Raw genomic sequence first — 111,699 nt, 5'->3', positions numbered from 1 at the left:
CTTCCGGCGCTGAGGAGGGGAAGGAGGGCGAGCGTGGTGCTCAAGTTCCACCGCGGCGCGCTGGAGGCGTGCGCGGCCGCGGCCAGGTCGGCGTCGGGCGCCTTCGCGGGCATGACGGGCCAGGCGCCGGACGCGGCGGCCTTCGGGAACGTGTCAGGGTCGGCGGCCATGGCGACGGCGGCGGGCGACCTGCTGCGGGTCGCCGAGCTGGCGGCCAGGACCCTGGGCGGACGCCTGGAGGCGGTCGAGCGCACCCTCGACGGCGTCGAGCGCACGGTCGTCGCCGCCGACGGCGCCGCGGTCCAGCGGTGAGCGCGCTCGACGACGTCAGGGCCGCGCCGGGCGGCGGCGAGCTGGCCGACCTGGCGGCCCGGGTGGCCGGCGCGCCTGAGGCGATCACCGCGGCGGCGCAGGCCTGGCGCACCGCCGCGGGAACCGGCGGGCGGCACACCGGCGCGCTGCGCACCGCCGTGTCCGACGTGGACCAGGCCTGGCAGGGGTCGGGCGCCGGCGCGTTCGCCGGTTACATGGGCAGGCTGGCGGGCTGCGGGGACCGGTTCCAGCAGGCGTTGCAGGACTGCGCGGGCCACCTCGACGCGGCCGCGAGCACGCTGAGCTCCGCCGAGACGCAGGCGCTGGAGATCTGCCAGGGGTACGCCTCCGCCGCCCAGGAGGTGCGCGGCCGTACGCCCAGGCCCACCGAGGAGCAGGTGGCGCAGAGCATGCGGCCCGCGCTCGGCGAGGCCCGCTCGGCGCTGCAGAAGCTGGTCGCCGACACCGGCAAGGCGCTCGCCGACACCGCCGGAAGGCTCCAGAGCGCGCTCGGCACGATTCCGGACGTCGCCAAGGAGCTCCCGGAGCCGGACGCCCAGCCCTTCGCACCCGCGCCGGGCAGGAGGCTCGACTGGTCGCCGGCGGAGGCGGAGTCACGCACGGCCGCGCTGGCCGCGTCGACGCCGTCAGGCGCGTCGGGCGGCGGTTCTGGAGGCTTCGGCGGGTACGGCCCCAGCGGCCCGCCGCCGCCCGGAGGCGGGCCGGCCCCTCAGGACCAGGTCGCCGGCTGGATCAACCAGGCGATCGCCATTCTCAGGGCGCACGGCTACCCCCTGGAGAAGATGAACGCGAACGACATCTGGATGATCATCAAGCATGAGTCGGGCGGCAACCCGCACGCCATCAACAACTGGGATTCCAACGCGGCGAAGGGCACGCCGTCCAAGGGCCTGATGCAGACCATCGACCCGACGTTCGACGCCCACAAGCTGCCGGGACACGGCAACATCTACGACCCGGTCGACAACATCATCGCGGGCGTGCGCTACGCCATCGACCGCTACGACTCGGTCTCGAACGTGCCCGGCGTGGTCGGCATGAAGAGCGGCGGCGGCTACCGCGGTTACTGATCCTGCTCGATCGCGGGCTTGGCCGCCCGCGCGGGATCGAGCACGGGGCCCTCGGGGATGAGCTGGAGCACGTTCGCCGGCACGGGGGTGGCCTGGCTCGCGTCGTAGCCGAGCTTGCCCAGCACGTCGGCGCCCGGCACGGCGTAGCGGCGGCCGTCGGCGGTGACCAGGTAGTAGGCCTGGACCGCCTTGAGCTGGCCGTCGCCGGGCAGGACGCCGGCCAGCACGGCCTTGCCGGGCGGCAGGCGTACGAGGTCGGTGGCGTCGCCGTGCGGCTCGGGCAGCGTGGCGCCGGTGGTGAGGCGGGCGCGGGTGGATCCGGTGCCCGTGTCGGCGTAGACGACGCAGAGCGGGCTGGCCGGGTCGTAGGCGGTCATGCGCGGCATGACGGGAGGCAGGCCGTCGGCGGGGATCGCGGTCCGCGAGCGGCGCGCGGCGTTGGCGGTGGCCGCGTCGACGGCGATCTCCTTCACCGCGCCGCCGCCGTAGGCCTGCCTGCTGTCGGGGTCGCTGAGCAGGAGCGTGGCCTGGCCCTGGGTGACGGGGGCGAGGCCGTCGGACAACATGACGTACCAGCGGGCCTCGCCGCCGGCCACGCCGTCCGCGCGGAACACCTGGCCCACGGCGGCGGCCTTGCCCCCGGGTCCGGTGACCGGCCTGCCGCGGCCGCTGATGGCGGGCGCGGCCAGGTCGGGCCCCTCCGGCAGGGCGTTGAGCCAGGCGACCGGCACCGGTGCGGGTGTGGTGGAGGTGAGCCCGCGGGCGATGCCGCCCGCCACGCGCATGCGGGTGCCGCGCCAGATGGCCCACTGCCGGCCGCCCACGTCGACGAGGAGCGCGTCACCCTCCGCGACCGGCGTGCCGCCGACCTTACGGCCGGCGACCAGCGTCACGTACGGTTTGCGCCCGGTCGGCTCGGCGCGTTCCCGCACGCAGACCGCCCAGGGGCCCTTGGCCAGGTTGGCGGGGCCGGGCAGGGAGTCGGGGGCGCCGGGGATGCCGATGGGCGCGCCGCGCTCGTACCCGGCCAGGGCCTCCCGCGCCACGACCCGCTCCTTGATCTGCTGCGAGGCGAGCACGAGGCGGGCGGAGGCGTAGTTGGCGACGGGGATGAGCCTGCGCTGGTCGTGGCTGTAGACGTATCGGGCGCCCGTCTCGCGCTCGATGACGAGCGTGCCCGGCTCCTCGATCGACTTCGTGCCGCCGGGGCGCAGCAGGCCGAAGACGGCGAAGCCGACGCACAGCAGGACCGCCACCATGATCCCGGCCAGGAACCCGATGTTCTGCCGGCGCAGCGGCCACTCGGGCTGGTTGGGCTGGGCGCGCAGCAGGGCGAGGCCGATGCGCTGGATGGTGAGGCGGTACGCCTGGTAAAGGTCGCGCTGGCTGTGCACTAACGCCCCTTGCTTCCCACTAGTCCTTACTAAACCCAATTTATCGGGATAAAAGATGCGAAGCCGCACGGTATCGCAGGAGCGAACAATGCCGGACCATTTCGTGACGCCCGCGCCCCACCCGCCGACGGCGTCACAGGATAATGATCGTGAATCAGCACACCGTCTTCATCACTCCCGACGCGATCGGCGAAGTCCGGCGCGACCTCAGGGAGGATCTGCTGCCGCTCCTCGCGGAGATCCGCCGGATCCTCGAGGAGAACAGGGCGCTGGACTTCCCCGGCTGGGGAGCGCTGGGCGAGTGGACGGTCGGCGCCCTCTACCGGTCGCTCATCGACACGTTCGTCCGCGACGCGGACGCCGCGCTCGGCGTGATGAGGACGTGGGAGGGCGAGCACCTGCGCTTCGCCGAGCACAACTGGCGGGCCGCCGAGGAGCTCGCCGTCCGGCGGGTGAGCCGGCCGTGACCCGCAGAGTCGCCGGCCTGGCCAGGGACGGCTCCCCGCTGCGCCCCTCGCGCAGGACCCCGCCCGACCCCGAGACCGTGCGGGCCGTCCTGCGCAGGTCCGCCCGGCTGGAGCCGTCCGTCCTCATCGGCCTGCTCGCCACCGCCCCGGCCGTGGCGAACGTGCCGGCCATCTGGACGGCCGCCGCCAACCTCCAGGCGGGCGTGGGCGGCCGGCTCGACAAGGGCGCCAACAACGCGCTCACCGGCGTGATCAACGCCTCGGGGCAGGAGTGGATCGCCGAGGACCAGAAGGCGTTCGCCGACGCGGCCGCCGTGCTGCGGACGCACCTCGACGCCTTCCGCACCAACGTGCAGTGGGTGGCCGGGCACGTCGACAACATCGGCGACGGTTTCCTCGTCTACTGGGGAGCGGCGCTCAAGATCGCGCAGGAGACGTACCTGCGGCTGGCGGCGCTGCAGGTGCTCGCCCTGGCCCCGCAGACGCGGGTGGCGGCCAGGATCGCGATGCGCAGGACGGGCGCCCAGGCGAGCGCGGCGCTGGCCGCGTCGACCGGGCAGCTCCAGCGCTTCCTCGGCTCGCTCGGGCTCAAGGACGTACTGAGCGGCGTCGCGGCGGGGATCGGCGGCTCGGCCGCCGTGCAACTCGCGTTCATGCGGCCGGACGGCGGCGCGGCGATCGACTTCACCGAGGCGGCGATCGACACGGCGCGGGCGGGCACGTTCACCCGGCCCGAGCAGGGCGAAGCGCTGCCGGAGGCCACACGGTCCTTCGACTGGCGGGTCAGGACGCCCGACGGCGACATGAGCCTGGACGACGCGGTCAGGAACGGGGAGTAGCGCGCCTGTCCCGCTCATCACCGATCTGGTCGCGGTGCCAGGTAGCCGGGCGCCTTCCCCCGATCTGACGTTGCCGCCCTTCGGCAAGTACTGCCGGTCGACACTGCGACCGGCTGACCTAGTCATGAACCGTTCGCGCACGGCAGCCTTCAGCTAATGGGCCGGGGGTCGTCCAGTGCACGCGCCCTGCGCGCGGGCGAGGGCCCGCTTTCCGCCACGTGACCGCGTTGCCACCCGCCCTGACCGTTTGGAGATCTGACCTGGAGCGTTCATGACTGACCCGGGACGTCGCACGCGCCTGTTCGGCAGGGGCTCGTGGGCGGAGACCCGCCGAATCGCCGACATTCTCCGCAAGGAGACCATCGGCGGGGCTCTGCTGCTGGTCGGCGCGGCGCTGGCGATGGCCTGGGCCAACTCCCCCTGGTCGGTCGCCTACGAGAGCGTGCGCACCTACACGATCGGTCCAGCCTCGTTGCACCTGGATCTGGCGTTGGAGACGTGGGCCGCCGACGGGTTGCTGGCCGTCTTCTTCTTCGTGGCAGGACTGGAGCTGAAACGCGAGTTCGTCGCCGGAGACCTGCGCCACCCGAGGCGCGCCGCGGTGCCCGTCGCCGCCGCCCTCGGCGGAGTGATCGTCCCAGCCGGGCTCTACCTGCTGGTCGCCCGGAGCGTCGAGGGAGCCGCCACGGGGTGGGCGGTCCCCACTGCCACGGACATCGCCTTCGCGCTGGCGGTGCTTGCGGTGATCGGCCGGTTCCTGCCCGCGGCGCTGCGCACGTTCCTGCTCACCTTGGCCGTGGTCGACGACCTGCTGGCGATCGCCATCATCGCCGTCTTCTACACCGGTGACCTGTCGCCGGTCCCGCTCGTGGGAGCACTGGCGCCCTTGGCGATCTACACCGTGCTGGTGCAGCTCCGAGTGCGTTCGTGGTGGCTGCTGTTGCCGCTGGCCGTGACGGTCTGGGCGCTGGTGCACGCCTCGGGCGTGCATGCCACCGTCGCGGGCGTGCTGCTGGGCTTCGCTGTGCCGGTGACGCGCAGCCGGCGCGCCGGCGGTCCTGAGGCGGGCCCAGGGCTGGCCGAGCACTTCGAGCACCGCTTCCGGCCGCTTTCTGCCGGGGTGGCGGTGCCCCTCTTCGCGTTCCTGTCGGCGGGCGTGCACCTCGGCGGGCTGAACGGCGCCGTCACCGCCCTGAGCGACCCGGTCGCCATCGGCATCATCGTCGGACTGGTCGTCGGCAAACCCATCGGGATCATGGTTGCGACCTGGCTGGTGGCCCGCTTCACCCGAGCCCAGCTCGACGAGGGGCTGAGCTGGGTCGACGTGCTCGGCCTGTCGATCCTGGCAGGCATCGGCTTCACGGTGTCCCTGCTCATCGGCGAACTGGCCTTCGGCGCCGGAAGCGAGCGGGGCGACCACGTCAAGATGGCCGTGCTGACCGGCTCTGTCATCGCGGCTCTGCTGGCGGCGGTGATCCTGCGCCTGCGCAACCGCGCGTACCGGCACCTGCACGAGGCGGAGGTGGCCGACCACGACCGTGACAGCGTTCCTGACGTCTACCAGTGCCCCGACCCGGCCGACCTCGCTGTCCACCACCGGACCGGTGACGTGGACGGCGGACTCATCGGCGAAGCCCGGCGCAACAGGCCCGCATGACTCCGGCCTTGTCGTGATCGCCGGCCGGGACCTGGAGTTTCCGCGTCCTCCTCTTTCCCGAAGGCTGGGACACCTCTTTTTTGCCGGTGCACGGCAAGCAGTAACAGGCATTGCTGCACATACTCCGCTCTATCTTGCCGTGAGGTGGCCGCAGAGGACAGTCTGGAAACATGAACGACATCTGCGACAGGGCCGACTCATCCGAACCCCGCGACTACGCGCAGCCCATGGACCTGGCGGAGATAGCCGCCCGGGCCAGCGCCGACGCCGGTGGCGTTCCCGCCCAGTGGCTGAGCGAATACCTTCCGCTGCTGGCCGATGTCAGCATGACAGGGCGGCGTGTGGACGCGGCGGCGCTGTCGCGTATGCGGGAGTGTGGTGAGTCCGCCGCACAGGACGGCGTTCCCCTGCGCGCGATCATCGATGTGCACCTGAGCGCGACCTGGCTGGCCTGGCCCGTTCTGCCGGGGATCGTCCGAAGCCGGCGCGTAGGCGACCTGCGATCTGCCGGGGAAGCGGTCTTCAGGGCCGCGGACCGGTCGATCGGGGCTCTGGTGGAGGGTTATGAGTCGGCTCAGCGCCTGGTGATTCGTCGCGAGGAGGCACAGCGCAGGGAGTTCATCGACGATCTGCTCCAGGGACGCCGCGACGTGGGCACCCTCGCTGAGCGAGCGGAGCGTTTCGGGCTGCGCCTGGCCAGCGCCCACGTCGTGACGATCGCCGAGGCCGAACAGCCCTTCTTCGACGGTGGCCCGGTCTCGCGGAACGTGGAGGCGTCATTGTTGTCCCGGTTCGGGGCACGTGACATCCTGGTCGCCACGAAGGAGGGCCTGCTGGTCTGCGTGTCCCCCGGCTCCGTGCCAGGCGTGAGCGAGGCCTTCGGCTCCCTCGTCCAGGAGGCGACGAAAGGCGACCCATCGCCGCGCATCGGCGTGGGCCGTGCCCATCATGGCCCGGGCGGGGTGGTGCGCTCCTTCGAGGAGGCCCGCGGGGTGGTGTCGTTCGCCCGCCGCCTGGAGCTTCCCGAGCGGACACTGTACGCGTCCAACCTGCTCGTCCTGCAGGTGCTTCTGCGGGACAAGGCGGCGATCAGCGAACTGGTCGAGACCGTGTTGGGCCCGTTGCGGGCGGCCAGAGGAGGGCCCCGCCCGCTGCTCGACACCTTGTTCGCCTACTTCGTCACAGGCGGTGTCGCCACGCGGGCCGCCGGCCGCCTGCACATCGGCGTGCGTACGGTGACCTATCGCCTGGAGCGCATCCGTGCTTTGACCGGCTACGCCCTGGACAACCCGATTCAGCGTCACGCGCTGGAGACGGCGGCCCTCGGCGCGCGCCTGCTGGGCTGGCCCGGCGACGCCGTCACCAGCCGTAACCCGCCCCCCGTCGCGTAGAACCCTCATCGCAGGCCTCAATCAGGCGCTCGAAAAGGCGGTGAGCGGAGATCACAGGTGATCCGCCGCGGGCGTCCGGGACCGTGGCCAGCGAGCTGCGCTGTCGCTGACGGCGAAGGCCGTCGCCGGCGAGGCCGGGATCTCCTGGCCGGACCCCAGCCGGGGTCAGCCGACCAGGCCGCGGATGGTCTCGTACAGGTCGAGCACGGCCAGCGCCAGCGGGATCAGCGCGATCATCAGCAGGATGTCGGCGATGTCGCCCACCCGGCCCCAGAACGGGGACGGCTTCCCGGACGTGAGCCACAACGCCGTGCCCGCCACGCCCAGGGCGAGCACCACCAGCCCGGGGACGATCCCGTAGCGCACCACCCCGTCCGGCGCCCCGAGCACGGCTCCCGAGGCGGCCAGCGCCACGCCGAGCAGGGCCGTGGTCAGCAGCCAGATCCGCTGGCCACGGCCCTCGAAGACGCGGGCCCGCATGACCATCGACGTCGACAGCGCCACGCTCAGCGCGATCGCGGCCCAGGAGCCGTCGAGGACGAGCAGCAGCTGGGCGCCGAGCACGACGAGCGCCACCCCGCCGAGCAGCCCGCCGCAGAACCGGTCGGCGGCCACCGTTTTGTCGATCACCAGCTCGCCGTCCAGGTCACCGCCCTCGCGCCGCAGCTCCTCGGCCGTCGTCGGCAGCGCGGGCAGCGGCATGCCCGCCAGCCGGAACGACAGGGACGGGATCGCCGTCGTCAATCCCACCACGAGGGCGGCCAGCACCGCCGCCACCCCGGCCGCGGCCAGGTCGAAGCCCATGACCAGCCCCGACGCGAGCAGCCCGCAGAGCGCGGCGGCGGCCACGCCGAGGAACGCCGGCAGCCCGTCCGCCACCGCGAACCCGGTCGCCGTGGCCAGCATCAGCACCACGCCGGAGGCGGACAGCAGGTTGGCCGGCTGGAGGATGGCGCCGTCCGTGGCCGGTCCGAGCAGCCCGGCGGCGAACCCGTACGGCAGGGCCGCGTACCCGATGACCGCGCCCGACCGCGCGTCGCCGAGCGCCCGCGACAGTGCCGCCGCGGCCATCAGCAGGACCAGCGCGACGACCCCCGCGACCAGGGCCGCGGGCGCCCAGGGCGGTCCGGTCGCGAGCAGCGCGGCGGCGCCCGTGCCGAGCAGGGCGGCGGCGGCGCGCAGGCCGTAGGACCTGGTGGTGGCCGGCTGCCAGCGGCCGGTGCGCTCCAGCACGCCCGTCGCCACGGCGTCGGCCACGTCGTCGAAGACGATCTCCGGCAGCTCGTGCCCGCGCGGGCGCAGGTGCAGCAGTTCGCCGTCGCGCACGGCCAGCTCGGACAGCGTGGCGTTCAGGTCGAACGGCGGGCCGCCGAGCCGCTGGAGCACCCAGCCGCCGTGGGCCAGGCCCGCCTCGGCGAGCCCCTCCCCCGCGATGCGCAGGAGGGTGGGCAGCAGGTTGCCGAGCGGCATGTCAGGCGGCAGGCCCACATCCAGGAATCCGCGCGGGGTCACGACGGTGACCCGGCACAGGTCGGTTCCGGTGGCACTCACCCGGACGAGTTTATGGATCGGATATCGCACGCGGCGCGCCAAAAACATCGAGGAATTTTGAAATATCGCATATAACGCTTTGTCAGCGGCTTTTATGGGCCCTGATGAGTGGCAGCCTGATCGTGGTTCGCAGACCCGAGCGGCGCACGCCGCCCGAGCCTCCTGGCGGCGAGGTGCTGCTGGAGCCGCCCCCGGAAATCCCCGAAACCGTCACCGGCGGCGGGCTGACGCAACTGCTGACGTACCTGCCCATGATCGCGGGGGCCGGGGCGATGGCGCTGATGGTCACCGGCGGCGGCACCAGCAACCCGATCATGATGGTGTCCAGCGGCCTGTTCGCGGTCTCCATGATCGGCATGACCGTGGGCCAGATGATGCGCAACGCCGGTGAGCGCAAGAACCAGCTCAACGGCCGGCGCCGCGACTACTACCGCTACCTGGAGCAGGTCAGGAAGCGGGTCCGCGGCGCCGCCGCGCAGCAGCACCGGGCCATGACCTGGAACCACCCCGACCCCGCGGCGCTCTGGTCGCTGGTGATGACCAGCCGGTTGTGGGAGCGGCGGCCCCGCGACGACGACTTCGCCCAGATCAGGATCGCCACCTCGGCGCAGCGGCTGGCGCTGCCGATGATCCCGCCGGAGACCAAGCCGATCGAGGACCTCGACCCTATGACGGCGGGAGCGCTGCGCCGCTTCGTGCGCACGCACGCCACCGTGCCGGGGTTGCCCGTCGCGCTGGCGCTGCACTCGTTCGCCAGGATCACGATCAGCGGGGATCCGGACGCCGGGCGCGACCTCGTCCGCGCCGCGCTGGCGCAGGCCGCCGCCCTGCACTCGCCCGAAGAGCTGCGGATCTCGGTGTGCGCCGGAGGGGAACGGGCCGCCGAGTGGGAGCCGGTCAAGTGGCTGCCGCACGCCCTGCACCCGACCGAGGAGGACGGCGCCGGCCCGGTACGGCTGGTCGTGCGCGACCTCGGCGAGCTGGACGCCCTGCTGGGGTTCGAGCTGAAGGACCGGCCCCGGTTCAGCAAGGGGCTCGCGCTGGACGCGCTGCCCTACCACGTCGTGGTGGTGGACGGCGGCACGGTGCCCGCGGGCAGCCAGCTCGCCCTGGACGTCATCGAGGGCGTCACCGTCATCGACCTCGGCGGGGCGGCCCCGCAGGCGCCGGCGCAGCTCACCCTGCACCTCGAGGTCGGCCCCGACGAGGTGGTCAGGGTCGTCGAGGACGAGCTCGGCAAGGAGCTCAGGTCGGGGCTCGGCCGGCCCGACCGGATGGCGCGGCCCGCGTTCGCCGCCCTGGTCAGGCAGCTCGCGCCGATGCGGTCGAGCTCCGGCGGCAAGGAGGAGGAGCAGCAGGACGTGTTCGCCACGAACACGACCCTCACCGACCTGCTCAGGATCGGCGACGCGCGGCGGTTGTCGCCCGCGTCCACCTGGCAGCCCCGGCCGGTCAGGAACAGGCTACGGGTCCCGATCGGGCTCGGCGCCGACGGGCGGCCGGTCGAGCTCGACATCAAGGAGGCCGCCCAGGGCGGCATGGGGCCGCACGGGCTGGTGGTCGGCGCGACCGGTTCGGGCAAGTCGGAGCTGCTGCGCACGCTGGTGCTGGCGCTGGCGATCACCCACTCGTCCGAGACGCTGAACTTCGTGCTCGTCGACTTCAAGGGCGGCGCCACGTTCCTCGGCCTCGACGCGCTGCCGCACGTCTCGGCCGTCATCACCAACCTGGAGGACGAGCTGCCCCTCGTCGACCGCATGCACGACGCGCTCCACGGCGAGATGGTGCGCCGCCAGGAGCTGCTGCGCGCGGCCGGCAACCACGCCTCCCTGCGCGACTACGAGCAGGCCCGCGAGCAGGGCGCCGACCTGCGGCCGCTGCCGACGTTGTTCATCGTGCTGGACGAGTTCAGCGAGCTGCTGACGGCCAAACCGGAGTTCGTCGAGCTGTTCGTGATGATCGGCCGGCTCGGCCGGTCGCTGGGCGTGCACCTGCTGCTGGCCTCGCAGCGGCTGGAGGCGGGACGGCTGCGCGGGCTGGACACGCACCTGTCGTACCGGATCGGGTTGCGCACCTTCTCGGCGGCCGAGAGCCGCGCCGTGCTCGGGGTGGCGGACGCGTACTCGCTGCCGCCCGAGCCGGGCAACGCCTACCTCATGTTCGAGACCACCGGCATGACGCGGTTCAAGGCCGCGTACGTGTCGGGGCCGCACCGGGCGGACGCGGCGCGCATCCCCACCGTGTCGGCGCGCTCCGGCCACCGCGGGAAGATCGTCTGGTACGGCCCCGAGCGGGTGCCCCTGCCACCGGTGGCTGAGACGCCCCCGCCCCAGGACGACGCGGAGAAGCAGGGCAAGCAGGACAGCCTGCTGGACATCGTGGTCGGGCGGCTGGCCGGCCAGGGGCCCGCGGCGCACCGGATCTGGCTGCCGCCGCTCAAGGAGCCCGCCTCGCTCGACCGGCTGCTGCCGCCCATCCAGGCCGCCCCCGGGCACGGGCTCACCGCGGCGGGCACCGGGCAGGAGCGGCCCGGGCGGCTGCACGCCGTGGCCGGCATCGTGGACAGCCCGTTCGACCAGCGGCGGGACCCGTACTGGCTGGATCTGTCGGGGGCGGCGGGCAACGTCGCCGTCGTCGGCGCGCCGCAGACCGGCAAGAGCACGCTGCTGCGCACGCTGATCACCTCGCTCGCGCTCACGCACACCCCCAAGGAGGTGCAGTTCTACTGCCTGGACTTCGGCGGCGGCACGCTGTCGGCGCTGTCCGGGCTGCCGCACGTGGGCGGCGTCGCCACCCGGCTCGACGCCGACGCGGTGCGCAGGACGGTGGCCGAGATGAGGACGCTGCTCGACCGCCGCGAGCAGCTGTTCGTGGAGCGCGGGATCGACTCCATGGCCACCTACCGGCGGATGGTCGCCTCGGGCGCCTACGAGGGTGACGGCTGGGGGGACGTGTTCCTCGTGGTGGACGGCTGGGCGATCGTGCGCCAGGAGTACGAGCAGCTCGAACCCGACCTCGCCGACCTGGTCACCCGCGGTCTCGGCTTCGGCATCCACGTCGCCGGCACCGCCAACCGGTGGATGGAGTTCCGCTCCTCCGTCCGTGACCTGCTCGGCACCCGGCTGGAGCTGCGGCTCGGCGACACGTTCGACTCCGAGATCGACCGCAAGGCGGCCGCCAACGTGCCCGAGCGGGCTCCGGGACGCGGGCTCACGCGCGAGGCGCTGCACTTCCTCGCCGCGCTGCCGCGCATCGACGGCCGCTCCACCGTGGACGACCTGTCCGACGGGGTGAGCGGCCTCGTCGAGGCCGCGGCGGCCGCGTGGCACGACCACCCGGCCCCGCCCGTACGCCTGCTCCCCTCCCTGCTGCCCGCGCACACGCTCCCGCGCGGCACCGGGGACCCGGCCGCGGACGGAGCCCGCGTGCCGATCGGGATCGACGAGGCCGCCCTGGCGCCGGTGTCGCTGGACTTCGGCGCCGACCCGCACTTCGTGGTGTTCGGCGACACCGAGAGCGGCAAGACCAACCTGCTGCGCCTGATCGCCGGCGGCATCGCGAGCACGCACACCCCCATGCAGGCGCGGTTCGTCGTCATCGACTACCGGCGCACGCTCCTCGACGCCACCGACACCGAGCACCGCATCGGCTACGCCGCCTCCAGCACCGCCGCCGCCACCCTGCTGAAAGGCGTGCAGGAGGTGCTGCAGACGCGCCTGCCGCCGCCGGACCTCACCTCGGAGCAGCTGCGGACGCGCAGCTGGTGGACCGGGCAGGACCTGTACGTGATCGTGGACGACTACGACCTCGTGGCCACCTCCAGCAACCCGCTCACCGTGCTCGGCGACCTGTTGCCCCAGGCCAGGGACATCGGCCTGCACGTGGTGCTGGCGCGGGCCATGGGCGGGGCGGGACGCAGCATGCTCGACCCGGTCGTGCGGCGGCTGAAGGAGATGAACTCGCCGGCCGTGCTGCTGTCGGGGCCCAGGGACGAGGGGCAGCTGTTCGGCAACGTACGGCCGCGCAAGCTCCCGGTGGGGCGCGGTCTCTACGTGGACCGGCGGTCGGGCGAGAGGCTCATCCAGACCGCCTACCTGGGCTGAGGGGTTCCGGCGGGCCCGGGTCTTCCGGGGCTCAGCGGTCGAGGTCGCGCTGGATGCGGGCCAGCTCGGCCGTCGCCTGGTCCATGGCGGCCTCGTACGCTTCCTGCGCCTCCCGCATGCGCAGGTCGGCGGGGTTGGCGTCGACGGCCAGGTCGAGCGGGCCCTCCCCCAGGACGTCGCCGAGCAGCTCGGCCGATCTGGCCTGCATGTCGGCCAGCGCCTCGGCGATCAGGGTCAGGATCGTCTCGGAGAGCCGCTGCGAACCCCACCGCATGGCGCGCGGGTCGATGTCGAGGCCCGTGACGCCCTGCGCGGAGCACTCGACCGTCACCAGCTTGGCCTGGTCGCGCGCGACGCCCTTGACGGCGAGCACCCGCTGGTAGAGCTCGTCCATCTCGGCGGCGGGCCGCTGCGCCTCGGCCACCAGCCGGTCGATGGCCTCCTCCTCGAACGCCGCCATCACCCCGTCACCCTTTCCCCTGCCATCACGCGCTCTCCACGGGCCCGGCCGGATCCCCAGTTCCCGCGGACCCGGTCGGACCCGCGTTCGCCTGCGGCGAGCTCTCCAGCTGGGTGTCGCTGAGCCCGCTTGCGACCGCCGACTGACCCATCGTTCCGGCGGTCAGCGCGACCGTGCCGCCCACCAGCGCCTGCTTGGCCGGCGACATCTCCGCCAGCTTCTGCGCCACCTTGCCGAGCACGCCCTTGCCGCCCTCGGCGAACGTTCTCGCCCTGGCCGCGATCGTCGCGGCCTGGTGGTCCGCCCTGCGCCCGAACCCGGTGGCGGCCACCTCGGCGGCCACCCTGGTGAACGGGTTCACCGCGGCGACCCTGTGCATCACACCCGCCGCGAGGATGCCCGCGCCGGTGGCGAAGACGGCCTTGCCGAGGACGTCGTACACGTTGGCGGTGACGCGCAGGGTCTCGGCCGTCGCCCTCGGCGAGGCGACCTTCTGCGCGGCGTCGTCGGAGTAGGCCAGCACGGTGTTCTTGTAGAGCTCGGCGCTGGGGGCGGACCACTCGACGCCGCGGGTGGAGGAGTCCACCAGGTCGGGGTGCCGCTCCAGTGCCGCGGCCAGCCGCTCCCACCCGTCGGCCGCCGCCTGCTGCTGGGCGGTGTCGCCGTACATCAGGGGCAGGAGCAGCGTGGCGTAGCGGGCGCGGTTCCAGCCGAGGAGCATCGAGCCGGTCGTCGCCATGGCCGAGCCCTCGATGACCGACCACGGTTGTTCAAGCACGGAGCCTCGCTTTCACGCCTGGATGCCGGTCCGGGACCGGGTTCGCGGGTCGACCGGCATGTCCGCGGCCGGCCCCGCCGCGCTCGCGTCGCCGTCCGTGTAGCCGTTGGCCGTGCTGTACGCCTTGGCGTGGATGTCGGCCACCTCGTCGCGCTTGGCCGACAGATATCTGCGCGCGGCCGCCTTGACGTCGTCGAGGGCCTGCCCGAGCGACCCGCCGAGCAGCCCGAAGGCGCCGTACGCCCCGGAGGTGAGCTCGACCTGCCCGATGGCCCGGCTCATCTCCTCCAGGTCCCGCATGGGCGCGGCGGCCATGCTCCGGCCCATCGCGCGGATCGACTCCACCTGGGCCGCGACCGAGTCCTGGGTCATGATCTCACCCCACCACCGGCGGGCCGCCGTCGATCGCCGGCCGGAAGAAGTCGTCATCGCCCTTCGGCGCGAGCGAGCGGCGGCCCGCCCGCCCGTCCTGCGGCACCGCTCCGCCCATCGGCATGAACGGCACTCCGCCGCTCGCCGTGACGCCCGCCTCTCCTCCGGCCACGGGTGCCCGGATCGCGGTCGGCGTGGCGCCCACGACCGGCACGGTGCCCGGCCGCACGGAGGGGCCGGTCTCGGCCGCGACGCTCCTGGTCCGCACCGGGTCCCTGGCGGCGGACGGATCGTGGCCCGTGACAGGGGACGGCCCGCCCTCGCGCCTGAGCGCGGGCACGGAGGCCGTGACGGGCGGGGGCGTTCCGAACGCGGGCGGCTGTCCCGGCTGGCGCCCGTCCTGGCGCGCGAGCGCCGGAGTCGCCGTGCCCGGCCGCGCGGTGCCCGCCCCGGCCGCCGTCGTGGTGGGAGCGGGGTACGGCACGCCCGCGTTCCCCGGCGGCCCGCCGCCCGGGTTGCCCGCCGCCGGCCCGCCGGCGGGGTTGCCGGCTGGGTTGCCGGCTGGGTTGCCGGCGGGGGCGCCCGCCGGCGAACCGGCGGGCGCGGGCCGGGAGCCCGGCGTCGCGGCCAGGTCGGTGGCGGCCCGCCCCGCGCCGTCGTACGGCGGTGCTCCGTGGTCACCGCTCCGCAACGGCGTCGCCACCTGCTGGGAAGGCGGCAGGTACGGCGCCGGCGAGGCCAGTTCGGCGTCCCAGGGCAGCCGCTCAGGCAGGGCCGTGTGCGCCTGGTGGTAGGCGCCGTTCAGCTTCGTCATGAACTCCCGCGCGTCGGCGTCGGGATCGTTGGCCGGCATCGACTGCCCCGCCCCCATGCCGCTGGCCTCCACCCAGTACGTGCGCTGCTCCGTGGCCTGGTCGAAACGTTCCTTGGCCGAGACCAGCTCGCGGCTCACCAGATCGAGCGAGGGCGGCACGCCGTCCACGCCGTCCCGCAGCGCCTGCAGGTACGTCTGGAGCCGGTTCATCCGGGCGAGCATGGCCCTGGCCGACGCCCCGCCCCAGTTGCCGTCGGCCACCAGGCGGGCCGCGCTGTCCCCAAGCGTCGTGATCGTGGTGGTGAGCAGCTCGGACGCCGCCCTGTAGGCGTCCGCGACGGGCCCGAACTCCTCCGGCCTGGTCCCCATGACCATCCGCCGGATCTCCTCGCGCCCGCCGTACCCGTGGGCGTTCCCGCCCTGGAGGCAGCCGTTCTTGATCGGCTTCGGTTCCGGCACCGCGTTTCCTCTATTCCTTGCCCGGCGCCGCGCCGGCCCGCTGGTCGGCGTCCAGCACGGTGCCGGCGGTCGCCGCGAGGTCGTCGACGACCCGCTGGACCTGCTCCATGACGAAGCCGAGCGAGTCACAGGTGGCCACCCTGGCCCGGACCACCGTGCCGGCGTACCCCTGGGCGATGTCCCAGTCGCCCGCAGCCGCCGGGGACAGATCGGGCACCTGGTACCTGGCCGCCTCCAGCCGGGGCAGCAGCTCCCTGGTCAGCTTGCCGGCCACGTCGAGGAGCACCTCAGGCTCGCACCTCACCGTGTCGCCCGCGGTGGCCGGGTCGATGAGCGGCTCGTCCACCGTGGCTCAGGTGCCCCATCGGCGCATGTTGGCGTGCTCGGCGTCCCGCATGATCTGCGTCGCGTCCTGCAGCGCGGGACTGAAGCGCTGCATGGTGTCGCCCATGGACACCACCGCGCTGTTCCACTCGCTCTTGGCCGCCAGGTAGACGTCCTTGGCGGCGCCGTCCCAGGTCTCCAGGATCTTCAGGTCGCTTTCCAGGTCGGTCAGCTCGCCGGTCAGGTTCGCGTAGGCCCGGCCCAGCTCCGCCGCGATCTCATCCATCTCGTCGAAATTCGCGAGGATGATCTCTCCGCCACCGGTCATGGTGATTCTCCGTTCGTCAGACTTGGCCGGCGCTCAGCGCGGCCTTGAGCCGGGCTGCGACGTCGCTCGCGTTGGTGTTCGCCTCGTCGTACTGGATGCCCGAGCCCTTGAGGTTCTCCGCGATCGTGTGCAGCGCGTCGATGACCCTCTTGAACTGCGGGTTCCACTCGTTGAGCACCTGGGTGAAAACGGTCGCCGACTGGCCCTGCCAGGCGCTGCCGAGCGTCGCCGGGATCTGGGTCAGCCGGTTGTGGATCTGCATGATGTTCTGGTGGGCGATCAGCGCGCGTTCTGCGGCGCTGTGCTGGCTGCCCGCCTCATAACGTGTGGGCTCTGGCACGTGCACCTCTCGGTCTCGTGGCCCGGAAATCTCGACCGGGTTCCCCGTACTTTCCGATCAACGTAAGTGGGGGCGAACGAGGCGGGCTACCCTTTCAACTTTCCTGTAAGTGTCACTGCGCTCCCCGCGACGTTCCCCGCGCGCCAGCCCCGGCGACGGGCCCTGGGCAGCGTCAACGCCAGGAAGACCACCAGCGTGGTGGCGCCGAGCGCGCTCGCGGCGATCCCGATGGCGATGGCCTGCTTGCGGGCGTCCGGCACCGGGGCTCTGGCCAGCACGATCGGCGGCGCGGCGGCCCTCTCCTCGGCGGGCGGCGTCACCGAGGTGACCGCCAGCAGCGGGTTGATCAGGCCGGCTCCGGTGCCCGCCGCACCTCCGCCCTCGGCCGTACGCTCCAGCCTGCGCTTGATCTGCCAGTGGTCGAGGTCGGGGTGCCTGGCTCTGACCAGCGCGACCACGCCGGACACGAACGGGGCGGCGAAGCTGGTGCCGTCCAGTTCCGTACGGTACCCGCCGCCGGTCCAGGCGCTGGTGATCCCGGCCCCCGGAGCGGTGACCGAGATGCGGGTCACGCCGTTGGAGAACTCCGACTTCGCGCCGTCGGGCGAGGCCGAGCCGACCGCGATCACGCCGGGATACTCCGCCGGGTACGCCGCCGCGACGGCGCCGTCGTCCTGCTTGACGTTGCCCGCGGCCGCCACGATCACCGCGTCCTTGTCCTGCGCGTACGTCACGGCCGCCTTCAGGTCCGGGTGGTCCTGGGCCTGCACGGACACGTTGATCACGTCGGCGCCGAGGTCGGCGGCCCGCCTGATGCCCCTGGCCAGCCTCGCCACGTCGCCGGAGCGCCCCTCCGTCTGTTTGATCGACAGGATTCTCGCGTCCGGCGCGACCCCCATCACGGGCACGCCGCGCGAGGTGAGGTCACGACCGGCGATGATCCCGGCGACGGCCGTGCCGTGGCCCACGCAGTCGCGTCTGCCGGTGCCGGTGAGGTCCTCCTGCCGGATCACCACGCCGGACAGCTGGGGGTGGGTGGCGTCCACGCCGCTGTCGACCACGGCCACCGTCACGCCTTCGCCCCTGGTGAGCCGCCACACCCGCTCGAACCGCAGCCGCTGCTGCGGCCATGGCTCGCCGGTGACCTCCGCCACGCCTGGCTCGGGTTCGCAGCGCACCGCGGGAGTGGTCGCGGGGGTGGGGGCGGGCGAGGGGGTGGGGCTGAGGGCGAGTGCCAGGCCGATGGCCGTGGCGCCGGTCCAGGAGAATGGCACAGTACGGAGTCTGGTGATATTTCCGTTTTGTAGTCACTCTCTTACAAATATCTTGAAATAAGGCCTTGCCAGGTCAGGCCCGAGATAGGCAGGTGTCGGCAGGTTCGTCGACGTGGAGAGTGAACAGTGGGGACACCTCAGGCCGAGGGCGGCGACGCGCACGGCGACCCCAGGGCCGGCCTGGGCCTGTCGGCCGAACAGCGTGACGTGCACAGCTACACCTCCCCGAAAACCGGGCTCACCACGGAGTGGACCGAGGATCCCGCCAACGTCGAGGAGGCGTACGCCGACCACATCCACTTCCACCGCAACGGCGACTACCCCGCCGAGCCGCCCGCCCCTGCGGCCCAGCAGGAGTACGCCGACCTGCTCGCCCGCAACCGCGTCGACCCGGGCACGGCGAAGGACGAACTGTTCATCAAGATCGGCGCCTACGAGGACCCCGCCTCAGGGAAGACGCTGCCGACCTCCCCGGTGGAACAGCTCCGGCATGACCTCGAACGCCTGCAGGGCGAGACGGGCGGGCAGAGCCTCAAGGTGCGCCTCACCCTCGCCGCGCTCAGCGAACGCGACCTCGGGGCCTGGCAGGCCGCCACCGACTTCAAGGCGACCACCGACATGGCGCAGTCCACGCTGGGTGCGGCCGTCGAGCGCGTGTACTCGGTGTACGCCGCCGTGCTGCAGGCGCTCGACGAGACCGTCAAGACCGCCAAGAACGCCGACCAGGCCGCCACCGGCGCCTGATCCCGCGCAGCGACGAGGGGACGATGACTGAGTACTGGGTCGAACCGCTCAAGGACACCAGGGCGCCGCAGATCGAGGACACGATGCCCGTCGGCGGCGACGGCGACGCGGAGAGCAGCGACGGTGTCTCCGCGCTCATCCAGAGCACCAAGCCGGACCGGGTCGCCGAGGCGGGCCGGCAGTACAAGGCGATCGCCGACATGTGCGAGGAGTCCGTGGAGCTCCTGTACAAGCAGGCCGGATCCATCGCGGAGACGCTCGGCGGCGAGACCCTGGAGCAGGTCTTCAAGACCATCGGCGAGCTGCAGAAGGACCTCGCGCGCATCGCCTTCGCCGCCCGGTCCGTCGGCGAGCCCCTCCGCTGGTACGGCGAGGAGGTGCTCCCCTGGTTCCACCACAACGTGCCGAGGACGGGCGGCGTCGGGCTCGACGACTCGGTCGGCGACTTCTTCGGCAGCGACACCAACGGCCACGCCCTCGCCCGGCACCACCTGCGGCAGCTCAACCGGTTCATGGGTGAGGCGTACAACGCCATGGGCGACTACGTCGAACAGCGGTCCAGGGCGCCGCAGACCGGCATGAGCGGCGCGTTCGGCCCGCAGCCCCGCCTGGGGTCGGACGGCGGCCCGTACCTGGGCTCGCCGTACGGGTCGCCCGGTCTCGGCGGCACGCCCGGGCTGGGCGGCCCGGACGTCCCCGGCCTCGACGACCCCTCCCTGCGAGACCCGTCCTTGCGGGATCCGTCCCTGCAGGATCCGTCGCTCAAGGACCCGTCACAGCAGGACCCGTCACAGCAGGACCCGTCGCTCAAGGACCCGTCACAGCAGGACCCGTCGCTGCAGGACCCGTCACAGCAGGACCCGTCGCTGCAGGACGCCGCCCAGAACCCCGACCTCAAGACGCCGGACCTGAAGACCCCCGAGGTCAAGTCGCCGGACCTGCCCCAGCCCCCCTCGCCGACGGACCTGTCCGCCGTGCCGCAGACCTCACCGCAGAACCTCGGGAACGTCCCCGCCACCGGGCCGGGCGCGCCCTCCGGCAGCGCCCCCGCCACGCAGCTCGGGAGCACGACGGCGACGCCCCCGGTCGGCGGGCGGTTCGGGGCGGCCGGCATGCCGATGGGCATGATCCCGCCGATGATGGGCGGCGCCGGGCAGGGCGGGCAGGAGCGGGACCGGGAGCGCGCCACGTTCCCGCTGGTGGAGGACGAGGCCTTCGAGACCGATGACATGGGCGGCCCGTCCGTGATCGCATGACTGTGATCACCGAGCGGGTCCGCGGCTACCGGCTGCTGGAGCGGGCCGGTCAGGACGGCCCCTGGGTCGTGCACCTGGCGCGGTCCGCGGCGGCCGGGGCCGACGTGCTGGTCAAGACGCTCGCCTGCCATCGGGTGGACAAGCGGGCGCTCAAGCGGATCGTCCGCGGATTCGGTTTCCCCGAGACGCTGGCCGCCCACGCGGGCGTCGTCCCGGTGCTGGAGGTCGGGGCTACCGGGGACGGGCGGCCGTACCTCGTGACGCCGGTGCACGAGGGCCTCACGCTGGCCGAGCGGCCCGGACGGAGCCTGCCGATGCCGCCCGCCCAGGCGGCGGGGCTGCTGCGGTCGGTGGCGGGCGCGCTCGCCGCCACCCACGCGGTGGGCGGCGTGCACGGGCGCGTCAAGCAGGAGAACGTCATCGTGACGGCCGGCGGGGTGGCGCTCACCGGGTTCGCCATGTCCGCGCTCATGTCCATCGTGGAACTGCCCGACGGGACCGTGCCCTCGGTGCACGCGGCACCGGAGGAGCTCGAGGGCCGCGCGCCGGCGCCCGCGTCCGACGTGTACGCGCTCGGGTCGATGGTGTACGAGCTGCTCGCGGGGCGGCCCGCGTTCCCGCTGGACGGGCCGGCGAGCACGGCCAAGTTCACGCTCGGGGTGCTGACGGAGAGCCCTGCGCCGCTCCCCGCCGGGCTGCCGGGCGAGCTGGCGGACCTCGTGGCAAAGGCGATGTCCAAGGACCCCGCGGCCCGTCCGGCCGCCACCGACCTGGCCGCCTTCACCATCGGCGCCGCGGGACGAGCGCCCGCGTCCGCCCCGGGTCGCGCGCCCGCCGGGGGTGTGCGGGCGCCGCTCGGCGGGGGCCTGCCCGCTCCGGGGCCGGACCTGCCGCTCCCCCGCCCGCCTGCCGACCGGCCGTACGCCGGGGCGCCGGACGGGGAGGAGGACCCGGAGAGGTTCGAGCGGTCGGCCCCCCGCGAGCTGGTCTGGACGGTGGACCCCGACCGCTCGCAGGTGAGGCCGCCCGCCGGACCTCAGCCCTTCCTGCCGCCGCCTCCCGACGTCGCTCCGGAGGAGGCGCCCGCGCAGGAGCAGCCCGCCGGCAGGAGGGTTCCGCTGTTCGTGGCGGGCGCGTCGGCGCTGGCCGTGCTCGTGGGCGTGGGCAGCGTGGCCCTGGCCATGAGCGGCGGCTCCGGCACCGAGGTGCAGCAGCGGCAGCCCGTGGCCGCCACCGCCCCCGGCGACCCGGACCCCGCCACCCCGCCTCGGGCCGACCGGCAACCGCCGGCCGTCCCGCAGACCTCCCAGCCGGACCAGAACTCCCCGCCGGACGAGTCGCGCACGCGGCCATCGTCCGGCCCCGCGACGTCGCCGCCCGCCGACCGGCCGGTCACCGACCCGCGGGACGTCGCCAGGTACCGTCCGAAGAGCCTCAAGGTGGTCGCCGACAACGGCACCACGGTGACGCTGGCCTGGAAGGCGGTGCGCAAGAGCGGCTATCCCACGGTCGTTCAGCAGGCCCCGGGCGATCGCCTGATGTCGGCGACCGGCGACGCCGGCACGTACACCGTCGGCGGCCTGGACCCGGCCACCGGCTACTGCTTCAAGGTCGGCGCCGTGGTCGCCCTCGGCCAGCCCTCGTCCGTCGCCTGGTCGCCGGCGCTGTGCATCCGCGGAGCCACGGAGGCGGACCCGCGCGGGCAGGACGACGAGACCCAGCCTCCCATCGTGCTCCCCCCGGCCACCCTGCCTCCCTCCTGACGGCTCTCCACCGCCCCCGCCGGCAGCCTCAGCCGAGCAGGGACCGGGGTGACAGGCGGCGGGCGAGCCGGCCGGGCAGCCCGATCCGCTGCCGGACCAGCCGGTCGATCTCCGCGACGTGCCGCCAGGCCAGGCCTGCGGCGGCTTCGTCCACGGGCGCGTCGCCGAACGTCGCGAGGTTCGCCAGGTCGGCGAGCGCCGTCAGCGGCTCCCGCGCCGGCTCCCCCAGCACGGCTCCGGCCCGTACGGCCACCTCGCGCGCCGTCGACGCGCCCGAGCGGGGGACCCCGGCTCCGCGCAGCCGGAACACGGTCTCCCGCCACGCGCCCGCCACCCGCTCGGCGGGTGCGGAGCCGCGGCGGCGGCGCATCCGCCGCACGGGCGGCACGACGGCGACGGCCAGCAGGTACGCCGAGGCCACGCCTGCCGCCACCGCCACCCAGACGAGCGGTCCGGCCGGCGATTCACGCTCGGCGGGCTCAGGGGTCGGCGCCGGGGTGGGCCGTCCAGCCGCCGTCGGGGTCGGCTCGGGTTCCGAGGAGTCGCTGTTGATCGCCTGCTCGATCTCCTTGGCCTGCTTCGGCGTGCCCTCCGCCACGTCGCCGCCCCCGCCCGAGCGCGTACGCGAGGGCGTCGGGTAGAACGGCACCCATCCGATCCCCTCGAACCCGACCTCGGCCCAGGCCAGCACGTCCCCGCCGCGCACCTGCCGCACGCCGCCCTCGGCGGCCCTGCCGGGGCGGAAGCCGACGACGATCCTGCTGGGCAGGCCGATCGAGCGGGCCAGCAGCGCGAACGACGCGGCGAACTGCTCGGTCGTTCCCCTGCGCGACTCGGTCAGGAAGAACTCGATGGCCCGGTAACCGTGCCCGGGCGGCGCGGTGACGTCGTTCTTGGCGTGCTTGCGCAGGTAGGTCGCCAGCCGCGCGGCCTGCTGGGCCGGGCCGCGCGCCCCGGCCGTGGCGCGGCGGGCGATCTCGGCGAACCGGGCACGCTGCGGCGGCGTGCTTCCGCCGGGGCCGTCCGGCAGGCTGACCAGGGCGGGGTCGGCGAGCGGGGTCACGTCCCGCAGCTCGCCGGAGACGTAGCGGCGGACCCCCGACGTCACCTCGTACGTCATGCCCTCCCCCGCGTGCGCGCTGGCCAGCATGCCGGTGGCCGGGTCGGCCACGATGCCGGCCCCCTTGGCCAGCACGGGACGGTCGGCCGCGGGCAACCACGGGCCGGGGAGCTTCTGCAGGGTGAGCCGCTGGCGGACGGTGTCGCGGGCGCCGTCCTGGCCGGGCACGCGCCCGCCCGTGGGGACGAACCCGGCGTTCGACGCCCAGGTGACGCCGTCGAACGTGTCGAGGACGGCCAGCCGCAGGTTGGCGTCGGAGCCGGTACTGACGGTGAACAGCTCGCGCTGGGGGTGCTGCAGCCACGCCGACACCTGGTCGAGGGCGCTCACGCCGGAGATCGGGCGCGGCGGGGGTTGTTCGACGAGCCGGCGCACGTCGTACGGGCGATCCGCCATGGGCAGGACAGGCGCCGTCACGACGGCGGCCGGCACCAGGCAGGCCACCAGCAGCACGCCCACCACGCAGGTCCACGCCGGCCGGCCCGCCCTGACCAGCGCGAGCAGCAGCGCGACCCCGGCGAACACGGCCGCGTACGGCACCACGGAGCCCGTCCCCGCGACGCCGAGCACGACGGCGAAGGCGAGCACGGGCAGCGCGGCCACGGCGGGCAGCAGGACGGCCCTGGACCGCAGCGCGAGCTCGCACCCTGCCGCCGTGCCCGCCCACACCAGGAAGCTGACCAGCACGATCGCCGGGCTGTCGGGGGCGGCGGGAAGGATGGTGGTCAGCAGCCAGCCGGTCGCGTCGCGCACGCCGAGCAGCGCGGCCCGCGCGGCGGCCGGGCTGGGCACGACACCGAGCCACGCCTCCGCCTTGTAGAGCGTCGCCGACACGGCCACCAGCCAGGCCAGCACGTGCACCGGGATCGTGCCCCACAGCGGCAACCGCCCGGACAGCAGCAGCGACACCATGCACGGGGCCACGGCGGCCAGGGCGACGACGGGGAGCAGCGCGGCCGGCGGGAACACCCCGTCGAACGCCAGCCCGGCCGTCGCGACGAGCAGCGCCGCGACGACCCCCGACCCGGCCCTGCGCGCGGGCGCCCCGGCGGCCGCCGCCCCCGGGGCCGGTGCCGCGTCGGGAGTGGAGGCCGCCCGTGGCGGGGTGGTCAGCGTGGCCATGCGGTCGCCAGTTCGTCGAGGTCGCCGGCTTCGAGCACGGTCACCCCCGCCGCGGCCGGCGGCCCGCCGTCGCGCGGATCCCCGACGCGGACGAACACCACCTGGTCGAAGCGCCGCCGCACCGCCGCCGCGTCGGCCAGCGCCGCGTACGTACCGCTGACCAGCACCAGCGCACCGCCGGAGCCGGCGCGGCGCAGGGCCTGCACGGGCGGCTCGGCCCGCGGCTCGCGCTCCACCAGCGCGAGCCGGTCGAGCACCTCCTCCGCCTCCCCGGGGGAGCCCTTGGCGTGCAGCAGTTCGCCCGCCCCCGTGAGCAGCCGCACGGGGAAACGGTCGCGGGTCACCGCGCACGCCACCGATGCCGCGATGTCGACGGCCAGCTCGAACTCGTCGTCCCCCTCGTACGCGGAGTGCCGGGTGTCCAGGACGGTGACGGTGCTGGGCAGGGTGACGTCGGTCAGTTCCTTGACCATGAGCACGCCGGTGCGGGCCGTGGAGCGCCAGTGCACGTGGCGCAGGTCGTCGCCGACCACGTAGTCGCGCAGCCCGTTGAAGCCGACCGTGCCGTTCGGCGCCGATCGGGAGGCCAGGCCGTCCAGGTGGCGCCGCCGCCCCGAGAGCGGCGGCCGGAGCGGCACCGTACGCGGCCGGACGAGCAGCAGGTCGGGGCGCCCGTACGCGACGGAGCGGCGGGCCAGGCCGAACGGGTCGGTGCGGTCCAGGCGCAGGGGCCCGACGGGGGTCTCGCCGCGCCGCCGGGTGGGCAGCCGGTACGACACCGTCCGCGCCGTGTCCCGGGCCAGCGCGGGCACCTCCACGGCGACCGTCGTGCCCCGGCAGGTGTCGCGGGCCACCAGCCCCGCGTGCCGCCACCGGCCGGTGTTGCGTACGTGCAGGATCGCCACGGCGGGCTCGCCGCGCGCCACCTTCGCCGGGGTCACCTCGCGCCGCACGTCGAGGCCCGCGCCCCTGAGCGTCCACAGCGCGCCCGCGCCCACGGCGGCGATCCCGGCCACCGCCAGCACCGCCGCCTGGGGATACCCGAGCGGCGCCCCCACCGCGTAAAGCAGCGCCGACGCGGCGGCCAGGCCCCGGCCCGCCCTGGTGATCACTCGCACTCCCAGAGCGGGGCGGCGGGGAAGCCCCCCTTCGGGGTGTCCATCAGCACGTCGTTCAGCCAGCCGCTGCCCCTGCTGGACTCGACCTTGTTCCAGACGTTGCTGCTCATGCCGGTGTCGGTGTCGGTGTAGGAGGCGCCTCTCTGCTGGCAGATGACGGTCATGGTGATGTACTCGCCCTTGGGGATGCGCCCCGCCTCGCCGCCGGGGCCCGGCCCCGGCCGGATGAGCGTGTTCCTGTGGTCGTTGTTGGCGTTGCGGAACTGGGCGGGCGGCGGCCGCAGATCGGCCGTCGCCTCCGCGCGTTCCTGGCTCTCGCCCGCTTCGTTCTTCGCCCGCAACGTCCACGTGTAGGACTGGCCGTTCTTGAGCCCCGTGACCTCGGCGCCGGTGCCGCCGGGGTCGGCCGGGTGGTCGCCGGGGCCCTCCAGCGTGTACGTGACGCCGCCGTCCTTGGCGTTCTCGGGAGCTGACCAGGTCAGGTCGGCGCCGTGGTTCTTGCCCTTGGCGGTGAAGCCGGCCGGCCTGCCGGGCGCGACGCAGGGACGTACGGGGATCGACGGCTCGGACACCACCTCGCCGCCGTCGTACTCGGCGGCGACCCTGAACGTGTACTCCTGGTCGCACCGGCCGCCGGTGATGCGGAACTGGAACGGGCCGTCCGGCCTGGCCCTGGCCGGGGTGACGTCCGCGCCGGGAGGCGCGCCCTTCAGCGTGTAGCCGGTGACCTCGCCCTGGCCGGAGGGCGTGAAGACGACCTCCATCCAGCCGGGCCCCGAGTCGGCCGTGACCGACCTCGGAGGGTCGGGGGTGCGCGTCGGGGTCGGCGTGGGCGTCGCGGTGGTTTCGGTGGGGGTCGGCCCGGAGGTCGGGGTCGAGGTCGGGGTGGCGGTGACGGTCACGGTCGCCTGCGCGGTCCCCGTCCTGGTCGTGACGGACGTCGGCGTGCCCGTGGGCCGCTCGGCCCGTCTGGTCGGCTGTGCCGCCGTGGGCGTGTAGGTGGGGATCGGCAGCGGCGTGGGCGTGTCCTTCTGGCCGAGCGCCTCGTCGTACTTGCCGACCCGGCGGCCGCTGCCGTCCTTCTCGATGACCAGGGCGGTCTCGCTGAACTGGTCGTTCACCCAGAGCAGCCCGTCCTTGACGAACACCTCCAGCGGCCCGGACTTGCCCGTGACGACCTTCTCGGGCTCGAACTTCTTGGCCACGGTGTCGTACACGATGAGCCGGCCCGTGCTCTCGTCCGGGATGTAGATCCGCCGGCCGAGCGCCTGCGGCGGGCCGAGCTTGCCGCCCTTCACGGAGACGGTCGTGAGGGCGCCGCTGGAGGTGTTCACCAGGACGAGCGCGCCCTGCGCGGGCGCGAGGACGGGCACGACGTCGCTCTCGGCCACGGCGGGCACCAGCAGGCCGCCGGTGCCCGCGTCGGTGACGGTGCTGGGCAGGCTCACCTGGAGCCGGGTGCCGGTGGAGCCGATCACCATGGCGGAGGCGGCGGCGGAGTTGGTGACCAGCGGCACGCCGTTCGCGATCGTCAGCGTGAGCGGGTCGCCCGGCTCGCCGACCGTCACGGCCTTGCCCTTCTGGGCGCCGTTGACCTGGACGAGCGTGCCCTCCTCGGGGACGGGCACCCAGAGCGTGCCGTTCCTGTCGATGCCGGCTCGCCCGAGCGGCGGCTTGAGGCCGATCGGCGTGCCGATCGTGGCGACGGTGAGCGGGTCGAGCTGCTGGACGGTGCCGCCGCGCGGGTCGACGGCGTACGCCTTGCCGGCGGCCATCACGACCTCCGTCCCTGCGGCGCTCAGCTTGCCGGTCTGGGCGACCTCCAGCTGGGTGGAGTCTATGCGGCTGACCTTGCCCGTGGTCTCGTCGACGACGAGCACGTTGTCGCCGTCCTGTACCACCTTGAGCGCGTCGCCCTCGGCGGAGGCGAGGTCGACCCGGCCGTCCACCTGCCCGGACAGGCCGTTGGCGTGCACGACCTCGCCATTGAGCGCGCTGGCCAGCCAGGCCCCCACGTCGGAGAGCTCGGGCCGGGCGCTCGACACTCCTGTGCCCAGGAACAGCCCGGCCCCCATCAGCACGGCGACGAGTGCGGACGCGACGACTCCCGCCGCGCGCCGCCCCGCCGCGCTACGCCACCTCATGGCCACTTGTTCACATCCCGCGAGATTCCGCACATACGTGTCCGCGGACACACTAGGGGCGGGCCCGCGCCGCGCTCCGTCCCTTCAAACAACCTGGAAGTGTCGCTCAGCGCGCGTCGCGCTGCCGATCCTCCAGCGCGCGGAGTTGCTCCTCCATCGACGCCTCGTACGACTCCAGCAGATCGTCGAAGTGTTCGTCGGGGAGGTCGGAGCCGAGCGTGCCCGCCATGACCGCCTCAACCTTCCGCGCCACGTCGTCCTGGGCCTCCTGCGCGGCCCGCAACATCGCCTCGGCCAGCCGCCGGCTGTCCATGCGCATGGCGCGCGGCGCCAGCTCGACCTCCGTCAGGCGGCCCGAGGCGCCGACCGTCACGCGCACCTGGCCGTCCGCCGCCGCGCCGTGGCCGACCGCCACGTCGATCTCGCTCCTCAGCTCCTCGACGCGGGCCAGCATCTCCTCCGCCCGCGCGGTGATGCGTTCCAGGTCCTCGGGGTCGAAGTCGTTCACCGTACCTCCCGGCTCTTTGCGGGGAGAGTACGGCGGGCGGACCCCACTTCGGAAAAAGTTGAAGGGTGCGAGAAGTCGTTGCGTCTACATACACATCAATGGCACATTTCCCCCGAGTGGCCGGCAGGAAAAACGCCTCATCCGAGCGGCGTGCGCACACCTGCTCCAGATGTCAGGAGACGCCGCGCGTCTCATGTCCGCCCAGGGGAAGGTGTTCGTGTGAGTCCAGGGTTCGTGTCCATCGGCCCCGGCGGTCTCGACGAACTCGGCAAGGCGGGAAAGGCGTGCGCCGGGACGGCCGCCGCGCTGTCCGGGATTCTCCGCGACTTCCAGGCCCGTGCCGCCCCTGACGTGGACACGTACGACCTCATCGAGGAGGGCGCCGCCGAGTTCGCGAAGGGCTACGAGGCGTTCTTCAACGGCCTGTCGTCGGCCCTGTGGCAGCGCGAGACGATCATGCGGGAGCTCGGGGAGGGGCTGCGGGCGGGCGCGGTCACCTACGACGCGGCCGACAGCGGGCAATCCGGGGCGCCGCCGGTGTCCAAGGCTGTCGAGCCGCCGTCGCCCGGCACGGTGTCGATCATCTGGAACGCCACCCTGGACATGCTCGGGATGGGCGGCGCGTACGAGGAGCGGCTCGCCCAGATGCGCGAGAGCTGCCTGGCCACCGCGGAGAACCTCAGAAGCGTCCACGACACGCACATCTCCGCAATCGAGGCGCACGTCCAGCGGGCGGACTGGCGCGGCGACGCCGCCGACGCCTTCCGCGAAACCTGGCGCACCCGCGTGAACCCGCCGGACGGGAACGCGGAGACACCGAGCCTCGCGGCCCTGGCCGCGCGGAGCGACGAGGCGGCCGCGATCGTCGACAACGCGATCAAGGCCACCCAGGAGACCAAGAAGTACGTCACCCTGCTCCTGGCCAGTCTCGGCGTGGCCGTCGGGGCCGGCGCGGCGCTGAGCCTGGGCGCGAGGGCCATCAACCGGCTGGCGGCGCGGCAGGCCCTCGGAAGGGTGGCACTCCTGCTGTCCGGCCGCCACGCCAAGCTCGGCGCCATGCTCCTCCGTGTCGCCGAGAAACTGGCGTTCCGCTCGGGCACGAGGCTCCTGGGCGCCAGGGAGGCTGGGCGCGCGGCGCTGTCGGCGTACGTGAAGAACTCCGCGCTCGTGGCGGGCACCAACTACGTCAACTCCAGCCTCGCGAACACCCTCCGGGGGAAGGAGGACCCGTGGGGGGTGAACGTCAAGATGGCCGGCACCCTGGCGGGCCTGTCGGTCCTCGGCGGAGGGGTCGGCTTCGTGAAGGGCCTCGCCCCCGTGGCGCGGCTGGCGCAGAACCATCCGATGGCGTTCGCCGTCGGGCTCGAAGGGGCGCTCAACGCGGGCGCCAGCGCCGGTCTCAGCCTGCTGTACGACGGCAAGCCGCTGGGGGCGGCGCTGAAGGACGGCCTGACCGTCGGAGCCGTCAGTGCGATCTTCGGCGGCGGCTACGCACGTCTCCTGCGCGACAGGACCGGCCTGCGGCACCATGCCTTCCACAAGGCGGAAAAGTGGGATCTCAAGCTGTCGGCGGCGGACCCGTCGAAGCCGCTGACGCCGATGAACGCGCACTTCACCCCGCGCCACCTCTTCTCCTGGATGGACCCGGCCAAGCACGGGTACGTGCCGGTGGTGGGGAGGGGCGCGGGCGACCCCACGACCGTCTGGGCGCCGAAGACCAGCGTGTCGGCCAGGGCGCGGGAGTTCCAGCTGTGGAACCCCCAGCCGGCGCTGAACAAGATCAGCACCTGGCCCAAGGCCATGCAGGCGCCCGCGCAGGGGCTGGTGAACTTCAGCTCCAAGCCGGTCAGCACCTTCCTCGACGGCTCGCCGTTCGTGAAGGGCCGCCTGCTGGGCCTCCTGCCAGGAACGATCTCCTACGGCCTGGTGCCGCGCGGCGAGGTCGACACGCCGGCGCTGTCCATCCCCGAGCACGACGACTGGACGTCCAGAGCTCCCGTCCCGCCGCCGGAGCAGGCCGTCCCCGAGCCGCCGCCCACGCTGGGCGGCGGGGAGCGCGTCGTGGCGCCCGGCGACACGCTGGGACACATCGCCGCGGACGAGTACGGCGACCCGCGCCACGCGCGGACCGTCTACGAGGCGAACGACGACATCGACGGAATCACCCCTGACCACATCGAACCCGGATGGCGGCTCGACATCCCCGAGATCCCCGCCGGCGAGAGGCCTTCCGAACCGTAGGAGCACGATGATCCGGATCGAGCCGGAAACGCTGCTGACCGCCGGCGACCTCTGTCACGAGGCCGCGCTCGCCCTGACCGCGGAAGCGCGCCTGTTCGAGAGCGGCGCAGCACCCACCGACGGCTGCTTCGGTCTCGTGGAGCGGGGCGCGGACGAACTCGCCGCGTCGTACAAGAGCTTCCACGAGGAACTGCTCGCCTTCACCTTCGACCTGGCCGACAAGCTTGATGACAGTGCCGCCGGGCTGCGCGAGACCGCGCGCACGATGGGAGGTCTCTGAGTGGCGGGCCCCTTCGACCCGGTCCTGGACCTGGTCAAGACGCTGACCAACGCGGTGGCGTCCATCGGCGGGGAGGAACAGGAGCGGCGGTTGACGGAGATGGCCGCCGCCTGCCGCCGGCTCAGGAGCACCATCGAAGAGCTGGAACCGTCCCTCGATGCCGTGCCCCGGACCCTCGACGGCTGGGCCGGCGACGACGCCGACACGTTCCGCGAGAAGTGGCGTGAGCAGCTGGCCCCCGAGTACAGGCAGGAGGCGGCCGCTCACCTCGAGAACGCCGCGGCGGTGCTGCACCAGGCCGTGGAGTCGTCCCGGCAGACCAGGAAGGCGCTCAACGAGCTCATCACGTCACTGATCGTCTCCGTCTCCGCGGGTGCGCTCGCCTCGCTCGCCGCGGCGGGCCTGAGCACGTACGCGGTGTGGGCGTCGAGCGCCGCCACCGCCGCCCGCGGCGCGTCGGTCGCCAAGGGCATTCTCAGCCGATTCTCCGCCGTGCGCGCCGCCGCCGCCGCGGCCATGCGCACGTTCGCCACCGTCGGCAGATCGAAACTGGTACGCGGGCTCGCGATGTACGGCGGGCAGGGCTTCCGCGCCACCGCGCTCGCCTCGCTGCGCAAGTACGGGCAGATCTACGGCTGGTCGTTCGGCGGCAACATGCTCGCGGGCGGCGTCGCGAGGGGCGTCTTCGGCCAGAACCCCTTCGACGTCTCCATCCTCTCGCTGGCCCAGACCGCCAACGCCTCCACCGTCGCCGGCCTCACCGGTCCTCTCAGCCAGACCCGCTCCTTCACGGGCCTGGCCTCCAGACGGCCGTTCGCCAACAACGTCGCCATGGGCGCGCTCGCGGGCGGCGTTCCCGCCTTCTGGAACGCCAGGATCGAGGGCAAGTCGTGGAGCGCCACCTTCGGCGACGTGGCGCTGTTCAGCGGGATCGCGGGCGGGTTCAACGGCGTGGTGGGACGGGCGTTCAACCCGCGTCCGGGCCAGTGGGGTGTGCCGTCGCCCACCTGGTTCAAGCGCCTCCCGCCGATGGCGCAGAGCTCGCTGCTGGGCTTCACACCCAGCGTGGGGCTCAGGGTGGTGGTGCCCTTCGCCCCGTCGGCGCCCCCACCCCGCTTTGACAATTAGCCGTTTCTTGAAGTGGGACCTCCCGTCAGGGATGACCGCTAGCGTCGGCCGAATGTTCTCCGCTATCAGAAAGTCCGCGACGGCCGTGGTGGCGCTGGCCATGGTGTTCGTCGCCGGCGCCGCACCCGCGCACGCCGCCGGTCTGGGCACGTACGGCGATTTCTCCCGCATGTTCGACAGGAGCGCCGGCCAGTTCTGGTCGGGCTCGTGGCGCAACCAGTGGGCATGGGAGCCGAAGGGCGGCAACGTCTCGTACATCAGGTGGGGCGACCCGGCCAAGTGGCCGCCGGCCAACTACGAGAAGTTCGAGCGCGTCGGCGACTGGGTGAAGCTCGACGGCTACGGCAACAACGAAGGCATGCTCAAGCAGCGCGTCACCAAGGAGCAGATCGGCGACGTCAACTGCAAGAACATGAAGCCGCTGCTGTCGCTCGACGGCAAGCAGCACTATGTGAAGTGGACCATCCAGCCGGAGGCGTACTGCCTCGAGGCCTGGGGGAAGATCCTCATCCCCGGCGGCACCGACGTGGACTTCTACCACAAGCAGGTGTGGTTCCCGCCGTCCGGGCCCACGTGCGCCAACAAGTACTTCACGGGCCGGACCTGCATCAAGCAGTTCGAGATCTGGAAGGACAACAACCGGGGCAACGGCGACGTCGGCGGGCCATTGGAGCTGCGGCACCAGCGGGACAACATCTTCGCCAAGGGCATGGGGCCGGCGTTCATCATCCACAACTACTTCCCGAACAACGGCTGGCAGGCCGAACTCCGCCAGGCCTGGACCTACTGATCGACCTCACCGCCTGTGGTGGCGGGCGACCAGCGCGAAACGGCGCGCGGTCGCCCGTAGCGGGCGGCCGCGCAGGTCACCCGCCGTCGTCATGCGGCCATCGAACACGGCGAAGTCCCAGCCCTCGAACGGCGTGGCCAGCGCCTCCCGGAGCAGCTCGTCGTACCCCATGCCGCGATCATGCCCGCTCCCCCGTCTCCGCGCCTGCCGCCAACCGCCCCGGCGCCTCGTGGAGGGAGAGCCAGGGCCGATGTCATGGCGCCGAGATGACGCGTGTCATATCGAGGCGGTGACTCCGCTGACTGCCGACCACCTGCCCGGATACATCAAGATATCGGTCATGATCTCCCCTCGAATGCGACACACCAGGCGGCAGGCCGCCGCAGCCGCACTGCTCACCACGGCCACCCTCATGGCCCCGGGCACGGCGGCGGCCGCTCAGGAGCCCGCGCTCGACCGGCAGGCGCTGCAGCAGTCGCTGGACGCCGCGCACAAGGCGGGGATGTACGGCATGCTCTCGACGGTCCGCGAAGGGAACCAGACGTGGCAGGGCGCCACCGGCGTCGCCGACGTGACCACCAGGCGGCCGATGAACCCGAGGATGACGCACCGGGTCGGCAGCATCTCCAAGACCTTCGCGTCCGTGGCCGTGCTGCAGCAGGTGGCGCGCGGCACCGTCGAACTGGACGCCCCCATCGGCCGCTACCTGCCCGGCCTCGTTCCGGGCGGGCGCGGCGAGAAGATCACCGTACGGATGTTGCTCAACCACACCAGCCACATCGCCGATTACATCGCTCCGGCGTTCCCCTCGCTGCTGGAGGGCAGGACCAGCAGCCTGGACGAGCACCGCTTCCGTAAGATCAAGCCTGCGGAGCTGGTGAAGATGGGCCTGGAGGGCACCCCGACGGGTGAGCCGGGCGCGACGCCGGGCTCCTACTCCAACACCAACTACGTACTCATCGGGCTGCTGCTGGAGAAGGTCACCGGCGAGAACGCCGAGCGCCACATCACGCGCAACGTGATCCGCAAGGCGGGCCTGCGGCACACGTCCTACCCGCGCACACCGCGCATCCCCGGGGCCCACTCGAAGGCGTACGAGTCGTGGTACGGGCTGATCGACCCGCCGCGCGACTACAGCGTCTACGACATGTCCTACGTGCGCACCGCCGGTGACGTGGTGTCCACGATGGACGACCTCAACCGGTTCTACCGGGAGCTGCTGCGCGGGCGGCTGATCGGCGCGGAGCAACTGGCCGAGATGCAGAAGACGGTGCCCGTGAACGCGGGCGGCGGATACCTGCCCTACGGCCTCGGCCTCTACGCCGCCGACCTGCCGTGCGGCCGGTTCTGGGGGCACGACGGAGCCGTATTCGGCATGGGCGCCCAGTCGTTGTCCAGCCCGGACGGCAACCGCCAGATCTCGTTCGGCATGAACCTCATGAAGTACCAGAAGATCGGCGATGACGGCCAGCTGGAGCCCAGCGAGATCGACACCGCGATGGCGAACCACCTGATCTTCGCGCTGTGCGGGAAGGGCGGCGCGACCGCGAAGTCGGAGAAGAAGCCGTTCGTGCCGCTCCCGACGAGCCGGATGGCCGTCAAGCGCTGACCGCCCGTCGCCGCCGCGGCCGGCGGCGGGCAGGCGGGGGCGGCCAGGCCTACGCGGGGTGCTTCATCTGTGGATTTGTCCACACACGCTTCATGTGTGGATTTGTCCACAGATGATCGCGGCGAGTCTCCGTAATGTCTCTGATGCCGGGAACGACCGGCACACCGACACGGGGAGGGAACCCAATGCGTAAGACCCTTGCGATCGCGAGTCTGGCCGGCTCGATGGCCGTCACCGGCATCGCTCTCACCCCCGCCGCCCAGGCGGCCACGCAGTCCACCGCGACGACCACCGCGTCGACCACCGCCACCGCCTCCTACGGCGGCAGCTGGGGCAAGTTCTTCTCCAGCGACCGCAAGGCGTACACGTTCGGGAAGACCTGGAAGCAGCACGGCAAGGTCCACACGAAGTGGTACGGCGTCGACAAGCGCGGCGGCAAGAAGGCCTGGGTCTGGTTCGAGGTCTACCAGAACGGCCACTGGAAGAAGTTCAACAAGGCCTGGGACGGCAGGGTCGCCGGCAGCTGGAGCGGGCGGGGCGTCAAGAAGGCCTACACGTTCACCTGCTGGGCGGGCAAGTTCGACAACTGCGGCCGCAAGTACCGCATCTACTAGACACCACCACCGCGCGATCACCGAGGCCCGGCGGCCACCCGCCGGGCCTCGGCCATGTCAGGAGAGGAAGGACCGGAGGTGCGGGGCCAGCACCTCCCACGAGACGTTGTGGTCCTGACCCTGCAGCACCGTGTGCCGGGGGGACGGCAGGAGGTCCACCAGCGTCTCGGCCGCGGCCAGGCTCCACGCGCCGGTCTCGGAACCGGTCAGGATCAGGGCAGGCGCCTTGACGCCGGCCAGCTCGGCCGGCGGGCGGCCGTCACCCATGATCGCGGCGTCGTAGGCGAGGGTCGGGGCGATCGCCTCCATCGACGCCCACATGGGCGCCTGCCGCATCTGGCCGATCATGCCCGGCGGCATGCCCACGGAGCTCAGGAAGAGCGCCATGGCGTCCCCGCGACGGCCGTCGGCCAGGCAGGCGGCCAGCTCGGCGGCGTACGCGCGGGCCCGCTCGGGCGCACCGGCGTCGAGCTGGAACGGCGGCTCCCACAGGGCGAGCCGGGTGATCGGCAGCCCTTCGGCCGCCGCGCGCAGCGCCAGCACCGCGCCGGAGGAGTTGCCGAACACGGCCGCCGGGCCGCCCGCCGCGTCGATCACCGCGGCGAGGTCCTCGATCTCGCGCCGCACGTCGTACGGCGGGGTGTCGCCGCTGTCGCCCCGCCCCCGCCGGTCGTAGCTGAACACCGTGTGCCCGTCCGCCAGCAGCTCGGCCAGCGGCGCGTGGACGCCCCTGGCGCAGGAGGCGCCGCTCACCAGGACGACCGGGCTGCCCGAGCCCAGCCGGTCGAAAACGATCTCGGTTCCGTCGGCGGAACGTGTGAAGGTCATGGTCACCACCCTTTCCCGTGGTCCGTTTCGCCCTTCCCACGAACGGCGGGCGCCCCGGCGGACACCTCGCCAGGAGAAATCTCGGCGAGACGCCGGGCGAGGTAGCGGCGTTCCGGCTCGGTCGGGGCCAGCGGCAGGGCCTCGCGGTAGGCGGCGGCCGCCTCGGCACGGCGGCCCAGGCGGCGCAGGAGGTCGGCGCGGGCGGCGGGCAGCAGGTGGTAGCCGCCCAACTCGGGCGCGAGCGCCTCGACGAGGGCCAGCCCGCGCGCCGGCTCGCCCATCCCCACGGCGACCGCCCGGTTCAGCCGGACGACAGGGGACGGCACGAGCGCCTCCAGCCGCCCGTAGAGCGCCGCGATCTCGGCCCACGGCGTGCGTTCGAAGGAGTCGGCGCTCGCGTGGCAGGCGGCGATCGCGGCCTGGATCTGGTACGGCCCCGCACGGCCCTGACGCAGCACGCGCTCCAGCATGGTGACCGCCTCGCCGATCCGCTCGTGTTGCCACAGGGAGCGGTCCTGCTCTTCGAGCGGCACCAGTTCGCCCGCGTCGAGCCGGGCCGGGCGCCGGGCGTCGTGCAGCACCATCAGCGCCAGCAGGCCGGCCGCCTCCGGCTCGCCGGGCAGCAGCGAGACGAGCATCCGCCCCAGCCTGATCGCCTCGTCGGACAGGCTCCGCCGGATCAGGTCGTCACCGGCGGCGGCCGCGTACCCCTCGTTGAACAGCAGGTAGAGCACGCCGAGCACCGTGGTGAGCCGGCCGGGCAGCTCCGCCGCGTCCGGCACCTCGAAGGGGATGCCCGAGTCGCGGATCCTGGCCTTGGCCCGGGTGAGCCGCTTGGACATCGTGGCCTCGGGGACCAGGAAGGCGCGGGCGATCTCGGCCGTGGTCAGCCCGGCCAGGGTGCGCAGCGTCAGCGCCACCCGCGCCTCGAACGGCAGGGCGGGATGGCAGCCGGTGAACATGAGCCGCAGCCGATCGTCGCCGAACACCTCCTCGCCGTCATCAGGCCGCGGGGGCCAGGCCGCCGCCAGCTCGCGCAGCTTGGCCGCGCCCACGGCGGCCCTGCGGAGACGGTCGATCGCCCGGTTGCGGGCGGTGGTGGTGAGCCAGGCGCCGGGCGCGGGCGGCACACCGTCGGCCGGCCACCGCTGGAGCGCCTGGGTGAAGGCGTCCTGAGCGCACTCCTCCGCCAGGTCCCAGTCGCCGGTCGTCCGGATGAGCGTCGCGATGATCTGCCCCCATTCCTCCCGGAACAGCGCGTCGACCGTCTCGCGGACGTTCACGGCAGCAGCGCCCGCACCTCGATCGTGCCGTGCCGCGCGACGGGATGTGCCATGGCCGCTTCGAGCGCCTGCTCCCTCGTGGCGCACTCGATCATGCTGAACCCGGCCACGACCTCCTTGGCCTCGACGAACGGGCCGTCGGTGAGCAGGACCTCACCGTCACGCGCCCGGACCGTGGTGGCCTCCGCCGGCGCCTCCAGACCACCGGTCTGCAGCAACCGGTCCCCCTGCGCCTCGGCCCACGCCTTGCAGTCGGGCAGGAAGTCCGGATCGGCCAGCATCGCCTCGTGGGCCTGCTGATCTCCGCAGATGAGCAACAGGAACTTCATGCCCCGAGCCTAGGCCCGGCGCTCGCCGCGGAGACAGTCGGTGGCCTCGACGAGCCGGTGCAGCGTACCGGGCTCCGCACCCGCGTTCGAACCCCCTGCGGTGGCAGGCGCGCACAATGACGAGCAGGTCCTCGTGCCGCCTGCCGTGGGCGCGGCCGCCGCCTGTGCGGTGCGCAGGAGGGCGTCGTCCTCCCAGCTGTCCCACACCAGCCGATAGGCTCGGCCCGTGGCGCCGCCGACCGTTGGAGCAGTCAGATGATCTTCATTACCGCCAAGTTCCGCGTCCTGCCCGAACACGCCGACCGCTGGCCGGAGATCACCGCGGAGTTCACCGAGGCGACCCGCGCCGAGCCCGGCTGCCTGTGGTTCGACTGGTCACGCAGCCTCGACGACCCCACCGAATACGTCCTGGTCGAGGCGTTCCGCGACGACCAGGCCGGCGCGGACCACGTGGGCTCGGAGCACTTCCGGCAGGCCCGGCAGACGCTGCCGCCCCACCTCGCCGAGACCCCGCGCATCGTCAACACCACCGTCCCGCAGGACGACTGGTCCGAGCTCGGCGAGATGGCCGTGCCCTCCCGCGACTGACTCAGCCGCGCCGCCCCTGCCCTCCCCCGGCGGTCCGCCGCCCCTCGCGTTCACGCGGCGCCGAGGGCCGTTACGTGAACGTTATAGCCTGCCCTCGGGCCCTCTCGCGCCCGCGTCTTCGCAGGTCAGCGCAGCGAGCGTGACTGAAGGACGGATTTTTCCGGGTTATTGACGAAAAAGATGGTGAGTAGGCAGACTCTGCCGTATGTCACAACCCGGTGGCCCCCTGTCACAGCTCCGGCGCGGGCACGAGGAGCTCGTGCTCGGGCTGCTGCGCAAGCACGGCCCGCTCAGCCGCGGCGAACTCGGCAGGCGCTGCGGGCTGTCCCGCACCACCCTGTACGACATCCTCGCCGAGCTCGTGGCCGGCGGCGCGGTCGTCACCGCGAGCGAGCGGGAGACGCCGCGCGGGCGCGGCAGGCCGGCCGAGACCCTGACCCTCAACCCGGACGCCGGCCAGGCGATCGGCATCGACTTCGCCCGGCGCGGGCTGCACGTCGCGGCCATCAACCTGGCGCACGAGATCGTCGGCTCGGCCAGCGAGCCGCACGACGCCGACCTGCCGTGGGAGCAGCGGGTCGAGCTGGCCGGCCGGCTCGTCGGCTCGCTCACCGGCGGCACCCTCAGCCTGGGAGCGCTCAGCGCGATCGGCGTCGGCGTGGTCGGCCCGGTCGGTGACCCGGTCGGTGACGCAGCCGGTGACCCGGCCGTTGACGCAGCCGTTGACCCGGTTCAGGACCCCGAGGAGGACGGCGCCAGGGAGCCGGCCGGGCCGCATCCGGCGCAGGTGCTGCTGCGCGAGCGGTTCGGCGTTCCGGTGCTGCTGGACAACAACACCAGGCTCGCCGCGCTGGGCGAGGCGATCTGGGGCGCCGCGGCCGGCGTACGGGACGTGCTGTACCTGCGGCTGTCCCACGGCGTCGGCGGCGGGCTGGTGGTCGGCGGGTCGCTGCACCGCGGCGCGTACGGCCTGTCCGGCGAGTTCGGCCACATCACCGTCGACCAGGACGGCGCCCGCTGCGACTGCGGCGGCACCGGCTGCCTGGAGACCATCGCCTCGATCAGGGCCGTGCTCGACGCCTACCGCGCCGCCGGCGGGCGCGCCGGCGATGTGCCCGAACTGGCCAAGGCGGCCAGGGCGGGCGACGCGGCGGCGCTGGCCGTGCTGGACGGCGTGGGCGCCGGTGTCGGCGGCGTGCTCGCCGCCCTGTGCAACGCGATCGGCCCCAGCGTGATCGTGGTCGGCGGCGAGCTGGCGGAGGCCGGGAGCGCGCTGATGGACCCGATCGAGCGGGAGTTGCGCGCCCACGTCATGCCGATCTCCCGGCACCGGGTGAGCCTGCGCCGCGCCACCCTCGGCGAGGTCGCCGGCGCCCTCGGCGGCATCGCCCTGGTACTGCACGAGTCCCCGCTGCTCTCGCGCTATCCGGCCGGCCCGGAGCTCGCGGAGGACCCCCCGACGACCCAGCCCGGCACGAGACCGGCGAAGGAGAACCCATGACCCAGCTCACGGCGCTGGGCAAGTCGCCGGCGGCCCCGGCCGCACGGCGCGGTGCCAGACGCCCGCGGCGCGCCATCGCACTCAATCTGATCGCGGTCGTCATCGGCCTGCTCGTCTGGACGCTGCTGGCGTCGATCGGGGTGCAGGGCCTGCCCGGCCCCCTGCAGGTGGCGGCCAAGGCGGGCGAGCTGATCGCCGACGGCACCCTGCTGGACGACGCGCTGGCCAGCCTGCGCAGAGTGCTGCTGGGCTTCCTGCTCGGCACCCTGCTGGCCGTCCCGATCGGCTTCCTCATGGGCTGGTACGCCACCGCGCGTGGCCTGCTGGAGCCGTACGTGCAGTTCTTCCGCACCATCCCGCCGCTGGCGATCATTCCGCTGGCGATCGTGCTCATGGGCATCGGCGAGGTGCCGAAGATCTTCGTGATCTTCCTGGCGTCGTTCCTGTCCAGCGTCGTGGCGACGTTCCAAGGCGTGGTGGACGTGGACAGGACCCTCATCAACGCGGCCCGCGTGCTCGGCGCCTCGGACCGGACCATCTTCCTCAAGGTCGTGGTGCCGGCCTCCACGCCGTTCATCCTGGTCGGCATGCGGGTCGGTCTCGGCTCGGCCTGGGGCACGCTGGTCGCCGCCGAGCTGATCGCGGCCCAGGAGGGCCTCGGCTTCCGCATGCAGCAGGCCCAGCTCTACTACGACCTGTCCACGATCTTCGTGGGGCTGATCGCGATCGGCCTGCTGGGCCTGCTGATGGACCGGCTGCTGCTGCTGGCCGAGCGGCGCCTCACCGACTGGCAGGAGCGCAGATGAACACCAAGATCTCCTTCACCGACGTGGTCAAGACCTACCCGATCAAGGACGGCACGTTCACCGCGCTCGACCGGGTGTCGCTGGACATCGCCGACCGCGAGTTCGTCACGGTCGTGGGCCCGTCGGGCTGCGGCAAGAGCACCCTGATGAGCATGGCCGCCGGGCTGGTCGAGCCGACCTCGGGCGAGGTGCTCGTGGACGGCGTGCCGGTCACCGGCCCGGGGCCCGACCGGGGGGTGATCTTCCAGCAGTACGCGCTGTTCCCGTGGCTGACGGTGCGCAACAACGTCGAGTTCGGGCTGAAGCTGGCCGACATCCCGGCCGCGGAGCGACGGCGGCGGGCCGAGCGGGCGATCGAGCTGGTCGGGTTGTCCGACTTCGCCGACGCGCTGCCCAAGACGCTGTCCGGCGGCATGAAGCAGCGCTGCGCGATCGCCCGCGCGTACGCGGTGAACCCGCAGGTGCTGCTCATGGACGAGCCGTTCGGCGCGCTCGACGCGCTGACCAGGGTGCAGTTGCAGGACCAGCTGCTGGACACCTGGAGCCAGGAGCAGCGCACGGTCATGTTCATCACCCACGACGTGGACGAGGCCGTCTACCTGGCCAGCCGGGTCATCGTCATGGCCGCCAGGCCCGGCCGCATCCAGCAGATCATCGACGTGGACCTGCCGTACCCCAGGACGGAGGAGATGCGGCTGTCGCCCGAGTTCGGACGGATCCGCAACGAGGTCTGGCACGCCGTCTACCACCAGGCCCCGGCCGCGGCCTGACCCCCACCCTGCCCCCACCCAGGGGCCCCGGCCCGCAGACACCTCCCGGAAAGGACTGATCCGCCATGCGTACTCTTCGCCGCGCCCTGACGGCCGCCTCGGCGGTGAGCCTGTTGACACTCTCCGTGACCGCCTGCGGCGACGACGGCTCCACGGTCAGGTTCGGCTACATCAGCGACTACAACGGCGCGAGCCTGCTCGCCATCGCCGACAAGCAGGGCCTGTGGGACAAGCAGGGCCTCACCCCCGACATCAAGGTCTTCACCAACGGACCGCTGCAGATCCAGGCGCTCGGCTCCGGCGACCTCGACTTCGGCTACATCGGCCCGGGGGCCATGTGGCTGCCCGCCACCGGCAAGGCCAAGGTCGTCGCGATCAACACGCTCGCGTACGCCGACCGCGTCATCGGGCGGCCGGGCGTCAAGACCATGCAGGACCTCAAGGGCAAGAAGGTCGGCGTGCCCGAGGGCACGTCCGGCGACATGGTGCTCAACCTGGCGCTGGGGAAGGCGGGCATGACCGCCGAGGACGTCCAGAAGATCCCCATGGACCCGGCCACGGTCGTCTCGGCGTTCTCGGCCGGGCAGATCGACGGCGCCGGGATCTGGTACCCCCTGATCGACACGATCAAGCAGAAAGTGCCGGGCACGGTGGAGCTGGCCAGCACCAAGGAGTTCCCTGACAGTTCGTTCCCGACCGCGTTCGTCGGCGGCACCGGCGTGGACCAGGAGGTCACCCGAAAGGTGATCAAGGTGCTGCAGGAAGCCAACGACTGGCGGGCGGCACACCCCGAGGAAGCGATCACCGAGGCGGCCGCGCTGCTCAAGCTCGACGTGGCCAAGGTCAAGGCCGACGCGGCGAACGTGCAGGTCATGAGCACCTCCGACCTGGTCGCCAAGACCAAGGACGGAACGGTCGCCACGTGGCTGAACAGCCTGAGCGACTTCTTCGTCAGCACCGGCCAGCTGAAGTCCCGCCCGGATCCCGCGACCTACTACACCGGCGACCTCTACACGGAGGCCTACTCCAAGTGAACCTGCTGTTCCTGATGACCGACCAGCACCGCGTCGACACCCTGGGCTGCTACGGCAACCCGCACGTGGCCACGCCGAACCTGGACCGGCTGGCCGCGACCGGCACGCGGTTCGACCGGTTCTACACGCCGACGGCCATCTGCACGCCGGCGCGGGCGAGCCTGCTCACCGGGCAGGCGCCGTTCCGGCACCGGCTGCTGGCGAACTACGAGCGCAACGTCGGCTACCTGGAGGACCTGCGGGAGGACGCGTTCACCTTCCCCGAGGCGCTGCAGGAGCGTGGCTACCAGCTCGGGCTGATCGGCAAGTGGCACGGCGGCACCAGCCGCAACGCCGCCTCCTACGGCTTCGACGGCCCCGACCTGCCCGGCTGGCACAACCCGGTCGACCACCCCGACTACCTGGCGTACCTGGAGGAGCGGGGGTTGCCGCCGTACCGGATCTCGGAGTTGATCCGGGGCACCACGCCCAACGGCAACCAGGGCAACCTGCTGGCGGCGCGGCTGCACCAGCCGGTGGAGGCGACGTTCGAGCACTACCTGGCGACCAGGGCGATCGAGCACATGGAGCGCTACGCCGCGGACGGGCGGCCGTTCTTCCTGGCCACGCACTTCTTCGGGCCGCACCTGCCGTACCTGCTGCCGGACGAGTACTTCGACATGTACGACCCGAGCCTGGTGGAGCTGCCGCCGTCGATCGCGGAGACGTTCGAGGGCAAGCCGCCGGTGCAGCGCAACTACAGTGCGCACTGGACGTTCGACACGATCCCCATCGAGGTCACCCGCAAACTGATCGCGGTCTACTGGGGTTATGTCACGCTGATCGACCAGCAGATCGGCCGGATCCTCGACCGGATGGACGAGCTGGGGCTGACCGAGCAGACGGCGGTGTTCTTCACCGCCGACCACGGCGAGTTCACCGGGGCGCACCGGCTGCACGACAAGGGCCCCGCGATGTACGAGGACATCTACCGCATCCCCGGTATCATCCGCATTCCCGGCGAGCAGCCGCAGGTCAGGGACGAGTTCGTCACGCTCACCGACTGCACCGCGACGATCCTGGAGCTGGCCGGCTGCGACACGAAGCCGGCCGTGGACAGCCGCAGCCTGGCGCCGATCGTCCGCGGCGAGCACCCGGCATGGCCGGGCGAACTGCTCGCCGAGTTCCACGGCCACCACTTCCCGTACCCGCAGCGGATGATCCGCGACGACCGTTACAAGCTGGTCGTCAACCCGGAGTCGGTCAACGAGCTGTACGACCTGCACGCCGACCCGCATGAGCTGAGCAACCGCTACACCCATCAGGAGCTGGCCCCGGTCCGCCGCCGCATGATGCGCCGCCTGTACGACCTGCTGCGCGAGCGCGGCGACAACTTCTACCACTGGATGACCCCGATGTACGACATCGGCGCCCTCGACTACGACCCCACGCTGAGCTCCTTCGAGAAGGAGGGCAGCGCGGGCTGAGAGTCACGCCGCCCCGTGACCGGGCGGGGCGGCGTAGGAGGAGGTCAGCGCATGGCGTCCAGGCCCCTGACCACGCTGGTCGTCAGCGTGCCGACCTCGGAGACGGCGATGCTCACCGTGTCGCCCTCCTGCAGCGTGAACGGCAGGTCGGGGACCAGGCAGGTGCCGGTCGCCAGCACCGCGCCGTCGGGGAAGACGTCGGCGCGGAACAGGTAGGCCGCCAGGTCGTCGAGGCGCCGGTTGAGCTGCGAGGTGTTCGCCTTGCCGTCCCACACCGTCTCGCCGCCCCTGGTGATGGAGAGCGTGATGTCCAGCGCGTACGGGTCGGCGACCTCCCACGCGGGCCTGATCGCCGGGCCCACCGCGCACGCGCCCAGATAGATCTTCGCCTGCGGCAGGTAGAGCGGGTTGACGCCCTCGATGGTGCGCGAGCTCACGTCGTCGACCACCGTGTAGCCGACGATCTCCCCTGAGGCGTTGAGCACCAGCCCGAGCTCGGGCTCCGGCACGTCGATCTCCGAGTCGGCGCGCGCCGCGATGCGCCCACCGTGCCCGGAGACCTTCCACGCCGCCGACTTGAAGAAAAGCTCGGGTCTTTCCGCGTCGTAGACCAGCTCGTACACGTCGGCGGCGCGCTCGCTCTCGACGACCCTGGCCTCGCGCGAGCGCCGGTAGGTCACGCCCGCGGCCCACACCTCCATCCGGCCGTCCACCGGAGGCAGGATCCGCACGTCCGCGTAGGCGTGGCGGGGGCCGTCGGCGCCCTCGCACCGCGCGCGGAACTCGGCGGCCGGGAGCCCGAGCAGTTCGCTGACGGTGGTGACCCCGGACAGCTCCACCACCTGTTCACCGTCGTCGACGCCGACCGCGTCCGCGCCGGTCAGAGGGCTGGTGAACCGTACGATCTGCATGCCTGCTCCTAGCTCCATCAGACGAGGGGCGAAAATGTCATCCGATGAATTGTCCCCTATCCAGTCAAGTGAGGGTATTTGTCCGCCCGGTTTCGGGGCCCGACGGCATCGCCGGGCGAACACCGCACAGAAGGGACCGCACTAACCGTAGTCGACCAGGTACGCTACGTGACGTCGGACCGTACGGATCGATGGCGGTGACCAGTGACACAGGACGGCGCGCTCGGCGCACGGGAGGGGCCCGGAGCGCGGGGCCGGTCGCTCAAGCGGGCCGCCGGCCTGCTCTTCCCGGCCGCGACGGGTGTGACGGGCAACCTGGCCACCGGCAACCTGGGCAATCCGTGGTCGTGGGGCGCGCTCGCGGCGGTGCTGGCCGTGCACGCCGGTCTGCTCCTGGCCGCTCCGTCGCGGTGGTTCGGCGGGCCGGTGCGGGCGGCGGCCGTGTCACTGGCCGCCGTCGTCGTGACCGGCTTCCTGGTCCTCGCGCCCGTGTCCCCGGGCGAGGCGCCCGCGTGCGCGAAGGCCGATCCCCGCACGTCCATCAAGCCGCCGGTCGAGGACCCGGACCTCGGGGTGACCTGGGAGACAGGCTTCGCCTGCGCGAACGCCGGAGGCACGGTGCACGCCGGGCCCGGCGCGGCGACCGCGAAGGTCGGGCGGCTCGACCGGCAGGGCCCCGACGTCTTCCTGTGCGTGGTCGAGACGGGCGACGGGCATTGGTACCGCACCGTGGCCGACGAGCCGTGGGCGCACGGCGGGTGGGGATACATCTCCGAGGCCCACGTCAGGGCCGCACACCCCGTCCCCGGCATGGTTGCCTGCCCGGAGGCCGGCGTCAGCCGTTGATCGAGGCGCCGAGCACGCTGCCGGCCAGCCAGTCCTCCCACGACTTCGCCCACGGCGTCGGCCCGTTGCCGAACCGCAGCTTCCCCGAGGTGCCTGGTGTCACATTTTCCGGGTCTTCCCCGTCTTATAGGTGACGAGCCAATCGAGACATAGGCGGATTGACGATGAAGGGCAGCTCACTGGCCGGAGCACTCGACGACCGGATCGGCGGGGCCGGCTTCCTGAAGAAGGCGATGCGGAAGGTCTTCCCCGACCACTGGACGTTCCTGCTCGGGGAGATCGCCCTCTACGCGTTCGTGGTCGTGCTGCTCACGGGTGTCTTCCTCACGTTCTTCTACAAACCGAGCATGCAGGAGGTGGTCTACGACGGTTCGTACGTGCCGCTGCAGGGCGTCGCGATGAGCGAGGCGTACGCCTCCACGTTGGAGATCAGCTTCGACGTGCGCGGCGGACTGCTGATGCGGCAGATGCACCATTGGGGCACGCTGGTCTTCCTCGCCGCCATCGTCGCCCACATGCTGCGCAACTTCTTCACCGGCGCCTTCCGCAAGCCCCGCGACCTGAACTGGCTGATCGGCGTGGCCCTGTTCGGCCTGGTGATGCTGAACGGGCTGTTCGGCTACTCGCTGCCCGACGACCTGCTGTCGGGCGCCGGTCTGCGCATCCTGCACGGGGTCACGATCTCGGTGCCGCTGGTGGGCACGTATCTCGCCATGTTCCTGTTCGGCGGGGAGTTCCCCGGCGGGGACATCGTCTCCCGGCTGTACAGCCTCCACGTGCTGCTGTTCCCCGCGCTGCTGCTCCTGCTCATCCCGCTGCACGCGATCGTGCTGACCTGGCGGCAGACGCACACGCAGTTCAGGGCGAAAGGGCTGAGCAACCGGGTGGTGCGCGGCGCGCCGTTCTTCCCCACGTTCCTGGCGAAGACGACGGTGTTCTTCCTGTGGGTGCTGGCGGTGATCACGCTGCTGGCGACGCTGTTCCAGATCAACCCCATCTGGCTGTACGGCCCGTACCTGCCGAGCACGATCAGCGCGGGCTCGCAGCCCGACTGGTACATGGGCTTCCTGGAGGGCGCGCTGCGCATCATGCCGCCGTGGGAGTTCACGGTCTTCGGGCACACGGTGCCCATGAGCGTGCTCATCCCGGCCCTGGTGGCGCCGGGGCTGCTGTTCACGGCGCTGGCGCTCTACCCGTTCCTGGAACGGTGGATCACCCGTGACCACGCCATCCACCATCTCCTCGACCGGCCGAGGGACGTGCCCGTACGCGCCGGCCTCGGCGTCGCCGGGATCGCCTACTACGGCGTGCTCTGGCTGGCCGGCGGCAACGACGTGATCGCCTCGACGTTCCACATCTCGCTGAACGCCACCACGTGGATCTTCCGCGTCGCGATCGTCGCCGCCCCCGTGCTGGGCTACGTGATCACCCGGCGCATCGCCCTGGGGCTGCTGGCGCGCGACCGGCACACCGTCACCCACGGCGTGGAGACCGGGGTCATCGTACGCGGCCACGACGGCGCGTACAGCGAGATCGAGCGCCCGGTCACCGAGGAGGAGACCGCGGTGCTCGTACCCGCCGCGCTGCCCGCCCTGCCCAGTGGAAACGGCTCGGGCGACGGCGGGAAGAGGCCGGGGAACGGCGAGGTGCCGCCGCCCGCCGGGCGCAGGGTCCGCGACGCCCTCCAGCGTTCCTGGAACCGCTGAAGCGGCCACTCGACACGCGGCCGGGGCGGCTCACGGGGCGACAGCGGAGGCACCGCGACCCTGCGCCACGACCTGCGCCGCAGCCGTCCACGGCCGCCATGGACGGTGCGCGGCGTTCCCGCACGGGGAAGCGCCCCGAGGCGTCAGGCGAGCAGCCCCGCGACGGCCAGGGCGGGTTCGGGATGGGCGGCCAGGAGGGCGGTCACCTCCGGGGCCGCGCGACCGCCACCCGAGCCGGGGTCGCGCCACTCGCCCTCGCACCCGAGCAGCGCCGCCACCCCGTCGCAGGCCGCCGGATGCCCCATGAGCAGCTCCGCCACCGGCCCGGACGCCACGGGCGCGCCGGCGGCGGGCTTGGGCTGGGCCGACCACGGCGGCGTCCAGGAGTCCACCGCCGGCAACGAGCCGGGAAACGTACGGCCGGCTTCCCGGACGAGCACCGGCACCAGCTCGGCCGCCCCGGCGCGCAACGTGGTGATCAGCTTGGGCAACCACGGCAGCAGCACGCTGTCGGGCAGCCGCCCGAACGCCTTGGAGATCACCTCGACCACGAACCCGGACAGCGCGGGAGCGGGCTCCATCGCCTGCACGAACCCCATGATGTACTGCGGGACCGACGGGATGACCAGCGGGTTGGCGAGCAGTTCGTCGCAGCGAGCCCGTAGGTCGGCCATCGTGAGCAGCCCGAGCTGCGTGTGCGCCGCCCACAGCAGCGCCACCTTGGCCGGGGCCTCCGGATGCGACTGCTGCACGGCCAGCTCCAGCTGCGCCCGGTCGCAGCCGAGCGCCAGCGCGAGACTCTCCATCGTGAACAGGAACCCCAGCATGGCGCCCACCTGCCGCACGCCGGTGTCGTCGTCCACGAAGGCCGTCGGCAACAGCGTGCAGTAGTGCGCGTAGCCGGCGGTCACGAACGCCTCGCACCAGGCCGGCAGCTCGGGCTCGTTGGCGCGGTAGTACGCCAGCAGCCGCCGGATCCTGCGCAGCACCTCCGGCGCGTCGTCGACGCCGCGCTCGGCCGCGAGCAGCTCGACGGCGCGCGCCCCCAGCTCGTCGGCGAAGCGCCGGCTGCCCAGGAAGAGCACCGCGTCCTCGACCGCCGCCAGCGCGACGGCCGCGGTGGCCTTGGGGTCCCACACGGAGCGCCGCAGCCGCTGCTCCAGCACCTGCTCGATGGTGACGCCCTCGTAGCCGAGCTCGATGATGGAGCGCTGGTGTTTGCCGAACGCGAGGTCCCAGCTCTCCTGGATCGACCGCTCCCCCAGCCTGCGCTCGCCCATGATGGGGCGTACGGCGTCGTCAGGGAGGAGATAGCGCAACATCCAGAGCAGGTCGGAGCAGGGCACCAGCCCGGGGTGGGCGTCGAGGTCGATCAGCGCCCGCTGGATCGTGCGTTTGCCCAGGTCGAGGCCGAGCGGCGCAAGCCGGTCATAGACGTTCCTGGCCAGCGGCGGCAGGGCGTCGTAGCCCACCTCCCCGACGCGGTCGCCGCCGAGCAGGATCTCGCACAGGCGGCGCACGTCGCGGCGGCCCGGCACGACGTCCTTCTCGATGCAGGTGACGGCCGCGTCCTGGAAGTCGTAGGGGGTGGGCCTGGCCCTGTTGCGCAGCCCGGCCAGCAGGATCGACGTCTCGAACACGGCGATGGCGTCGGCCGTGCTGGCCAGGTAGCCGTTGCGCCGGGCCAGCCTGACGATGTCGACGCACCAGCCGAGCAGCTCGGCCTCGTCGAGCGCGTCGAGGGCGGGCGGCCGGGACAGGAACCCGGTCAGCCGGTCGGCCGGCGCGGCGTCGGCCTTCGGCGGCGGCAGCTTGGCCCGGGTCCCGCGAGCTCCGGCGCGTGTGCGCGTGCCCTTCTGGCCGGCCAGCTGGAACGGGGTCAGTTTGGTGCGGGTGACCGCCTTGGCCCAGGTCGCCGCCGCGATCGACACCGACCCCGGTGCCAGCCCGAACTGGGCCTCGATGGCGGAGTGGCTGGAGGGGATGAGCCCGTACAGCCATGTCGTGCCGGTGCGCGGGCTGATCTCGAACGTGGCCGTGGAGTCGAGGCCGAACTCCTCGACGCGGCTGGCGGCGTGGAAGGCGCCGCAGACGTAGAGGCAGTCGCCGGGGTCGGCGCCACTGGCGGCCAGGTGCTCGCGCATGCGGGTCCACATGTAGCGCTCGCGGTCCTCGTCGACGGCCAGCCGGTCACCGTCGGGGGTGAGCCGGCGGAACAGGCTGCCGATCAGCACCATGACCTGGCGGTAGGTGTCGTAGTCGGCCCCCGAGAGCGGCTGCTCGACGTATTGGTCCCACCACTCCGACCAGTGGCGCACCTTGCCGTGGTGCAGCAGGTGCTCCTCCAGCTCGGCGAAGCGCGGGCGCAGGTCGCCGATCTCGACGCCCACCGCGTCGCCGTGCAGGCCGGCCTCTTCTTTGCGCTCCTTGGCCTCCTCCTTCGGGGCCCACTGGAAGACGTGGTCGGTCGAGCGGTCGACCAGCACCAGCTCGACGCCGGGCGTTTCGAGGGCGTAGGCGATGGCCTGGTATTCGGCCGACGCCTCGGTGATCGGCGCCACCACGCTGAGCGGCGCCCACGACTTCGGAAAGCCGTCGAGGTCGGTCGCGAACGCCTGCACCGCCACCGGCAGCCGGCAGTTGCGCAACTCGGTCAGGAGCGGCTGCAGGTCCTCGCACAGCTCCAGGTAGATGACCTTCGGTTGCTTCTCGCGCAGCCGCCGCACCATCGCCAGCGCCGAGGCCGGCGAGTGGTGGCAGACCGGGAAGATCTCCAGCTTCTCGCGCAGCGCCCTGTCGACGTCGTCGACCAGCCCCGCCAGGATGCCGGACACGGCCACGGGGCTGTCGGCGAACGCCGCGGCGGCGTCGAGCAGCTGCTCGCGGAGCGAGCCGAAGGTGCTCGTCTCGTCGATCATGAGAGCGTGGCGATGGCCTCGCGGCCGCCCTCGAGGAACTCGGGCCACTGCCCGCCGTCCTTCTTGCTGCGGGGCTCGACGACGCCGTGCCAGTATTTGTTCAGGATCGCCAGGTCTTCGGGGCTGCGCCGGGCCAGCGAACCGACCAGCGAGCCGGCGAGCGTCTGCGCGCGCAGCGTGCGGTCGCCGAAGAAGTGGCTGTGCAGGATGGCGTCCTCCAGCACGCCGATCTGCTCGGCCGTCGACAGCGCCGACTCCAGCTTCTCGTCGTCGCTGGTGGCCGAGGCCGCGGCGGAGCGCAGGTCGGCGAAGCTCTGCAGGAGGATGTCGAGCAGCGTGGGCGGCAGGTCCAGCTCGATCCGGTGACGGCGCAGCAGCTCTTCCGTGCGGAAGCGGACGATCTCCGCCTCGCTCTTCTTGTTGGTCACGACGGGGATGCGCACGAAGTTGAAGCGGCGCTTGAGCGCGGACGACAGGTCGTTGACGCCCCGGTCGCGGCTGTTGGCGGTGGCGATGATGGAGAACCCGGGCTGCGCGAAGACGATGTTGTCGTCGTCGAGCTCGGGGATGGAGACGTATTTCTCCGACAGGATCGAGATGAGCGCGTCCTGCACGTCGCTGGTGGAGCGGGTCAGCTCCTCGAAGCGGCCGATCACGCCCTGCTCCATCGCCGTCATGATCGGCGAGGGGATCATCGAGTCGCGGGACTGACCCTTGGCGATGACCATGGACACGTTCCACGAGTATTTGATGTGGTCCTCCGTGGTGCCGGCGGTGCCCTGGACCACGAGCGTGGAGTTGCGGCAGATGGCCGCCGACAGCAGCTCGGCCAGCCAGCTCTTGCCCGTGCCCGGGTCGCCGATCAGCAGCAGGCCCCGGTCGGAGGCCAGGGTCACGATGCTGCGCTCGACGAAGCTGCGGTCGCCGAACCACTTCTGCGCGATCTCCCGGTCGAGCCCGTCGGAGCGCTCGGAGCCGAGGATGAACAGCCGGATCATGCGCGGGCTGAGCCGCCACGAGAACGGCTTGGGACCGTCGTCGACCGACTCCAGCCAGTCGAGCTCCTCGGCGTATTTCACCTCTGCGGGGGCGCGCAGCATATCGTCACTCATTCGGGGGTCTCCTAGGTGAGGAAGTTCTTGAGCTCGGACACGAGCTTGCGGATGTGGCCCGAGAGCACCGGGGTGCCCAGGTCCTTGAGTTTCTGGCGATACCACGGGTCGACGCTCTGGGAGCCGGAGCTGTTGACCGAGCCGACGGGGATGAACTTCACCCCCGAGCGGTGCACCGCCTCGAAGTCGGTGATCAGCGAACGGTTGTCGTAGAAGTCGGAGATCCACACCATCACGGTGTTGCGCGGATCGGAGATCTTCGGCCTGGCGATGGCCATCGCGGCCGTGCCGTCGGTGCCGCCGCCGAGCGTGGTGCGCAGCAGCACCTCGAACGGGTCGTGCACCCACGGGGTCAGGTCGAGCGCCCGGGTGTCGTAGGCCACCAGGTGCACGTCGACCTTGGGCAGGCCGGCGAAGATCGACGCCAGGATGGTGCAGTTGACCATAGCGTCCACCATCGACCCCGACTGGTCGACGACCACGATCATGCGGGCGGGGGTGGTGCGGCGCGCGGTCTGCTTGTAGTAGAGCCGGTCGACGTAGAGGCGTTCGTCCTCCGGGCTCCAGTTGGTGAGATTTTTCCAGATGGTGCGCTCGACGTCGAGGTTGCGGAAAACCCGCTTCGGCGGGACCGACCGGTCGATCTCGCCGACGCTGGCCTTCTCCACCTGGGTGCGCAGCACCTCGGCGACCTCGTCGACGAACCTGCGGATCAGCGCCTTGGCGTTGGCCAGCGCCACCCCCGACAGGTTGTGCTTGTCGTGCAGCAACTGCTCGATGAGCGACATGCTGGGCGTCAGCTGCTTGGACAGGACCGGGTCGGCCAGCACCTCGCGCAGGTGCATGCGCTTGACCAGGTCACCCTCGATGCCGGCGAGCACCGCGGCCAGCTCTTCGTCGCCCACGCGGTGGCGCAGCCCGCCGGGCTCGCAGCCCATGCCCTTCTCGAACCAGCCCGCGTCGTTCTTCCAGCTCTCCAGCCGGCTCGCGGTGACGTTGCCCGTGCCGGTGGCGAAGACGTTGAGCAGCAGCTTGGAGACCAGGGCCGCGCGGCGCACCTCGGCGCCCTGCTCGTGCTCCTGCTCCGCCATCAGGTCCTGCAACTCGTCGCCCAGGCTGGGGAAGCGCTGCACCAGGGTGTCGACCGACACCCCGGGGTCGAGCAGCGCGGGCGGCAGGCCGAGGTCTTCGACGATGGCCATGCTGGCCGTCTCGAGCGCCGGCTGCTCGTCGGGGCCGAACAGCCGGGACAGCAGGCGCCAGTAGAGCACCTGGCGCCGCGTCATGTCGGCGCCTTCCAGGATGTCGGTCATTTCCGCAGCAGCCGTCCCGCTCGTTCGCGCAGCACGGCGACCACGTCGCCGGCCCTGGCCTCGGCCTTGACCACCTTGGGGTCGGTGGGGCCCATGGCCCAGTCGCCGTTGTGCGCGGCGACCGGCTTCTTCTTCACCGTGGCCTGGACGGCCAGCGGTTGCAGCAGCCAGCGGCCGTCCCAGCGCATCAGGCCGATGCACGCCGACGAGGCGGCCACCAGCTCGGGGGTGAGCGGGCCGCCGCGCGGCAGGCGGTCGAGGTCGAGCGGCAGCGCGCGGCCTCCCCCCGCCGGCACCAGGCCGAAGGAACCGCTGTCGACGGAGTAGCCCTCCAGGAAGACCGGCTCGGCGATGCGCACGGGGTGGCGGTCGAGCGGCGGGACCGCCGGAGCGCTCGCCCCGGACAGCGCCACCCGCGCCGTCGTGAACGGGTCGGCGGGCTCGCCCGCGACGGCCTGGTCGTCGTGCCACACGAGGTCGCCGCCCGGCAGCAACGGCATGTCCGTGATCTCCAGGCTGTGGTGACCGGCCAGCGCGCCCAGCAGCACCGGATGACCGCCCATCAGCCGCCACACGGCCGGGCCGACGATCGTGTCGACCTTGGCGGCCGCCACGCTGGTGCGCACCAGCGTGGCAGGACCGCCGCCCGCGGGCTCCAGGACGCCGTGCACCTGCGCCCGCACCACGGTGGCGTGCTCGTGCACGTCGGCGCCGAGGATCAGCAGCCGCCCCGACACCGGCTCGGCGCCGCCCTGCCACGGGCCCCGCTGCGCCAGCAGCAGGCCGCGTGTCCACAGGTCGGCCCACCTGCGCGCGGGCAGGCGGTCCATCGTCGCGACCGGGCTCGACGCCCGCAGCTCCGCCGCCAGGCCGTCGAGCAGCACCGCGAGCCCGCGCAGCTCCGGCACGGCGAGCAGCGCCTCGATCGTCTGGTCGGCCGAGCCGGCGAGGTCGTGGTCGACGCCACGCCACCCGACGATGGCCAGCTCGCGCAACCAGACGCGGCAACCGTCGAGCAGATTCCCGAATGCCGGCCCTCCACCGGCCGAACCGCCCGGCGCCGCCTGACCGTCGGACGGATCGCCCGGCGCCGCCTGACCACCAGGCAGGTCGCCCGGGGCGCCCTGGCCGTCTTGTGCCGGTTGCCACGGGGCGCGGGATCTGCCCGAAGCCGTGTCGAGACGGCCGAGCAGGGCGTCGTGGACCGCGCCGGACAGTGCGGCGCGCCCGCCGGCCAGCGCCGCCAGGTGCTCGTCGCCGACCGATCCCGCGGCCACCTTGCCCGCCGCCTCGCTCACCCGCTCGCCGATCGGGCTGGCCGCCAGCGCGCCGGCCAGGGCGGCCAGCGCACCGGCCGCCTCCTCGCCGACCCTGGCGAACCCGAGTGCGAGCGCGTCGTCGAACCCCGCCACCAGGCCGAGCGCCTCGCCCGCCCCCTCGGGAGCGCCGGCGAGCACCTCTTCCAGCTGTACGTCCAGCATCAACGCGCCGCTCCCGTCTCCGCCGCCGTCGAGGGGAACCAGTGCAGCTCGACCAGCGGGTCGGTGCTGTCGGGCACCTCAAGGTAGGCCAGATGGCGCAGGAACCTGCTGAACACCACGGCCGCCGGGGTGCGCTCGGGCTGCCCGTGGAGGCAGCTCATCAGAGCGTCACCCTCCGGCACCTCGACCCGCAGGTAGCGGGCCACCCGGTCGAGGCCGTACTGCACGACCGCCTCGTCGGCCAGCATGCGGATGTGCTTGCAGGCGTAGCCGTGCAGCGCGCCGCACGGCCGGTTGTTGTTGGTGCTGCAGCTCAGCGCATGGGTGCCGGCGGTGATCGAGGAGACGTAGACCCGCTCGATGTCGGATCCGCTCGACACGACCCCCTGCAGCCGCCCGTCGGCCAGCTCGACGAAGGGCACCTTCGCCAGTTTGCGCGGCGCGACAGGCGGCACCACACGCACCACGCTGCGCCGCTCCCACGCGGTTTCGTCCGCGTCCACGACCTCAGAACCTCCCGCCCCAGCCGGTGCGCGGGCGCGGGCGGGAGTGCCCACGCCGCCGCGAACGGCTGATCATGGTCCGGGAACTTACCCCACCCGACCGACAGAACGGGGCCGAACGATCAAGGCTCCGATCCCGCGGCACACCCCACGCACGGGCGCGGTTGTCGATAATATTGCTGACCAGGACGGGTTCGTACGGCATCGGGAGGATCGCGTGGCCCCAGGGTCCCCGCAGGAGGAGACGCTGACCGGCCGGGTCAGGGCGGCCGTCCTCAGCGGGGACTTCGTGCCCAACCAGCGGCTCGTCGAGGCCGACGTGTGCGAGCAGTTCGGCGCCACCCGGGCCGCGGTGCGCGAGACCTTCAAGGAGCTGGCCGCCGAGGGCCTGGTCGAGATCCTCAAGAACAAGGGCGCCCGCGTGCGGGCGGTCTCCAAGGCGGAGGCCGTCGAGATCACCGAGGTGCGGATGGTGCTCGAGGGCCTGTCGGCCGCCAAGGCCGCGGAACGGGTCACCCCCGAGCAGGGTGCGCGGCTGCGGGAGATCGTCGCCGCGATGCGCACGGCCGTGGAGTCCCACGACCTCGACCGCTACTCCGAGCTGAACGCGACCCTGCACGCCGAGATCCGCGAGATCGCCGGCCACCGCACCTCGGCGGTGATCATCGAACGGCTGGGGGCGCAGGTGGTGCGGCACAAGTTCCGTCTCGCCCGGCAGCCGGGGCGGGCCTCGGTGTCGCTGCCGCAGCACGAGCTGATCGTGGCGGCCATCGTCGCCGGCGACCCCGAGGCCGCCCAGACGGCGATGCAGCAGCACCTGCGCAGCGTCGCCAAGGCCCTGGAAGCCTCCGACGCCTGACCGTGACGGCACCGCCGAGCGATCGTGATCGCACGCCTCTCGCAGTGATTGGCGATGAAAGTGCCGACAATCGGCGTGGTGGTTACGCCACGTGCTCCTTGATCGCCACGCTCGTCAGGGCGAACAGCAGGTCGAGGTCGGGCTCCGCGTCGACCTGCACGGCAACCCAGGCCCGATCGGGGCATGCCTGCACCTGGGTGCACTCGCGCAGGTAGGGGGCCAGCCGGTCGATCGCCGGCACCGTCAGCCGCACCTGGACCTCGTCGGCGCCGGCCAGTCGCAGGATCTCGGTGCCGTGTACGGCGAACCGGGGGCCGCGCCGGGTGTCGCTCACCGCCAGCGCCGGCCACGATCGGAACTCGGCCACCGCACGGACCACGTAGGGTCCGTGGCGTTCAGCGGTCCGCCGCCAGGCGGTAATCCCTGCCACGCCTCAATGCTGGGGCACGGTACACCTCCACGTCAGCGACCGTTCCGCAACCGTTATCTACCCTCCGGGTGAGATCGCCGACGCGCACGACCCAGCCCGGTGAGCCGCGCGGAACCCGCTCCGGATTCTGATGAGATTTCACCATCTGCGCGTCGCGTATTGACGCCTCCCCGGCCTGCGGTTACCGTCCATTTTATAAGGAAACTTTACTAATAGTTTCTATGGCATCCCATCCCGTACACCCCCCAACCGGATGTCGGAGCATCATGAGACACACCATCCTGCGCAAGGCCCTCGCCGGGCTGGCGGCGTTAGTGCTGCCGCTCACCGTCCTCGTCGCCGCCCCCTCCTGGGCAGCCACCTCCTCCTCCGCCAGCGCCGCCATGGCCGACTGGTCCGCGTGGACGGCCTACACGGCGGGCACACGCGTCACCTACAACGGCGTCACGTACGAGTGCATCCAGAGCCACACCTCCCAGCCCGGCTGGGAGCCGCCGAACGTCCCCGCGCTGTGGAAGCCCGTCGGCAGCGACGGCGGCGGGGACGACACCAGCGCCCCGAGCGTCCCCGGCAACCTCCGCTCGACCGGCGTCACCGACCGCAGCGTCTCCCTCGCCTGGAACGCCTCCACCGACAACGTCGGCGTCACGGGCTACGAGGTCTACCGGGGCGGCACCCTGGTGGCCACGGTCACCGGCACCACCCACACCGACACCGGTCTCAGCCCCGAGACCCGCTACTCCTACACCGTCAGGGCGCGCGACGCCGCGGGCAACCGCTCGGCCGCCAGCGGCGCCGTCAACGCCACCACCGCCAAGGGTGACGACGGCGGCGACCCCGGCGGCCCCGGCGACGGCGGGAACAAGGTGCTCGGCTACTTCGTGCAGTGGGGCGTCTACCAGCGCGGATACCACGTCAAGAACATCGACACCAGCGGCTCGGCGGCCAAGCTGACGCACATCAACTACGCCTTCGGCAACGTGCAGAACGGCCAGTGCACGATCGGCGACAGCTACGCCGACTACGACCGCTTCTACCAGGCGAACGAGAGCGTGGACGGCGTCGCCGACACCTGGGACGCCGGCGCGCTGCGCGGCAGCTTCAACCAGCTGCGCAAGCTCAAGCAGAAGCACCCGCACCTGAAGGTGCTGTTCTCGTTCGGCGGCTGGACCTGGTCCGGCGGCTTCACCCAGGCCGCGCGGAACCCTGCCGCGTTCGCCGAGTCCTGCTACCGCCTGGTCGAGGACCCGCGCTGGGCGGACGTGTTCGACGGCATCGACATCGACTGGGAATATCCGAACGCCTGCGGCCTGTCCTGCGACAGCAGCGGCCCGGCCGCGTACAGGAACCTGATGCAGGCGCTGCGCGCCCGGTTCGGCTCCGGCAACCTGGTGACCTCCGCCATCACGGCCGACGGCACCGACGGCGGCAAGATCGACGCGGCCGACTACGCCGGCGCAGCGCAGTACGTCGACTGGTACAACGTCATGACCTACGACTATTTCGGCGCCTTCGCCCCGCAGGGCCCGACCGCCCCGCACTCTCCGCTCACCTCCTACAACGGCATCCCGACGCCCGGGTTCCACTCCGACGCCGCGATCCAGAAGCTCAAGGCCAAGGGCATCCCGGCGGGCAAGCTGCTGCTCGGCGTCGGCTTCTACGGCCGCGGCTGGACCGGCGTCACGCAGGCCGCGCCGGGCGGCACCGCGAGCGGAGCGGCGCCCGGCACGTACGAAGCGGGCATCGAGGACTACAAGGTGCTCAAGACCCGCTGCCCGGCCACGGGGACCGTCGCGGGCACCGCGTACGCCCACTGCGGCAACCAGTGGTGGAGCTACGACACGCCGGCCACGATCGGCGGCAAGATGAGCTACTCGAAGAACCAGGGCCTCGGCGGCGCGTTCTTCTGGGAGCTCAGCGGCGACACCTCCAACGCCGAGCTGCTCACGGCCATGCGGAACGGCCTGGGCTGATGTGACCGTCGAGGGCCGGCACCGCCACGGGCCGGCCCTCCCGGGTTCAGTCCAGCTCGCGCACCTGCTCGGCCGTCAGCGACACGGCCGAGGCGGCGAGGTTCTCCTCCAGGTGGGCAACCGTCGACGTGCCGGGGATCGGCATCGTCACCGGGGAGCGGGCCAGCAGCCAGGCCAGGCTGACCTGCGCGGGCGTGGCGCCGACGGCCTGGGCGACGTGGTCCACGGGGCCGCCGGGCTCCGCCAGCCGGCCCTTGGCGATGGGGCTGTAGGGGATGAACCCGATGCCCTCCTTCTCGCAGTGCTCCAGCACTCCCTCGGAGACCCTGAGGGTGAGGTTGTAGCGGTTCTGGACGGTGGCGATCTCGACGACGCGCCGCGCCCGCTCCAGCTCCTCGACGCTCACCTCGGACAGGCCGACGCTGCCGATCTTGCCTTCGTCCCGCAGCGCCCCGAGCTCGCCCACCTGGTCCTCCAGCGGCACGGCCGGGTCGATGCGGTGCAGCTGCAGCAGGTCGATCCGGTCCACGCCGAGCCTGCGCAGGCTCATCTCGACCTCCTGCCGCAGGTACGCGGGCCGTCCCACGGCCTCCCACTGGCCCGGTCGCGGGCGGACGAACCCGGCCTTGGTGGCGATCAGCAGCCGCTCGGGGTACGGGTGCAGCGCCTCCCGGATGAGCTCCTCGTTGACGTACGGCCCGTAGGAGTCGGCGGTGTCGATGAGCTCGACGCCCAGCTCGACGGCCCTGCGCAACACCCGGACGGCTTCGTCGTGGTCGCGCGGCGGACCCCAGACTCCCGGACCCGTCAGGCTCATGGCGCCGAAGCCGAGCCGGCGGACGGCCTTGCCGCCGATGGTGAACGTGCCGGGCGAATAAGACATCAGGACCCCCTAGGTGCGACGTTCCAAGTTCGTGATTCAACGGATACCCGGCCCATCTTCCTATGACCCGGTCCCGGCCGAAGGACCGTCAGGGGCGGGGCTGGTGGCCGAAACGGACCGGCTTGGGGCCGTGGAGCCGGACGGCGGGGTCGGTCATGCCCTGGTCGGGACCGGCCAGCTCGGCGGCCGGCTCGATGACCGGCTCCGCCTCCCCCGCCGCCACGATCCGTCGTACCAGCCGCTCCCGCAGCCCCCCGGCGACCTCCGCGTGCGACGTGCGCCCCGCCAGGTTGACCAGCTCGTGCGGGTCGTTGTCCAGGTCGTACAGGGCCTGCTCGCGGTAGCGGGCGGCGGCCGGGACGTCCCACGGGTCGGCGTCCTCGGCGACGGCGTAGTACTTCCACCGCGCCGTGCGGATACCGCGCCCCACCTCCGACTCGCTCACCTGGAAGAACGCCTCCTCGGGCCACGGCGCGCGCGGATCCCGCACCAACGGCAGGAACGAGCGGCCCTGCATGGACGCGGGCACCGGCAACCCGGCGGCCTCCAGCAGCGTCGGCGGCAGGTCGACGGTGCTGACGGGGCGGGAGATCGCCCCGCCCCCGTCGAAGCCCGGCCCGCGCAGCGCGAGCGGCACCCGCAGCGACGCGTCGTGGCAGGAACGTTTGTACTCGCCGTTGCGGGTCTTGAAGTGGTTGCCGTGGTCGGAGGTGTACGCCACGATCGTGTTGTCCAGCAGGTCCATGCTGCGCAGCGCGTCGAGCAGCCGGCCGAGCCCTTCGTCCAGGCGTTTGACCTGGCCGAGATAGCCGCCCATGTGCTGGTGGGCCGTGCCGCCGAGCGCGGCCAGGTCCTGCGGCATCCAGCGGCCCTGATAGCGCTCCTCGTAGCCGTCGGGGGCGGGATAGTTGTCCACCTCGTTCTGGTGGTGCGGCTCCAGGAACGACAGGAACAGGTAGAACGGCTCGTCGTGGTGGTCTGCGGCGAAGCGCACGGCCGCGTCCACGAGGGCGTCGGAGCGGTAGCCGGGCAGCATGACGGGCTCGTTCGCCTCGTCGTACATGATCGTGCGGTAGGCGTCGGAGGTGTGCTCCAGCGCGTTCGCCGCCAGCCACGACCGGTAGCCGCCGCGCTCCTCCTCCGGCACCGGCTCGCTGCCCGCCAGGTGCCACTTGCCGATGTAGCCGGTGGCGTAGCCGGCCTCCCCGAAGTGGTGCGCCAGCGTGCGCTCCCCGGCCGGCAGGACGCGGCCGTTGCGGTGGACGCCCGTCGTGGTCGGGTAGCGCCCCGTCTGCAACGCCGAACGGGCGGGCGCGCACACGGGCTGCGGGGTGAGCGCGACCGTGGCCTGCGTGCCGTGCCTGGCCATCCTGTCGAGGTTGGGGGTGAAGGGTCCGACGGTGTCCCACCGCTGCTGGTCGGTGAAGACGACGATCACGTTCGGGGGCACGTTCGGGGGCACGTTCGGGGGCACGTTCGGGGGCAAAAGGAACTCTCCTAACGGACTGACTATTTGATGCCGGTCAGCGCGATGCCACGCACGAAGTATCGCTGCGTGAAGATGAACAGGACGGCGGTGGGCACGAAGAGGATCACCGAGCCGGCGGCCGTGAGATGCCACAACGTGAAGTACTCCTGGTTGAACAGGGTGAGCCCGACCGGGATGGTACGCATCTCGGGCGTCGTGGTGGCCACCAGCGGCCAGAGGAACTCGTTCCACTGGAAGACGAACGTGAACAACCCGAGCACGGCCAGCGCGGGCCGCGTCTGCGGCAGGATGACGCTCCGGTAGATCCGCAGCTCGGAGGCGCCGTCGATGCGCGCCGCGCTGATCAGGTCGTCGGGGATGGGCTGGATGAACTGCCGCATGAGGAAGATCCCGAACGCGTCCATGAGGAACGGCGTGATCAACCCCTGGTACGTGTCGAGCCACCCCATGGTGGCCATCAGCACGTACAACGGGATCATCCGCACGAAGAACGGCACCATGAGCGTGGCCAGCAGCGCCACGAACAGCGTGTTGCGCAGCGGGAAGCGGAACTTCGCGAAGACGTACCCGACGAGCGGGTCGAACAGCAGGTGCGCGAGCGTGATCGCGCCCGCCACGACGAGGCTGTTGATGATGAAGTTGCCGAACGGCGCGCGGGTGAACAGTTCCGCGTAGTTGCCCCACTGGGGCGAGTCCGGCACGATGACCGCGTTCGCCGACAGGGTCTCCGCCTCGGTCTGCAACGACAGCGACACCATGTAGAGCAGCGGCACCACGGTCGCGAGCGAGGCCAGTCCGAGCAGGGTGTAGAGCAGCGGCCTGCGCATCAGTACGTGACCTCCCCGCGCCGCCCGGCCCGCAGTTGCACCAGCGTGAACGCCACGATGACGACGAGCAGCAGCACCGACTGCGCCGAGGAGTAGCCGAAGTCCCTGGCGCGGAAGGCGACGTTGAAGATGTGGAAGACGGACAGGTCGGTGGCGTCGCCAGGACCTCCGTTGGTGATGATGTACGCCTGCCCGAAGGCCTGCAGCCCAGAGATGACCGCCATCACCGAGACGAACAACGTCGTCGGCGCGAGCAGCGGCAGCGTGATCCGCCAGAAGCGGCGCCACGCGTCCGCCCCGTCGATCTTCGCGGCCTCGTGGTAGGTCTCCGGGATGCCCTGCAGCCCGGCCAGGAACAACACCATCGTGTAGCCGACGCTCTGCCAGAGCGTGACGGCGGCGATCGTGAGCAGCGGGGAGGTGTTGAGCCACGTCTGCTCGGGCAGCCCGGCCGCGCCCAACACCCGGTTGAGCACCCCGAGCTCGGGGTCGAGGATGTTGCGCCACAGCAGCCCGACGATCGCCACCGAGGTCAGGTACGGCACCAGCAGCAGCACCCGGAACACCACCCGCCCCTTGAGCGGCTGGTCGAGCGCCAGCGCCAGCCCGAGCCCGAGCACGATCGAGCCGACCACCACGATCACCGAGAAGATCACCGTGACGAGGAACGAGTGCCGCACCGCCGGGTCGGCCAGGGCCTGCGTGTAGTTGCCCAGCCCGGCCCACTGGTCGGCCTGCGGCCCCGTGCGCAGGCTGGTGGCCACCACGTTGCCGATCGGCAGGTAGAAGAAGGCCGCGAAGAACAGGATCGCCGGGATCAGGAACAGGTAGGCGGTCCTGGCGTAGCGGCCGGAGAGGGTGCGTGGCCGCAACATCGTCATCGCAGGAAGCCCTCCGCGGCCTCGGCGAACGCGCGCAGGGCGTCGGCGGCCGGCTCGTTCTGGATGATGACCTGCTGGTAGACGACCTTGAGCTGCTCGTCCCACTTGCCGAGCTGGCCGGTCAACCGCACCTCCTGGGTCGAGTCCTTGGCGATCGGCAGTGCCTCGGCGAACACCTTGATGGCCTCGTCCTGCTGCACCTCGGGCAGCTTGGCCCAGGAGACGCGCGGCATCAGCATGCCGCTCTCCTTCGTGGCGGCCTGCTCGACCTCGACCGCGGTGATGCGCTTGATGAAGTCCCACGACAGGTCGGGCCTGGTGGCCTTGGCCGGCACCAGCATGCTGGTGCCGGCCGCCTGGGTGACCTGCTCCTTGTTCTTCAGCGGCGGCGCGACGCCGAGGTCGATGTCGGCGCTGGTCTTCTTGATCGGTTCGAGGTCCCAGGGGCCGGTGAGGATCATCGCGGCGCGCTTGGCGGAGAACAACTTCTGCGGGCCGGAGTAGTCGGTGCTGGACACCGGCACCGGGGCCACCTTGTGCTTGTGGATCAGGTCGGCCTGGAACTGCAGGGCGGCGATCGCGTCCTCGATCGGCGTCATGACCTTGCCGGTCTCCGGGTCGAAGGGGGTGACACCGGCCTGCATCATCCACGGCCAGATGTAGGCGTGGTCCTGGTTGAGCGCGACGCCGTGCACGCCGTCCCTGGTCAGCTTCTTCGCCGCGGCGAGGAACTCCTCCCACGTGGTCGGCGCTTCCAACCCGGCCTCGCCGAGCATGCCCTTGTTGTAGAGCAGCGTGTTGCAGGTCAGGTGGAGCTGCACGCCGTACACCTTGCCCTGGTAGGAGTTGCGCTCGACGGTGACCGGCTGCCAGTCGGAGGGGAAGCCCATCGCCTCGCCGTCGCGGTCGACGTAGTCCTGCAGCGAGCGGGCGTTGCCGGAGATGGCGAACTCCTGCACCCACCCGCCGGGCTCCTCGACCACGTCGGGCACGGTGCCGGAGGCGAAGTCGGCCAGCAGCCTCGTGCGCAGGTCGGGCCACTGGTATTTCTGCAGGTTGACCTTGACCTTGTTGGCCTGCTCGAACTCGGCGATCACCTTGCGGTAGGCCTGGTAGTCGTGGCCGGCGTTCCAGTAGACGGTGAAGGTGCCGGGGGCGGCGGTCTGCGCGGGCGGCGCTCCCGCGCAGGACGACAACACCGGCACCGCGGCGGCGGCGCCGGCCAGGCGGAGCAGGTCGCGGCGGGTCATGTGGGGGGCGTGGGGAGACATCTCGGATTCCCTTCTAGGAGGAGCCCCGGCGCAGGAAGGTCCAGGAGCGGACGATCTCGCGGGCGGGCGGCGGCTCCTCGGCCTGGAGGCGGTCGAAGAGCAGGCGTACGACGTCGGTGTAGTCGTGGCGGAGCGGGCCGACGGTGCTGAGCTGCGGATTGCTGATGAGGCCCTCGTCGATGTTGCCGACGCCGACGACGGCCACGTCGTCGGGCACGCGCAGCCCGGCGTCCCTGGCGGCCCAGATCACGCTGATCGCGGCCCGGTCGGAGGCGGCGAAGATCGCGTCGGGGCGGTCGGGGGAGCTCAGGAGCTCGGCGGCCGTCTGGTAGGCCGAGACGCGGTCGTCCGCGCCGGAGGTGACGATCCGCTGGTCGACACCGTGTCGTTCGAGGGCGGTGGTGTAGCCGAGCAGCCGTCCCGCGGGTTTGTCGCGGTAGAGCTCGAAGCGGTGCGCCATGAACGCGATGCGGCGCCTGCCCTCCGCCAGCAGGTGCTCGACCGCCTGCGCGCACGCCTCGGTCTCGGGGGCGCGGACGACGTCGCAGCCCTCGAGCCCGCTCTCGTTGCTCAGCACCACCATCGGCAGGCCGGTGGCGGCGAGCCCGGTGAGCAGGTCGTGGGTGAAGTGGTCGCCGACGACGTTGACCAGCGCGCCGTCGGCGATGCCGCCGCGCAGCACGTCGATGGCCGCGGTCGCGCGCGCCTCCGAGTAGACCGTGAGCGTGACCACGGAATAGCCGCGGGCGTCTGCCATCTCGTGCAGGTCGGTGGCCAGCCGCTCGTCGCTGGGAACGCCGCCGAGCGAGCTCAGCACCAGGCAGACCCGCTGCGTGCGGCGCTTGCGCAGGCTCCTGGCGGCCTGGTTGGGGGTGTAGCCGAGCTGCCTGGCGGCCTCGAGCACCCGCTTCCTCGTCTCGGCGGCCACGGGGCGGTCCCGGCCGCTGAGCACGTAGGAGACGGTCGCCACGGACACGTTCGCCAGCTCGGCCACTTGTCGTGCGGTAGGTCTCATGTTAGTCGAATAACGTAGCATTCCCGACTGGGATACGGGGAATCTTTCTGGGAGAACATCGCGATCAGGGGGAACATATAGGGCACTTCCACCCGAGCGTCCTCGGGCGTGTGAATCGATTAACACCATATTTTGCGCCGCCCGCCCGATCAATAGGCGAGCGCGCCCGGAGTTCCAGGCCCTTGACCCGATCCCCGCGTGGCGAAAGGCGTTTTCCGTCACTCTCCGTTACCTTTCCAGGTGAACGGGGGAGGATCTGTGAAGAATCTGGCAATCGGGCGGGTATCACGCCGGACGTTCGTTACCGGCACGTTCGCGGCTCTGGGACTCGGCGCCGCCCTGGAGTCGCCGGCGGCCGGCCCGGCGGCCGGCATCGTGGCGCGACCGCGCGGGACGGTGCTGCGGGCCAGGCCCGCCAAGGTGAGGCTGGGCAAGCGCACCGTCTCCACCTGGACCTACAACGGCCTGCTCCCCGGCCCGCTCGTCAGGGCCACGGCCGGCGAGACGGTCGTTGTCCGGCTGGTCAACGACCTGCCCGCGCCCACCACCGTGCACTGGCACGGCATCAGGATCGACTTCCCCATGGACGGCGCACCCGGCTTCTCCCAGGATCCCACCCGGCCCGGCGGCACCTTCGACTACGTCTTCCGGGTGCCCGACCCCGGCACGTACTTCTACCACTCGCACGTCGGCACCCAGCTCGACCGCGGGCTGTACGGCCCGCTGGTCGTGGCCGACCCGCACGAGCCGCTCCGGTACGACGAAGAGTTCACGATCGTGCTCGACGACTGGCTCGACGGCATCGACGGCACCCCCGACGACGCCCTGCGCCGGCTGAACTCCTCCACCGAGCACGACGACACGCTGCGCAGCGAGGCGCTGGGCGGCGTGGCCGCGGAGTTGCGCCACCCGCTCTACCTGGTCAACGGCCGCCCGCCGGCCGCCCCCAGGACGCTCACCAGCTCTCCCAAGAGGCGCGTCAGGTTCCGGGTCATCAACGCGGCTGCCGACACCGCCTTCCGCTTCGCGCTCGGCGAGCACCGCATGACCATCACCCACGCCGACGGGTTCCCGTGCTCGCCCGTCACCGTGGACACGTTCGTCATCGGCATGGGAGAGCGGTACGACTTCGTCGTCACCCTCAAATCGGGCGCGTTCCCGCTGGTGGCGCAGGCGGAGGGCAAGGGCGGGCGGGCGTACGCGGTGGTGCGGACCTCGCGCAAGGCCGACACGCCGCCGCCGCGGGTCAAGGTGCCTGAGCTCAAACGACGGATGCTGAAATATCAGGACATGGACGCCCGGCCCACCGACCACCTCCCCCTCCCGACCAGGGCCGTCGCCGTGACGCTCGGCATGCGCGAGTCGGGCAACGAATGGACGCTCAACGACCGGCTCGCGAGCGACCCGCTGCGGCTGCGCGTCGAACCGGGCGAGACCCTCAGGATCGTCCTGGACAACCAGTCGCCCATGTGGCACCCGATGCACCTGCACGGCCACACCTTCCAGCTGCGCGCCCGCGGGCGGTCCGGGCCACGCAAGGACACCGTGAACATCAAGCCACGCGAACGCCTGCACATCGACGTGCACGCCGACAACCCCGGCGAGTGGATGTTCCACTGCCACAACCTGTACCACCAGGAGCAGGGCATGATGGGCGCCATCGGCTACGGCCAGGCCCCGCCGCTGCGCCCCGGCATGATCCACGGCGGACACTCCGCCGGCAAGGAGAGCCACTCATCTGGTGAGAAGAGCCGCCCCAGCGGCCACTGACGCGCGCCGGCACTGCCATGTGGCACATCACTTTGATCACTCTTGCGACCCGGCACCGGGCTACGCGAGGATCGCCGGACTGGATCCCCGCCCTGCATGACGACACGGAGAGGCTTGTCGTGCGCGCTTCAGAGAACATCGAGCAGTTCGGCTACCGGCAGGAGTTACGCCGCGGGGTCGGGTTGACCGACCTCGTGTCCTACGGCCTGGCCTTCATGGTGCCGATCGCACCTTTCGCGATCTTCGGCCTGGTCTATTCCCGCTCCGGCGGCATGCCGGTATTGGCGTACCTCGTCGGGATGATCGCGCTCCTCTTCACCGCCGCCTCGTACGCGCAGATGGTCAAGGCGTTCCCCCTGTCGGGCTCCGTCTACACCTACGCCGGGCGCGGCATCGCCCCGCCGGTCGGGTTCATGACCGGGTGGATGGTCCTGCTCGACTACATCCTCGTGCCCTGCCTGCTCTATCTGGTGGCCTCGCTCGCCATGCACGACCTCGTTCCGGACGTCCCCGTCTGGGCCTGGCTGATCGTCTTCGTGGCCGTGAACACCGGGATCAACCTGCGCGGCATCCGCATGACGGTCCGGCTCACCCGCCTGATGATCGGTTTCGAGCTGCTCGTCCTGGGGTTGTTCCTCGTCGTGGGCCTCTGGGCGCTGCTCCAGGGCAAGGGGCGCGGGTTCAGCCTCTCACCGCTGTTCAACCTGGAGACCTTCTCCTGGCCGGTGATGTTCGCCGCGGTCTCCGTGGCGGTCCTGTCGTTCATCGGCTTCGACGGCATCAGCATGCTCGTCGAGGAGTCCACCGGCGGCTCGGCCCAGGTGGGCAAGGCGATGCGGGTGGCGCTGCTGCTCGCCGGCCTGCTCTTCGTCACCCAGGTCTGGGTAGCCTCCCTGCTGGTGCCCGACCCCGGCGGGCTGCTGGTCAAGGACAGCGGCACCGCGTTCTACGACGCCGCCGCCGTGGCGGGCGGCGCATGGCTCAAGGACGTCACCCTGACGGCCACCGCGCTCTCCTGGGGCGTGGCCAACACCATGGTCGCCCAGGTCGCGGTGTCGCGCCTGCTCTACGCGATGGCGCGCGACCGGCAGCTCCCGTCGTTCCTCGCCAAGGTGTCGGTCAGGCACTCGGTCCCGGCCAACGCCATCGTCTTCGTCTCCCTGCTGTCCGTGGGCGTCGGCCTGTGGATGTCCAGCCGCTCCGACGGCGTCGACCTCCTCACCAGCCTGATCAACATGGGCGCCATGGCCGCCTTCATCGTCCTGCACCTGTCGGTGATCGTGCACTACGCGCTGCGCCGCGGCTCCGACAACCTGTGGTCGCACCTCGTCGCGCCGCTGATCGGCATGGGCATCCTGGTCTTCGTGGTGATCAACGCCAACGTCCTCGCCCAGGTGGCGGGCCTCGCCTGGCTGGGAGCCGGCGTCGTGGCGCTGGCCGTCCTCTATGCCCTGGGCCGCCGGCCGTCCCTGGACGGCATGCCCTCCGAGGCCGGCCCAACGCCTGCGAGGACCTCCGCTCCATGAGCGCGCTGCCCCTCCACCAGGACCTCTACCTCATCGCCCACGACCAGACGGGCAGGCCTCTGGTCCATCCGTCGTCGATGTCGCTCGGGCTGGCCGGCGCCGTGCTGCTCGACCTCGCGCTCGGCGGACGCGTCGCCGTCGCCAAGGGCCAGGCCGCCGCCACCCGGCGCGCTCCCACCGGCGACGCGATCGCCGACGACCTGGTCTCCCTCCTCCTGCGTCACCACACCGGCAGGGAGCTCAGGTATCTGCTCAAGAAGACGGCGGACGGCATCCACGACCGCGCCCGGGAGGCGCTGCTCGCCTCGGGCGTGCTCGTCCAGGTGAGCGGGCGCCGTCTGGGCGTGCTGCCGTACACACGGTACGAGCCCGCCGACATCGCCTCGATCGTGCGGGCCTCCGCCGGGGCGCGCTCGGCGGTCGAGGGCTGGAAACAGCCGGACGCGCGGTGCGCCGCGCTGTGCGGGCTGGTGGCCGTGCTGCGGGTCGAACAGGAGCTCTATCTGGACCTGCCGAGCGCCCGGCTGGTCGGCCGCCTGCGCGAGATCGCCCGCGAGAGCTCCCCCGTGGTCGGCGAGGTGGTCACGGTGGTCGACGCGCTCGTCGGCGAGGCCGCCGTCGCCGTCTACCGCTGAGCACCCGTCCACCGCCCCGCCACACCGTTGTACGGCCGGCAGGCGTCCGTCCGCCCGATGAGCGCGGCGGAACCGCCCGGGCGACCACGAACGGTCGGCCCGGGGTGCGGTCGGACAGCTGACGAGCCCGTAGGAGGCGCCCGCCGGGCGGGGAGGGCGTCAGGGGAAGAGGGCGCGGAGTTGTGAGACGACCTCGACGACGGGGGCCACCTCGGCGGCGCGGGCGGAGAGCCGGCTGAGCGCGTCGAGGATGCGCGACCGGTCGGGCTCGGTCTCCGCCAGCTCCTGCCGGATGTCACCCGCGTCTCTGCGCGCCCGCGCAGGCTCGGCGAGGTCGGCCTCGTGCGCCGCGAGCAGGCGCTCCAGTCGTTCCAGAAGCGCTCCCGCCTCGCCGCCCGCCGGATCGCCGGCGTTGACGACGACCGCGCGGGCGTGGGCGCCCATCGCGATCGGCCCGCTGATCCGGCCGTCGCCGCTGACGTGCACGCCGTATTCGTCGCCCATGGAGTCTCCTCGCTCGTCACGCGCCCGGCCGGGCGCCGGCGTGGACGGTCGCCGACGCGTGCCGGCCGAAGGCGATGGGGCCGCTGACCGAGCCGCCCGCGCCCACGGACACGGTGTTCATGGTCACGCTGGCCGCCTGCAACCGGTAGGCCCCCGTGTCGACCTCGTGGTCCTCCAGGAAGTCGAGGACGGCCTCGGTGAGCCGCTGCTCGATCATCCGGGTGTATTTCGCGACGTCGAGCACCTGGATGTGGGTCTGCAGGTCTTCGCTCGCCCCGAGCTCGCGGACGCTGAAGCGGGCGCCGTAGGGGTAGACGATGTGCTTGTGCGGGTCGGGCGTCATCAGGCTCTGGCGCACGGCCTGGACCGCGGTGCGGGCGACCCGCGCGGGGGCGGCCAGCACGTCGCGCAGCAGCCGGAGCTTGAACATCTTGACCGCCTCCCACGCGATCCGCACGCCGGTCATCGTCGGCAGCTGATCGACCACGTGGTAGGCGCCGAGGGCCGGCGGCAGCACGGTGACGACGAACTGGGTGTAGAGCATCCGCCCCTCGACCGCGAGGTAGATGAAGGCGGACGTCAGCGCCTCCTGGTCTTCCGCGGGGGCGACGAGGTTGCCGCTGGGGTCGCGGATCTCCTGGCCGTCGTTGTTGATGGTGAGCCGCTGGTAGTAGCGCACGCCGCCCTGGGGGTGGCGGATGATGGCCTCGATCTCCTCGGGCGTGACCTCGCACTTCGGCAGGCCGTGCCGGCCGATCATCGGATGCGCCGTCCTGGTGCGATCACCGTGCCAGTCGCTGACCGTGAAGATGCCCCTGGTCACCACGTGGTCGCCGATGTCGAGGCGCTGGATGCCCTCGTTGGGCCGCAGGACGCGGTCGCGCATGTCCTTGAGGCGCTCGCGGACGAACGCGTGCAGCTCCACCGGGTCGATGTCGACGGGGTCGTTGCGCCGCCTGCTCACGTGGTCGTGGCGGACGCGGTCGAGCTCGACGGCGATCGACCAGCTGCGCTCGATGGACCCGGCGCCCATGAAGGCGTCCTCGTTGGCGTACATCGTCACGTTGCCCCACTGGGCCCTGCGGATGTAGTCGAGGCGGCGGGCCGTCTTGGGGTGGGTGACCCCGGTGACCGGCTCGGGCGTGCCCGGCCTGAGCGTGCCGGCGAGCGTGAGGTAGATCGCCACGCGGTAGACCACCACGACGGTGAGCGTGGCGGCCGGGATGAACAGGATCTCGACCAGCGTGCTCCCGTCGCCGGGAGAGGACTCCGGCTCGTACGCGCTGGAGCCGGGCGACCCTGAACCGGTCAGGTCGTCCAGCATCGGGGCCAGCCCGTACATGAAGGGCCACAGGATGAGGAACGCCCCCGCGAGCAGGATCGTCACGCGCACGCGCAGCGGCGCCCGGCGGACGCTGTCGACCGTGAGCAGGACGAAGGGCACGAGGACGAGCATCCACATGATCGTGGTGAACGGGGTGAGCAGCAGGCCGGCGGCGAAGAGCAGGGTGATCAGCGCGTCGCGGACGGTGAGGATCGCGCGGGCGCGCCGGCAGTGGTGGAGCACCGGCATGAGGTCGAACCCACCGTAGGAGGGCGGGATCGCCCGATAGGGGTCGAACAACAGCTCGTCGAGCACCCGGTCACGGAAGCCGTGGTCGAGGTAGGCGGCGGCGCAGAGGTAACGCGTGGCGTTGCTGACGGGCGGCGGGCCCGATGATGAATCCGCGGTGCGCCGGAATTTCGCGGACGAGCTGTCGACGGCCATGTGTTCCGCCCTTCCTTTTACGTTCGGAACCGACCCTAGGGGAGCTTATTCAAATAGTCTCGGCGTCAGCAAAGCGCACGCAAAAAGGCGTAGGACAAATGCAGCATTTCGCCGGAATTGATGAAATATGCGGGAGGACGCGTTGACCCACGACCCCGGCTCCAACCGCCTGTGCGGACGATGCGGGTCCGACGTCGGCGGCCTGCTCCAGTGCCCGCGCTGCCGGGCCCGGCTCTCCTCCCCCGGCACGCCCTCGCCGGGCGCGCACCGCCCCGGCCCTTTCCGTCCGCGGCGGCGCGCACCCCTCTGGCGGCGGATGCCCCTGCTCACCGGCCTGGCCGCAGCCGTTCTGGTGATCGCCGTGATCTGGTGGGCTGTCGCCGGCCGCGCCCCGGCGCCCGCCGAGACCGCCGGCGCGGGAGAGGCCGGGGCGTCCGCGCCCGCGGGCGACGCGCCCCCATCGGCCGCCTCCGAGACCGCATCCGCCTCGCCGCCGGGCGAGCCCACCCCCTCGCCGGGCGCGTCGGCGGAGCAGCAGGCCGCAGCCGTGAACGACCTGCTGTCCAGCAGCAGTTCCGCCCGTACCAGCCTCTCCGGCGCGATCGAGCGCGCGCGGAGATGCGAGCGGCGCGGGCGCGACATGATCCAGGACATCACCGACCGCCGGCGCGGGCAGCTCACCGACGCCCGCGCGCTGGAGGTGACGGCGCTCGCGGGCGGCACGGAGCTCAAGGACGCCCTCGTCGACGCGCTCAGCGCCTCGTACGAAGCCGACGCGGCGTTCCTCGCCTGGGCGCGGCGGCAGAGCGGCGGGAATTGTACGGGATCCACCGCCGGCGACCGCGACTTCCGCCGCGGCATCGACAGATCCGAAGACGCGCAGGCGGCGAAAGTCCGCTTTTCCGAGATGTGGCGCTCAATAGCGACGAAATACGATTTGACCGCATGGAAGCCGGACCAAATCTGACTTATCGATATTTGTAGCACCGCGGAGCAGGCCCGCCTCACGGGCACGGTCGTGACCCTCCAGGGAATCTGACGCTCAGCCCCAGATCTCCTGGGCGGTCTCCACGATCAGGGCGAGCTTGGCGAACTGCTGGTCGGCCGTGAGCTGGTTGCCCTCGACGGTGGAGGAGAACCCGCACTGCGGCGACAGGCAGAGCTGGTCGAGGTCGACGAACTTGGCGGCCTCGTCGATGCGCCGCTTGAGCGTGTCCTTCGACTCCAGCTCGCCCGACTTGGTGGTGACGAGCCCGAGCACCACCATCTTGCCCGGCGGCACGAAGCGCAGCGGCTCGAACCCGCCCGACCGCTCGTCGTCGTACTCCAGGAAGAACCCGTCCACCTTAAGCTCGCTGAACAGCGCCTCGGCGACGAAGTCGTACCCTCCTTCCGCCGCCCAGGAGGAACGGAAGTTGCCCCGGCACATGTGCGTCGTGATCGTCATGCCGGCGGGCTTGGCGGCGAGCGCGGCGTTGATCTGGCGGATGTAGCGCAGGTGCATGTGGTCGGCGTCGTCGCCGCGCGAGGCCAGCTCCGCCCGCTGGGCCGGGTCGTTGAGGTAGGCCAGGCTGGTGTCGTCGAACTGCAGGTAGGTGCAGCCCAGCGCGCCGATCCTGCGCACCTGCTCGGCGTAGGCGGCGCTGAGGTCCCGCCAGAACTCCTCCACGTCGGGATAGACCGCGGGGTCGATGGCCGCGGGCCCGCCCCGGTAGTGGACCATGCTGGGCGAGGGGATGGTCAGCTTGGGCACGACGCCGGCGCCCCGGACGGCGAGCGTGTCGCGCAGGAAGGCGAAGTCGTCGGCGAAGACGGGCTCGTTCAGCTTGATCCGGTCGTGGACGCGCAGCGCCGCCGGGGTGAACTCGATGTCGCCCCGCTCGTTGTGGAAGCGGACCGTGATGTGCTCGTCGGAGGCCTGGCCGATGCCGCCGAGCTGGTAGATGAAGTCCATGTGCCAGGAGGCCCGCCTGAACTCACCGTCCGTCGCGCTCTGCAGCCCGGTCTCCTCCTGACGGCGTACCACCTCTCTGATGGCCTCGTCCTCGACCTCGCGCAGCGCGTCGCCGGTGAGGCTCTCGCGGGCGCGGAGCAGCGCCGGCGGGCGCAGGAGGCTGCCGACGTGGTCAGCGCGGAAAGGGGGTGTGGTGCGCACTGCTGATCATCTCCTCGGATGGAGGCCGTGGTCGGGGCCTCCGTAGAGCGTGCGGAGCGGGGCTTTGAGCAGCTTGCCCGCCGCGTTCTTGGGCAGTTCGGGGACGATTTCCAGATATTTCGGGATTTTGTAGCGGGCCAGCCGACCGTCCAGGTGCGCCAGCAGCTCGGCGGGCTCGGCCTTCGCGCCCGGCCGCGTCACGACCAGGGCCTTGCCGACCTCGCCCCACCTGTCGTCGGGCACGCCGATCACCGCGCACTCGGCGACCGCCTCGTGGCCGTAGAGGACGCTCTCCACCTCGGCCGGGTAGACGTTCTCGCCTCCGGAGATGATGACGTCCTTGAGCCGGTCGGAGATGCGTACGTAGCCGTCCGCGTCGGCGACGCCGACGTCTCCGGAGCGGAACCAGCCGTCGGGCGAGAGCACCTTCGCGCTCTCCTCGGGCCGCCCCCAGTAGCCGGGCATCACGTTCGGGCCCTGGACGTACACCTCGCCCGGCTCGCCGGGACCCGCCGCGGAGCCGTCGGGCGCGACCAGGCGGACATCCGAGAAGAAGCACGGCACCCCGGCCGTGCCCGCCTTGGCGATCGAGTGCTCGGCCCCCAGGAAGAGGGCGCCCGGCGCGGTCTCGGTCATGCCGTACCCCTGCAGGAACGTCAGCCCACGCTCCTGGTAGGTCCTGATCAGCGGCTCGGGCACCGGCGCGCCGCCGCACAGCAGGTGGCGCAGGCTCGACAGGTCGGCGCCCGCCCAGCGCGGCGACCGCGCGAGGAAGCCGAACATCGACGGCACCCCGAACATCACGGTGACCCGCTCCGACTCGATCAGGTCGAACGTGCGCTCCACGTCGAACGACGGCTCCAGGATCGCCCTGCCGCCCTTGAGCACGGTCGGGATCAGCGTCTGGGCCAGCGCCGCGATGTGGAACAGGGGGGCGCTGACCAGCGTCACCTCGTCGTGCGCGAGCGGCACGTCGACCAGCAGGTTGACGGTGTTCCACGTCAGGTTGCCGTGGGTGAGCATGGCTCCCTTGGGGCGGCCGGTCGTGCCGGACGTGTACATGATCAGGCACACGTCGTCCTGGCCAACGGGCTCGTCGATGGGTTCGGACGACCCGCTCTGCAGGAAGTCCTCATACGCATCCGGCCGGAGGAGCCCGCCGGGGAGATCCTCGCGGTCCTGCCCCTCGCCCAGCACGACGATCTCGGCGCCGGCGTCCTCCAGGATGTAGCGCAGCTCGGGCGTGGCCAGCCGGGTGTTGAGGGGCACGAACACCGCGCCGAGCAGCCCGGTGGCGAAGAACGTCTCCACCATCGAGGGCTGGTTGGCCCCCAGGAAGGCCACCCGGTCGCCGCGCCGCACGCCGAGACCGGCCAGCGCCGAAGCCAGCCGGTACGAACGATCGCGCAGGTCACGATAGGTCTGGTCGCGCCCGCGATGGCTCAGCGCAACCCGCTCGGGCGTCATGCGCGCCCTGCGTGCCGGCCACGAGCCCGTCCCCTGATTCCGCATCGGCACTCCTTGACGCTCAAGCCCTCAAGTTAGGCCACTTCACGATCGCTGTCATCGTTCTGCCCAACTTTCGTCGGGGACGGTGTCGAGGAGCCCGTTCGCGACCGCCACCGCCTCCGCCCTGAACCGCTCGTGCAGCGCGTGGCAGACCCGCTGGGCCTTCTCCGCGGGCCAGTCGTGCGGCAGGTAGCGCAGCGGGAGCCGCGGATCGGCCCTGATGATCTGCAGCCAGCCGGTGAGCAGCATCAGGGAGCGGGCGAGGTCGTCGGGCGCCTCCGGCGCGGGATCGGCCCGGTCCCAGCGGCTCAGGAACTCCCGGTAACGATCGCCCAGGCCCTCCAGGTCGTACGCGTCGCGCACCAGCGTGTGCATGTCGGTCGGGCGCCTCGGCTCGGCGGAGAAGACCTTCACGTTCGCGCCGAGATCCTCGACCACCTGGGCCGGGTCCACCTCGCCGGGAGCGATCCAGAGCCCGTTCTGCAGCGGCCCGAACCCGGCCCAGATCAGCCGCGAGCGCAGCTCGTGCCGCTGCCGCTGCCACGACTCGGGCAGCGAGAAGCCGATCAGCGTCCAGCGGTCGTCGCCCGCGTCGTTGACCACGCCGCTGTGCCAGATGCGCCGCTCGCCGTCCTTGAGCACCTCGGCGCTGGTCGGGGTGAGGCCGAAGTACATGCGGCGGCCCGAGCGGCGCCGGCGCAGCAGGCCGCGGCGGACCATGCGGGTCAGCGTCGAGCGCGTGGCCTCCTCCGAGATCCCCACCCTCGCGAACGCCTCGATGAAACTTCTCGACGCGACGCAGACCCCGCGACCGTATACGTGATCTCCGAGAAAGGTGAGAATCACCGATTGAGGCCGCATGGCAGGCCCTCCCAGATATTCGGCAATCTATTGACAGCCGTAATGTACCTGCCTACATTCAGGCCACACGCGACGGCTCCCTAGCGACCGAGCCGCCTCACGCAGTGAGCACGGAGGTCCTGATGCGCAGGTTGCTCCCGTCCCTGGCCGTTCTCGTGCTCGCCGTCGCCGCGTGCGGCGGCAGCGGCGGCGGCGGTGACGGATCAGGCGCGCGAGATCCGATCAAGGTGGGGCTCATCGTCTCCCTGACCGGCAACTACACCCCGCTCGGCAGCGAGGACAAGAAGGCCGTCGAGCTGGCCGTCGAGCAGGTCAACGCGCAGGGCGGGCTGCTCGGCCGCACCGTCGAGCTGGTCACCCGGGACGACAAGACCGCTCCCGACCAGGGCATCGTGGCCTACAACCAGATCAAGGGCGAGATCGACGCCCTGATCGGCCCGGTGTTCTCCAACTCGGCGCTCGCGATCGAGCCGCTCGCGCAGCGCGACAAGATGCCGTACCTGTCGCTGGCACCCACCCAGGAGCAGGTCGAGCCGATCAAGCCGTACATCTTCGTCACCCCGGCCCTGTCCAGCATGTACGCCGAGCGCTACCTGCAGTACATCCAGGCCGAGGGCATCAAGACGATCGCCGTCGCCTGGGACTCCAAGAGCGCCTACTCGGTCTCGGGGCACGAGGCGATGGTCGAGCTCGCCCCCAAGTACGGCGTGACGATCGCCGTCGACGAGTCGTACGAGACCACGACCTCCGACTTCAGCCCGCTGTTCCAGCACGTGCGCGACTCGCCTGCCGAGGCGCTCGTGTTCTGGGGCTCGGGCGCGCCCGGCGTGACCGCCGCCAAGCAGTACGTCGCCTCCGGGCTCAAGACGCCGCTGTTCCTCACCGCGTCGCAGGCCAGCAAGTTGTGGCTGGAGCCGATGGGCGACGCCGCGGAGGGCATGACCGTGCAGAGCGCCATCGGCGTGGTGGGCGAGCACCTGCCCGACGGCAAGCAGAAACAGGTCATCGAGCAGATGGCCACGCCGTACGAGCAGAAGCACGGCTACGGGCCGCCGCAGTTCGCGCAGGACGGATACAGCGCGAGCCTGCTGCTGTTCGAGGCGATCAGGAAGGCGAAGAGCACCGACAAGACCAAGATCCAGCAGGCTTTGGAGACCATGGACCTGATCACGCCGAACGGCCGTTTCCGCTACTCCCCCACCGACCACTCCGGGCTCTCCCCCGAGTACATCTCGGTCAACACCGTGAAGGACGGTGAGTTCGTCCCCACCGACTGGGCCAAGGACGAGCTCGCCAAGACCGTCGCCGCGGCGGGGTAGCGCGTGCTGGAGGTCACCGGGGTGTCCCGATCCTTCGGGGGCGTCTACGCCGTCCGCGACGTCTCGCTGAGCGTCGCGGACGGCGAAGTCTGCGGCGTCATCGGCCCGAACGGAGCCGGCAAGTCCACGCTGTTCAACCTGATCACCGGCCATCTGGCGGCCGAGCACGGCCGCATCTCCTTCCTCGGGCACCGCGTCGACCGGCTCGCGGCGCACCGGCGGGCCAGGCTCGGCATGTCCATCGTCTTCCAGGCCGCCCGCGTCTTCCGCGGCATGACGGTCAGGGAGAACACCATGGTGGGGCTGCACGGGCGCACCCGGGCGGGGTTCGTCTCGGCCGCGCTGCGGCTGCCGCGGCACCGGCACGACGAGCTGGAGATCGCCGCAGAGGCCGACCGCGCCCTCGAACGCGTCGGCCTGGCCGAATGGGCCGACCGGCCCGCCGACCTGCTGCCCATCGGCCAGCAGCGGGCGCTGCAACTCGCCCGCGCCCTGTGCGCCCGGCCGAAGCTGCTGCTGCTCGACGAGCCCGCGTCCGGCCTGCGCGGCAACGAGCGCGAACGCCTCGCGGCGCTGATCGAGGAGCTGCGGGCGAGCGGCCTGACCATCCTGCTCATCGAGCACGACGTGGCGTTCGTGACCCGGCTCGCCGACCGCGTCGTGGTGCTCGACCTCGGGCAGGTCATCGCCGACGGCACCCCCGCCGAGGTGCGGGCCGACCCACTGGTGCTCGCCGCCTACCTCGGACAGGCCTCATGATCGACGTCAAGGACCTGGTGGTCTCGTACGGCACCGCGACCGCGCTCGAACACGTCACCCTCACCGTGCGGCGCGGCGAGATGGTCGCCCTGCTCGGCCCGAACGGCGCCGGCAAGTCGACGCTCGCCAACACCCTCGCCGGCCTGCTCAAACCCACCTCCGGAACCGTGGAGGCCGGCGGCCGGGTCGCGCTCATCCCCGAGGGCCGCCAGCTCTTCCCCGACCTGACCGTGGCCGACAACCTCGCCCTCGGCGGCTGGCGCTCCGGGCAGCGCGACCCGTCCCTCGTCTACGGCCTGCTGCCCCGGCTCGCCGAGCTCGCCGGCCGGCGGGCGGGCGTGCTGTCCGGCGGGGAGCAGCAGATGGTGGCGTTCGGGCGGGCCATGATGTCGCGGCCCGACGTGCTCATCGTGGACGAACTCTCCCTGGGCCTGGCCCCCAACGTAACCGCCGACCTGGCCGCGCACCTCACCGCGCTCAACACCGAGCAGGGGCTGACCGTGCTGCTCATCGAGCAGAACGCGCGGCTGGCGTTCGAGCTGTGCCGGCGGGCGTACGTGCTGGAGTCCGGGCGGCTGGTGACCGAGGGCGAGTGCGCGGTGCTGGCCGACGACCCGCGCGTGGCCAGCGCGTACCTGGGAGGAGCGATCACATGAGCGCACCTGGAAAGGGCGGTCACATGAGAACGCGCCGGCGGGAGGCGGCCGCATGAGCGCCTTCCTCACCTATCTCCTGAACGGCCTGGCGGTCGGGTGCGCGATCGCGCTCATCGGCAGCGGCCTGGTCGCCATCCACCGGGTCACCGGTGTGGTCAACTTCGCGCAGGGCACGTTCGCCGTCGTCGCGGGGCTGTGCACGTCCTCGCTGCTCGGGCTCGGGTTCCCGCACGGGCTGAGCGAGCTGGCCGCCGTGCTGGCCGCGGCGGTCGCGGGCCTGCTGACCGGGCTGGCCGCCATCGGCAAGCGCGGCACCACGCCGCTGTCGGCGCTCATCGTCACGCTGGGCGCCGGCGTGCTCGCGTACGCCGTCGAGATCATCCTGTGGGGCGACCAGCCCCGCTCGGCGCCCGGCCTGGCCGGCTCCGTGACCGTGGCGGGCGCGCGCATCCAGACCCAGCACCTGCTCGTCATCGGCGTGACGGCGGCCACGTTCGTGCTGCTCGCGCTCTTCTTCGGCCGCACCTACCTGGGCAAGGCGCTGACGGCCTGCGCCTCCAACCCGTACGCGGCGCGGGTGGTCGGCATCGACGTCAGGAAGATGGGGCTGCTGGCGTTCGCGCTCGGCGGGTTGCTCGGCGGCATCGCCGGGGTGCTGGTGACGCCGCTGCGGCCCATCTCGTTCGACACCGACGTGACGCTCATCGTGAACGGCTTCGCCGCCGCCGTCTTCGGCGCGCTCACCCGGCCCGTCATCACGCTCATCGGCGCGCTGCTGCTCGGCGTGGCCGAGACCATGGCCGCCGGCTACGGCTACGGCTCCCACCAGCTGGAGGTGGCGCTGGGACTCATGCTCGTCGTCATGATCGTCCAGGCCGGCCGCCGCTCGGCCATCTCCCTGGAGTCCACATGATCAGGCTGCCGCTGAGAACCGGTGCCGGGCTGCTCATCGCCGCCGTCACGCTCGCCCTCCCCGCGGTGCTCGACGACAGCGCCCTTGCCGTGTACATCCTGCTCGGCCTGGCCGCCATGGTCACGGTCGGGGTGTCGCTGCTCATGGGGTACGCCGGGCAGGTCTCGCTCGGCCAGGGCGCCTTCTACGCCATCGGCGCCTACACCGCCGCGCTGCTCGCCCTGAACGGCGTGCCGCCCCTCGCGGGGCTCGTCGCCGCGCCCGTGGTCGCCGCCCTGTCGGCGCTCGTGATCGGCACACCGCTGCTGCGGCTGCGCGGGCACCACCTGGCCTTCGCGACGCTGGCCATGCAGCTCATCCTGCTCTCGCTGGCCGGCCAGCTCGAGTTCACCGGCGGCGACATCGGGTTGCAGGCCATCCCGCAGTTCTCCGTCGGGTCGTTCGAGGCGGCGGGCGCGGCCACGTACGCGTACCTGACCTGGGCGGGGCTGGCCCTGGTGATGCTCGTGACGCACAACGTCATCGCCTCGCGGCCGGGCCGCGCCCTGCGCGCCCTGGCCACCAGCGAGACCGCGGCCGCCTCCTCGGGGATCCCGGTCGGGCGCTACAAGCTGGTCGTCTTCGCGCTGTCGGCGGCCTTCGCCGGGCTGGCGGGCGGCATCTACTGCTTCTACACCGGTTACGTGGCGCCGGGGTCCTTCCCCGTGCTCATCTCCATCCAGTACATCGTCATGGCCGTCGTCGGCGGGCTCGGCACGATCTGGGGCGCCGTCGTCGGGGCGAGCGCGATCACGCTGCTCCTGCAGGCGCTGAACACCCTGGGCGCGCTGCCCGGCATGCCGACGTACGCGCCGAGCGTGCTGTCGTACGCCGTCTACGCCCTCGTCCTCATCGGCGTCGTACTCTTCCTCCCCCAGGGCCTCCTGCCCGCCGTCACCGACCGGCTGTCCAGGAAACGGCGGGCCGCTCCCGCGCGGACCCGCTGACGCCGTACTCGATAAGGTGGCCCGCGCCACGATATATCGGGGAAAGATACGGCATGGCGCACGATTGGCCGAAATTCCTGCCGGTGGGGGCAATCCGTTTCGCCCGGCCGACGGCCCGCTTCGACGACTGCCTCGTCTTCTACCGCGACGTGCTGGAACTGCCGGTGATCGCGTCCTGGCGCGGGCACGACGGTTACGACGGAGCCGTCTTCGGCCTGCCGGGAACGCCGGTCCACCTGGAGCTCACCCAGCACGGCGAGACACCCGAGATCCCCGCGCCGTCGGCGGAGAACCAGCTCGTGCTCTACCTGCCCGGCGCCGAGCCGGTGGCGGCCGTCGTCGAACGGCTGGCCGGCCTGGGCCACCGGCCCACCCCGCTGGACAACCCCTACTGGGCCGACCGAGGCGCCGTCGCCTTCGCCGACCCTGACGGGTGGATGATCGTCTTCGCGCCCTGGGTCTTCGGCAAGGACCCGGTCCCCACCGTCACCTGAGAGCCATACGTCTTGCTACGCACGAGCCGTGTTCGTGACGGCGGTCCGGGTTCACGGTTTGATCAGCGATCCGTACGCCGCACGCACGTCCGACCTGGACGACTTGACGAACTTCTCCGAGGGCGGGCCGATGTCGACAGCGTAGTACGTGTAGTGGATGCGAGGGGGGCAGCTGGAGCCACCGATCTGCACGCTGCGCGGGCCCACGCGCTTGCCGGTCCGCAGCTCGTAGACGCGAACAGGGATCTTCCGCTTCCTGAACGTCACGTTCTGGATCCCGCCGATGGCGAAAGACGAGTGGTAAGGGCAGGTTCTGACCGCGGACCCGTCCTTGGTGTCGCCGGCGCAGATCACCAGCACCGCGTCGGCAGGGTCCTTGGCCAGCCAGGAGGAGGGCAGCTTCTCCTTGTGATCGCCCCTGCCCAACAGCATCGCGCGGTGCGGCCCCTTGCCCCGGTAGGGGTCCGCGCCGCGGTAGGGCGCCGGATGGGCGCAGTACTTCGGCTCGTCACCGGAGCCGCCCTTGAGCAGCCGCCGTACGTTCGCGAGCTCGATCTGCAGCCCGGCCCGCTCCTTCCCCTTCTTCGCCCTAGCCGCGAGGTCGTCCTTGGGGTACTGGTCGAGCAGCTGCTCGTACTGCGCCTTGGCCTGCTTCCATTCCTTGTCCTTCGCGAGGTCGTCGCCGCATCCGACGATCGCCGCGGGCGCGACCTTCGGGAGGACGTCCGCGGCGCGGTCCAGTACGCCGCCGCCGGCCGGACGCTCGGCGAGCCAGTCGGTGATCGTCTTGGTGTCGCAGGCGTCCTTGACGGGCAGGTCGCCTAAGAACCCGTCCAGGACCTTGCCCACCTCGGTCTCCTGGCCGGTGAACTCCCCGAGTACCTGCGACAGGCGGCCGAAGCCCGCCGCCAAGGCTTTGGTGTCGCCGGTCAGGGCGGTGTTCAGTTCGCCGGCGGCCTGCGCGAGGAAGAGGTCGGCCCTGCGCCCCTCCACGCCCTGCCACAACGCCCCCGGATGAGCGCGGTAGGTCTCGAGCGTGTCGGCGGCCAGCAGCGGATCGTCCGCGGCCTGCCGCCCGGCTTTCACCAGCAGCCGGCAGGCCGCGATGCTGTCCTCGGCCCGGGCGGTCCGTGGGGCGTCGGCCACCCGGTGCCCGGCCCACAGCTCTCCCAGGATCGACAGCGCCCGCATGCAGTCGTCCCGGCGGTGGGCCGCTGCGGCGTCCTGTTCGATCCTGGAGGCGTCGAACCTCAGGTAACCGACGGCCAGCAGCACGACGAGGGCCGTACCGAGTCCGACGAGCCGCTGCGGCCGCACCCACCCGCGCCACTCCGCCGCGGCCATCGGCCCGGCCTTCCGCACCGGTTCGCTCCGCCGCAGTCGCCCGCCCGCAAGCCACCAGCCGTGCACGACGACACCGACCCACCACAGGAGCACCACACCCTCGAACCAGGCGACCCGCGCGACCAGGACGAGCACGGCGAGGAGCACGACCGTGACCGCCCCGGCGCCGAGGGCAAGTCTGCGCCGGCCCATCATCAGGTAGCCGAGGCCGAGCAGTGAAGCATTGCCGAGGGCCACGGCCAGCGAGTCGGAGGCCGGCTCCGGTCGAGACGAACGGTCACCGGGGCTCGCCGGGATCGGATCCATCGTGGCGCTTCCTCCTATGAACAGCTCATCGCCTTGTTCAAGCCGCCCACCATTGTCGGCGCCCCGGTCTGGGAGGGGTCCCGGCGATCAGCGCCGGCGACGCAGTGAACCCTTTTCGGGCGCACGCTCGATGAGGAGCGGCGCGGTCTCATGGGTCGGGCCGGCCGAACACGATCAGGCCGAGGGACGCGAGTGTGAGCAGGCCCAGTGCGACACCGGCGAGCACAGAGGCGTCCACACCCGACACGGGTTCTTCGTCACCGGCCAACCTGGCGTCCGCCCCTCCCTCGGGGTCATAGTGCACGAGGACGCGCTGGTTCACCTGCAGGATGCGGTCGGACTCCATGATCGAAAGAGGGCCTAGGGCATCGCAGTCCAGCCGGTAGACGGGAACGGTAGCGGCCCCGTTGACGCCCTCCATTTCGGTGACGCCCAGGACCCGGCACGTGGTGAACCGGCCGCGCTCGTGCATCGCCCGCTCGCTGAACGCGGCCGGAACGGTACCGGCGAAGAACAAGGCGACGAGCCCGGCGACGACCACGCCAAGGGGGTGCGCCCCGGCCTTGGCCAACAGGGCCACCCATCCCCTCATCATCAAGAGAGCAGCCACGACGAACGCCAGCAGCGCCCCTCCCTTCATGTCGTCCGGCCCGGCGGTGATCGCCCACGCCATGCCGGCCACCGCAGCGGCGAACAACGACAGCAGGCCCACCATCGCGATGCATTGCACAAGCCGCCGCACGCCTGTCCCCTCCGTCCGCCGGTTCGCGGGCCCGCCCCGATCGGTTCAGCCGTTTGCCTGGCCTGAAATTCTGCCCTCGGCCGCGGACACGTAGGAAGTGAAAGCCCGCAGCGTGTGTAAGGCCCGGCGGTCCCGGCCTGCGCGGACGGACGACGTGCACCTGCTGGACCCGGTCCCCACGGTCGAGAGCCATACGTCCCTGCAGGTCATTCCAGCAGGCACGCCACCGGGCGCCGCGAAGGGATCGCGCACGAGGTGACCCCGACGTGAAAGCCGAGATTTCACCTCTGAGTATGTGCTGCACAGGTAAATTCGAGGCCTTGTGTCGGCCACCTCAGTCTCGGGATGGTGCAACGTGGGGGAGGCTCCTGATGCCGAGTGGCAGTTCTATCGCACCGAGACCGGGCGCCCCGTCGTCAGCGAAGAGATCCACGAGGTGCTGGGAGATGGCCCTCCCAAGAAGGAGCTCGGAGCGCTTCTGAGCAGAATTCAGTACAACCGAGCCTTGCCGCGCGACACCAAGCCGCTGGGCCAGGGACTGTTCGAGGCTCGCCTGACGTACCTCACCAATGAGTACCGGCTCTACTACGCGAACGGGCCTCAGGGGGAGCGCGTCCTGCTAGGGCTGGCTTTTCACATGAAAGGAAGCAGGGGAGCTCAGGATCGCGTGATTGGCAAAGCGAGGGACCGTCTGGCCGACTGGCTGCGGAGAATATAAGGTTAACCCGATACGAGGAGGTTGACTGGGATGGATCCGCACGTCGCAGAGCTGCTGGGCATCGACCTGGCCGATCCGGACGTACAACGCGAGACCGCCGCCATCGACCGCGACATGCGGTTGATCGAGACGCTCGTCTCCATCAGGAAGCATCGACGTCTGACGCAAGCCGAGGTCGCAGAACGCATGGGGCGCAGCCAGCCTGCGGTCTCCGACTTCGAGCGTCTGGGTGGCGACCCGCACCTGTCCACCATCCGCCGCTATGCGCTGGCCATCGGCGTGGAGGTCGTGCACACAGTGACCACTTCCGCGAGCACCACCACCACGACATCCGCCGGCGCGAAAATCAGTGTGCGCGCTGTGGGGATCCCGCAAGGGACGGACGCCACGCAGGGGACGGCCAACCTCGATCTGCAACAGGTGCCCCTGTGATCGAAGCCTTCCTCGTCCTGGCCGACTCCGCCACGACGGACAGGGCGTCTGGCAAGGTGCACATGCTGGGAGCAGGATGGTCGCTGACCGGCCCCGCCATTCCGCCATCCGCCATCACCGGGTTCCTCCGCATCCCGTGGAACGAAGCCGGGGACGAAGTGCGATTCCGGCTCCAGTTGCTGGATGACGCTCACCAAGCGGTCACACTTCTCCACGACGAAGCCGACACCCGGCCGGTGCGGTACGAAGGAACAGTCGCGCTCCGTAATGCTCAGCCGGCGGACGAGGTCATGTGGCAGGTGCCCATGAATCTGTCTTTCGCCATCTCCATTCCCCCGCTGCCGCTGGCCTCAGGGCGCACCTATGAGTGGATGCTCGAGGTCGAGGACGTGGAGGTCGCCTCCGTGCGCTTCGCCGTACGACCGGAGGGCGAACAGCCGGCCTAGTGCGCCGCGGGCTCGTCCCAGATGGAGGTGCCGTAGAGCACCTGGTACTGATCGACGGGGATGACCAGGTCGGCGGTCTCGACCGGGCGCGCATCGGCGTAGTACGTACGCTCGATCGTCAGCACGATGGCAGGAGCCCCGACGTCGAGCAGCTTCGCCTCCTCCACGGTCGCGTTGCGGGCGGACACCACCTCGGCCGCGTGGGTCACCTGAACGCCGATCTGCCGCATGCGCTCGACCACGCCCTTGCCCGCGTGCGGCCCGTCCTCAGGGAGCACGATCGGCGTTCCCCGGGTGAGCTCCAACGGTTCCCAGGTGGTCGACACCATGACGGGACGGCCGTCCCCACGGAACAGGTAGTCCGTCCGGACGACGTCGGGGTCATCCCCGGCCGCCTCATCGAGCGCGAGCCGCTCCCGGACCTCTTCGGGCGCCAACGTCGTCCTGCTGTTGTAATCCCAGGATCCCGCCAAGCCCTGATCTGCCATCTCACCGGCGAAGGGACTCCCGCCCCGGGCATTCCGATTCCAGCTCCGAACGAGTCGGCGTTTCTCCGGCTGCTTACGCACATACGTGCCTGAGCCGGGTCGCGCGGTGGCGAGCCCTTCTCCGGTGAGCACGTCGAGTACCGCGGCTGCGGTATTGCGCGCGATGCCGTGTTCCTTCGCGATCTCCGGAATGGAGGGCAGGCGATCACCTACGGCCAACTCCCCTGAGCGGATTTTGGCTCGGAGTTCGTCCGCGATGCGCAGATACTTCGGCCGCTCGGCGTCCTGATTCACGAAGACAGCTTGACGGGTTACCTAGTCAGGCAGCAAGCTATCTATGACACGCACAATCCTTCCTAGGATGCAGGTGAGCCCCCAATGCTTCACCAGACACTTCCCGGCACCCCAGAGGCCGTCGAAGACGCTCGTACGTGGATCGAGAAAGCCCTGAGCGCCAGACAACGCCCCCAGATCTCCGTCGCCGACGCCGTCCACGTCGGCACCCACCTGGTGGCCACAGCAGTCCGCCACACTCCCAAGGACGGCGTCGTCGAGATCAAGCTGATCCCGGCACGGAACGGCGGGCTCGTCATCGAGGTCAAGGACCCCAACTCGCCCGCCGCTCCGCACGTCGGCTGCTGGGCGAAGATCTCCTGCATGGTGAGGGGCTTCGGCACGAGCACGTCCATGGAAGGCGGCCACATCGCCTGGTGCGAACTTCCCGAGGCGATCACCTCGGGCCCGACCAGCAGGCCGGACACGTGACTCCGCCGCGCGAACCGGCGGGCGACCCCCGATGGATCAGCCGGCGCGACCGGCCGCCCCCTTGCTTCAGCCCTCACGTGAGCCCGCCGACGTCCCATTGCGAACAGCTCGTCTGGACCGTTCCAGAACGATGGGCTCCCGCGGGGCGCGTTCTGGCCTGGACGTGCGACTGCGAACCGACCTTCTACGAGCTGCGCCAAGCATGCGGCCTGCGCTTCATCCGCAGGATCGAGCAGAGGAACGCCCTGGTCGAGGAGAGCGATCGGTGGCGCGCGGGAATCGCGGCGGCACAGTGGAACGCCCTCCTCATGGGCCACCTCCGATAGATACCGGCAGGCGTGAGATCACCGGCTGATCCAGATCGTCCCTTTCTCGTGAGACGTCCCCAGGCGACACTGGACGGTATGTCCAATATCGCACCCGTTCCCGTGTTGCGCGGCCGCGGCGAGGAGGAACGTGTCCTGCTCGGGCTGCTCGACGGCGCCCGCTCGGGTTCCGGCGGGGCGTTGCTGCTGGCGGGAGCGCCGGGGATGGGGAAGACGGCGCTGCTCGACCTGGCCGCCACGCACGCCGCCCGGGACTTCCGCGTGTTGCGGGTCGCGGGCGTCGAGCCGGAGTCGCACCTTTCGTACGCCGGGCTGCACGGTCTGCTGCGCCCGGTCGCCGCGCACGCCGCGGTGCTGCCGGAGGCGCAAAGGCGAGCCCTGATGGAGGCCATGGAGGCCGGGACGCAGGCCGGACTCGCCCTGCCCGCCGCCGTCCTCGGCCTGCTGACGGCGGTGGCGGCGCGGCAGCCGGTCCTGGCCTGCGTGGACGACGTGCACCTGCTGGACCCGGCCAGCCGGGAGGTGCTCGCCTTCGTGGCGAGGCGAGTGTCGTACGAGCCGGTGGCGCTGCTGTTCACCACGAGGGCGGACGGGCTGGAAGGCGTGCCGGTCCGGGTGCTGGGCGGGCTGGACGAGGCGGCGGTGCGGGAGCTGGCCGACGACCTGGCGCCCGGCAGGATCGCCGGCGACCTGCTGGCGGCGCTCGACCAGATCGCCCGCGGCAACCCCCTCGCGCTGGCCGAGCTGGTCGGCGGCCTCACCCCGGACCAGTTCGCGGGCCTGGCCGCCCCGCCCGCCACGCTCCCCCGTGACGGGCGGCTGTGGCGGACGTACGCCGCCCGCCTGGCGGTCCTCCCGGAGGACACCCGGCGGCTTCTGCTGCTGATCGCCGCCGATCCCGGCCTGGACGTGGCGACCCTGATCCGCGCCGCCCGCCCCGGCTGCGCGCTCACCGCGCTGGAACCGGCCGAACACGCGGGCATCCTGCACACGGCAGGAGACCGTTATGACTTCGACGATCCGGCGGTACGCGGGGTCGCCTACCACGGAGCTCCTCTCGCCCGCCGCCGCCACGCCCACCGCGTCCTGGCGACGCTTCTGGACGAGCAGGACGCGGAGACTCCCGAGGGCCGGCTGCGGCAAGCCTGGCACCGGGCCTGCACGCTCGACGAACCGGCGGGACAAGGCACGGAACGGCTGGCCGGCGAGCTGGCCGCGGCGGCGCTGGAGGCCCGGCCATCCGGTCACGGCCGTCCCTGCGGGCCGGAGCCCTACCTCGCGCTCGAACGTGCCGCCGAGCTCACCGAGCACGGTCCGGTCAAGGCCGAGCGGCTGGCCGCCGCCGCCAGGCACGCGTGGATGGCGGGACGGCCCCAGGTCGCCCGCGCGCTGCTGGCCAGGCTCCGCTCGCTGACCGCGCCCGACGACGTACGCGGCCGCGTGCAGCTGCTGCGCGGCAGCCTGGAGCTGCTGCGCGGCGAGACCGGCAGCGCCCGCGAGGAGCTGCTGGCCGCGGCGGCCCGCCTGCTGACCAGCCACCGCACGCTGGGTGTGCGCGCGCTCGTCAGGGCCGCCGATGCCAGCTACCGGGCGGGCGACAACCGGGCGTTCATCGCGATCGCCCGCCAGGCCGCCGCGCTGCGCCGCCCCGACGATGCCGCCCCGGCCCAGCTCATGTTCGAGTATCTGGCGGGCATGGCCTCCACGTTCAGCGGCTCGCACCAGGAGGCCGCCGGGCCGCTGCGGCGGGTGGTCGAGCTGGCCGGTTCCGTCCGTGATCCGGCGGTGCTCGTGTGGGCCTGCGTGGCCAGCCTGCTGCTCGGTGAGGACGCCACCGCGCACCGCCTGTCGGCCCGCGCCGTCGAGGCGGCCCGGGTGCGCGGCGCCGCCTCCGCCGTGCCGCAGCTGCTCGAGTACATGATCTACCCGGAGTTCTGGATGGGCAGGTACGCCTCCGTCGCGACGACCGCGGCCGAGGGGCTGCGCCTCGCCCAGGACACCGGCCAGCTCAACACGGCGGCCCAGCACCTGGCCTGGCTGGCGATGACGGCGGCCGTCGAAGGGGACAGGGAGACCTGCCGGGTGCGTGCCGACGCCGCGATCGAGCTGGCCGACGCCCACGAGCTGGGCATCGCGGGTGCCATCGGCACCTGGGCGCTGGCCTGCCTCGATCTGGCCGCCGGCCGCCCCGCAGGCGCCGCCGCCCGGCTGCGCGCCGAGCGGCGTAACAACCACGTCGTGATCCGCGTTATGGCCACGCCGCACTTCATCGAGGCGTCCGCGCGTACCGGCGACCGCGAACGGGCCGCCGCCGCGCTACGCGTGCTCGAACGCTGGGTCGGCAGCACCCGCAGCCCCGACCTGCGCGCGCTCGTGGCCCGCTGCCGGGCGCTGCTCGCCGCGCCCGGCGAGGCTGACGAGCTGTTCCGCGAGGCGCTCGACCTGCACGGGCAGGGGGTGTGCGAGTTCGAGTCGGCACGCACCCGGCTGCTGTACGGCAGTGCGCTGCGCCGCGAGCGCCGCCCGGGCGCCGCCAGGAACCACCTGCACGCGGCGCTGGAGACGTTCGAACGCCACGGTGCCCGCCTGTGGACCGAACAGGCGAGGACCGAGCTGCGCGCGTCCGGCGACCCGGTACGCCTCACCAGGCCGGACACCACGCGGCAGCTCACGGCGCAGCAGTTGCGGATCGCGCGCATGGTCGCCGAGGGCGCCACCAACAAGGAGGTGGCCGAACGGCTGTTCCTGAGCAGGCGCACCGTCGAGCACCACCTCAGGAACATCTTCGACCGGCTCGGCGTCCGCTCCCGCGTCGATCTGGTACGGCTCATGTCCTGATCGGAGACCGGTGATTTCACCGATGCACGGCTGACTCCGCATCCGAACAATGGCGACAGACAGCAGTCACCCCCACTTCGAGCAGGGAGTAAGACGACGTGCAGCTCACCACCCCCCACCGCGGCGCGCGAACGTTGACCAAGCTCGCCCTCACTCTCGCACTCCTCGGCGGCGGCCTCGCCGCCGCTCCCGCCGCCCACGCGGCCGGCCCGTACGAGCGCGGCCCGGACCCCACGGACGCCTTACTCGAGGCGAGCCGCGGACCGTTCTCGACGTCCCAGCGGAGCGTCTCCTCGCTGGTCCTCGGCTTCGGCGGCGGAGAGATCTACTATCCGGACGACACCAGCCAGGGCACGTTCGGGGCGATCGCCATCTCGCCCGGCTACACCGCCAGGTGGTCGAGCCTCGCCTGGCTCGGCCCGAGGATCGCCTCGCACGGTTTCGTGGTGATCGGCATCGAGACCAACACCATCTACGACCAGCCCGACAGCCGGGGCCGCCAGCTCCTCGCGGCCCTCGACTACCTGGTGGAGGACAGCCCGTCGACGGTCCGCAGCCGCATCGACCCGTCCAGGCTGGCCGTGGCCGGCCACTCGATGGGCGGCGGAGGCTCGCTGGAGGCCGCCGACGACCGGTCGTCGCTCCAGGCGGCCGTGCCGATCGCGCCGTGGAACCTGACGAAGAGCTGGTCGGGCGTGCGCGTCCCCACCATGATCATCGGTGGTGAGAGCGACAGCATCGCCCCCGTCTCCACCCACTCCGAGCGCTTCTACGAGAGCATCCCGTCCTCGTCGGAGAAGGCGTACCTGGAGCTCAACGGCGCGAGCCACTTCTTCCCGCAGACCCCCAACACCACGATGGCCAAGTCGATGGTGGCCTGGCTCAAGCGGTTCGTCGACGACGACACCCGCTACGAGCAGTTCCTGTGCCCGCCGCCCAGCGGGCTTGCCATCGAGGAGTACCGCGACACCTGCCCCAGCTCCTGACCCCTCCGTCCGGTGACGGCCGCCCCTGTCACAGGGGCGGCCGTCACCGGCGTGCATGCGGAGCTCGCCGTCGCGCCAGGAGACGTTCGGCAGGGTCAGCACCCCGAGATAGGCGCCGATGAACGCGCTGAAGCGGGACTCGTCGCCGTCGTAGTAGATCTCGCTCAGGTCGTCGCGCATGATCTCGACGTGCCGGCCGGAGGCGGCGCCGAAGATCTTGGAGAGGTCCACCGGACGGGACGCCGTGTGCCCTCCCAGTGGACGGTTCACCGGTCGGTGCCGGTGGCCCGCTCCTCGACGCGCGGGAGCAGGCCCATCTTCTCCGAGATGTCCATCGCGGGCCGGAAGAGGTCGACCGCGACCCAGGGGCGCGTTCCACGACGGTGACCTCGAAGCCGTGTCTCGTGAGCCAGTAGGCCGGCACCGGACCGGCGACGCCGGCGTCGGCGCCGGAGACAAGGATCCGCAAGGCAGCCCTCCTGGTCATTCAGTCCGCCCTACGGCGTGGAACAGTCATGAGCCCACTGTCGCCGCCGGTACGCGCCGCTGGATTGGACAAATGTCGCCCTCCGCCGGCCGGCCTCGACGACTGGGGGCGGGGGCGGCTGCTGAGGCGGTCAGGCGGGGAGCTCGGTGCGGCGGGGGCGGCGCCGGATCCGGCCCGCGCGGGCCGCCCGCCGCAGCAGGACGATCGTGGGCGCCAGGCAGACCAGCAGGGCGAGCAGACTCGCCTCGGGTCCGAAGGTGCCGCCGGTGAGCACGGACGGGCCGGACAGCGTGACGTTCAGCAGGCCGTGGGGCGGCGCGTCCGATCCGGAGATCAGGACGCCGAAGACCCCGGCGTGGGTGAAGTTCCAGGCGAAGTGCAGGCCGATGGGCAGCCACAACGAGCGGGTGGCGACGTAGGCGGCGGTCGTCATGGTCCCGCCCGTGAGGGCGATCGCGAGGGCGCCCCACAGCGTGGCGTTGACGTTGACCAGGTGGGTCGCGCCGAACAGCAGCGTCGACACGACCAGGGCGATCACCGTACCGGTACGTTCCTCCATGATGCGGAACACGACCCCGCGGAACACCAGTTCCTCGGCGACGGCGACGCTCGCCATCATGCCCGCGGTGCCGAGGAACCCGCCGAAGGAACCCCAGGACACCCCCTGCCAGCCGCCGAACACCGCGATCAGCACCATCAACGCGACGAACAGGCCGGACCCGAGCAGCGCCCCGCGTCGCAACAGGGACCATCTGCCCGTGTTCTCCAGTTCGGGGATGTCCGGACGGAGCTCGACGATCCGGCAGAGCCGCCGGTAGCAGGCCACGGCGACGAAGGCCAGGCCGATCCCCACCGGCAGGGCGAGCATCGGTACGGGCGAGACGAGCTGGTTGATGCCGGCGCCGGCCACCATCACAGCGAACAACGCGACCAGCAGGACGGGAAACCGGAACGTACGCAACCGGCGCCGCCCCGCGGACAGGTCGTCCTGCGGGGTGGTGTTCTCCTGGTGCTCCGTGGACGCCACGAGCGCGATCCTCTCGATCAGGTTTCTCGCGGTGTTTTCCGCGGTGCAACGGAGATTAGAGATCGCGGCGGGGCATACCATCCCCCTGGAACGAACAATCGGGGTAGCTCTCACGAGGGATGCAGAGGCTGCACGATGAGGTTCCAACCTCCACACCCGGGTCGTTACGCCCGGCGGCCAACAGATCGGACCATGGGCGTGGCAACTGCGTATCTGGTGCTCGGCTCACCCCCGCAAGAGTCGGATCATCTGGACCTTCTCGACGATCTCCTGGGGGAACTCGATGAACGTCTCCAGGTCGACCTGACCTACCAGGAGCTCGAGGCAGCCGCTCACCAGCTGGCCGACCCTGTTGAGCCCCCTCGTTCACCTCTACCTGAACCACCCGGAAACCGACACGCGTCTGTTGGCCGGCCTGTCGATCCAGGGCCTGATCGCAGCCTGCCCTGCCGGCGGGTCACCGACCACACGCAGCCCCGGAAGGTGACCCGCTCCAGGCGGCGGCCGCCCTGACGGGCGGGCCGCCACCACGGTCATCCGTCCCGCATCCCGAGGACGGTGCGGATGACGTCGCGGTCTTTCTCCTTCTCCGCCTCGGAGAGCAGTTCGTACGGGCGGCGTTGTTCCTCCCCGGCCCAGGAACCGTTGCGGGCGAGCCACTTGTCGTGCACCACCGAACTCGACTCCTCCATGAACCGCTCGCCCCGGACGTTCACGCCGCTCGCACGTGCCTCGTCGACGAGCTGGACCCCGATGCGCGCCGACTCCCGGTTCTCGTGCTGCCAGTCGGCGGGCAGGGAGCGGTAGCGGGTGTTGGCGATGTCGACCTGATCGGTGCCGTGCTTCTTGATCCAGGCCGGGTCCGTGGTGGTCTTCATCCTGGGCTCGTAGGTCCTGTCGGGGAGCCGGCGCGGCGCACGCCACTTGTCGTGGAAGCGGCCGGCGACCTTCTCGACCCTGCGGTTGGTCAAGGTCGTGGACATGCTCCGCATCAGGGCGCCGATGCGGGCGAGGAGCTCACGCAACCTGGAGGAGAGCCGGGCGGCCAGCGTGCGCAGCTGGGGCAGGAGGTGGGGCGCCTGCACCGCGACCGCGAGGGCGAGCAGTCCCAGCCCGGCCAGCATGCCGCCCACCCAGACCAGTACGCCCCTGGTGGAGCGCAGGGTGGCGGCGGTGAGCGACAGGCGGTGGGCGAGATCCTCGGCGGTGGCGATGGTTCCCTCGCAGCCGCTCACGTGGGCGTGCGCCGCCTCGGCGGCCGGACCGCTGTTCGCCGCGGCGAGCCGGAGGGCTTGCCTGCTCCCGGTCGCCAGTGCCTGGTGACGTGCGGCGGCCTCGTCCAGTTCGGTGATGTGCCGGTCGATCGCGTCCAGGTCGGGCATGGGCGGGACACCCAGCAACGCCAGCCCGTTCGCCACGGCCTGCTCGCTCACGAGAGCCCGCCGTCGGCGCGCGGACTGCCGGTGAGCCTGCCGTTGGCGAGTTCGGTGCGCCTGTTGACCATCGCCATGGCGATCTGCCCGGCTTCTGCGTGATCGAGCGAGGCGGCGAGCTGCTCGCACGAGGTGCGGAGACTTTCCCTCAGCTCGCGGTAGCCGGCGGCGAACTCCTCGTACGGCAAAGGCGCCTCGTCGGCGCGGCGCAGCCCCTTGACGTACGCCGCATATTCGCCGGCCAAGCCGCCCATCGCCCTGCCGGAGGAGTCACGCCCGTCCGCGTCGATCGTGATCCCGGTCATCTCGTGACCCTGGTGAAACGTCCCGGTGTCGTTCAGGGGACACCTCCTTCGGCGTGATCGCAGCGAGTGTAGACGAGCGCCGAGTCATCGTCGATCGTCGGCAGGACGCCGGCCCCGCGCGTCACCGTGGCGCTGATCGGCGGCGTACGCACCTCATGACGAGGAACACGGGGAACCGGGCGGCATCGGGGCGGGTCGCCGCCCATTCCTGGGCGGGCTCGGGCTCGTCCATCTCGTCCAGCCACAGGCTGTGGCGGCGCAACGTGTTGACGTACGTCGAGAGCGTGCGGTGGTTGGCGCCCACCTGGCGGCGCAGCGTCGAACGTTCGCCGTCGGCCCGCCACCAGCCCTCCGCGTGATAGCGGGCGTCGCCCGGCCACGAGCCGGAGACGCCCTGCCCGCCGGGGAAGCACGGGTGCAGGATGGAGCAGGCGAACACGCCCCCGGGACGTAGTGAGCGGGCGACGGTCGCGGCGGCGCCGTCGAGGTCGTCGATGTCGGACAGAGCAGGCGCACGGACGCGGGATCGTCGACGTCGTCGGGCCAGCCGGCCGTGGAGAAGCCGGCGACCTCGTCATGGCGCGCGGCCTTCGGCATGACACCGACCCTACGTGTCGCCGCGGCGCGTTTCGAGGCACGTTCGTCGAGCGCGGAACGGCGTCCCGGCAAAGAATCCGCCACGGCGGCGCATGATTCCGGTGTGCACCCCGCCGCCGCCTCACCGGCCGGTAGAAAGATCGGCCCCGGGGTCGAGCAGGCACGGCGGTCAACGCGGGGGTAGGACATGGGCATGGCCCGGGTCGCGACGGTCATCACGTTGGCCGCGCTGGGCGGCGGCGCGGCCGCTCCGGCCGCGGCGGGCGGGCTCGGGCCGACGGCGGCGGGCCTGCGGATCGCTCAGAGCGCCGTTCCCGACCCGTTGCTCATCGGCGGGCAGGCCGTCTACACGGTGACCGTCACCAACGTCGGGGAAGCGACCGCCGAGGCCGTCACCATCACCGGCGCCCTCGACGAGCACGTGTCCCCCGGGCCGCTCCCCGACGGGTGCGACCTCACCGGCCGGACCATCACCTGCGGCGGACCGGACCTGAGGATCCCGGCGGGCCGGAGCGTGACCCGTTCGTTCCCCGTCGTGATCGACTCCGGGCTCTCCGACGGCACCGCGCTCACCAGCCGGGCCGAGGTCACCGCGTCGGGCGCGCAGGGCGACTCCTCCCAGCTGGTCACCCAGGCCAGGGCGGCCGGGGCCGACGTCACGATCACCAAGGCGGCGACGCTCACCGCCGGCGGCGCCATCGCCTACGCGGTGACCGTCGTCAACGAGGGGCTCACGCCGGCGACCGGCGTGACGGTGCGCCACCCGGCCGGCGGCCGGGCTGCGATCGCCGACCGCCCGGCGGAGTGCCCGGGAGCCGGTCCGGCGCTCGTCTGCCCCCTCGGCACGCTCGCGCCGCGCGAGAGCAGGACGTTCATGTTCACGCTCGCGCCCGGCGAGCCCGGACTGGTCGAGAACTGCGCCACCGTCAGCGCCGAGGGCGACGAGGCGAACACCGCGAACAACCGCGCCTGCACGTCCACCGCCATCGAGCCGCAACGGGCCTCCGCCCCGGCCGGCACGCCCTCCCCCGACGAGGCCGCCCCGGCCGGGGAACCCTCCAAGAAGAACCGCGCGCGGCCCGTGCACGAGCCGCGCCACGCCGCCCCCGGGGAGCGGGCGGAGCCGCACGAGCACCGCGCGGCGGAGCGGAAGCGGGATCGGGAGCGGGAGCGGGAGCCGCGCGCTCAGCGGCTCGACGACGGGCGGCCGCTCCCCATGACCGGCGTGTCGATCTGGATGCTCGGTCTCGGGACGGCGGTGCTGCTGGCGATCGGCCTGCTCGTACGCTATTTCTCCCGCCGCGACCGGGCCAGCGGGATGCCCTGATTCCAGCCGCTGCGCGGCGCCAGCGCGTCGCGCGTCCACGTCCCGAGCACGAGCAGCGTCTTCGTGCCCGTCACGTCGCCGGCCCTGCGCAGCCGGTCGATGACCTGCTGGAGGTGCCCGAGGTCCCGCACCCGTACGTGGATCAGCGCGTCGGGGTCGCCGGCGATCGTGAAGACCTCCTGCACCTCGGGCACGTCGGTGGCCGTGCGGACGATCTCGCTGACCGGGGTGGTGCCGGGGTAGCGCAGCTCGGTGAACGCCTCGATGCCCCATCCGAGCTTGGCGTAGTCGATCTGCACGGTGAACCCGGTGATCACGCCCAGGTCCCTGAGCCGGTCGACGCGCCGCTTGACGGCGGCCACGGACAGGCCGACCCGCTCGGCCATCTCGGAGAACGTCCTGCGCCCGTCCTCCCGTAGCAGGCGCAGCACCTGGTGGTCGATGTCGTCGACGTCGGGCATGCGAGAACCTTCCCCTGGGCGCAAACATCTTCGGACATCAGGCACGCCGCCGTAGATTGTTTGCGTCTTGCGAGCGCTTTCTCAGCTCATACTTGCGCATAGTGTGCCCGCATTGCTGTGCTGGGAATCCCACGTACGAAGCCAGGAGGTCCGCATGAGCCCCAGCGAGACTCCCGCCCCCGTGTCACTCGACGACAAGTACGCGGCGCTCGACGGCCGGGTGCTCATCTCCGGCGTCCAGGCCCTGGTCCGCCTGACGCTGGAGCAGCGCAGGCTCGACCGGGCGCGCGGGCTGGACACGCGGGCGTTCGTGTCCGGTTACCAAGGGTCCCCGCTGGGCGGTGTGGACCTGGAGATGGGGCGGGCGTCGCGGTTCCTGGACGACATGGGCGTGGTGTTCAAGCCGGGCCTGAACGAGGAGCTGGCGGCCACGGCGGTGGCCGGCACCCAGCTGCTCGACCAGGTGCCGGGCCGCCGTCACGAGGGCGTGACGGGCTTCTGGTACGGCAAGAACCCCGGCCTCGACCGGGCCGCCGACGCCATCAGGCACGCCAACACGGCGGGCACGGCCCCGCTCGGCGGCGCGGTGGCCTGGATCGGCGACGACCCCGGCTGCAAGTCGTCCACGCTGCCCAGCTCGTGCGAGCCGATGTGCCAGAGCCTGGCCATGCCGCTGCTGGCGCCCGGCTCGATCGCCGAGATCATCGAGTTCGGGCTGCACGCGGTGGCCCTGTCGCGCGCGACCGGGCTCTGGGCCGGGCTGAAGATCGTGGCCGACATCGCCGACGCGTCCGCCACGGTCGACCTCGGCCCGCTGCGCGAGCACATCCCGTTCCCGGACCGCGCCGCCCGCGCGTCGTCCCCGATCCTGCTGGGCGCGGCGGCGCTGGACGCCGAGCACGACCTGCTGACCCGCCGCCTCGACCTGGCCCGCGCGTACGCCCGCACGCACCGCCTGAACCGGGTGATGGCCGGCGAGGGCAACACCGCGCTGGGGATCGTCGCGTCCGGCACGACGTACGCGGTGGTCTTGCGGGCGCTGGCCGACCTGGGCCTCGACCGGTCCGCCCTGGACGACGCCGGGCTGAGGCTGATCCGGCTCGCGATGCCGTTCCCGCTCGACCACGCCGAGCTGGCCGCGATGACGTGCGACCTCGACCGGGTGCTCGTGGTCGAGGACAAGGTGCCGTTCCTGGAGGGGCAGCTCAAGCAGGCCCTGTACGGCCGCGACCGGGTGCCGGCCGTGCTGGGCAGGGAGCTGCTGAGCGCCCGCGGCACCCTGAGCGCCGAGGACGTCGCCAAGGCCCTGGTCGCCTGCCTGGATCCCGACCGCCTGCCCCGGCCCGCGGTCACCCTCGACTCAGCAGGGGGCGCGCCGAAGAAGTCGCGCCCCCTGCTTCCGCTGGTCGCCGCGCGCACCCCGTACTTCTGCTCGGGCTGCCCGCACAACACCTCCACCCGCACCTCCGACGGGACGCTCGTCGGCGTCGGCATCGGCTGCCACGCCATGATCGCGCTGGACGGGCACGGGCGCGGCACCCAGGTCGGCATCACCCAGATGGGCGGCGAGGGCGCCCAGTGGATCGGGCTGGCGCCGTTCACCGAGGACCGGCACTTCGTGCAGAACATCGGCGACGGCACCTTCCACCACTCCGGCTCGCTGGCGATCAGGGCCGCGGTGGCCGCCGGGGTGACGATGACGTACAAGCTGCTCTACAACGACGCCGTCGCCATGACCGGCGGGCAGCGCGCGGAGGGCCGGCTCGACGTGCCCACGCTCACGCGGGAGCTGGCGCTGGAGGGCGTGCGCCGCGTCGTGGTCACCACGCCGGAGCCGGAGACGTACCGCGGGGTGCGGCTGGCGCCGATCGCGTCCGTACGGCACCGCGACGACCTGCCCGAGGTCGAGAAGGAACTGGCCGCGCTCGACGGCGTGACCGTGCTCATCCACGACGACCGGTGCGCCGCCGAGGAGCGGCGGCTGCGCAAGCGCGGCAAGCTGCCCACGCCCACCGAGAAGGTCGTGATCAACGAGCGGGTCTGCGAGGGCTGCGGCGACTGCGGCGACGTCTCGACGTGCCTGTCCGTGCAGCCGGTCGAGACCGAGTACGGCCGCAAGACCCGCATCCACCAGGCGTCCTGCAACACCGACCTGAGCTGCCTCAAGGGCGACTGCCCGTCGTTCCTGCTGGTCGAGCCGGGCACCAGGCGGCCACACCAGGCTCCGCCGCTGCCCGCCGAACCGCCGGAGCCCGCCGTCCGGGTGGGCGACGACGTGCTCATCAGGATGCCCGGCATCGGCGGCACCGGCGTCGTCACCGTCTCCCAGATCCTGCAGATGGCGGCGCACCTCGACGGCCTGCACACGGCCGGGCTGGAGCAGACCGGGCTGGCGCAGAAGGGCGGGCCCGTGGTCAGCGACGTGCGGATCTCGCCGCGCCCGCTCGCGGGCTCCGTACGCGCCTCCCACCGCATGGCCGACGTGCTCATCGGGTTCGACCTGCTCGGCGCGGCGGCCGACGCCAACCTGGCCGTGGCCGCGCCCGAACGCACCATCGCCGTGCTGAACACCTCCGTCGTACCCACCGCCGCCATGGTGACCGGCCGCGCGCCGGTGCCGGGACACGCCGGCGCGGTCGCCCGCGTCGAGCCGGCCGTCAAGGCCGTCGAGTGCGTGGCCGCCCACGAGCTGGCCGACGTCCTGTTCGGCGACCACATGCCGGCCAACCTGCTGCTGCTCGGCGCCGCCTACCAGCTCGGCTGCCTGCCGGTCTCGGCCGCGTCCATCGAGCGGGCCATCACCCTCAACAGGGCCTCCGTCGAGCAGAACCTCGCCGCCTTCCGCTGGGGCCGCACCGCCGTGTCCGACCCCGCCGCGGTGCGCGAGGTCATGGCGCCGGCGCCCGTGCCGGAAGGGTTCGACGAGGTGGTGGCCGCGCGCGCCGCCGACCTGACCGGCTACCAGAACGCGACGTACGCCCGCACGTACGCCCAGGACGTGCGCCGGGTTCGCGCCGCCGCCGTCCAGCGCGCCGGCAAGGAGGCGGGCGCCGAGATCGCCCTCGCCTACGCCCGCGGCCTGCACAAGCTCATGGCCTACAAGGACGAGTACGAGGTCGCCCGCCTCCACCTCGACCCGGCCGAGCAGGAGCGGCGCGAGCGCGAGTTCGGCGCCGACGCGGCCGTGTCCGTGCTGCTGCACCCGCCGCTGCTGCGCGCTATGGGCATGAAGCGCAAGATCAGGCTGCGCCGCTCGGCCCCCGTGCTGTTCCGCGGGCTGCGGGCCGCGCGGGTGCTGCGCGGGACGGCGCTCGACGTGTTCGGCCAGGCCAAGGTACGCCGCGTCGAACGCGAGCTCGTCACCGAATATCGTGATCTCATGCGCGCCGCCCTGTCCCGGCTCACCCCCGGCACCGCCGCCGCCGTCGCCGAGATCGCGGGCCTGCCCGACCTGATCCGCGGGTACGAGGACATCAAGCTCGCCCGGGTCGCCGACTTCCGCGAGCGCGCCAGGACCGCCCTGGCGCGGCTGGACGAGCCCGCCCCGACCCAGGAGTGACCGTGACCGTCGACCGTCTGCTTCCCGACCAGGACGCCAAGGACCTCATCGACCTGACGCGCGAGATCGCCGACAAGGAGCTCGCGCGCCGTGTGGACGAGCACGAACGCGCCGAAACCTACCCCGACGGGCTGTTCGCCACGCTGGGCGGCGCTGGGCTGCTCGGGCTGCCGTACCCGGAGGAACTGGGAGGCGGCGGGCAGCCGTACGAGGTCTACCTGCAGGTGATCGAGGAACTGGCGATGCGGTGGGCGGCCGTCGCGGTCGCGACCAGCGTGCACACCCTCGCCTGCTTCCCCGTCCACGCCTACGGCACGCCCGAGCAGCGCGAGCGGTGGCTGCCCGACATGCTGGCAGGACGCGTCATCGGCGGCTACAGCCTTTCGGAGCCCCAGGCCGGATCCGACGCCGGCGCCCTCACCTGCAAGGCGGAGCGGGTCGAGACCGGCTACCGGATCACCGGCAACAAGGCGTGGATCACCCACGGCGGCATCGCCGACTTCTACGCCCTGTTCGCCCGCACCGGTGAGGGGTCGCGCGGCGTCTCCTGCTTCCTCGCCCCCGGGACCGCCGACGGGCTCTCCTTCGGACGCCCGGAGGAGAAGATGGGCCTGCACGCCGTCCCCACGACCAGCGCCCACTGGGACGGCGCCGTCCTGGACGCCGACCGGCTCATCGGCGAGGAGGGTCAGGGGCTGCAGATCGCCTTCAGCGCCCTCGACTCCGGCCGGCTCGGCATCGCCGCCTGCGCCACCGGCCTCGCCCAGGCCGCGCTCGACGAAGCCGTCGCCTACGCCAAGGAGCGGCAGACGTTCGGCAAGCGCATCATCGACCACCAAGGGCTCGGGTTCCTGCTCGCCGACATGGCGGCCGGGGTGGACAGCGCGCGTGCGACGTACCTCGACGCGGCCCGCCGCCGCGACGCGGGGCTGCCGTACGGCCGGCAGGCGAGCGTCGCCAAACTGGTCGCCACGGACGCGGCGATGAAGGTGACGACGGACGCGGTGCAGGTGTTCGGCGGATACGGGTACACGCGGGAGTTCCGGGTCGAGCGGTACATGCGCGAGGCCAAGATCATGCAGATCTTCGAAGGCACGAACCAGATCCAGCGGCTGGTGATCAGCAGGCATCTGGCCAAGTGACCTCTGACATGCGAGAACCCCGCCTTCCGGTGCTGGGAAGCGGGGTTCGCTCGTCTTCAGAAGGTGTCGTAGATGATCACTGTTCCGTGCCTGTTCCGTGAGAGACGCCGCGCGGACGGAACAGCCGATCGTCGATGGCCTTGCGGGCACGGTCGTGGGAACCGGGCATCATGTGGGCGTAGACGCGGAGGGTGAATCCTGGATCGGCGTGGCCGAGGTATTCGGCGAGTTCCCGCACCGAGACGCCACCGGCCAGCATGACGCTGGCGTAGTAGTGGCGGAGCTGGTGCAGTCCCTCTTTGCGTGAGGTGATGTAGCGGCTGCGCTGGCGGGGGTCCTTGCCCGCTGGCGGGATCACTTTTGCTTGGACGAGTGCGGGCTTCCACACGATCTCGCTGTAGGTCCGTGACCTGATGTGGCGGTCGTCCGTCCAGCGGAAGAGCAGGTTGTGCGTGCGCAACCTGCCGTCCAGCCTCTCCCAGGGCAGCGAGCAGACCAGTGGGGGATAGGTCGAGACGTGTCGCTTGATGGCCTCGGCCGCCCATTCGGGGAGGGGCACGACCCGTTCCCGGTCGTTCTTCGGCAGAGCGTAAGCGTGATCGCCACCCAGCTTCTTGATCTGTCGGCGTACTCGGACAACGCGCTCTTCGAAGTCGATGTCCTCCAGGGCGAGCCCGCACAGTTCACCCTGCCGCAGCCCGCAGGCCGCGCCGATCATGGGGAGCAGGCGGAACAGCGGAGGGTGAGCGTCGATCACAGCGCTGACTCTGTCGTCCGACCAGGCGACGATCTCCTCGGCGGCGCGCTTGGGCACTTGCACGATCGGTGACTTGGCAGGACTGCGTTTGATCGCCTCGTCGGCTACGGCGAGGTTGAGGATGCCCTGGAGGACCAAGGCCGTCTGTACGGTCGAGGTGCCGAATCGGCTGCTCAGGTCACTGATCCACGCCTGGACTTCCGACGGCTTGATGCTCTTCACTTGGCGCTTGGCGAAAGTCGGCGAGACGTGGAGGCGGTGGACGTACTCGTATCGGATCTTCGTCGCTGGGTCGACGATGCGTGAGGCCAACCAGCGCTCGGCTACCTCGCCGAACAACACCTTGCCCGCGTTGGGGTCGATGTAGTCGCCACGGGCGATGTCGGCGCCCATAGTGGCGATCTTGCGCTCGGCGTCGGCCTTGCGGTCGTACGCGGTCGAGCGTTCGTTGCCGTCGGGGTCGACCCAGACGGCGAGCCAGCGCTTGCCCTTGCCGTGGCGTGCGGTCTTGATCTTCTGCGGCTTGCCGTCCGGGTTACGGACTGTCTTGGTCCACAGGTCCTTGACGAAGGCCATGGGCTACTCCTGGTCCTGGACCCAGGACATGACGTCCTCGGGCACGTAGCGGAGGTGACGGCCGATCTTGCGGCCTGTCGGCCCTGTGCGGTGGTGTCGCCACTGGTAGAGCGTGGCGACCGGGACGCCGAGGAATGTGGCTACGTCCTCCACGGTCCAGAGCTTGGCGAGGGTGTTCATAGGCACCCTCCGGTGATGGCAGCGGCGAGGAGTTGGTCGCCGAGGGAGTGGCCCTTGCCTGCGTACTCCCATTCGCTGATCACGAGGACGGTGTCTTCGTCGAAGAGGGGGAGGCGGCCGGTGGTGATCTCGTTGTCGCGGGCGTGGTGTTCGCGGGCTGCTCGAAGTTGGCCGAGGGTGGTGGAGTAGCGGCGGGATCGGGTGGAGAAGTGGCCGCGGAAGCCGAGCATGTGGGCCCAGTCGGCGAGCCGGAGTTCGGCCAGTTCTCTGATCGCGCCCAGTTCCAAGCAGGTGGTGATGAGGCGGCGGGCGTGGTCGCGCAGCCCGAAGCCTTCCAGGTTGTCGAGGGCGTTGATGCGGCGGTCGAGGGTGCCGACGCATTCGGCGGCCTTGGTGGCGTACTTGGCGATGTAGCCGGCGACGGCTTGTTCGGTGAGGTCCCCTCTCAGGGTGATGGGGCGGATGTCGAGTTGGCTGCCCCAGCGCAGGGCGCGTTCGGGCTGGTTCTGGTGGGCCGGTGCGTTGGCGGAGACGGCCTTGGCGGCGTGCTGGATGGCCTGAGTCAGGGTGTCGGCAGTCGCCCAGGCCGGACCGGAGGCGGTGTAGCTGGCCCGTCGGGGCCGTCGAGGCGGATGACGGCGTGGAAGTGGACGACGCCGCGCCGTTGGTATTCGGCGACCTTGGCGAAGGACAGGGTCAGGTGGTGGCGTAGGTCCTTGAGGAACAGGCCGCCGAGTTTGGCCAGGTGGCGGCGTACGGAGTCGGCGAAGCGTTTCCACAGCAGCGGGGCGCGGGCGTTGAACAGGACGGAGCCGGTGTAGTCGTAGCAGTTGGGGCAGAGCGGTTCGCCGAGGCGGGGGTCGTCTTTGTGGTGCCGTTCGGTGCAGGACATGGCGCGGCCGTGTGGGCAGGTCTCGGCGTTGCGGCGGGCGTGGCAGGGCAGGACCTTGCCGTTCTTTTCGCATCGCGCGTGGACCGTTCCAAAGCTGGGCGCGGTGAGGGTGACGAACAGGGTCGGGTGGCTCGTGACCGTCTCGGGGACGCCTTTGCCGCCGATCAGTCCGGCGCGGATGAGGTGGTAGGTGTCGGCTCGGTAGGTCTCGGCGCACGCGGGGCAGCGGGAGACGCGGCGGGTCTTGCACGGGACGCGCAGGATGCCGTCGGGTTCGTGCTTGGTGGTGTAGCGGTGCAGGAGTTGGCCGGTGGCTTGGTCGTAGTGGTCGACTTTGCCGCGTAGGTGGATGGGTTGGCGGCAGCCGCCGGTGGCGCGGATCTGGGATGCCCAGCGGTCGTAGTCGGGGTGGTTGAGTCGGGCGATCATGCCCGCTTTGGCGTGGGTTGTGGGCAAGATGGTGTCCTCCTTTCGCTCGTTCGGGTGAGGGGATGGCCTCCGACCTGGCGTGTGTCTTGGCGGATGTGCGGCCAGGCCGGGGGCGTTGCGCGTTTAGGCGCCGTGGTTGTCGATGCCGGTGCCGTCGCAGTCGAGGCAGCGGTCATGGTCGGTGTCGAGTCCGGTGCCGTTGCAGGTGCAGCAGCGGTAGTGGATCACCTCGTTCATGGGGTCACTTCCGCTCGCGTGGGGTGGTGGTGAGGTAGATGCGCCAGCGGTGCGGTTTGGCGCGGTCGGGGTAGACGCGTGAGGCGCCGATCACGGTGAAGTGCAGGCGGAGGCGGAACAGGGCGTCGACGATTTCGGCGCGGGTGCCGTCGAGGCGGATACGCACGGTGGAACCTCCTAGGTGTTGTCGGGCTGGATGCAGCCGTGGTAGCTGCTGTGGGCGGCGTGGCGGGCGCGGGCGGTGGCCAGGACGGCTACGGCGCGGTATTCGACGGGGCCGAAGAATCGTGAGGTTGCGTAGTGGCCGTGTGGGAGGTCTGTCTGGTCGATGGTGGAGCCGACGCGGGCGGCGATCTGGTCGATCTCGGCGCACATTTCGGCGTCGGTGAGGTGGCGAGGAAAGTGGTTGACGATCACGTTCTTGGTGACGGGCACGCTGGGGTTGGCCTCCAGGAAGGCGGCCAGTTCGAGCAGGCCGTTGATGAGGGCGGTGCGCGGGTCGTGGGTCATGGGTGTGGTCTCCCTTCAGGCGGTGCGCAGGGTGCGCAGCAGGTCGGAGGCGAGTTGGTTGGACACGCCCAGGTGGGTACGTAGGGCGCCGCGGGTGATGGGCTTGCCGTGTTTGGCGTGGTGCTCATCGGCGATGCGGCGGGCGTAGTCGACGAGCGCGGGGGCCAGGTCGCGGTCCTGGTCTTCCCGGCTCTCGTCCTGAGACTTGTCCCGGCGTGGGGCGTCGTTCGGGACGAGCTCTGGGACCGGGGACGAGGCCAGGACGGGCGCGGACGAGGACGCCGGAGCGGCGGCGGGTTCGGGGCGGGTGGCGCGGCGTTCCAGCATCGAGATGGCGATGAGGAACGCGGCGGCCGGGGTGGCGGCGGTGATCCAGCCCCACATGGTCGGGGCGGCTTGGGCGAGGTTGGCGGCCAGGGACAGGACGATGCCGCCGGTCAGGACGAGGACGGGCCAGGAGATGCGGCCCGGCCGGCTTTTGCCGGAACGCTTGTCGCGTTGGCGCTCGCGGGCGGCCATGACACAGGTCAGGTCGATGCAGACGGCGATGGCCCAGGACATCCAGCCGGTCTGGCCGTGCTCGGTGGCGGTGTCGCGGATGTGGGTGAACGATCCGGCACCCGCGATGGCGGCCAGGACGAGGACCGGACCGGTGTCGAGCAGCCAGCAGGCGAGACGTCGCATCGTTCCTCCCTTCATGGTTCAGGCGTTGATGGACTCAGGTAGATGGGCGGTGATCTCGTCCCAGGACGGGGCGAGGTGGGCGTGGACACGGGCGGCGAGTTCGGCGGTCTGCTCGGTGACGTAGAAGGAGCGGGCGCGGTACCACTGGCCGTCTTGTCCGGCGACGATGGCCACGCCGGGTGTCTCTGCGGCGATGGCGCGGGCGGAGACCAGGGCAGCGGGGTCGAGGTCGCCGAGGGTCATGGTGGCGGTCTCGGGGTCGTTGACCCGATGGCAGATCCGTCCCGAGCACTGGGCGCGCAGGGCGGTGACGCCAGGTCCGAGGTCGGAGCCGATCCGCTGGCCGCAGCAGAACAGGTAGATGCCGAACGCCCGCCCGAGCTGCGCGACCCGCAGCAGCGCGGTCGAGGTCTTGGCGATCTCGTCCTTCTCGGACTTGTCGGCCATCAGGTACAGCTCGGCCAGTTCGTCGACCAGGACCACGACGGGCACCGGGCGAACACCTGGGGGCAGTTGCCAGATGTTGCGCGCGGCGGCCTGGCGGCACAGTCCCATGCGGTCGATCATCAGCCCGACCAGGTCGGCCAGCAGGCTGACCGATTCGGTGCGCGAGGTGGCCAGGGCCGACAGCCTGGGCGCGTACGGGGTGAACTCGACTCCGCCTTTGAGGTCGAAGCCGACCAGCGCCACCGGCTGTGGCGCGAGGCCGACGATGAGGGCGTTGGCGAGGTTTGATTTGCCGGACTGGGTCGCTCCGGCGTTGAGCCAGTGCGGGACCGTTCGGAAGTCGATGATCCACGGTTTGCCGGTCTCCAGCCGTCCCACGTTCACCTTGAGCAGGTCGGGTGAGGGCCGGAGTTGGTCGACGTGGACCAGCGGGTCACGGATGGTGGCCATGAGGACGACGCGGCCGGGACGGGGCGAGGAGACGCGGATGGCGTGGACCCCCCAGGAGTGGGCGAGGCGTTCGGCGGCGTCGGCGTAGTCGCCGGGTGTCTGGCCTTCCAGGGTGTGCAGGGTGACGCGCCAGCCGTGCCGGGTCGGCAGGGGCAGCCACATGAACGGCTTGGTGTCCACCGCGATGCGCTGCCACTTGCGCCTGACCCGTACGACGCCGGTCGAGGCGACCAGGCCGGGCACGGTGGTGAACCAGAAGCGTTGCCGCTTCTTGGTCAGCCCGCAGCCGAGGGCGACCCGCCGCCAGGACGCGCGGGCGGACAGAGCGGTGAGCGGGAAGCCGATCACGAGCCAGAAGGAGGCGGGGTGCCAGCGGCGCCAGGCCCACAGCCCGGCCGCCACAGCGGCCAGGACTGTGAGCAGGAGCTGCGCGTCAGACATCGGCGGCCTCCCTGGCTGGGAGGAGGGCGGGGGCGCGGTAGGCGATGCCCCACCGGCCGGCGATCTCCCAGACGTAGCCGAGCAGGCCGACGGCGTTGACCTGGTCGCCGGTGGTGATGGGCGGTTCGCCGGTGGTGCCGATCTTGACGAGTTCGATCCGGCCGAACTCGTCCTCGACGGAGACGGTGACCTCGTAGACGGTGTTGCCGTTCTTGTCGGTCTTGATCTCGCCGGTGTCGCGGTTGAGCACGCGTGGGCGGGGTGCCTTGACGCAGGTGATGGCGAGCTTGGTGGTGTCCACAGGGATCGGGACGGTACGCATGGGCTGTAACCTCCTTATTCGTCGTAGTCAACATAGTTAACCTAGTTGGCTTGGTTGTCAACGTCCTCTCGGTTGGCTTGGTCGAACTTTCGTGGTGTGATGGACGCGATGGTCAAGAACACCGGGCGGCCCGGCTACCTGCAGATCGCCGACGATCTCCGCGCGCAGATCCGAGGCGGCTCCCTCGCGCCCGGAACCCCGCTGCCGTCCACCGCCCAGCTCGCCGAGCAGTACGACGCCTCGCTGTCGGTGGTGAAGATGGCCGTCGGCATCCTGCGCAACGAAGGCCTCGTGATCGGCCAGCAGGGCAAAGGCGTGTTCGTACGGGATGCTGGGGAGGCGCCCGCCGGCGGCGAGCTGGCCGAGCTGCGCGCCACCGTGCAGGACCTGTCGGTACGGCTCGCGAGGGTCGAGGAGCAGTTGGCTACGTCCACGACGCCCCGTTCCGGACGTAGCAGCCGGTAACCTTCCGGGCCAGCGACGCCGACGCGCTTGACGGGCTGTGGTGCAGGCTGAGCGCCTTGTCCTCACGGCGGATGCCGATCAGGACCGCGGTGTAGCCCACGAGCAGGATGACGCCGAGCAGTCCGGCGATGATCAGCGCGATCACGTCCACGTCACCCCCGCCATGGCCGTACGACGCGGGCCGCGCGGGGGACGGCGGGTCTCGCCGCGCCGCGCGTGCTCCCGGCGCCTGACCGTCTGCTTCTTGACCCAGCGGTCGCGGGCCTGGCACTTGCGGCAGCGGGTCTGTCCCTCGTCCAGGTGGGCGCTGCATTCGCAGGTGGGGTCGGGGTAGATCTCGTCGGTCATGTGATCACCTCTCCTTTCAGTCACGGGTGTTGCTGTGTGACACCGAGAATGCGACGGAGAGTCAGGACGAGATCACTACACGACGGGACATGTTCAAGACGTCCGGCCTACGATGTGCAGGTCCCCAGACGTCCTCCTGAGCAGGTGACATGGCGAACGAGCGGTTGCGAGCGGCCCTGTTGCAGCGCGGCGTGAGCATCGCCGAACTGGCGGAGGCCATTGCGGTCGACCCCAAAACGGTCGAACGGTGGGTGACCAAAGCCCGCCCCCCGTACCGAAAGCACCGATATGCGGTGGCTTCGTACCTCGAAACCGACGAGACCTACCTCTGGCCGGAGGCCCTGACCCGCGACCAGGTCGCCTCAGCGTCGGAGTCCGAGATCGTCACCGTCTACCCGCAACGCTGGGCCGTCCCGAGGGACGTGTGGGGACGACTGTTCTCCACCGCGTCCGAAGAGATCGGCGTGCTCGTCTACAGCGGACTCTTTCTCGCCGACGACGCCGGGATGGTGCGCATGTTCGGCGAGAAAGCCGAATCGGGCGTACGGGTACGCATCCTGCTGGGCGACCCCGACTGCGCCGAAGTCGCGCAACGCGGCAAGGACGAGGGCATCGACGACGGCATGGCGTTCAAGATCCGCAACGTCCTCGTCCTCTACAAGTCCTTGATCGGACGCGAGAACGTCGAGTTCCGGCTCCACGCCACCGTGCTCTACAACTCGATCTACCGCGCCGACGATCAGTTCCTCGTCAACACCCACGTGTACGGCGTCCCCGCCGGCAACGCACCCGTCTTCCACCTCCGCAAGGTCATCGGCGGAGACATGGTCACCACCTACGCCAACAGCTTCGAACGCGTCTGGGACGGCGCCCGGCCGATAGAGTCCTGAGCCATGGCCAAGCGGATCGACTACTACGACGACCCCGACGCCCCCGCAGCCAACAGCCTCGTACCATCCGTCAACGTCATCGTCACCAACGCCGCAGGCGAGGTACTGATGATCCGCCGCACCGACAACGACAACTGGGCCGTCCCCGGCGGCGCGATCGACCTGGGCGAATCCATCCCGCAGGCCGCCGTGCGGGAGACACTGGAGGAAACCGGGATCACCTGTGAGATCACCGGCCTGGTCGGCACCTACAGCGACCCACGCCACGTCATCCTCTACACCAGCAACGGCGAGGCGCGTCAGGAGTTCTCCCTGGTCCTGACCGGCCGCGCCGTCAGTGGCAAGCCGACCCCGAGCGATGAGTCCCGTGAGGTCCGCTGGGTGCCTCGCGACCAGGTGCCCGCGTTGCGCATGGACCGCTCGATGCGGATGCGGATCGAGCACTACCTAGCCGGCACCGGCCTGCCGTACATTGGCTGATCCTCGATGACCATGCTGGTGCACATCACCGCGGCCAAGAACATTCGCTCAATACGGCGCAGCGGCATCCGGGCGGTGAGCGGCGGGCACAACGAAGCGGGCGTCTATTGCCTGCCAGTGCTCCCCTCCTACCAGACCACCCATCAGTGGGTACGCGAGCTGCGGCGAGGCGGCCAGCGAACGCTCATCGCCGTGTACTTCAGAGTCCCCGACAACGAACCGGTGCAGGTCGGCCACTACAACCGTTTCCCCGCCCACCTGAGCAGCGCCGAGGCCGCCGCACTGATCGCGGCCCAGCCCGACCCGCGCGGGTACGAAGTCTTCATCCCGCGTCCCATCAGAGCCGGCGAAATCCACCGAGTCCGCAAGGTGAACCAGCTGACCGGCTGGCGCTACATGCCCGACGCCCACGGAACACCGCCATGCGCCTGCCCGATCTGCAACCCCAGAGGCCAGTACGGCGCAGCCAAGATCCGGACGGCGTTCGGCGATCCGGAGGATTAAGTCCTCTCAGCCATCCGCCGTTCGATCTCTCGGACCGCAGTGAGGATGCAGGGCGTTGACGCGGCGATGGAGCGGGATACCAGATGGTCAGGGCCGTACCGCGAGTGAATCTCGGCCAGCCGATCAGCGACGTCGAGATGCACTCCGTCCGGGCCGGTGGTCATGTCGCAGTACGTCACCGCCTGGATCAGTGCTGGCCCCTCGTCGCCGAACTCCGCGGTGAGCTGGGCGAAGAGTGAGCGTTCGAGAGCCTCGTTGACCGCGCAGGAGTGGTGAGCGACCAGGCGGCACAGCGTGTCGTCCGCGTGGTGCACATCGCGCAGGTAGCGGGCTCCGTCGAGGGGGTGGAAGCCGGTGATGACCAGGCGGGGGGCGTAGCCGATGTCATGCAGGTAGGCGGCGGCGGTCAGGGTGTCGGTCGCGTCGCCGAGGATCGGGGCCAGCGACACGGCCCGGGCAGCGACTCCTTGGGTGTGTGCCCAGCGCCGGGGAAGGGCCGTCTCCAGTAGGTCTTTGGCCAGGTCATGAGCCCATTCAGCTTGTCCCACGCCGTCTACGATAGGCAGGGGATGCCCGGTGCGTGCCAGTCTGCCCGCCAGGACGTCCTAGGACGTCTCACCCTTCACGAACCGGCCCCGCCCCTGCTCGGCCACCACCAGGCCCTCTCGCTCCAGCAGCGCGAGAGCCTGCCGCACCGTATTACGCGAGGCCGCAAAGCGCTGCCGCAGCGCCAGCTCACTCGGCAACGCCGCCCCCACGGCCAGGTCACCGCTCTGGATACGCTCGCGCAGCTCGCCCGCGATCCGTTGATAGCTGTACGGAGCATCCGGCGACTGGGCAGGGTCCGCCGTGACGATGCGGCCCTTGGACGGCACCGTCACGATCAGACCTTCGTCCTCCAGGATCGCCAGCCCGCGCCGCACGGTGTTGCGGGCGATCCCGAACTCCCGGCACAGCGCCGCTTCCGAGGGAAGCACATCGCTCGACGCGTACACACCAGAGGCGATCCGCTCCCGAACCCGGTCCGCCACCTGCGTATAGACGCGCCCACCCGTCAGCCAGACCCGCTCTTGCGCCATCGAAGGTCAGGTACGGTAGGCGTCGACGATACGGTTCAGGTCCACCCCGAGCTCGCCCTGCTCACCCTCGTGCCAGCCGTCCCGCGCGGCCTGCTCGATCCGCTCGACCGCCGCCGGCATGCGCAGCGAGGTGACCCGCTCGTCCTCCCGGTCACCCCAGTAGAACCAGCAGAACGCCAGATGGGCGAAGACCCGCCGCGTCCGGAACCGGCTGTCGGTCACGTCCAGCCCAGGCCGGCCATCGGCGGCCACCACCAGCACCGCCGTGATCTGCCGCTCGACCAGCTCATCCCGCAGCGTGGTCAGCAACCGCTGAGCGTAGGCGTGCTGCTGTTCTTTGATGCTCTTCATCGCCGGGGCGTCCTCTCGCCGTCACTGTCTGTGTACGTCGAGATTCGCCCCCAGCGTGGAACCTCTACACCGCAACTCGGGGACGTCTAGGGACGTCTCGTGTTAGCTTCGCAGGCAGAACACCCCGTCCCCGCCGGAGGTGCGCCTTGAACGACAACCTTCGCCACGCCCTCACCAACGCCCGCCTCCAGCCCGCCGACGTCGCAGCCCGCCTCGCCGTCGACCCCAAGACCGTGCACCGATGGCTGAACGGGCGCATCCCCTACCCCCGCCACCGCTGGGCCATCGCCGACCTCCTCCACGTCGACGAAGCCGACCTCTGGCCGGACGCGGCCCAGCACCACCGCGTCATCTCCGACGAGGTCCAGGCCGTCTACCCGCACCGCTGGGCCGTCCCCCAGCACACCTGGCGCCACCACTTCGAGTCCGCCACCCGCGAGATCGGCGTTCTCACCTACAGCGGCCTGTTCCTCGCCGAAGACACCGGCCTCATCCGCCTCCTGGCCGCCCAAGCCCAGGCCGGTGTCAACGTCCGCATCTTGCTCGGCGACCCCGAGGCCTCAGCGGTGGCAGCCCGCGGCATCGACGAAGCCATCGGAGCATCCGTCATGGCCGCCCGCGTCACAAACGCCCTCACCCTCTACCGCGCCGTGCTCGGAAGCGGCAAGGCCGAGATCCGGCTCCATGGGACCGTGCTCTACAACTCGATCTACCGGGCCGACGACAGTCTTCTGATCAACACCCACGCCTACGGCACGCCCGCAGCCCAGGCACCGGTCATCCACCTACGAGCCACCGAACAACAGGCAGCAGTAGACACGTACCTGGCCAGCTTCGAACGCGTCTGGACCGCCGCAACCTCATACACAGATGCCCTTTGAACAGGCAGAACACCGGGTCCAGCAAGATCAGAAAGCAACTTATCTACACGTGATCAAGGGCAGCCCGCCTGTGGCGGCCTGCCGCACGTCGGGCGGTCGCTGGCCGCGCTGCGGCTCTCCGGCCGGTCGCGGCCAGCACCGCCCACGCGCCGACGGTCGTTTTGGCAGACGGTCGTCTTTGTGAACATTCGGCGCTTTCCCGCTTGCCGGATTAGTCTGTACCTATGGCAGATGTACCAGGATCTCGTCACGAGACGGCTGGCATAGGAGGTGGCCTACGTGAGCAGTTCCCAGGTTACTTTCCGCCCAGCGATAAAGACCTTAAGCATTTCATCACCGAAGGCTTGATCGCGTTCGATACCAACGCTCTTTTCGATCTATATCGATTCAACAAACAGGCGCGGGAAGAATATCTTGCATCAATGAGATTGCTCGCCGATCGGCTCTGGGCGCCCAACCGTGTCGCAGAGGAGCTACTTGATCGCAGGCTAGAGGTGATCAGAGAATGCTCTCAGGCAATATCGAAACTAACAACCGATCTTGATGGCACATTTGAGACGCTTCGTCAACAAATTCGGTCGTTCGGTAATCGGCGAGGCCTGTCTCCTGAAACAAGGGCAGGGCTTGAAGAGATGATCAACAAGTCCAGTGGCGAACTACTGGCAGCAGCGAGCAAGTCTTTTACCTTTGAACTTAATGTGGATAATTCCATTCGAACCGATCCCATTCTTGGCGAGATTGAGCGCGTCTTAGATGGCAAGGTGGGGCTCTCTCGAATGTCCGGGATATGGCTATCGCGGATGTTCTTCAGGTTGATACGGACAGCGACGGCAACATTAGTCACTCGATGTTCGTTACGGATATCGGGCTGGGTGGTGATGGTGAGGTTGACGAGCAGTATATGACGTATCACTCCAACGATACGAAAGACAAACCTCTTACCAGCGTAATCGCTGCGTACCCTAATGGGACATGGTACGCCCACAGGACGTAGACTCTAGAGTATGACCAGGATGCGACGTGGCACCCGGTTGGCGATCACTATGATCCTAGTCGGGTGCTTGTCTTTAACTGCTGCATGCACAACGACACAGCCAGCTGCGGAAAGGGGCGCACCGAGCGCGCAAGGGGCCATCGAAAGATACATCGACGGCCTAAATCGCACCGATCACAAGGCGATCGCTCGACTGATTCCCCTGAATAATGAAGCCACAACCGAAATAGATCAGCTACTCCGTACTGATGGCGGTAAGGCTATCAAACTCACATCAGTGGATATTCGGAGCGAGATCTCACCCAAGTATGCTAGGGTCTTCATTTCCGGGGTTTGGGCGGATGGTGTTTTTAACGACACTGTTGATGTGTCGAAGGACTCTGATCGCTGGTACATCGTACTTGGCAGAAATCCCAACCTGCCCAAGGGGCAGACGACAGCGTCTACTGAGCGTCCTTAGGCGGAGCGGTTGAGTCTTTTGCCCAGCATAGGCATCGTGGGTTCCTGAGCCTGGATGCACGGCGTGAATTCTTGTGATCGTTTTCCGGCCCAATTCCTCGACGAGGGCTGGCCACGCAGCTCGCGTTCCGCAGCTAATCGGGGTTGTGGGGCGTGATCGAGCGTGAAGGTGCAGGTCGGCGGCATGGGGCATAGCGGAAATCGCGAGAACGCCTAGTAACACGACTTCCACGAAACAGCAGTCACACGCAGTGCTTCAGCTGTTACGGTCTGGTGGCATGTTCGTCAGGAGCTCCGCCCGCAGGAACAAGGACGGCACGGTGGT

At 71.2% G+C, this 111,699-nt stretch carries 110 protein-coding genes (1 of these 110 only partly in view); 52 read left to right on the top strand and 58 right to left on the bottom strand.

Features of this window, described 5'->3' with window-relative positions; all coding sequences use genetic code 11:
• The 3 genes in view from ABGA98_RS33540 to ABGA98_RS33530 are tightly spaced (at most 20 nt apart) and all read left to right on the top strand, a layout consistent with a single transcriptional unit that may run on beyond the window.
• Positions 1 to 13: the 3' end of a winged helix-turn-helix domain-containing protein gene (locus ABGA98_RS33540; protein ID WP_347622431.1), read on the top strand. Its footprint begins 989 nt before the window's first position; the window shows 13 of its 1,002 coding nt (coding positions 990–1,002); its start codon lies beyond the left edge, outside the window; its stop codon occupies positions 11 to 13.
• A 20-nt stretch (positions 14 to 33) separates the two neighbouring features.
• On the top strand, positions 34 to 312 hold the full coding sequence (locus ABGA98_RS33535; RefSeq protein ID WP_347622430.1) for a hypothetical protein: 279 nt from the start codon (positions 34 to 36) through the stop codon (positions 310 to 312).
• Positions 309 to 1,403 (top strand): transglycosylase SLT domain-containing protein, encoded by a 1,095-nt coding sequence (locus tag ABGA98_RS33530; RefSeq protein WP_347622429.1) that lies wholly within the window; start codon positions 309 to 311, stop codon positions 1,401 to 1,403. The genes ABGA98_RS33535 and ABGA98_RS33530 overlap by 4 nt, the downstream gene beginning before the upstream one ends.
• Here the strand turns inward: ABGA98_RS33530 and eccB are convergent.
• Positions 1,397 to 2,797 carry a type VII secretion protein EccB gene (eccB, locus tag ABGA98_RS33525; RefSeq protein ID WP_347622428.1) on the bottom strand — a complete coding sequence of 467 codons (1,401 nt, stop codon included), beginning with the start codon at positions 2,795 to 2,797 and terminating at the stop codon, positions 1,397 to 1,399. The genes ABGA98_RS33530 and eccB overlap by 7 nt on opposite strands.
• A gap of 149 nt (positions 2,798 to 2,946) precedes the next feature.
• Here eccB and ABGA98_RS33520 point away from each other — a divergent pair, with 149 nt between their 5' ends.
• The 4 genes from ABGA98_RS33520 (at position 2,947) to ABGA98_RS33505 (ending at position 7,151) form a co-directional block, all read left to right on the top strand.
• Positions 2,947 to 3,264, top strand: coding sequence for a hypothetical protein (locus tag ABGA98_RS33520; protein WP_347622427.1), 318 nt, complete (start codon positions 2,947 to 2,949; stop codon positions 3,262 to 3,264).
• Positions 3,261 to 4,103 (top strand): hypothetical protein, encoded by an 843-nt coding sequence (locus tag ABGA98_RS33515; protein ID WP_347622426.1) that lies wholly within the window; start codon positions 3,261 to 3,263, stop codon positions 4,101 to 4,103. The genes ABGA98_RS33520 and ABGA98_RS33515 overlap by 4 nt, the downstream gene beginning before the upstream one ends.
• 271 nt (positions 4,104 to 4,374) lie before the next feature.
• Positions 4,375 to 5,760 carry a Na+/H+ antiporter NhaA gene (gene nhaA, locus ABGA98_RS33510; protein WP_347622425.1) on the top strand — a complete coding sequence of 462 codons (1,386 nt, stop codon included), beginning with the start codon at positions 4,375 to 4,377 and terminating at the stop codon, positions 5,758 to 5,760.
• 170 nt (positions 5,761 to 5,930) lie between these two features.
• Positions 5,931 to 7,151, top strand: coding sequence for a helix-turn-helix domain-containing protein (locus tag ABGA98_RS33505; RefSeq protein WP_347622424.1), 1,221 nt, complete (start codon positions 5,931 to 5,933; stop codon positions 7,149 to 7,151).
• A 165-nt stretch (positions 7,152 to 7,316) separates the two neighbouring features.
• Here ABGA98_RS33505 and eccD read toward each other — a convergent pair whose 3' ends face one another.
• A complete protein-coding gene (gene eccD, locus ABGA98_RS33500) occupies positions 7,317 to 8,702 on the bottom strand; it encodes a type VII secretion integral membrane protein EccD (RefSeq protein ID WP_347622423.1) in 1,386 nt (461 codons plus the stop codon).
• Between the two features lie 104 nt (positions 8,703 to 8,806).
• Between eccD and eccCa the strand changes: the two genes are divergently transcribed.
• Positions 8,807 to 12,805: a type VII secretion protein EccCa gene (gene eccCa, locus ABGA98_RS33495; RefSeq protein WP_347622422.1), complete on the top strand. Its 3,999-nt coding sequence runs from the start codon at positions 8,807 to 8,809 to the stop codon at positions 12,803 to 12,805.
• 31 nt (positions 12,806 to 12,836) lie between these two features.
• On the opposite strand, the gene ABGA98_RS33490 is transcribed toward eccCa, so the two are convergent.
• The 8 genes from ABGA98_RS33490 to mycP form a co-directional block, all read right to left on the bottom strand.
• Positions 12,837 to 13,265 carry a YbaB/EbfC family nucleoid-associated protein gene (locus ABGA98_RS33490; RefSeq protein WP_347622421.1) on the bottom strand — a complete coding sequence of 143 codons (429 nt, stop codon included), beginning with the start codon at positions 13,263 to 13,265 and terminating at the stop codon, positions 12,837 to 12,839.
• A gap of 25 nt (positions 13,266 to 13,290) precedes the next feature.
• Positions 13,291 to 14,043: a hypothetical protein gene (locus ABGA98_RS33485; RefSeq protein WP_347622420.1), complete on the bottom strand. Its 753-nt coding sequence runs from the start codon at positions 14,041 to 14,043 to the stop codon at positions 13,291 to 13,293.
• 12 nt (positions 14,044 to 14,055) lie between these two features.
• The gene (locus ABGA98_RS33480) at positions 14,056 to 14,415 is read right to left on the bottom strand and encodes a hypothetical protein (RefSeq protein WP_347622419.1); all 360 of its coding nucleotides are present in this window, start codon (positions 14,413 to 14,415) and stop codon (positions 14,056 to 14,058) included.
• A gap of 4 nt (positions 14,416 to 14,419) precedes the next feature.
• Positions 14,420 to 15,688 carry a hypothetical protein gene (locus ABGA98_RS33475; RefSeq protein WP_347622418.1) on the bottom strand — a complete coding sequence of 423 codons (1,269 nt, stop codon included), beginning with the start codon at positions 15,686 to 15,688 and terminating at the stop codon, positions 14,420 to 14,422.
• 10 nt (positions 15,689 to 15,698) lie between these two features.
• Positions 15,699 to 16,034 (bottom strand): hypothetical protein, encoded by a 336-nt coding sequence (locus tag ABGA98_RS33470; RefSeq protein WP_347622417.1) that lies wholly within the window; start codon positions 16,032 to 16,034, stop codon positions 15,699 to 15,701.
• A gap of 6 nt (positions 16,035 to 16,040) precedes the next feature.
• Entirely contained in the window at positions 16,041 to 16,340 is a 300-nt protein-coding gene (locus ABGA98_RS33465; RefSeq protein WP_347622416.1) for a WXG100 family type VII secretion target, read from the bottom strand.
• A 16-nt stretch (positions 16,341 to 16,356) separates the two neighbouring features.
• The gene (locus ABGA98_RS33460; protein WP_347622415.1) at positions 16,357 to 16,680 is read right to left on the bottom strand and encodes a WXG100 family type VII secretion target; all 324 of its coding nucleotides are present in this window, start codon (positions 16,678 to 16,680) and stop codon (positions 16,357 to 16,359) included.
• 86 nt (positions 16,681 to 16,766) lie between these two features.
• Positions 16,767 to 17,954, bottom strand: coding sequence for a type VII secretion-associated serine protease mycosin (gene mycP / locus ABGA98_RS33455; RefSeq protein WP_347622414.1), 1,188 nt, complete (start codon positions 17,952 to 17,954; stop codon positions 16,767 to 16,769).
• Positions 17,955 to 18,080: 126 nt separating this feature from the next.
• On the opposite strand from mycP, the gene ABGA98_RS33450 reads away from it, so the two are divergent.
• From ABGA98_RS33450 to ABGA98_RS33440, 3 genes are read left to right on the top strand one after another with little or no spacing between them, the layout of a single operon-like run.
• Positions 18,081 to 18,698: a hypothetical protein gene (locus ABGA98_RS33450; protein ID WP_347622413.1), complete on the top strand. Its 618-nt coding sequence runs from the start codon at positions 18,081 to 18,083 to the stop codon at positions 18,696 to 18,698.
• Between the two features lie 23 nt (positions 18,699 to 18,721).
• Positions 18,722 to 19,954 (top strand): hypothetical protein, encoded by a 1,233-nt coding sequence (locus ABGA98_RS33445; RefSeq protein ID WP_347622412.1) that lies wholly within the window; start codon positions 18,722 to 18,724, stop codon positions 19,952 to 19,954.
• On the top strand, positions 19,951 to 21,717 hold the full coding sequence (locus tag ABGA98_RS33440; RefSeq protein ID WP_347622411.1) for a protein kinase: 1,767 nt from the start codon (positions 19,951 to 19,953) through the stop codon (positions 21,715 to 21,717). Before ABGA98_RS33445 ends, ABGA98_RS33440 begins: the two co-directional genes overlap by 4 nt.
• A gap of 28 nt (positions 21,718 to 21,745) precedes the next feature.
• Here ABGA98_RS33440 and ABGA98_RS33435 read toward each other — a convergent pair whose 3' ends face one another.
• The 4 genes from ABGA98_RS33435 to ABGA98_RS33420 all read right to left on the bottom strand — a co-directional run bounded on the left by ABGA98_RS33435 (position 21,746) and on the right by ABGA98_RS33420 (position 27,729).
• Complete coding sequence (locus ABGA98_RS33435) at positions 21,746 to 23,959, bottom strand: transglutaminaseTgpA domain-containing protein (protein ID WP_347622410.1); 2,214 nt, start codon at positions 23,957 to 23,959, stop codon at positions 21,746 to 21,748.
• The gene (locus ABGA98_RS33430; protein ID WP_347622409.1) at positions 23,947 to 25,071 is read right to left on the bottom strand and encodes a DUF58 domain-containing protein; all 1,125 of its coding nucleotides are present in this window, start codon (positions 25,069 to 25,071) and stop codon (positions 23,947 to 23,949) included. The genes ABGA98_RS33435 and ABGA98_RS33430 overlap by 13 nt, the downstream gene beginning before the upstream one ends.
• Complete coding sequence (locus ABGA98_RS33425) at positions 25,068 to 27,221, bottom strand: hypothetical protein (RefSeq protein ID WP_347622408.1); 2,154 nt, start codon at positions 27,219 to 27,221, stop codon at positions 25,068 to 25,070. The genes ABGA98_RS33430 and ABGA98_RS33425 overlap by 4 nt, the downstream gene beginning before the upstream one ends.
• Before the next feature lie 106 nt (positions 27,222 to 27,327).
• Positions 27,328 to 27,729: a YbaB/EbfC family nucleoid-associated protein gene (locus tag ABGA98_RS33420; RefSeq protein ID WP_347622407.1), complete on the bottom strand. Its 402-nt coding sequence runs from the start codon at positions 27,727 to 27,729 to the stop codon at positions 27,328 to 27,330.
• Between the two features lie 219 nt (positions 27,730 to 27,948).
• Between ABGA98_RS33420 and ABGA98_RS33415 the strand changes: the two genes are divergently transcribed.
• From ABGA98_RS33415 to ABGA98_RS33400, 4 genes are read left to right on the top strand one after another with little or no spacing between them, the layout of a single operon-like run.
• The gene (locus ABGA98_RS33415; protein WP_347622406.1) at positions 27,949 to 29,970 is read left to right on the top strand and encodes a hypothetical protein; all 2,022 of its coding nucleotides are present in this window, start codon (positions 27,949 to 27,951) and stop codon (positions 29,968 to 29,970) included.
• 7 nt (positions 29,971 to 29,977) lie between these two features.
• A complete protein-coding gene (locus ABGA98_RS33410) occupies positions 29,978 to 30,250 on the top strand; it encodes a hypothetical protein (protein WP_347622405.1) in 273 nt (90 codons plus the stop codon).
• A complete protein-coding gene (locus tag ABGA98_RS33405) occupies positions 30,251 to 31,378 on the top strand; it encodes a hypothetical protein (protein ID WP_347622404.1) in 1,128 nt (375 codons plus the stop codon).
• Between the two features lie 52 nt (positions 31,379 to 31,430).
• A complete protein-coding gene (locus ABGA98_RS33400; RefSeq protein WP_347622403.1) occupies positions 31,431 to 32,168 on the top strand; it encodes a hypothetical protein in 738 nt (245 codons plus the stop codon).
• A 6-nt stretch (positions 32,169 to 32,174) separates the two neighbouring features.
• On the opposite strand, the gene ABGA98_RS33395 is transcribed toward ABGA98_RS33400, so the two are convergent.
• Positions 32,175 to 32,339: a hypothetical protein gene (locus tag ABGA98_RS33395; RefSeq protein WP_347622402.1), complete on the bottom strand. Its 165-nt coding sequence runs from the start codon at positions 32,337 to 32,339 to the stop codon at positions 32,175 to 32,177.
• Positions 32,340 to 32,508: 169 nt separating this feature from the next.
• On the opposite strand from ABGA98_RS33395, the gene ABGA98_RS33390 reads away from it, so the two are divergent.
• On the top strand, positions 32,509 to 33,777 hold the full coding sequence (locus ABGA98_RS33390; RefSeq protein WP_347622401.1) for a serine hydrolase domain-containing protein: 1,269 nt from the start codon (positions 32,509 to 32,511) through the stop codon (positions 33,775 to 33,777).
• Positions 33,778 to 33,962: 185 nt separating this feature from the next.
• Positions 33,963 to 34,391 (top strand): hypothetical protein, encoded by a 429-nt coding sequence (locus tag ABGA98_RS33385; RefSeq protein ID WP_347622400.1) that lies wholly within the window; start codon positions 33,963 to 33,965, stop codon positions 34,389 to 34,391.
• A gap of 57 nt (positions 34,392 to 34,448) precedes the next feature.
• Here the strand turns inward: ABGA98_RS33385 and ABGA98_RS33380 are convergent, their stop codons facing one another.
• From ABGA98_RS33380 to ABGA98_RS33370, 3 genes are read right to left on the bottom strand one after another with little or no spacing between them, the layout of a single operon-like run.
• The gene (locus ABGA98_RS33380; protein ID WP_347622399.1) at positions 34,449 to 35,219 is read right to left on the bottom strand and encodes an alpha/beta hydrolase; all 771 of its coding nucleotides are present in this window, start codon (positions 35,217 to 35,219) and stop codon (positions 34,449 to 34,451) included.
• A gap of 2 nt (positions 35,220 to 35,221) precedes the next feature.
• The gene (locus ABGA98_RS33375) at positions 35,222 to 36,502 is read right to left on the bottom strand and encodes a sigma-70 family RNA polymerase sigma factor (RefSeq protein WP_347622398.1); all 1,281 of its coding nucleotides are present in this window, start codon (positions 36,500 to 36,502) and stop codon (positions 35,222 to 35,224) included.
• Positions 36,499 to 36,831: a YciI family protein gene (locus ABGA98_RS33370; RefSeq protein ID WP_347622397.1), complete on the bottom strand. Its 333-nt coding sequence runs from the start codon at positions 36,829 to 36,831 to the stop codon at positions 36,499 to 36,501. The genes ABGA98_RS33375 and ABGA98_RS33370 overlap by 4 nt, the downstream gene beginning before the upstream one ends.
• A gap of 255 nt (positions 36,832 to 37,086) precedes the next feature.
• On the opposite strand from ABGA98_RS33370, the gene ABGA98_RS33365 reads away from it, so the two are divergent.
• From ABGA98_RS33365 to ABGA98_RS33340, 6 genes are all read left to right on the top strand, one after another.
• Complete coding sequence (locus tag ABGA98_RS33365) at positions 37,087 to 37,419, top strand: putative quinol monooxygenase (RefSeq protein WP_347622396.1); 333 nt, start codon at positions 37,087 to 37,089, stop codon at positions 37,417 to 37,419.
• Between the two features lie 205 nt (positions 37,420 to 37,624).
• Positions 37,625 to 38,920: an ROK family protein gene (locus ABGA98_RS33360; protein WP_347622395.1), complete on the top strand. Its 1,296-nt coding sequence runs from the start codon at positions 37,625 to 37,627 to the stop codon at positions 38,918 to 38,920.
• Positions 38,917 to 39,726: an ABC transporter permease gene (locus ABGA98_RS33355; protein WP_347622394.1), complete on the top strand. Its 810-nt coding sequence runs from the start codon at positions 38,917 to 38,919 to the stop codon at positions 39,724 to 39,726. The genes ABGA98_RS33360 and ABGA98_RS33355 overlap by 4 nt, the downstream gene beginning before the upstream one ends.
• A complete protein-coding gene (locus ABGA98_RS33350; RefSeq protein ID WP_347622393.1) occupies positions 39,723 to 40,496 on the top strand; it encodes an ABC transporter ATP-binding protein in 774 nt (257 codons plus the stop codon). The genes ABGA98_RS33355 and ABGA98_RS33350 overlap by 4 nt, the downstream gene beginning before the upstream one ends.
• A 65-nt stretch (positions 40,497 to 40,561) precedes the next feature.
• Entirely contained in the window at positions 40,562 to 41,530 is a 969-nt protein-coding gene (locus ABGA98_RS33345; RefSeq protein WP_347622392.1) for an aliphatic sulfonate ABC transporter substrate-binding protein, read from the top strand.
• Positions 41,527 to 42,996, top strand: coding sequence for a sulfatase-like hydrolase/transferase (locus tag ABGA98_RS33340; RefSeq protein ID WP_347622391.1), 1,470 nt, complete (start codon positions 41,527 to 41,529; stop codon positions 42,994 to 42,996). The genes ABGA98_RS33345 and ABGA98_RS33340 overlap by 4 nt, the downstream gene beginning before the upstream one ends.
• A gap of 44 nt (positions 42,997 to 43,040) precedes the next feature.
• Here the strand turns inward: ABGA98_RS33340 and ABGA98_RS33335 are convergent, their stop codons facing one another.
• On the bottom strand, positions 43,041 to 43,907 hold the full coding sequence (locus ABGA98_RS33335; RefSeq protein ID WP_347622390.1) for a fumarylacetoacetate hydrolase family protein: 867 nt from the start codon (positions 43,905 to 43,907) through the stop codon (positions 43,041 to 43,043).
• A gap of 204 nt (positions 43,908 to 44,111) precedes the next feature.
• On the opposite strand from ABGA98_RS33335, the gene ABGA98_RS33330 reads away from it, so the two are divergent.
• Together ABGA98_RS33330 and ABGA98_RS33325 are read left to right on the top strand one after the other, a co-directional pair.
• Positions 44,112 to 44,753, top strand: coding sequence for a hypothetical protein (locus ABGA98_RS33330; protein WP_347622389.1), 642 nt, complete (start codon positions 44,112 to 44,114; stop codon positions 44,751 to 44,753).
• 164 nt (positions 44,754 to 44,917) lie between these two features.
• The gene (locus ABGA98_RS33325) at positions 44,918 to 46,459 is read left to right on the top strand and encodes a cytochrome bc complex cytochrome b subunit (protein WP_347622388.1); all 1,542 of its coding nucleotides are present in this window, start codon (positions 44,918 to 44,920) and stop codon (positions 46,457 to 46,459) included.
• A 143-nt stretch (positions 46,460 to 46,602) separates the two neighbouring features.
• On the opposite strand, the gene ABGA98_RS33320 is transcribed toward ABGA98_RS33325, so the two are convergent.
• Genes ABGA98_RS33320 through ABGA98_RS33300 form a run of 5 tightly spaced genes read right to left on the bottom strand, consistent with a single transcriptional unit; the run spans position 46,603 to position 53,786 of the window.
• Entirely contained in the window at positions 46,603 to 49,377 is a 2,775-nt protein-coding gene (locus ABGA98_RS33320) for a DUF5682 family protein (RefSeq protein WP_347622387.1), read from the bottom strand.
• Positions 49,374 to 50,489 carry an AAA family ATPase gene (locus ABGA98_RS33315; protein WP_132641624.1) on the bottom strand — a complete coding sequence of 372 codons (1,116 nt, stop codon included), beginning with the start codon at positions 50,487 to 50,489 and terminating at the stop codon, positions 49,374 to 49,376. The genes ABGA98_RS33320 and ABGA98_RS33315 overlap by 4 nt, the downstream gene beginning before the upstream one ends.
• An 11-nt stretch (positions 50,490 to 50,500) precedes the next feature.
• Positions 50,501 to 51,802: a VWA domain-containing protein gene (locus tag ABGA98_RS33310; protein ID WP_347622386.1), complete on the bottom strand. Its 1,302-nt coding sequence runs from the start codon at positions 51,800 to 51,802 to the stop codon at positions 50,501 to 50,503.
• Entirely contained in the window at positions 51,799 to 53,283 is a 1,485-nt protein-coding gene (locus tag ABGA98_RS33305) for a hypothetical protein (RefSeq protein WP_347622385.1), read from the bottom strand. Before ABGA98_RS33305 ends, ABGA98_RS33310 begins: the two co-directional genes overlap by 4 nt.
• Complete coding sequence (locus tag ABGA98_RS33300; protein ID WP_347622384.1) at positions 53,283 to 53,786, bottom strand: hypothetical protein; 504 nt, start codon at positions 53,784 to 53,786, stop codon at positions 53,283 to 53,285. Before ABGA98_RS33300 ends, ABGA98_RS33305 begins: the two co-directional genes overlap by 1 nt.
• A 217-nt stretch (positions 53,787 to 54,003) precedes the next feature.
• Here ABGA98_RS33300 and ABGA98_RS33295 point away from each other — a divergent pair, with 217 nt between their 5' ends.
• Positions 54,004 to 54,645, top strand: coding sequence for a GntR family transcriptional regulator (locus tag ABGA98_RS33295; RefSeq protein ID WP_347622383.1), 642 nt, complete (start codon positions 54,004 to 54,006; stop codon positions 54,643 to 54,645).
• Between the two features lie 82 nt (positions 54,646 to 54,727).
• Here the strand turns inward: ABGA98_RS33295 and ABGA98_RS33290 are convergent, their stop codons facing one another.
• Positions 54,728 to 55,075 carry a luciferase family protein gene (locus ABGA98_RS33290; RefSeq protein ID WP_347622382.1) on the bottom strand — a complete coding sequence of 116 codons (348 nt, stop codon included), beginning with the start codon at positions 55,073 to 55,075 and terminating at the stop codon, positions 54,728 to 54,730.
• 266 nt (positions 55,076 to 55,341) lie between these two features.
• Here ABGA98_RS33290 and ABGA98_RS33285 point away from each other — a divergent pair, with 266 nt between their 5' ends.
• Entirely contained in the window at positions 55,342 to 57,048 is a 1,707-nt protein-coding gene (locus tag ABGA98_RS33285) for a glycosyl hydrolase family 18 protein (RefSeq protein WP_347622381.1), read from the top strand.
• A 46-nt stretch (positions 57,049 to 57,094) separates the two neighbouring features.
• On the opposite strand, the gene ABGA98_RS33280 is transcribed toward ABGA98_RS33285, so the two are convergent.
• The 6 genes from ABGA98_RS33280 to ABGA98_RS33255 all read right to left on the bottom strand — a co-directional run bounded on the left by ABGA98_RS33280 (position 57,095) and on the right by ABGA98_RS33255 (position 63,414).
• Complete coding sequence (locus ABGA98_RS33280; protein ID WP_347622380.1) at positions 57,095 to 57,931, bottom strand: aldo/keto reductase; 837 nt, start codon at positions 57,929 to 57,931, stop codon at positions 57,095 to 57,097.
• An 88-nt stretch (positions 57,932 to 58,019) separates the two neighbouring features.
• Positions 58,020 to 59,417: a sulfatase-like hydrolase/transferase gene (locus tag ABGA98_RS33275; protein WP_347622379.1), complete on the bottom strand. Its 1,398-nt coding sequence runs from the start codon at positions 59,415 to 59,417 to the stop codon at positions 58,020 to 58,022.
• Positions 59,418 to 59,440: 23 nt separating this feature from the next.
• Positions 59,441 to 60,247, bottom strand: coding sequence for a carbohydrate ABC transporter permease (locus ABGA98_RS33270; protein WP_347622378.1), 807 nt, complete (start codon positions 60,245 to 60,247; stop codon positions 59,441 to 59,443).
• Positions 60,247 to 61,128 carry a sugar ABC transporter permease gene (locus ABGA98_RS33265; RefSeq protein WP_347622377.1) on the bottom strand — a complete coding sequence of 294 codons (882 nt, stop codon included), beginning with the start codon at positions 61,126 to 61,128 and terminating at the stop codon, positions 60,247 to 60,249. The genes ABGA98_RS33270 and ABGA98_RS33265 overlap by 1 nt, the downstream gene beginning before the upstream one ends.
• Positions 61,125 to 62,399 (bottom strand): sugar ABC transporter substrate-binding protein, encoded by a 1,275-nt coding sequence (locus ABGA98_RS33260; RefSeq protein WP_347622376.1) that lies wholly within the window; start codon positions 62,397 to 62,399, stop codon positions 61,125 to 61,127. Before ABGA98_RS33260 ends, ABGA98_RS33265 begins: the two co-directional genes overlap by 4 nt.
• A 13-nt stretch (positions 62,400 to 62,412) precedes the next feature.
• Complete coding sequence (locus ABGA98_RS33255) at positions 62,413 to 63,414, bottom strand: LacI family DNA-binding transcriptional regulator (RefSeq protein ID WP_347622375.1); 1,002 nt, start codon at positions 63,412 to 63,414, stop codon at positions 62,413 to 62,415.
• 258 nt (positions 63,415 to 63,672) lie between these two features.
• Here ABGA98_RS33255 and ABGA98_RS33250 point away from each other — a divergent pair, with 258 nt between their 5' ends.
• From ABGA98_RS33250 to ABGA98_RS33240, 3 genes are all read left to right on the top strand, one after another.
• Positions 63,673 to 65,184: a multicopper oxidase family protein gene (locus ABGA98_RS33250; protein WP_347622374.1), complete on the top strand. Its 1,512-nt coding sequence runs from the start codon at positions 63,673 to 63,675 to the stop codon at positions 65,182 to 65,184.
• Between the two features lie 119 nt (positions 65,185 to 65,303).
• Entirely contained in the window at positions 65,304 to 66,710 is a 1,407-nt protein-coding gene (locus ABGA98_RS33245) for an APC family permease (protein WP_347622373.1), read from the top strand.
• Positions 66,707 to 67,345 (top strand): GPP34 family phosphoprotein, encoded by a 639-nt coding sequence (locus ABGA98_RS33240; RefSeq protein WP_347622372.1) that lies wholly within the window; start codon positions 66,707 to 66,709, stop codon positions 67,343 to 67,345. The genes ABGA98_RS33245 and ABGA98_RS33240 overlap by 4 nt, the downstream gene beginning before the upstream one ends.
• 159 nt (positions 67,346 to 67,504) lie before the next feature.
• On the opposite strand, the gene ABGA98_RS33235 is transcribed toward ABGA98_RS33240, so the two are convergent.
• Positions 67,505 to 67,849: a hypothetical protein gene (locus ABGA98_RS33235; protein WP_347622371.1), complete on the bottom strand. Its 345-nt coding sequence runs from the start codon at positions 67,847 to 67,849 to the stop codon at positions 67,505 to 67,507.
• 16 nt (positions 67,850 to 67,865) lie between these two features.
• Complete coding sequence (locus ABGA98_RS33230; RefSeq protein WP_347622370.1) at positions 67,866 to 69,617, bottom strand: hypothetical protein; 1,752 nt, start codon at positions 69,615 to 69,617, stop codon at positions 67,866 to 67,868.
• A 142-nt stretch (positions 69,618 to 69,759) separates the two neighbouring features.
• On the opposite strand from ABGA98_RS33230, the gene ABGA98_RS33225 reads away from it, so the two are divergent.
• Entirely contained in the window at positions 69,760 to 70,584 is an 825-nt protein-coding gene (locus ABGA98_RS33225; protein WP_347622369.1) for a hypothetical protein, read from the top strand.
• Positions 70,585 to 70,659: 75 nt separating this feature from the next.
• Here the strand turns inward: ABGA98_RS33225 and ABGA98_RS33220 are convergent, their stop codons facing one another.
• From ABGA98_RS33220 to ABGA98_RS33210, 3 genes are read right to left on the bottom strand one after another with little or no spacing between them, the layout of a single operon-like run.
• Positions 70,660 to 71,772 (bottom strand): 5-methyltetrahydropteroyltriglutamate--homocysteine S-methyltransferase, encoded by a 1,113-nt coding sequence (locus ABGA98_RS33220; RefSeq protein ID WP_347622368.1) that lies wholly within the window; start codon positions 71,770 to 71,772, stop codon positions 70,660 to 70,662.
• Between the two features lie 6 nt (positions 71,773 to 71,778).
• Entirely contained in the window at positions 71,779 to 73,284 is a 1,506-nt protein-coding gene (locus ABGA98_RS33215) for a long-chain fatty acid--CoA ligase (protein WP_347622367.1), read from the bottom strand.
• A 51-nt stretch (positions 73,285 to 73,335) separates the two neighbouring features.
• Positions 73,336 to 74,142 (bottom strand): PaaX family transcriptional regulator C-terminal domain-containing protein, encoded by an 807-nt coding sequence (locus ABGA98_RS33210; RefSeq protein ID WP_347622366.1) that lies wholly within the window; start codon positions 74,140 to 74,142, stop codon positions 73,336 to 73,338.
• Positions 74,143 to 74,264: 122 nt separating this feature from the next.
• On the opposite strand from ABGA98_RS33210, the gene ABGA98_RS33205 reads away from it, so the two are divergent.
• Genes ABGA98_RS33205 through ABGA98_RS33180 form a run of 6 tightly spaced genes read left to right on the top strand, consistent with a single transcriptional unit; the run spans position 74,265 to position 79,269 of the window.
• Complete coding sequence (locus ABGA98_RS33205; protein WP_347622365.1) at positions 74,265 to 75,461, top strand: ABC transporter substrate-binding protein; 1,197 nt, start codon at positions 74,265 to 74,267, stop codon at positions 75,459 to 75,461.
• A 3-nt stretch (positions 75,462 to 75,464) separates the two neighbouring features.
• Entirely contained in the window at positions 75,465 to 76,220 is a 756-nt protein-coding gene (locus ABGA98_RS33200; RefSeq protein ID WP_347622364.1) for an ABC transporter ATP-binding protein, read from the top strand.
• A complete protein-coding gene (locus ABGA98_RS33195; RefSeq protein ID WP_347622363.1) occupies positions 76,217 to 76,876 on the top strand; it encodes an ABC transporter ATP-binding protein in 660 nt (219 codons plus the stop codon). Before ABGA98_RS33200 ends, ABGA98_RS33195 begins: the two co-directional genes overlap by 4 nt.
• 52 nt (positions 76,877 to 76,928) lie before the next feature.
• Positions 76,929 to 77,789: a branched-chain amino acid ABC transporter permease gene (locus ABGA98_RS33190; RefSeq protein WP_347622362.1), complete on the top strand. Its 861-nt coding sequence runs from the start codon at positions 76,929 to 76,931 to the stop codon at positions 77,787 to 77,789.
• Positions 77,786 to 78,775 (top strand): branched-chain amino acid ABC transporter permease, encoded by a 990-nt coding sequence (locus ABGA98_RS33185; protein WP_347622361.1) that lies wholly within the window; start codon positions 77,786 to 77,788, stop codon positions 78,773 to 78,775. Before ABGA98_RS33190 ends, ABGA98_RS33185 begins: the two co-directional genes overlap by 4 nt.
• 53 nt (positions 78,776 to 78,828) lie before the next feature.
• Positions 78,829 to 79,269, top strand: a complete 441-nt coding sequence (locus ABGA98_RS33180; RefSeq protein ID WP_347622360.1) for a VOC family protein — start codon at positions 78,829 to 78,831, stop codon at positions 79,267 to 79,269.
• Positions 79,270 to 79,320: 51 nt separating this feature from the next.
• On the opposite strand, the gene ABGA98_RS33175 is transcribed toward ABGA98_RS33180, so the two are convergent.
• Together ABGA98_RS33175 and ABGA98_RS33170 are read right to left on the bottom strand one after the other, a co-directional pair.
• Entirely contained in the window at positions 79,321 to 80,919 is a 1,599-nt protein-coding gene (locus ABGA98_RS33175; RefSeq protein ID WP_347622359.1) for a hypothetical protein, read from the bottom strand.
• 148 nt (positions 80,920 to 81,067) lie between these two features.
• Positions 81,068 to 81,634 carry a hypothetical protein gene (locus tag ABGA98_RS33170; protein ID WP_347622358.1) on the bottom strand — a complete coding sequence of 189 codons (567 nt, stop codon included), beginning with the start codon at positions 81,632 to 81,634 and terminating at the stop codon, positions 81,068 to 81,070.
• Positions 81,635 to 82,016: 382 nt separating this feature from the next.
• On the opposite strand from ABGA98_RS33170, the gene ABGA98_RS33165 reads away from it, so the two are divergent.
• The 3 genes from ABGA98_RS33165 to ABGA98_RS33155 are packed head-to-tail and all read left to right on the top strand — an operon-like array spanning position 82,017 to position 83,257.
• The gene (locus ABGA98_RS33165; RefSeq protein ID WP_347622357.1) at positions 82,017 to 82,379 is read left to right on the top strand and encodes a hypothetical protein; all 363 of its coding nucleotides are present in this window, start codon (positions 82,017 to 82,019) and stop codon (positions 82,377 to 82,379) included.
• A 30-nt stretch (positions 82,380 to 82,409) separates the two neighbouring features.
• A complete protein-coding gene (locus ABGA98_RS33160) occupies positions 82,410 to 82,811 on the top strand; it encodes a helix-turn-helix transcriptional regulator (RefSeq protein ID WP_347622356.1) in 402 nt (133 codons plus the stop codon).
• Positions 82,808 to 83,257, top strand: coding sequence for a hypothetical protein (locus ABGA98_RS33155; RefSeq protein WP_347622355.1), 450 nt, complete (start codon positions 82,808 to 82,810; stop codon positions 83,255 to 83,257). Before ABGA98_RS33160 ends, ABGA98_RS33155 begins: the two co-directional genes overlap by 4 nt.
• On the opposite strand, the gene ABGA98_RS33150 is transcribed toward ABGA98_RS33155, so the two are convergent.
• Positions 83,254 to 84,039, bottom strand: a complete 786-nt coding sequence (locus tag ABGA98_RS33150; RefSeq protein WP_347622354.1) for a GntR family transcriptional regulator — start codon at positions 84,037 to 84,039, stop codon at positions 83,254 to 83,256. The two genes, ABGA98_RS33155 and ABGA98_RS33150, sit on opposite strands and share 4 nt — an antisense overlap.
• Before the next feature lie 84 nt (positions 84,040 to 84,123).
• Between ABGA98_RS33150 and ABGA98_RS33145 the strand changes: the two genes are divergently transcribed.
• From ABGA98_RS33145 to ABGA98_RS33135, 3 genes are all read left to right on the top strand, one after another.
• Positions 84,124 to 84,510 carry an ATP-binding protein gene (locus ABGA98_RS33145; protein WP_347622353.1) on the top strand — a complete coding sequence of 129 codons (387 nt, stop codon included), beginning with the start codon at positions 84,124 to 84,126 and terminating at the stop codon, positions 84,508 to 84,510.
• Between the two features lie 404 nt (positions 84,511 to 84,914).
• Complete coding sequence (locus tag ABGA98_RS33140; protein ID WP_347622352.1) at positions 84,915 to 87,674, top strand: AAA family ATPase; 2,760 nt, start codon at positions 84,915 to 84,917, stop codon at positions 87,672 to 87,674.
• Between the two features lie 134 nt (positions 87,675 to 87,808).
• The gene (locus tag ABGA98_RS33135) at positions 87,809 to 88,660 is read left to right on the top strand and encodes an alpha/beta hydrolase (RefSeq protein WP_347622643.1); all 852 of its coding nucleotides are present in this window, start codon (positions 87,809 to 87,811) and stop codon (positions 88,658 to 88,660) included.
• Positions 88,661 to 89,277: 617 nt separating this feature from the next.
• Here the strand turns inward: ABGA98_RS33135 and ABGA98_RS33130 are convergent.
• The 4 genes from ABGA98_RS33130 to ABGA98_RS33115 all read right to left on the bottom strand — a co-directional run bounded on the left by ABGA98_RS33130 (position 89,278) and on the right by ABGA98_RS33115 (position 92,351).
• Positions 89,278 to 90,174: a type II CAAX endopeptidase family protein gene (locus ABGA98_RS33130; RefSeq protein ID WP_347622351.1), complete on the bottom strand. Its 897-nt coding sequence runs from the start codon at positions 90,172 to 90,174 to the stop codon at positions 89,278 to 89,280.
• A 533-nt stretch (positions 90,175 to 90,707) separates the two neighbouring features.
• Positions 90,708 to 91,607 (bottom strand): hypothetical protein, encoded by a 900-nt coding sequence (locus ABGA98_RS33125; protein ID WP_347622350.1) that lies wholly within the window; start codon positions 91,605 to 91,607, stop codon positions 90,708 to 90,710.
• Complete coding sequence (locus ABGA98_RS33120; protein WP_347622349.1) at positions 91,604 to 91,912, bottom strand: hypothetical protein; 309 nt, start codon at positions 91,910 to 91,912, stop codon at positions 91,604 to 91,606. The genes ABGA98_RS33125 and ABGA98_RS33120 overlap by 4 nt, the downstream gene beginning before the upstream one ends.
• Positions 91,913 to 92,033: 121 nt before the next feature.
• Entirely contained in the window at positions 92,034 to 92,351 is a 318-nt protein-coding gene (locus ABGA98_RS33115) for a hypothetical protein (protein WP_347622348.1), read from the bottom strand.
• A 351-nt stretch (positions 92,352 to 92,702) separates the two neighbouring features.
• Between ABGA98_RS33115 and ABGA98_RS33110 the strand changes: the two genes are divergently transcribed.
• A complete protein-coding gene (locus ABGA98_RS33110; protein ID WP_347622347.1) occupies positions 92,703 to 93,836 on the top strand; it encodes a hypothetical protein in 1,134 nt (377 codons plus the stop codon).
• On the opposite strand, the gene ABGA98_RS33105 is transcribed toward ABGA98_RS33110, so the two are convergent.
• The gene (locus ABGA98_RS33105) at positions 93,797 to 94,297 is read right to left on the bottom strand and encodes an Lrp/AsnC family transcriptional regulator (protein WP_132508840.1); all 501 of its coding nucleotides are present in this window, start codon (positions 94,295 to 94,297) and stop codon (positions 93,797 to 93,799) included. The genes ABGA98_RS33110 and ABGA98_RS33105 overlap by 40 nt on opposite strands.
• Positions 94,298 to 94,451: 154 nt before the next feature.
• Here ABGA98_RS33105 and ABGA98_RS33100 point away from each other — a divergent pair, with 154 nt between their 5' ends.
• Together ABGA98_RS33100 and ABGA98_RS33095 are read left to right on the top strand one after the other, a co-directional pair.
• On the top strand, positions 94,452 to 97,856 hold the full coding sequence (locus ABGA98_RS33100) for an indolepyruvate ferredoxin oxidoreductase family protein (RefSeq protein WP_347622346.1): 3,405 nt from the start codon (positions 94,452 to 94,454) through the stop codon (positions 97,854 to 97,856).
• A 2-nt stretch (positions 97,857 to 97,858) separates the two neighbouring features.
• Entirely contained in the window at positions 97,859 to 98,998 is a 1,140-nt protein-coding gene (locus ABGA98_RS33095; RefSeq protein ID WP_347622345.1) for an acyl-CoA dehydrogenase family protein, read from the top strand.
• 76 nt (positions 98,999 to 99,074) lie between these two features.
• Here ABGA98_RS33095 and ABGA98_RS33090 read toward each other — a convergent pair whose 3' ends face one another.
• From ABGA98_RS33090 to ABGA98_RS33050, 9 genes are all read right to left on the bottom strand, one after another.
• Positions 99,075 to 100,331, bottom strand: coding sequence for a site-specific integrase (locus tag ABGA98_RS33090; RefSeq protein ID WP_347622344.1), 1,257 nt, complete (start codon positions 100,329 to 100,331; stop codon positions 99,075 to 99,077).
• A 3-nt stretch (positions 100,332 to 100,334) separates the two neighbouring features.
• On the bottom strand, positions 100,335 to 100,511 hold the full coding sequence (locus ABGA98_RS33085) for a helix-turn-helix domain-containing protein (RefSeq protein ID WP_347622343.1): 177 nt from the start codon (positions 100,509 to 100,511) through the stop codon (positions 100,335 to 100,337).
• Positions 100,508 to 101,077, bottom strand: coding sequence for a replication initiator (locus tag ABGA98_RS33080; RefSeq protein ID WP_347622642.1), 570 nt, complete (start codon positions 101,075 to 101,077; stop codon positions 100,508 to 100,510). The genes ABGA98_RS33085 and ABGA98_RS33080 overlap by 4 nt, the downstream gene beginning before the upstream one ends.
• A complete protein-coding gene (locus tag ABGA98_RS33075) occupies positions 101,074 to 101,859 on the bottom strand; it encodes a replication initiator (RefSeq protein WP_347622342.1) in 786 nt (261 codons plus the stop codon). Before ABGA98_RS33075 ends, ABGA98_RS33080 begins: the two co-directional genes overlap by 4 nt.
• A gap of 214 nt (positions 101,860 to 102,073) precedes the next feature.
• Positions 102,074 to 102,235, bottom strand: a complete 162-nt coding sequence (locus tag ABGA98_RS33070; protein ID WP_347622341.1) for a hypothetical protein — start codon at positions 102,233 to 102,235, stop codon at positions 102,074 to 102,076.
• 11 nt (positions 102,236 to 102,246) lie between these two features.
• Positions 102,247 to 102,579 carry a hypothetical protein gene (locus ABGA98_RS33065; RefSeq protein WP_347622340.1) on the bottom strand — a complete coding sequence of 111 codons (333 nt, stop codon included), beginning with the start codon at positions 102,577 to 102,579 and terminating at the stop codon, positions 102,247 to 102,249.
• A 15-nt stretch (positions 102,580 to 102,594) separates the two neighbouring features.
• Positions 102,595 to 103,263, bottom strand: a complete 669-nt coding sequence (locus ABGA98_RS33060) for a DUF2637 domain-containing protein (RefSeq protein WP_347622339.1) — start codon at positions 103,261 to 103,263, stop codon at positions 102,595 to 102,597.
• 18 nt (positions 103,264 to 103,281) lie between these two features.
• A complete protein-coding gene (locus tag ABGA98_RS33055) occupies positions 103,282 to 104,601 on the bottom strand; it encodes an FtsK/SpoIIIE domain-containing protein (RefSeq protein WP_347622338.1) in 1,320 nt (439 codons plus the stop codon).
• Positions 104,594 to 104,923 (bottom strand): hypothetical protein, encoded by a 330-nt coding sequence (locus tag ABGA98_RS33050; protein WP_347622337.1) that lies wholly within the window; start codon positions 104,921 to 104,923, stop codon positions 104,594 to 104,596. The genes ABGA98_RS33055 and ABGA98_RS33050 overlap by 8 nt, the downstream gene beginning before the upstream one ends.
• 99 nt (positions 104,924 to 105,022) lie before the next feature.
• Between ABGA98_RS33050 and ABGA98_RS33045 the strand changes: the two genes are divergently transcribed.
• Positions 105,023 to 105,388, top strand: a complete 366-nt coding sequence (locus ABGA98_RS33045) for a winged helix-turn-helix domain-containing protein (RefSeq protein WP_347622336.1) — start codon at positions 105,023 to 105,025, stop codon at positions 105,386 to 105,388.
• Here ABGA98_RS33045 and ABGA98_RS33040 read toward each other — a convergent pair.
• Together ABGA98_RS33040 and ABGA98_RS33035 are read right to left on the bottom strand one after the other, a co-directional pair.
• Positions 105,348 to 105,533 carry a hypothetical protein gene (locus ABGA98_RS33040; protein ID WP_347622335.1) on the bottom strand — a complete coding sequence of 62 codons (186 nt, stop codon included), beginning with the start codon at positions 105,531 to 105,533 and terminating at the stop codon, positions 105,348 to 105,350. The genes ABGA98_RS33045 and ABGA98_RS33040 overlap by 41 nt on opposite strands.
• On the bottom strand, positions 105,530 to 105,736 hold the full coding sequence (locus ABGA98_RS33035) for a hypothetical protein (protein ID WP_347622334.1): 207 nt from the start codon (positions 105,734 to 105,736) through the stop codon (positions 105,530 to 105,532). Before ABGA98_RS33035 ends, ABGA98_RS33040 begins: the two co-directional genes overlap by 4 nt.
• A gap of 149 nt (positions 105,737 to 105,885) precedes the next feature.
• Between ABGA98_RS33035 and ABGA98_RS33030 the strand changes: the two genes are divergently transcribed.
• Genes ABGA98_RS33030 through ABGA98_RS33020 form a run of 3 tightly spaced genes read left to right on the top strand, consistent with a single transcriptional unit; the run spans position 105,886 to position 107,610 of the window.
• A complete protein-coding gene (locus ABGA98_RS33030; RefSeq protein ID WP_347622333.1) occupies positions 105,886 to 106,626 on the top strand; it encodes a helix-turn-helix transcriptional regulator in 741 nt (246 codons plus the stop codon).
• A gap of 3 nt (positions 106,627 to 106,629) precedes the next feature.
• Positions 106,630 to 107,106 carry an NUDIX domain-containing protein gene (locus ABGA98_RS33025; protein ID WP_347622332.1) on the top strand — a complete coding sequence of 159 codons (477 nt, stop codon included), beginning with the start codon at positions 106,630 to 106,632 and terminating at the stop codon, positions 107,104 to 107,106.
• Positions 107,107 to 107,112: 6 nt separating this feature from the next.
• Positions 107,113 to 107,610 carry a hypothetical protein gene (locus ABGA98_RS33020; RefSeq protein WP_347622331.1) on the top strand — a complete coding sequence of 166 codons (498 nt, stop codon included), beginning with the start codon at positions 107,113 to 107,115 and terminating at the stop codon, positions 107,608 to 107,610.
• Here the strand turns inward: ABGA98_RS33020 and ABGA98_RS33015 are convergent.
• The 3 genes from ABGA98_RS33015 to ABGA98_RS33005 are packed head-to-tail and all read right to left on the bottom strand — an operon-like array spanning position 107,607 to position 109,040.
• A complete protein-coding gene (locus tag ABGA98_RS33015; protein WP_347622330.1) occupies positions 107,607 to 108,158 on the bottom strand; it encodes an HD domain-containing protein in 552 nt (183 codons plus the stop codon). The genes ABGA98_RS33020 and ABGA98_RS33015 overlap by 4 nt on opposite strands.
• Before the next feature lie 57 nt (positions 108,159 to 108,215).
• A complete protein-coding gene (locus tag ABGA98_RS33010; RefSeq protein ID WP_347622329.1) occupies positions 108,216 to 108,689 on the bottom strand; it encodes a GntR family transcriptional regulator in 474 nt (157 codons plus the stop codon).
• A gap of 6 nt (positions 108,690 to 108,695) precedes the next feature.
• On the bottom strand, positions 108,696 to 109,040 hold the full coding sequence (locus ABGA98_RS33005; RefSeq protein WP_347622328.1) for a hypothetical protein: 345 nt from the start codon (positions 109,038 to 109,040) through the stop codon (positions 108,696 to 108,698).
• A gap of 146 nt (positions 109,041 to 109,186) precedes the next feature.
• On the opposite strand from ABGA98_RS33005, the gene ABGA98_RS33000 reads away from it, so the two are divergent.
• Both ABGA98_RS33000 and ABGA98_RS32995 read left to right on the top strand, forming a co-directional pair.
• Complete coding sequence (locus ABGA98_RS33000; protein WP_347622327.1) at positions 109,187 to 109,921, top strand: XRE family transcriptional regulator; 735 nt, start codon at positions 109,187 to 109,189, stop codon at positions 109,919 to 109,921.
• Between the two features lie 224 nt (positions 109,922 to 110,145).
• The gene (locus ABGA98_RS32995; RefSeq protein ID WP_347622326.1) at positions 110,146 to 110,826 is read left to right on the top strand and encodes a PIN-like domain-containing protein; all 681 of its coding nucleotides are present in this window, start codon (positions 110,146 to 110,148) and stop codon (positions 110,824 to 110,826) included.
• Positions 110,827 to 111,699: the final 873 nt, after the last annotated feature.

The organism is Nonomuraea sp. B1E8 (genome assembly GCF_039871515.1).
Lineage (GTDB): Bacteria > Actinomycetota > Actinomycetes > Streptosporangiales > Streptosporangiaceae > Nonomuraea.
Note: the sequence above shows the minus strand (reverse complement) of the source record. Positions and strands in the feature narration are given on the sequence as shown.

Bases quoted from the DNA above. Each gene is read 5' to 3' on its own strand.
- ABGA98_RS33230 (WP_347622370.1), bottom strand. From the start codon at position 69,617: ATGGCCGTCGACAGCTCGTCCGCGAAATTCCGGCGCACCGCGGATTCA.
- ABGA98_RS33170 (WP_347622358.1), bottom strand. From the start codon at position 81,634: ATGGTGGGCCTGCTGTCGTTGTTCGCCGCTGCGGTGGCCGGCATGGCG.
- ABGA98_RS33380 (WP_347622399.1), bottom strand. From the start codon at position 35,219: ATGACCTTCACACGTTCCGCCGACGGAACCGAGATCGTTTTCGACCGG.
- ABGA98_RS33100 (WP_347622346.1), top strand. From the start codon at position 94,452: ATGAGCCCCAGCGAGACTCCCGCCCCCGTGTCACTCGACGACAAGTAC.
- ABGA98_RS33370 (WP_347622397.1), bottom strand. From the start codon at position 36,831: ATGAAGTTCCTGTTGCTCATCTGCGGAGATCAGCAGGCCCACGAGGCG.
- ABGA98_RS33090 (WP_347622344.1), bottom strand. From the start codon at position 100,331: ATGGCCTTCGTCAAGGACCTGTGGACCAAGACAGTCCGTAACCCGGAC.
- ABGA98_RS33465 (WP_347622416.1), bottom strand. From the start codon at position 16,340: ATGACCGGTGGCGGAGAGATCATCCTCGCGAATTTCGACGAGATGGAT.
- ABGA98_RS33185 (WP_347622361.1), top strand. From the start codon at position 77,786: ATGATCAGGCTGCCGCTGAGAACCGGTGCCGGGCTGCTCATCGCCGCC.
- ABGA98_RS33110 (WP_347622347.1), top strand. From the start codon at position 92,703: ATGGCCCGGGTCGCGACGGTCATCACGTTGGCCGCGCTGGGCGGCGGC.
- ABGA98_RS33265 (WP_347622377.1), bottom strand. From the start codon at position 61,128: ATGACGATGTTGCGGCCACGCACCCTCTCCGGCCGCTACGCCAGGACC.
- ABGA98_RS33215 (WP_347622367.1), bottom strand. From the start codon at position 73,284: ATGCGGAATCAGGGGACGGGCTCGTGGCCGGCACGCAGGGCGCGCATG.
- ABGA98_RS33195 (WP_347622363.1), top strand. From the start codon at position 76,217: ATGATCGACGTCAAGGACCTGGTGGTCTCGTACGGCACCGCGACCGCG.
- ABGA98_RS33210 (WP_347622366.1), bottom strand. From the start codon at position 74,142: ATGCGGCCTCAATCGGTGATTCTCACCTTTCTCGGAGATCACGTATAC.
- ABGA98_RS33235 (WP_347622371.1), bottom strand. From the start codon at position 67,849: ATGGGCGACGAATACGGCGTGCACGTCAGCGGCGACGGCCGGATCAGC.
- ABGA98_RS33285 (WP_347622381.1), top strand. From the start codon at position 55,342: ATGAGACACACCATCCTGCGCAAGGCCCTCGCCGGGCTGGCGGCGTTA.
- ABGA98_RS33085 (WP_347622343.1), bottom strand. From the start codon at position 100,511: ATGAACACCCTCGCCAAGCTCTGGACCGTGGAGGACGTAGCCACATTC.
- nhaA (WP_347622425.1), top strand. From the start codon at position 4,375: ATGACTGACCCGGGACGTCGCACGCGCCTGTTCGGCAGGGGCTCGTGG.
- eccCa (WP_347622422.1), top strand. From the start codon at position 8,807: ATGAGTGGCAGCCTGATCGTGGTTCGCAGACCCGAGCGGCGCACGCCG.
- ABGA98_RS33325 (WP_347622388.1), top strand. From the start codon at position 44,918: ATGAAGGGCAGCTCACTGGCCGGAGCACTCGACGACCGGATCGGCGGG.
- ABGA98_RS33365 (WP_347622396.1), top strand. From the start codon at position 37,087: ATGATCTTCATTACCGCCAAGTTCCGCGTCCTGCCCGAACACGCCGAC.
- ABGA98_RS33160 (WP_347622356.1), top strand. From the start codon at position 82,410: ATGGATCCGCACGTCGCAGAGCTGCTGGGCATCGACCTGGCCGATCCG.
- ABGA98_RS33400 (WP_347622403.1), top strand. From the start codon at position 31,431: ATGTTCTCCGCTATCAGAAAGTCCGCGACGGCCGTGGTGGCGCTGGCC.
- ABGA98_RS33505 (WP_347622424.1), top strand. From the start codon at position 5,931: ATGAACGACATCTGCGACAGGGCCGACTCATCCGAACCCCGCGACTAC.
- ABGA98_RS33145 (WP_347622353.1), top strand. From the start codon at position 84,124: ATGCTTCACCAGACACTTCCCGGCACCCCAGAGGCCGTCGAAGACGCT.
- ABGA98_RS33440 (WP_347622411.1), top strand. From the start codon at position 19,951: ATGACTGTGATCACCGAGCGGGTCCGCGGCTACCGGCTGCTGGAGCGG.
- ABGA98_RS33335 (WP_347622390.1), bottom strand. From the start codon at position 43,907: ATGCAGATCGTACGGTTCACCAGCCCTCTGACCGGCGCGGACGCGGTC.
- ABGA98_RS33020 (WP_347622331.1), top strand. From the start codon at position 107,113: ATGACCATGCTGGTGCACATCACCGCGGCCAAGAACATTCGCTCAATA.
- ABGA98_RS33360 (WP_347622395.1), top strand. From the start codon at position 37,625: ATGTCACAACCCGGTGGCCCCCTGTCACAGCTCCGGCGCGGGCACGAG.
- ABGA98_RS33060 (WP_347622339.1), bottom strand. From the start codon at position 103,263: ATGCGACGTCTCGCCTGCTGGCTGCTCGACACCGGTCCGGTCCTCGTC.
- ABGA98_RS33410 (WP_347622405.1), top strand. From the start codon at position 29,978: ATGATCCGGATCGAGCCGGAAACGCTGCTGACCGCCGGCGACCTCTGT.
- ABGA98_RS32995 (WP_347622326.1), top strand. From the start codon at position 110,146: ATGGCAGATGTACCAGGATCTCGTCACGAGACGGCTGGCATAGGAGGT.
- ABGA98_RS33190 (WP_347622362.1), top strand. From the start codon at position 76,929: ATGAGCGCCTTCCTCACCTATCTCCTGAACGGCCTGGCGGTCGGGTGC.
- ABGA98_RS33320 (WP_347622387.1), bottom strand. From the start codon at position 49,377: ATGATCGACGAGACGAGCACCTTCGGCTCGCTCCGCGAGCAGCTGCTC.
- ABGA98_RS33065 (WP_347622340.1), bottom strand. From the start codon at position 102,579: ATGACCCACGACCCGCGCACCGCCCTCATCAACGGCCTGCTCGAACTG.
- ABGA98_RS33310 (WP_347622386.1), bottom strand. From the start codon at position 51,802: ATGACCGACATCCTGGAAGGCGCCGACATGACGCGGCGCCAGGTGCTC.
- ABGA98_RS33025 (WP_347622332.1), top strand. From the start codon at position 106,630: ATGGCCAAGCGGATCGACTACTACGACGACCCCGACGCCCCCGCAGCC.
- ABGA98_RS33445 (WP_347622412.1), top strand. From the start codon at position 18,722: ATGACTGAGTACTGGGTCGAACCGCTCAAGGACACCAGGGCGCCGCAG.
- ABGA98_RS33005 (WP_347622328.1), bottom strand. From the start codon at position 109,040: ATGAAGAGCATCAAAGAACAGCAGCACGCCTACGCTCAGCGGTTGCTG.
- ABGA98_RS33315 (WP_132641624.1), bottom strand. From the start codon at position 50,489: ATGAGTGACGATATGCTGCGCGCCCCCGCAGAGGTGAAATACGCCGAG.
- ABGA98_RS33280 (WP_347622380.1), bottom strand. From the start codon at position 57,931: ATGTCTTATTCGCCCGGCACGTTCACCATCGGCGGCAAGGCCGTCCGC.
- ABGA98_RS33305 (WP_347622385.1), bottom strand. From the start codon at position 53,283: ATGCTGGACGTACAGCTGGAAGAGGTGCTCGCCGGCGCTCCCGAGGGG.
- ABGA98_RS33385 (WP_347622400.1), top strand. From the start codon at position 33,963: ATGCGTAAGACCCTTGCGATCGCGAGTCTGGCCGGCTCGATGGCCGTC.
- ABGA98_RS33480 (WP_347622419.1), bottom strand. From the start codon at position 14,415: ATGACCCAGGACTCGGTCGCGGCCCAGGTGGAGTCGATCCGCGCGATG.
- ABGA98_RS33270 (WP_347622378.1), bottom strand. From the start codon at position 60,247: ATGCGCAGGCCGCTGCTCTACACCCTGCTCGGACTGGCCTCGCTCGCG.
- ABGA98_RS33175 (WP_347622359.1), bottom strand. From the start codon at position 80,919: ATGGATCCGATCCCGGCGAGCCCCGGTGACCGTTCGTCTCGACCGGAG.
- ABGA98_RS33180 (WP_347622360.1), top strand. From the start codon at position 78,829: ATGGCGCACGATTGGCCGAAATTCCTGCCGGTGGGGGCAATCCGTTTC.
- ABGA98_RS33395 (WP_347622402.1), bottom strand. From the start codon at position 32,339: ATGGGGTACGACGAGCTGCTCCGGGAGGCGCTGGCCACGCCGTTCGAG.
- ABGA98_RS33205 (WP_347622365.1), top strand. From the start codon at position 74,265: ATGCGCAGGTTGCTCCCGTCCCTGGCCGTTCTCGTGCTCGCCGTCGCC.
- ABGA98_RS33030 (WP_347622333.1), top strand. From the start codon at position 105,886: ATGGCGAACGAGCGGTTGCGAGCGGCCCTGTTGCAGCGCGGCGTGAGC.
- ABGA98_RS33105 (WP_132508840.1), bottom strand. From the start codon at position 94,297: ATGCCCGACGTCGACGACATCGACCACCAGGTGCTGCGCCTGCTACGG.
- ABGA98_RS33140 (WP_347622352.1), top strand. From the start codon at position 84,915: ATGTCCAATATCGCACCCGTTCCCGTGTTGCGCGGCCGCGGCGAGGAG.
- ABGA98_RS33010 (WP_347622329.1), bottom strand. From the start codon at position 108,689: ATGGCGCAAGAGCGGGTCTGGCTGACGGGTGGGCGCGTCTATACGCAG.
- ABGA98_RS33350 (WP_347622393.1), top strand. From the start codon at position 39,723: ATGAACACCAAGATCTCCTTCACCGACGTGGTCAAGACCTACCCGATC.
- ABGA98_RS33035 (WP_347622334.1), bottom strand. From the start codon at position 105,736: ATGACCGACGAGATCTACCCCGACCCCACCTGCGAATGCAGCGCCCAC.
- ABGA98_RS33045 (WP_347622336.1), top strand. From the start codon at position 105,023: ATGGACGCGATGGTCAAGAACACCGGGCGGCCCGGCTACCTGCAGATC.
- ABGA98_RS33435 (WP_347622410.1), bottom strand. From the start codon at position 23,959: ATGGCCACGCTGACCACCCCGCCACGGGCGGCCTCCACTCCCGACGCG.
- ABGA98_RS33425 (WP_347622408.1), bottom strand. From the start codon at position 27,221: ATGAGGTGGCGTAGCGCGGCGGGGCGGCGCGCGGCGGGAGTCGTCGCG.
- ABGA98_RS33345 (WP_347622392.1), top strand. From the start codon at position 40,562: ATGCGTACTCTTCGCCGCGCCCTGACGGCCGCCTCGGCGGTGAGCCTG.
- ABGA98_RS33120 (WP_347622349.1), bottom strand. From the start codon at position 91,912: ATGACCGGGATCACGATCGACGCGGACGGGCGTGACTCCTCCGGCAGG.
- ABGA98_RS33260 (WP_347622376.1), bottom strand. From the start codon at position 62,399: ATGTCTCCCCACGCCCCCCACATGACCCGCCGCGACCTGCTCCGCCTG.
- ABGA98_RS33255 (WP_347622375.1), bottom strand. From the start codon at position 63,414: ATGAGACCTACCGCACGACAAGTGGCCGAGCTGGCGAACGTGTCCGTG.
- ABGA98_RS33050 (WP_347622337.1), bottom strand. From the start codon at position 104,923: ATGCGTACCGTCCCGATCCCTGTGGACACCACCAAGCTCGCCATCACC.
- ABGA98_RS33355 (WP_347622394.1), top strand. From the start codon at position 38,917: ATGACCCAGCTCACGGCGCTGGGCAAGTCGCCGGCGGCCCCGGCCGCA.
- ABGA98_RS33240 (WP_347622372.1), top strand. From the start codon at position 66,707: ATGAGCGCGCTGCCCCTCCACCAGGACCTCTACCTCATCGCCCACGAC.
- ABGA98_RS33490 (WP_347622421.1), bottom strand. From the start codon at position 13,265: ATGGCGGCGTTCGAGGAGGAGGCCATCGACCGGCTGGTGGCCGAGGCG.
- ABGA98_RS33390 (WP_347622401.1), top strand. From the start codon at position 32,509: ATGATCTCCCCTCGAATGCGACACACCAGGCGGCAGGCCGCCGCAGCC.
- ABGA98_RS33055 (WP_347622338.1), bottom strand. From the start codon at position 104,601: ATGTCTGACGCGCAGCTCCTGCTCACAGTCCTGGCCGCTGTGGCGGCC.